The sequence below is a fragment of the Streptomyces sp. NPDC043896 genome (assembly GCF_056435605.1).
This window is the reverse complement of sequence record NZ_JBWKEE010000003.1, coordinates 57,672-168,848: the sequence shown is the minus strand read 5'-3', so window position 1 is coordinate 168,848 and position 111,177 is coordinate 57,672. Positions and strand designations below refer to the sequence as shown.

Annotated in this window: 111 protein-coding genes and 2 pseudogenes (1 of these 113 cut by a window edge); 59 read left to right on the top strand and 54 right to left on the bottom strand. The window is 74.6% G+C overall.

The window, feature by feature from the left end; all coding sequences use genetic code 11:
- From AC069X_RS05525 to AC069X_RS05495, 7 genes are all read left to right on the top strand, one after another.
- On the top strand, positions 1-78 hold the 3' portion of the coding sequence (locus tag AC069X_RS05525) for a spherulation-specific family 4 protein (protein ID WP_478725393.1). 585 nt of this gene lie to the left of the window's left edge; only the last 78 of its 663 coding nucleotides appear in the window; its start codon lies beyond the left edge, outside the window; it ends in the stop codon at positions 76-78.
- A 73-nt stretch (positions 79-151) separates the two neighbouring features.
- Positions 152-649: a DoxX family protein gene (locus tag AC069X_RS05520; protein WP_478725391.1), complete on the top strand. Its 498-nt coding sequence runs from the start codon at positions 152-154 to the stop codon at positions 647-649.
- Positions 650-691: 42 nt separating this feature from the next.
- Complete coding sequence (locus AC069X_RS05515; protein WP_478725764.1) at positions 692-1,957, top strand: cytochrome P450 family protein; 1,266 nt, start codon at positions 692-694, stop codon at positions 1,955-1,957.
- 199 nt (positions 1,958-2,156) lie between these two features.
- The gene (locus AC069X_RS05510) at positions 2,157-2,594 is read left to right on the top strand and encodes a hypothetical protein (protein ID WP_478725389.1); all 438 of its coding nucleotides are present in this window, start codon (positions 2,157-2,159) and stop codon (positions 2,592-2,594) included.
- 467 nt (positions 2,595-3,061) lie between these two features.
- Positions 3,062-4,678 carry an alpha/beta hydrolase gene (locus AC069X_RS05505; protein ID WP_478725387.1) on the top strand — a complete coding sequence of 539 codons (1,617 nt, stop codon included), beginning with the start codon at positions 3,062-3,064 and terminating at the stop codon, positions 4,676-4,678.
- Positions 4,679-4,744: 66 nt separating this feature from the next.
- Positions 4,745-5,749 carry a BtrH N-terminal domain-containing protein gene (locus AC069X_RS05500; RefSeq protein WP_478725385.1) on the top strand — a complete coding sequence of 335 codons (1,005 nt, stop codon included), beginning with the start codon at positions 4,745-4,747 and terminating at the stop codon, positions 5,747-5,749.
- A gap of 97 nt (positions 5,750-5,846) precedes the next feature.
- A complete protein-coding gene (locus AC069X_RS05495) occupies positions 5,847-6,908 on the top strand; it encodes a chitinase (protein WP_478725763.1) in 1,062 nt (353 codons plus the stop codon).
- Positions 6,909-6,921: 13 nt separating this feature from the next.
- On the opposite strand, the gene AC069X_RS05490 is transcribed toward AC069X_RS05495, so the two are convergent.
- The gene (locus AC069X_RS05490; RefSeq protein WP_478725383.1) at positions 6,922-7,896 is read right to left on the bottom strand and encodes an MsnO8 family LLM class oxidoreductase; all 975 of its coding nucleotides are present in this window, start codon (positions 7,894-7,896) and stop codon (positions 6,922-6,924) included.
- Positions 7,897-8,115: 219 nt separating this feature from the next.
- Between AC069X_RS05490 and AC069X_RS05485 the strand changes: the two genes are divergently transcribed.
- On the top strand, positions 8,116-9,456 hold the full coding sequence (locus AC069X_RS05485) for a ClC family H(+)/Cl(-) exchange transporter (RefSeq protein ID WP_478725381.1): 1,341 nt from the start codon (positions 8,116-8,118) through the stop codon (positions 9,454-9,456).
- A gap of 99 nt (positions 9,457-9,555) precedes the next feature.
- Positions 9,556-9,969 carry a nuclear transport factor 2 family protein gene (locus AC069X_RS05480; RefSeq protein ID WP_478725379.1) on the top strand — a complete coding sequence of 138 codons (414 nt, stop codon included), beginning with the start codon at positions 9,556-9,558 and terminating at the stop codon, positions 9,967-9,969.
- An 18-nt stretch (positions 9,970-9,987) separates the two neighbouring features.
- On the opposite strand, the gene rox is transcribed toward AC069X_RS05480, so the two are convergent.
- The gene (gene rox, locus AC069X_RS05475; protein ID WP_478725377.1) at positions 9,988-11,448 is read right to left on the bottom strand and encodes a rifampin monooxygenase; all 1,461 of its coding nucleotides are present in this window, start codon (positions 11,446-11,448) and stop codon (positions 9,988-9,990) included.
- 373 nt (positions 11,449-11,821) lie between these two features.
- Here rox and AC069X_RS05470 point away from each other — a divergent pair, with 373 nt between their 5' ends.
- Positions 11,822-12,175 (top strand): hypothetical protein, encoded by a 354-nt coding sequence (locus AC069X_RS05470; RefSeq protein ID WP_478725375.1) that lies wholly within the window; start codon positions 11,822-11,824, stop codon positions 12,173-12,175.
- 64 nt (positions 12,176-12,239) lie between these two features.
- On the opposite strand, the gene AC069X_RS05465 is transcribed toward AC069X_RS05470, so the two are convergent.
- Positions 12,240-12,911 carry a MerR family transcriptional regulator gene (locus AC069X_RS05465; protein ID WP_478725373.1) on the bottom strand — a complete coding sequence of 224 codons (672 nt, stop codon included), beginning with the start codon at positions 12,909-12,911 and terminating at the stop codon, positions 12,240-12,242.
- Positions 12,912-13,052: 141 nt separating this feature from the next.
- On the opposite strand from AC069X_RS05465, the gene AC069X_RS05460 reads away from it, so the two are divergent.
- The 3 genes from AC069X_RS05460 (at position 13,053) to AC069X_RS05450 (ending at position 16,184) form a co-directional block, all read left to right on the top strand.
- On the top strand, positions 13,053-14,399 hold the full coding sequence (locus AC069X_RS05460) for a YhgE/Pip family protein (protein WP_478725371.1): 1,347 nt from the start codon (positions 13,053-13,055) through the stop codon (positions 14,397-14,399).
- Between the two features lie 199 nt (positions 14,400-14,598).
- Positions 14,599-15,480, top strand: coding sequence for a DUF4389 domain-containing protein (locus AC069X_RS05455; RefSeq protein ID WP_478725369.1), 882 nt, complete (start codon positions 14,599-14,601; stop codon positions 15,478-15,480).
- A 341-nt stretch (positions 15,481-15,821) separates the two neighbouring features.
- Positions 15,822-16,184 (top strand): subtilase-type protease inhibitor, encoded by a 363-nt coding sequence (locus tag AC069X_RS05450; RefSeq protein ID WP_478725762.1) that lies wholly within the window; start codon positions 15,822-15,824, stop codon positions 16,182-16,184.
- 18 nt (positions 16,185-16,202) lie between these two features.
- On the opposite strand, the gene AC069X_RS05445 is transcribed toward AC069X_RS05450, so the two are convergent.
- Positions 16,203-16,697, bottom strand: coding sequence for an acetolactate decarboxylase (locus AC069X_RS05445; RefSeq protein WP_478725367.1), 495 nt, complete (start codon positions 16,695-16,697; stop codon positions 16,203-16,205).
- Between the two features lie 235 nt (positions 16,698-16,932).
- Here AC069X_RS05445 and AC069X_RS05440 point away from each other — a divergent pair, with 235 nt between their 5' ends.
- Complete coding sequence (locus tag AC069X_RS05440) at positions 16,933-17,115, top strand: hypothetical protein (protein WP_478725365.1); 183 nt, start codon at positions 16,933-16,935, stop codon at positions 17,113-17,115.
- A gap of 16 nt (positions 17,116-17,131) precedes the next feature.
- On the opposite strand, the gene puuE is transcribed toward AC069X_RS05440, so the two are convergent.
- The 3 genes from puuE to AC069X_RS05425 form a co-directional block, all read right to left on the bottom strand.
- Positions 17,132-18,040, bottom strand: coding sequence for an allantoinase PuuE (gene puuE, locus AC069X_RS05435; protein ID WP_478725363.1), 909 nt, complete (start codon positions 18,038-18,040; stop codon positions 17,132-17,134).
- Between the two features lie 108 nt (positions 18,041-18,148).
- Positions 18,149-18,658 (bottom strand): RidA family protein, encoded by a 510-nt coding sequence (locus AC069X_RS05430; RefSeq protein WP_478725361.1) that lies wholly within the window; start codon positions 18,656-18,658, stop codon positions 18,149-18,151.
- A 341-nt stretch (positions 18,659-18,999) separates the two neighbouring features.
- Positions 19,000-19,572 carry a TetR/AcrR family transcriptional regulator gene (locus AC069X_RS05425; protein WP_478725359.1) on the bottom strand — a complete coding sequence of 191 codons (573 nt, stop codon included), beginning with the start codon at positions 19,570-19,572 and terminating at the stop codon, positions 19,000-19,002.
- 153 nt (positions 19,573-19,725) lie between these two features.
- On the opposite strand from AC069X_RS05425, the gene AC069X_RS05420 reads away from it, so the two are divergent.
- Entirely contained in the window at positions 19,726-20,517 is a 792-nt protein-coding gene (locus tag AC069X_RS05420; protein ID WP_478725357.1) for an SDR family NAD(P)-dependent oxidoreductase, read from the top strand.
- Positions 20,518-20,710: 193 nt separating this feature from the next.
- Positions 20,711-23,176: a CehA/McbA family metallohydrolase gene (locus AC069X_RS05415; RefSeq protein ID WP_478725355.1), complete on the top strand. Its 2,466-nt coding sequence runs from the start codon at positions 20,711-20,713 to the stop codon at positions 23,174-23,176.
- Positions 23,177-23,233: 57 nt separating this feature from the next.
- Here AC069X_RS05415 and AC069X_RS05410 read toward each other — a convergent pair whose 3' ends face one another.
- On the bottom strand, positions 23,234-23,650 hold the full coding sequence (locus AC069X_RS05410; protein ID WP_478725760.1) for a C40 family peptidase: 417 nt from the start codon (positions 23,648-23,650) through the stop codon (positions 23,234-23,236).
- 365 nt (positions 23,651-24,015) lie between these two features.
- Here AC069X_RS05410 and AC069X_RS05405 point away from each other — a divergent pair, with 365 nt between their 5' ends.
- Positions 24,016-24,273: a hypothetical protein gene (locus tag AC069X_RS05405; RefSeq protein WP_478725353.1), complete on the top strand. Its 258-nt coding sequence runs from the start codon at positions 24,016-24,018 to the stop codon at positions 24,271-24,273.
- A 79-nt stretch (positions 24,274-24,352) separates the two neighbouring features.
- Here AC069X_RS05405 and AC069X_RS05400 read toward each other — a convergent pair whose 3' ends face one another.
- Positions 24,353-24,982 carry an ABATE domain-containing protein gene (locus AC069X_RS05400; RefSeq protein WP_478725351.1) on the bottom strand — a complete coding sequence of 210 codons (630 nt, stop codon included), beginning with the start codon at positions 24,980-24,982 and terminating at the stop codon, positions 24,353-24,355.
- A gap of 122 nt (positions 24,983-25,104) precedes the next feature.
- On the opposite strand from AC069X_RS05400, the gene AC069X_RS05395 reads away from it, so the two are divergent.
- Complete coding sequence (locus AC069X_RS05395) at positions 25,105-25,848, top strand: phosphodiesterase (RefSeq protein ID WP_478725758.1); 744 nt, start codon at positions 25,105-25,107, stop codon at positions 25,846-25,848.
- Positions 25,849-25,938: 90 nt separating this feature from the next.
- Here the strand turns inward: AC069X_RS05395 and AC069X_RS05390 are convergent, their stop codons facing one another.
- Complete coding sequence (locus AC069X_RS05390) at positions 25,939-27,114, bottom strand: glycoside hydrolase family 26 protein (RefSeq protein WP_478725349.1); 1,176 nt, start codon at positions 27,112-27,114, stop codon at positions 25,939-25,941.
- Between the two features lie 241 nt (positions 27,115-27,355).
- On the opposite strand from AC069X_RS05390, the gene AC069X_RS05385 reads away from it, so the two are divergent.
- Positions 27,356-30,892 (top strand): hypothetical protein, encoded by a 3,537-nt coding sequence (locus tag AC069X_RS05385; RefSeq protein ID WP_478725348.1) that lies wholly within the window; start codon positions 27,356-27,358, stop codon positions 30,890-30,892.
- Between the two features lie 41 nt (positions 30,893-30,933).
- Here AC069X_RS05385 and AC069X_RS05380 read toward each other — a convergent pair whose 3' ends face one another.
- On the bottom strand, positions 30,934-31,974 hold the full coding sequence (locus AC069X_RS05380) for a vWA domain-containing protein (RefSeq protein WP_478725346.1): 1,041 nt from the start codon (positions 31,972-31,974) through the stop codon (positions 30,934-30,936).
- 186 nt (positions 31,975-32,160) lie between these two features.
- Between AC069X_RS05380 and AC069X_RS05375 the strand changes: the two genes are divergently transcribed.
- The gene (locus AC069X_RS05375) at positions 32,161-33,276 is read left to right on the top strand and encodes an LLM class flavin-dependent oxidoreductase (RefSeq protein WP_478725344.1); all 1,116 of its coding nucleotides are present in this window, start codon (positions 32,161-32,163) and stop codon (positions 33,274-33,276) included.
- A 103-nt stretch (positions 33,277-33,379) separates the two neighbouring features.
- Here AC069X_RS05375 and AC069X_RS05370 read toward each other — a convergent pair whose 3' ends face one another.
- A complete protein-coding gene (locus AC069X_RS05370) occupies positions 33,380-34,438 on the bottom strand; it encodes a PI-PLC domain-containing protein (RefSeq protein ID WP_478725342.1) in 1,059 nt (352 codons plus the stop codon).
- Between the two features lie 285 nt (positions 34,439-34,723).
- Here AC069X_RS05370 and AC069X_RS05365 point away from each other — a divergent pair, with 285 nt between their 5' ends.
- Positions 34,724-35,878, top strand: coding sequence for an oxygenase MpaB family protein (locus AC069X_RS05365; RefSeq protein ID WP_478725340.1), 1,155 nt, complete (start codon positions 34,724-34,726; stop codon positions 35,876-35,878).
- Positions 35,879-35,944: 66 nt separating this feature from the next.
- On the opposite strand, the gene AC069X_RS05360 is transcribed toward AC069X_RS05365, so the two are convergent.
- From AC069X_RS05360 to bla, 7 genes are all read right to left on the bottom strand, one after another.
- A complete protein-coding gene (locus tag AC069X_RS05360; RefSeq protein WP_478725338.1) occupies positions 35,945-37,306 on the bottom strand; it encodes a HAMP domain-containing sensor histidine kinase in 1,362 nt (453 codons plus the stop codon).
- Positions 37,306-38,010 carry a response regulator transcription factor gene (locus AC069X_RS05355; protein WP_478725336.1) on the bottom strand — a complete coding sequence of 235 codons (705 nt, stop codon included), beginning with the start codon at positions 38,008-38,010 and terminating at the stop codon, positions 37,306-37,308. The genes AC069X_RS05360 and AC069X_RS05355 overlap by 1 nt, the downstream gene beginning before the upstream one ends.
- Before the next feature lie 60 nt (positions 38,011-38,070).
- Entirely contained in the window at positions 38,071-39,666 is a 1,596-nt protein-coding gene (locus AC069X_RS05350) for an alpha/beta fold hydrolase (RefSeq protein ID WP_478725334.1), read from the bottom strand.
- 164 nt (positions 39,667-39,830) lie between these two features.
- Complete coding sequence (locus AC069X_RS05345) at positions 39,831-40,103, bottom strand: hypothetical protein (protein ID WP_478725332.1); 273 nt, start codon at positions 40,101-40,103, stop codon at positions 39,831-39,833.
- A 94-nt stretch (positions 40,104-40,197) separates the two neighbouring features.
- Positions 40,198-40,695, bottom strand: coding sequence for an N-acetyltransferase family protein (locus AC069X_RS05340; RefSeq protein ID WP_478725330.1), 498 nt, complete (start codon positions 40,693-40,695; stop codon positions 40,198-40,200).
- Positions 40,696-40,835: 140 nt separating this feature from the next.
- Positions 40,836-42,035, bottom strand: coding sequence for a serine hydrolase domain-containing protein (locus AC069X_RS05335; protein ID WP_478725328.1), 1,200 nt, complete (start codon positions 42,033-42,035; stop codon positions 40,836-40,838).
- Between the two features lie 429 nt (positions 42,036-42,464).
- Positions 42,465-43,367 carry a class A beta-lactamase gene (bla, locus tag AC069X_RS05330; protein WP_478725756.1) on the bottom strand — a complete coding sequence of 301 codons (903 nt, stop codon included), beginning with the start codon at positions 43,365-43,367 and terminating at the stop codon, positions 42,465-42,467.
- 290 nt (positions 43,368-43,657) lie between these two features.
- Here bla and AC069X_RS05325 point away from each other — a divergent pair, with 290 nt between their 5' ends.
- Positions 43,658-43,939, top strand: coding sequence for a hypothetical protein (locus tag AC069X_RS05325; protein ID WP_478725326.1), 282 nt, complete (start codon positions 43,658-43,660; stop codon positions 43,937-43,939).
- A 36-nt stretch (positions 43,940-43,975) separates the two neighbouring features.
- On the opposite strand, the gene AC069X_RS05320 is transcribed toward AC069X_RS05325, so the two are convergent.
- On the bottom strand, positions 43,976-44,743 hold the full coding sequence (locus AC069X_RS05320) for an NPP1 family protein (RefSeq protein ID WP_478725325.1): 768 nt from the start codon (positions 44,741-44,743) through the stop codon (positions 43,976-43,978).
- Between the two features lie 444 nt (positions 44,744-45,187).
- Here AC069X_RS05320 and AC069X_RS05315 point away from each other — a divergent pair, with 444 nt between their 5' ends.
- Both AC069X_RS05315 and AC069X_RS05310 read left to right on the top strand, forming a co-directional pair.
- A complete protein-coding gene (locus AC069X_RS05315; RefSeq protein ID WP_478725323.1) occupies positions 45,188-46,402 on the top strand; it encodes a 4-hydroxybenzoate 3-monooxygenase in 1,215 nt (404 codons plus the stop codon).
- A gap of 113 nt (positions 46,403-46,515) precedes the next feature.
- On the top strand, positions 46,516-48,297 hold the full coding sequence (locus tag AC069X_RS05310; protein WP_478725321.1) for a methyltransferase: 1,782 nt from the start codon (positions 46,516-46,518) through the stop codon (positions 48,295-48,297).
- A gap of 24 nt (positions 48,298-48,321) precedes the next feature.
- On the opposite strand, the gene AC069X_RS05305 is transcribed toward AC069X_RS05310, so the two are convergent.
- Entirely contained in the window at positions 48,322-48,507 is a 186-nt protein-coding gene (locus AC069X_RS05305; protein ID WP_478725319.1) for a hypothetical protein, read from the bottom strand.
- A gap of 87 nt (positions 48,508-48,594) precedes the next feature.
- Positions 48,595-49,677 (bottom strand): sulfotransferase, encoded by a 1,083-nt coding sequence (locus tag AC069X_RS05300; protein ID WP_478725318.1) that lies wholly within the window; start codon positions 49,675-49,677, stop codon positions 48,595-48,597.
- Positions 49,678-49,895: 218 nt separating this feature from the next.
- Here AC069X_RS05300 and AC069X_RS05295 point away from each other — a divergent pair, with 218 nt between their 5' ends.
- The 4 genes from AC069X_RS05295 to AC069X_RS05280 are packed head-to-tail and all read left to right on the top strand — an operon-like array spanning position 49,896 to position 53,641.
- On the top strand, positions 49,896-52,280 hold the full coding sequence (locus AC069X_RS05295) for a sensor histidine kinase (protein ID WP_478725316.1): 2,385 nt from the start codon (positions 49,896-49,898) through the stop codon (positions 52,278-52,280).
- Complete coding sequence (locus AC069X_RS05290; protein WP_478725314.1) at positions 52,277-52,678, top strand: roadblock/LC7 domain-containing protein; 402 nt, start codon at positions 52,277-52,279, stop codon at positions 52,676-52,678. Before AC069X_RS05295 ends, AC069X_RS05290 begins: the two co-directional genes overlap by 4 nt.
- Positions 52,678-53,052 (top strand): DUF742 domain-containing protein, encoded by a 375-nt coding sequence (locus tag AC069X_RS05285; protein WP_478725312.1) that lies wholly within the window; start codon positions 52,678-52,680, stop codon positions 53,050-53,052. Before AC069X_RS05290 ends, AC069X_RS05285 begins: the two co-directional genes overlap by 1 nt.
- On the top strand, positions 53,039-53,641 hold the full coding sequence (locus tag AC069X_RS05280) for a GTP-binding protein (protein ID WP_478725310.1): 603 nt from the start codon (positions 53,039-53,041) through the stop codon (positions 53,639-53,641). Before AC069X_RS05285 ends, AC069X_RS05280 begins: the two co-directional genes overlap by 14 nt.
- A 51-nt stretch (positions 53,642-53,692) precedes the next feature.
- Here AC069X_RS05280 and AC069X_RS05275 read toward each other — a convergent pair whose 3' ends face one another.
- On the bottom strand, positions 53,693-53,920 hold the full coding sequence (locus AC069X_RS05275; RefSeq protein ID WP_478725308.1) for a hypothetical protein: 228 nt from the start codon (positions 53,918-53,920) through the stop codon (positions 53,693-53,695).
- A 253-nt stretch (positions 53,921-54,173) separates the two neighbouring features.
- Here AC069X_RS05275 and AC069X_RS05270 point away from each other — a divergent pair, with 253 nt between their 5' ends.
- Positions 54,174-54,977 (top strand): hypothetical protein, encoded by an 804-nt coding sequence (locus tag AC069X_RS05270; protein ID WP_478725306.1) that lies wholly within the window; start codon positions 54,174-54,176, stop codon positions 54,975-54,977.
- Positions 54,978-55,026: 49 nt separating this feature from the next.
- Here AC069X_RS05270 and AC069X_RS05265 read toward each other — a convergent pair whose 3' ends face one another.
- A complete protein-coding gene (locus AC069X_RS05265) occupies positions 55,027-56,256 on the bottom strand; it encodes a glycosyltransferase (RefSeq protein ID WP_478725304.1) in 1,230 nt (409 codons plus the stop codon).
- Positions 56,257-56,461: 205 nt separating this feature from the next.
- Positions 56,462-56,728 (bottom strand): DUF6225 family protein, encoded by a 267-nt coding sequence (locus AC069X_RS05260; protein WP_478725302.1) that lies wholly within the window; start codon positions 56,726-56,728, stop codon positions 56,462-56,464.
- A 128-nt stretch (positions 56,729-56,856) separates the two neighbouring features.
- Between AC069X_RS05260 and AC069X_RS05255 the strand changes: the two genes are divergently transcribed.
- Positions 56,857-57,162, top strand: a complete 306-nt coding sequence (locus AC069X_RS05255; RefSeq protein ID WP_478725300.1) for a DUF6247 family protein — start codon at positions 56,857-56,859, stop codon at positions 57,160-57,162.
- Positions 57,159-57,566 carry a hypothetical protein gene (locus tag AC069X_RS05250; RefSeq protein WP_478725299.1) on the top strand — a complete coding sequence of 136 codons (408 nt, stop codon included), beginning with the start codon at positions 57,159-57,161 and terminating at the stop codon, positions 57,564-57,566. The genes AC069X_RS05255 and AC069X_RS05250 overlap by 4 nt, the downstream gene beginning before the upstream one ends.
- Before the next feature lie 29 nt (positions 57,567-57,595).
- On the opposite strand, the gene AC069X_RS05245 is transcribed toward AC069X_RS05250, so the two are convergent.
- The 4 genes from AC069X_RS05245 to AC069X_RS05230 form a co-directional block, all read right to left on the bottom strand.
- The gene (locus AC069X_RS05245; protein WP_478725754.1) at positions 57,596-58,984 is read right to left on the bottom strand and encodes a serine/threonine-protein kinase; all 1,389 of its coding nucleotides are present in this window, start codon (positions 58,982-58,984) and stop codon (positions 57,596-57,598) included.
- A gap of 263 nt (positions 58,985-59,247) precedes the next feature.
- Positions 59,248-59,901, bottom strand: a complete 654-nt coding sequence (locus AC069X_RS05240) for a hypothetical protein (RefSeq protein WP_478725297.1) — start codon at positions 59,899-59,901, stop codon at positions 59,248-59,250.
- A gap of 205 nt (positions 59,902-60,106) precedes the next feature.
- The gene (locus tag AC069X_RS05235; RefSeq protein ID WP_478725295.1) at positions 60,107-60,886 is read right to left on the bottom strand and encodes a maleylpyruvate isomerase family mycothiol-dependent enzyme; all 780 of its coding nucleotides are present in this window, start codon (positions 60,884-60,886) and stop codon (positions 60,107-60,109) included.
- A gap of 64 nt (positions 60,887-60,950) precedes the next feature.
- Entirely contained in the window at positions 60,951-61,796 is an 846-nt protein-coding gene (locus AC069X_RS05230; RefSeq protein ID WP_478725293.1) for a peptidoglycan recognition protein family protein, read from the bottom strand.
- A gap of 140 nt (positions 61,797-61,936) precedes the next feature.
- Here AC069X_RS05230 and AC069X_RS05225 point away from each other — a divergent pair, with 140 nt between their 5' ends.
- Positions 61,937-62,596, top strand: a complete 660-nt coding sequence (locus tag AC069X_RS05225; RefSeq protein WP_478725291.1) for a class I SAM-dependent methyltransferase — start codon at positions 61,937-61,939, stop codon at positions 62,594-62,596.
- Here the strand turns inward: AC069X_RS05225 and AC069X_RS05220 are convergent.
- On the bottom strand, positions 62,562-63,203 hold the full coding sequence (locus tag AC069X_RS05220) for a TetR/AcrR family transcriptional regulator (RefSeq protein WP_478725289.1): 642 nt from the start codon (positions 63,201-63,203) through the stop codon (positions 62,562-62,564). The genes AC069X_RS05225 and AC069X_RS05220 overlap by 35 nt on opposite strands.
- Before the next feature lie 70 nt (positions 63,204-63,273).
- Between AC069X_RS05220 and AC069X_RS05215 the strand changes: the two genes are divergently transcribed.
- Entirely contained in the window at positions 63,274-64,893 is a 1,620-nt protein-coding gene (locus AC069X_RS05215; RefSeq protein ID WP_478725288.1) for an FAD-binding oxidoreductase, read from the top strand.
- A 43-nt stretch (positions 64,894-64,936) separates the two neighbouring features.
- Here AC069X_RS05215 and AC069X_RS05210 read toward each other — a convergent pair.
- Positions 64,937-65,061, bottom strand: a pseudogene (locus tag AC069X_RS05210) (AraC family transcriptional regulator); the annotation flags it as partial.
- Between AC069X_RS05210 and AC069X_RS05205 the strand changes: the two are divergent.
- Positions 65,048-65,266 (top strand): annotated as a pseudogene (locus AC069X_RS05205) (saccharopine dehydrogenase); the annotation flags it as partial. The pseudogenes AC069X_RS05210 and AC069X_RS05205 overlap by 14 nt on opposite strands.
- A 175-nt stretch (positions 65,267-65,441) precedes the next feature.
- Positions 65,442-65,855, top strand: a complete 414-nt coding sequence (locus AC069X_RS05200) for a hypothetical protein (RefSeq protein ID WP_478725286.1) — start codon at positions 65,442-65,444, stop codon at positions 65,853-65,855.
- Here AC069X_RS05200 and AC069X_RS05195 read toward each other — a convergent pair.
- Both AC069X_RS05195 and AC069X_RS05190 read right to left on the bottom strand, forming a co-directional pair.
- Positions 65,807-66,541 (bottom strand): DUF4232 domain-containing protein, encoded by a 735-nt coding sequence (locus AC069X_RS05195; protein ID WP_478725284.1) that lies wholly within the window; start codon positions 66,539-66,541, stop codon positions 65,807-65,809. The two genes, AC069X_RS05200 and AC069X_RS05195, sit on opposite strands and share 49 nt — an antisense overlap.
- Positions 66,542-66,639: 98 nt before the next feature.
- Positions 66,640-67,731, bottom strand: coding sequence for a PP2C family protein-serine/threonine phosphatase (locus AC069X_RS05190; protein WP_478725282.1), 1,092 nt, complete (start codon positions 67,729-67,731; stop codon positions 66,640-66,642).
- Between the two features lie 621 nt (positions 67,732-68,352).
- On the opposite strand from AC069X_RS05190, the gene AC069X_RS05185 reads away from it, so the two are divergent.
- Complete coding sequence (locus AC069X_RS05185; protein ID WP_478725280.1) at positions 68,353-69,093, top strand: class I SAM-dependent methyltransferase; 741 nt, start codon at positions 68,353-68,355, stop codon at positions 69,091-69,093.
- A gap of 85 nt (positions 69,094-69,178) precedes the next feature.
- The gene (locus tag AC069X_RS05180; protein ID WP_478725279.1) at positions 69,179-72,382 is read left to right on the top strand and encodes an ATP-binding protein; all 3,204 of its coding nucleotides are present in this window, start codon (positions 69,179-69,181) and stop codon (positions 72,380-72,382) included.
- An 11-nt stretch (positions 72,383-72,393) separates the two neighbouring features.
- Here the strand turns inward: AC069X_RS05180 and AC069X_RS05175 are convergent, their stop codons facing one another.
- From AC069X_RS05175 to AC069X_RS05165, 3 genes are all read right to left on the bottom strand, one after another.
- A complete protein-coding gene (locus AC069X_RS05175; protein WP_478725277.1) occupies positions 72,394-73,638 on the bottom strand; it encodes a cytochrome P450 in 1,245 nt (414 codons plus the stop codon).
- 237 nt (positions 73,639-73,875) lie between these two features.
- Entirely contained in the window at positions 73,876-74,436 is a 561-nt protein-coding gene (locus AC069X_RS05170) for a hypothetical protein (RefSeq protein WP_478725275.1), read from the bottom strand.
- Between the two features lie 111 nt (positions 74,437-74,547).
- A complete protein-coding gene (locus AC069X_RS05165; protein ID WP_478725273.1) occupies positions 74,548-75,114 on the bottom strand; it encodes a TetR/AcrR family transcriptional regulator in 567 nt (188 codons plus the stop codon).
- Positions 75,115-75,186: 72 nt separating this feature from the next.
- On the opposite strand from AC069X_RS05165, the gene AC069X_RS05160 reads away from it, so the two are divergent.
- Positions 75,187-76,344 (top strand): FAD-dependent monooxygenase, encoded by a 1,158-nt coding sequence (locus AC069X_RS05160; protein ID WP_478725271.1) that lies wholly within the window; start codon positions 75,187-75,189, stop codon positions 76,342-76,344.
- A 173-nt stretch (positions 76,345-76,517) separates the two neighbouring features.
- Here AC069X_RS05160 and AC069X_RS05155 read toward each other — a convergent pair whose 3' ends face one another.
- The 9 genes from AC069X_RS05155 to AC069X_RS05115 form a co-directional block, all read right to left on the bottom strand.
- Positions 76,518-77,162: a response regulator transcription factor gene (locus AC069X_RS05155; protein WP_478725270.1), complete on the bottom strand. Its 645-nt coding sequence runs from the start codon at positions 77,160-77,162 to the stop codon at positions 76,518-76,520.
- Positions 77,126-78,418, bottom strand: a complete 1,293-nt coding sequence (locus AC069X_RS05150; RefSeq protein WP_478725268.1) for a sensor histidine kinase — start codon at positions 78,416-78,418, stop codon at positions 77,126-77,128. Before AC069X_RS05150 ends, AC069X_RS05155 begins: the two co-directional genes overlap by 37 nt.
- A complete protein-coding gene (locus AC069X_RS05145) occupies positions 78,415-79,266 on the bottom strand; it encodes a CPBP family glutamic-type intramembrane protease (protein ID WP_478725266.1) in 852 nt (283 codons plus the stop codon). Before AC069X_RS05145 ends, AC069X_RS05150 begins: the two co-directional genes overlap by 4 nt.
- Before the next feature lie 282 nt (positions 79,267-79,548).
- Positions 79,549-79,824, bottom strand: coding sequence for an isoamylase early set domain-containing protein (locus AC069X_RS05140; RefSeq protein WP_478725264.1), 276 nt, complete (start codon positions 79,822-79,824; stop codon positions 79,549-79,551).
- A gap of 100 nt (positions 79,825-79,924) precedes the next feature.
- A complete protein-coding gene (locus tag AC069X_RS05135; protein WP_478725263.1) occupies positions 79,925-80,179 on the bottom strand; it encodes a hypothetical protein in 255 nt (84 codons plus the stop codon).
- 79 nt (positions 80,180-80,258) lie between these two features.
- Positions 80,259-80,810, bottom strand: a complete 552-nt coding sequence (locus tag AC069X_RS05130) for an ATP-binding protein (protein ID WP_478725262.1) — start codon at positions 80,808-80,810, stop codon at positions 80,259-80,261.
- A 116-nt stretch (positions 80,811-80,926) separates the two neighbouring features.
- Positions 80,927-81,259, bottom strand: a complete 333-nt coding sequence (locus AC069X_RS05125; protein WP_478725260.1) for an STAS domain-containing protein — start codon at positions 81,257-81,259, stop codon at positions 80,927-80,929.
- Between the two features lie 299 nt (positions 81,260-81,558).
- Positions 81,559-82,500 (bottom strand): DUF5829 family protein, encoded by a 942-nt coding sequence (locus AC069X_RS05120; protein ID WP_478725258.1) that lies wholly within the window; start codon positions 82,498-82,500, stop codon positions 81,559-81,561.
- Between the two features lie 108 nt (positions 82,501-82,608).
- A complete protein-coding gene (locus AC069X_RS05115; protein ID WP_478725257.1) occupies positions 82,609-83,058 on the bottom strand; it encodes an SRPBCC family protein in 450 nt (149 codons plus the stop codon).
- 261 nt (positions 83,059-83,319) lie between these two features.
- Here AC069X_RS05115 and AC069X_RS05110 point away from each other — a divergent pair, with 261 nt between their 5' ends.
- From AC069X_RS05110 to AC069X_RS05090, 5 genes are all read left to right on the top strand, one after another.
- The gene (locus tag AC069X_RS05110) at positions 83,320-84,411 is read left to right on the top strand and encodes a mechanosensitive ion channel family protein (protein ID WP_478725255.1); all 1,092 of its coding nucleotides are present in this window, start codon (positions 83,320-83,322) and stop codon (positions 84,409-84,411) included.
- Positions 84,412-84,675: 264 nt separating this feature from the next.
- Positions 84,676-85,530: a caspase family protein gene (locus AC069X_RS05105; RefSeq protein WP_478725253.1), complete on the top strand. Its 855-nt coding sequence runs from the start codon at positions 84,676-84,678 to the stop codon at positions 85,528-85,530.
- Positions 85,531-85,781: 251 nt separating this feature from the next.
- Entirely contained in the window at positions 85,782-86,291 is a 510-nt protein-coding gene (locus tag AC069X_RS05100; RefSeq protein WP_478725251.1) for a RidA family protein, read from the top strand.
- A gap of 139 nt (positions 86,292-86,430) precedes the next feature.
- Positions 86,431-86,904, top strand: coding sequence for a DUF7919 family protein (locus tag AC069X_RS05095; protein ID WP_478725249.1), 474 nt, complete (start codon positions 86,431-86,433; stop codon positions 86,902-86,904).
- Between the two features lie 102 nt (positions 86,905-87,006).
- A complete protein-coding gene (locus AC069X_RS05090; RefSeq protein WP_478725752.1) occupies positions 87,007-87,579 on the top strand; it encodes a Uma2 family endonuclease in 573 nt (190 codons plus the stop codon).
- A 344-nt stretch (positions 87,580-87,923) separates the two neighbouring features.
- Here AC069X_RS05090 and AC069X_RS05085 read toward each other — a convergent pair whose 3' ends face one another.
- Positions 87,924-88,844, bottom strand: a complete 921-nt coding sequence (locus tag AC069X_RS05085) for an ADP-ribosylglycohydrolase family protein (protein WP_478725247.1) — start codon at positions 88,842-88,844, stop codon at positions 87,924-87,926.
- A 239-nt stretch (positions 88,845-89,083) separates the two neighbouring features.
- On the opposite strand from AC069X_RS05085, the gene AC069X_RS05080 reads away from it, so the two are divergent.
- Positions 89,084-89,713 carry a GOLPH3/VPS74 family protein gene (locus AC069X_RS05080; protein ID WP_478725246.1) on the top strand — a complete coding sequence of 210 codons (630 nt, stop codon included), beginning with the start codon at positions 89,084-89,086 and terminating at the stop codon, positions 89,711-89,713.
- 59 nt (positions 89,714-89,772) lie between these two features.
- Here the strand turns inward: AC069X_RS05080 and AC069X_RS05075 are convergent, their stop codons facing one another.
- On the bottom strand, positions 89,773-90,369 hold the full coding sequence (locus tag AC069X_RS05075; RefSeq protein WP_478725244.1) for a TetR/AcrR family transcriptional regulator: 597 nt from the start codon (positions 90,367-90,369) through the stop codon (positions 89,773-89,775).
- Positions 90,370-90,460: 91 nt separating this feature from the next.
- On the opposite strand from AC069X_RS05075, the gene AC069X_RS05070 reads away from it, so the two are divergent.
- The 3 genes from AC069X_RS05070 to AC069X_RS05060 all read left to right on the top strand — a co-directional run bounded on the left by AC069X_RS05070 (position 90,461) and on the right by AC069X_RS05060 (position 93,897).
- Positions 90,461-91,420: an NAD(P)H-binding protein gene (locus AC069X_RS05070; RefSeq protein WP_478725242.1), complete on the top strand. Its 960-nt coding sequence runs from the start codon at positions 90,461-90,463 to the stop codon at positions 91,418-91,420.
- Between the two features lie 62 nt (positions 91,421-91,482).
- Positions 91,483-91,878, top strand: a complete 396-nt coding sequence (locus AC069X_RS05065) for a hypothetical protein (protein WP_478725240.1) — start codon at positions 91,483-91,485, stop codon at positions 91,876-91,878.
- A 450-nt stretch (positions 91,879-92,328) separates the two neighbouring features.
- Positions 92,329-93,897, top strand: a complete 1,569-nt coding sequence (locus AC069X_RS05060; RefSeq protein ID WP_478725238.1) for an AMP-binding protein — start codon at positions 92,329-92,331, stop codon at positions 93,895-93,897.
- A 145-nt stretch (positions 93,898-94,042) separates the two neighbouring features.
- Here the strand turns inward: AC069X_RS05060 and AC069X_RS05055 are convergent, their stop codons facing one another.
- The gene (locus AC069X_RS05055; RefSeq protein WP_478725236.1) at positions 94,043-94,828 is read right to left on the bottom strand and encodes a TIGR04222 domain-containing membrane protein; all 786 of its coding nucleotides are present in this window, start codon (positions 94,826-94,828) and stop codon (positions 94,043-94,045) included.
- A gap of 127 nt (positions 94,829-94,955) precedes the next feature.
- Here AC069X_RS05055 and AC069X_RS05050 point away from each other — a divergent pair, with 127 nt between their 5' ends.
- Positions 94,956-95,990, top strand: a complete 1,035-nt coding sequence (locus AC069X_RS05050; RefSeq protein ID WP_478725234.1) for a helix-turn-helix transcriptional regulator — start codon at positions 94,956-94,958, stop codon at positions 95,988-95,990.
- On the opposite strand, the gene AC069X_RS05045 is transcribed toward AC069X_RS05050, so the two are convergent.
- On the bottom strand, positions 95,981-96,952 hold the full coding sequence (locus AC069X_RS05045; RefSeq protein ID WP_478725232.1) for an SDR family oxidoreductase: 972 nt from the start codon (positions 96,950-96,952) through the stop codon (positions 95,981-95,983). The two genes, AC069X_RS05050 and AC069X_RS05045, sit on opposite strands and share 10 nt — an antisense overlap.
- Positions 96,953-97,079: 127 nt before the next feature.
- Here AC069X_RS05045 and AC069X_RS05040 point away from each other — a divergent pair, with 127 nt between their 5' ends.
- A complete protein-coding gene (locus AC069X_RS05040; protein WP_478725230.1) occupies positions 97,080-98,648 on the top strand; it encodes a serine/threonine-protein kinase in 1,569 nt (522 codons plus the stop codon).
- The gene (locus AC069X_RS05035; protein WP_478725228.1) at positions 98,645-100,246 is read left to right on the top strand and encodes a serine/threonine-protein kinase; all 1,602 of its coding nucleotides are present in this window, start codon (positions 98,645-98,647) and stop codon (positions 100,244-100,246) included. Before AC069X_RS05040 ends, AC069X_RS05035 begins: the two co-directional genes overlap by 4 nt.
- Before the next feature lie 24 nt (positions 100,247-100,270).
- Here the strand turns inward: AC069X_RS05035 and AC069X_RS05030 are convergent, their stop codons facing one another.
- Complete coding sequence (locus AC069X_RS05030) at positions 100,271-100,885, bottom strand: TetR/AcrR family transcriptional regulator (RefSeq protein ID WP_478725227.1); 615 nt, start codon at positions 100,883-100,885, stop codon at positions 100,271-100,273.
- A 141-nt stretch (positions 100,886-101,026) separates the two neighbouring features.
- Between AC069X_RS05030 and AC069X_RS05025 the strand changes: the two genes are divergently transcribed.
- From AC069X_RS05025 to AC069X_RS05005, 5 genes are all read left to right on the top strand, one after another.
- Entirely contained in the window at positions 101,027-102,007 is a 981-nt protein-coding gene (locus AC069X_RS05025) for an oxidoreductase (protein ID WP_478725225.1), read from the top strand.
- Between the two features lie 93 nt (positions 102,008-102,100).
- On the top strand, positions 102,101-102,592 hold the full coding sequence (locus tag AC069X_RS05020; protein ID WP_478725223.1) for a DUF2975 domain-containing protein: 492 nt from the start codon (positions 102,101-102,103) through the stop codon (positions 102,590-102,592).
- A complete protein-coding gene (locus AC069X_RS05015; protein ID WP_478725221.1) occupies positions 102,592-102,813 on the top strand; it encodes a helix-turn-helix domain-containing protein in 222 nt (73 codons plus the stop codon). Before AC069X_RS05020 ends, AC069X_RS05015 begins: the two co-directional genes overlap by 1 nt.
- Before the next feature lie 177 nt (positions 102,814-102,990).
- Entirely contained in the window at positions 102,991-103,248 is a 258-nt protein-coding gene (locus tag AC069X_RS05010) for a hypothetical protein (protein WP_478725219.1), read from the top strand.
- Between the two features lie 146 nt (positions 103,249-103,394).
- The gene (locus AC069X_RS05005) at positions 103,395-104,183 is read left to right on the top strand and encodes a neocarzinostatin apoprotein domain-containing protein (RefSeq protein ID WP_478725217.1); all 789 of its coding nucleotides are present in this window, start codon (positions 103,395-103,397) and stop codon (positions 104,181-104,183) included.
- 72 nt (positions 104,184-104,255) lie between these two features.
- Here AC069X_RS05005 and AC069X_RS05000 read toward each other — a convergent pair whose 3' ends face one another.
- On the bottom strand, positions 104,256-105,953 hold the full coding sequence (locus AC069X_RS05000) for a GAF domain-containing SpoIIE family protein phosphatase (RefSeq protein ID WP_478725215.1): 1,698 nt from the start codon (positions 105,951-105,953) through the stop codon (positions 104,256-104,258).
- Between the two features lie 132 nt (positions 105,954-106,085).
- The gene (locus AC069X_RS04995; protein ID WP_478725213.1) at positions 106,086-106,829 is read right to left on the bottom strand and encodes an HAD family hydrolase; all 744 of its coding nucleotides are present in this window, start codon (positions 106,827-106,829) and stop codon (positions 106,086-106,088) included.
- Positions 106,830-106,959: 130 nt separating this feature from the next.
- Between AC069X_RS04995 and AC069X_RS04990 the strand changes: the two genes are divergently transcribed.
- Positions 106,960-107,160: a CsbD family protein gene (locus tag AC069X_RS04990; protein ID WP_478725211.1), complete on the top strand. Its 201-nt coding sequence runs from the start codon at positions 106,960-106,962 to the stop codon at positions 107,158-107,160.
- 135 nt (positions 107,161-107,295) lie between these two features.
- On the opposite strand, the gene AC069X_RS04985 is transcribed toward AC069X_RS04990, so the two are convergent.
- The gene (locus tag AC069X_RS04985; protein ID WP_478725210.1) at positions 107,296-108,324 is read right to left on the bottom strand and encodes an NAD-dependent epimerase/dehydratase family protein; all 1,029 of its coding nucleotides are present in this window, start codon (positions 108,322-108,324) and stop codon (positions 107,296-107,298) included.
- On the bottom strand, positions 108,321-108,923 hold the full coding sequence (locus AC069X_RS04980; RefSeq protein WP_478725208.1) for a hypothetical protein: 603 nt from the start codon (positions 108,921-108,923) through the stop codon (positions 108,321-108,323). The genes AC069X_RS04985 and AC069X_RS04980 overlap by 4 nt, the downstream gene beginning before the upstream one ends.
- A 179-nt stretch (positions 108,924-109,102) precedes the next feature.
- Here AC069X_RS04980 and AC069X_RS04975 point away from each other — a divergent pair, with 179 nt between their 5' ends.
- The 3 genes from AC069X_RS04975 to AC069X_RS04965 are packed head-to-tail and all read left to right on the top strand — an operon-like array spanning position 109,103 to position 111,079.
- Entirely contained in the window at positions 109,103-109,750 is a 648-nt protein-coding gene (locus AC069X_RS04975) for a HemK2/MTQ2 family protein methyltransferase (protein WP_478725206.1), read from the top strand.
- Positions 109,734-110,009 carry a CDGSH iron-sulfur domain-containing protein gene (locus AC069X_RS04970; RefSeq protein ID WP_478725204.1) on the top strand — a complete coding sequence of 92 codons (276 nt, stop codon included), beginning with the start codon at positions 109,734-109,736 and terminating at the stop codon, positions 110,007-110,009. The genes AC069X_RS04975 and AC069X_RS04970 overlap by 17 nt, the downstream gene beginning before the upstream one ends.
- The gene (locus tag AC069X_RS04965) at positions 110,006-111,079 is read left to right on the top strand and encodes an iron-containing redox enzyme family protein (RefSeq protein ID WP_478725202.1); all 1,074 of its coding nucleotides are present in this window, start codon (positions 110,006-110,008) and stop codon (positions 111,077-111,079) included. The genes AC069X_RS04970 and AC069X_RS04965 overlap by 4 nt, the downstream gene beginning before the upstream one ends.
- Positions 111,080-111,177: the final 98 nt, after the last annotated feature.

Genomic DNA, 111,177 nt, shown 5'->3' with positions numbered 1-111,177 from the left:
GTCTGCGGCCCCGTCACCGGCGCCCTCCCCAACCCCTGGACGCGGCCCACCCCGGCCCTCACGGACCCGGACGGATGACCTCCGCGCCCGGTCAGGGGCGGCCCCGCGCGCCCCCCGCCGCCGACCGCCCGGCCCGTGCTTCCATGACGGCGTGCGGACCACACCAACCCCCTGTGACATCGGCCTGCCCGTGCTGCGCCTGGTGCTGGGCGCCATCATGGCCGTCCACGGCACGCAGAAGCTGTTCGGCTGGTTCGACGGTCCCGGCCTCAAGGGCACCGGCGTGTTCTTCGGCAGGGCCGGCTACCCGGCGGGCGAGACCATGGCGTTCGTCGCCGGACTGACCGAGACCCTCGGCGGCCTCGGCCTGATCCTCGGCCTGCTCACCCCGCTGGCCGCGGCCGCCGTCGTCGGCATCATCATCAACGCCATCGCCGTCAAATGGGCCGGCGCCTTCCTCGGCCAGGAGGGGATCGAGTTCGAGTCCCTGATCGTCGCCTCGGCCGTCACCCTCGCCCTCACCGGCCCGGGCCGCTACGCCGTGGACCACTTCCTGCCGGTCCTGCGCGACCAGCGCCCGCGCCACGGCGTCGCCGCCCTCATCCTGGCGGTCGTACTCGCCGCCGTGGCGCTCCTGCTGCGCGACTGACCCGCCGGGCATCATGACCGGGTGACCACCGACTCCGGCGGCATTCCCGCCGACGGCCCCGCCGAGACCCCGGCCGACGGCCCGGGAGGGCCGCGGGTCCGGCTGCCGTACGCCGATCCCGCCTTCGTCGCGGACCCCTTCCCGCTGTACCGGCGCCTGCGTGAGGAGGCCCCCGTACACCGCGCGGTCATCGCGGGCGGCCTGGAGGCCTGGCTCGTCACCCGCTACGAGGACGGCCTCGAAGCGCTCTCCGACCCCCGCCTCGGCAGCGACGTCCGCGACGCCACGGACCTCCGGCTGCTTCGGCAGCTGCCCGCCACCGAGCGCGAGGCGATGCTCGGCAACATGCTCCGCAGCGACCCGCCCGACCACACCCGGCTGCGCCGCCTGGTGTCCCAGGCGTTCACCGCCCACCGGGTGGCCGGGATGCGGCCCCGGATCCAGGCCCTCACCGACGGCCTGCTGGACGCCCTCGTCCCGGCCGGCCGCGCGGACCTCGTCGCGGACTTCGCGCTGCCCCTCCCGGTCGCGGTGATCGGCGAACTGCTCGGCGTGCCGCCCGACGACCGCCTCGACTTCCAGCGCTGGACGGACCGCCTGATCACCCGGGGAGCGGAACCCGCCGACCCCGCCGTGGTGGAGGAGGCGTGGGGGTACATGCGCGCGTACGTCACCGGCCTCATCCGCGACAAGCGGGCCGCCCCCGGCGACGACCTGCTCAGCGGCCTGGTCACCGCCCGCGACGAGGAGCGGCGGCTGAGCGAGGACGAGCTCATCGCCATGGTCTTCCTGCTGCTGGCCGCCGGCTACATCACCACCGTCAACCTGATCGGCGGCGGCCTCGCGATGCTGCTCGCCCACCCCGGCCAGCTCGACCGGCTGCGCGCCGACCCCGCCCTGCTGCCCGGCGCGATCGAGGAGTTCCTCCGCTACGACGGCCCGGTCAGCCCCGGCATCGCCCGCTTCGCCCGCGAGGACCTGGACATCGCCGGGACACGGATCCCGCGCGGGGCGACCGTGCTGATCGCCTCGGCCATCGCCGACCGCGACCCGGCCCGCTTCCCCGACCCCGACCGACTCGACATCACCCGGCAGGACAACGCCCACCTGGCGTTCGGCCACGGCGTCCACTACTGCCTGGGTGCGCCGCTGGCCCGGCTGGAAGCACAGATCGCCATCGGCGCGGCCCTGCGCCGGCTCCCCGGCCTCGCCCTCGCCGTCCCCGCGGACGAGGTCCCCTGGCGCCCCGGCGGACTGCGCGGCCCCCAGACCCTCCCGGTGACCTTCACACCGGGAGACACCCCCTAGTCCGGGCGGCTGTGGGTGGCGGTCCGCCACCCCGGCGGAGGCCCTTCTCGCTTCGGATGCGGGCGCGTTGGCGTCGTCGTGCCCGGCCCTGATCGCCCTGCTGCCCGGCACGCACCCGTACGGTGCAAGACTGGGCACCTGTTCGACGGAGGCGCGAGGCCTTCGTGTGGCGTTCGGGGGGACTGTGCGCAGGTTTGGAGTGGCGGCCGCGGCTGCCGGTGTCGTACTGCTCGTGACGGGGTGCGCCGGTGAGGGCGGTGTGAAGGTGGAGGCGGCCACGGTCGCGAAGGAGCTCGACGCGGCCGCGACCGCGGCCGGGTTCACCAAGGACCCGTCGGTCGACACGGTGGGGTCCAAGGCCAAGGAGTGCAAGGTCGACTGGGCGGTGGACGACCCGGGTCAGTCCGCCGATCCGGGGAAGTCGTTCGCGGACACGATCGCCGGCCTGGTCGGGGCCGGCTGGACCGAGGGCAAGAGCGACCGGAAGGGCGACCTGGACGTGAAGGTCGTGACCAAGGGCGACTGGGAAGTGCGGGGAGTGGCCGACCTGGGCGTGGGAATCAAGGCCGTGGTGTTCTCGGGCACCAATACGTCCTCGGAGTGCCTCCCGCTCCTCATCGCCGACCTGGGGAACTGACGGCCCGACGGTCGGGGCCCCACCAGCCCCGTCTCACGCCCGTCGAGGGCCCGGGTCCGGCTCCGCCCCCGGTACGAGCGCGACCCGAACGGCCGCACCGCACCGCGGAGGTGGACGGCTTGGCCGTCCGGCCGGAGCCGGGCCCGGGACCGGCCGTGGACGACACGCTCCGGCCGTCTTCCCGTGCGCCCGCCCGTCGCCCACCCCGGGTCCCGCGCACGGGTGCTTTCCCTCCCCGGCCCGGGAGGGACGGCCCCGTCGGGGGAAACCTCCCCGGACGGCGGCGCGTCCCGCGCGCCCCGCCCGGCGGCAGGAGCGCCCAGCTCCGGATGTGTAGGCACCCGCTCCCGGCTGTCCCCGCGGGCCGGGTGGTGCGAACCTGGCCACGCCGCCCGGCCGAGCGAGCACGCCCGCGAGCCCCCGATCGCGGCACTGCCATGACGACCCGTCACAGAGGAGCCCGCCGCATGCAGAACCGTTCACCCGCCGCGCCGCGCAAACGAGTGGTGTGGGGGACCACCCTCGTCCTGACCGCGGTCACCGCCCTCTTCGGGGCCGCGCCCGGGGCCGCGACGGCGGCGCCCCCCGCCTCCTCGCCCGTCCCCGTCCTGTCCTGGGCCCCCTGCGACGGCCCCGGCGCCCCGGGCGACGGCTTCGAGTGCGCGACCGCCCGCGTACCGCTCGACCACCGCGACCCGGCCGGGCGCACGATCGACCTCGCCGTCACCCGGAAGCCCGCCGCCGACCCCGCCCGCCGCACCGGCGTCCTGCTGCTGCACCCCGGCGGCCCCGGCAACTCCGGCGTGGACTTCGCCCGCAACAGCTACGGCAACCTCCCCGCCTCCCTCCGCGACGCCTTCGACGTCGTCGGGTACGACATGCGCGGCGTGGGGCGCAGCGGTCAGGTGGAGTGCTGGAACGACAAGGAGTACGCCGCCGCCGTGGACGCGGCGCGCGGCGTCCCCGGGCCGGGGGCGCTGCGGGGCGCGATCCGGCAGGGCCTCGACTTCGCCACCGCCTGCCGGCAGCGGGCCGCTGACCTCGTGCCGTACATCGGCACCGGCTCGAACGCCAAGGACATCGACCTGCTCCGCCGGGCACTCGGCGAGGAGCAGCTCACCTTCTACGGCCGCTCGTTCGGCAGCTACGTCGGCACCGTCTACGCCGCGCAGTTCCCCCGCCGCGTCCGCGCCATGGTCCTCGACGGCGCCTACGATCCCCGCACCTACGCGGACCTGCCCTACGCCTACGACGCCGCGCAGTTCACCGCCCTGGACGCCGCGGTCGGCCGCTTCCTGGACTGGTGCGCGCGGGACTCCGCCGCGTGCGGGTTCGGCGACGGCCGGCCGCGCGAGGCCTTCGAGGAGCTCAAGCGGGCCCTGGACGCCGACCCGGTCGTCACCGCCAACGGGCGCCCGGCCACCGGCTACACCCTCGCCTACCGCCTGATGTTCAACATCAACTCGGGCAAGGAGATCTGGCCCCACCTGGGCCAGGCCCTGCGCTCGGCCCAGTTGCGCCAGAGCACCTTCCTGCTGAACCCGCCCTCGCCCGGTTCCTTCGACTTCCTCAACGTCAACCTGGCCGTGGAGTGCGCCGACCGCGTCTACCCGGCGAGCCCCCTGCTGCTGGGCGCCGTGGTCGGTGCCGAGGCGGCCTCGGCACCGCTGCTGGGACCCGCGATCGGCTTCGGGCCGCCCACGTACGACCACAACCACGCGCCCACGTGCGCCCAGTGGCAGGCCGAGCGCCCGAGCCGCCACGAGGGCTCCTACCGGGCGGCCGGCTCCGCCCCGATCCTGGTCCTCGGCACCACGGGTGACCCGGACACCCCGTACCAGGACGCGGTGACCCTCGCCCGGACGCTGGAGAACGGCCGCCTGCTGACGTTCGACGCCGAGGGACACACCGCCTACAACCGGAGCGCCTGCGTCAGCGCCCTGGCGACGCAGTACCTCGCCACCCTGGCGCTGCCGGCCCTGGGCACGGTCTGCGCGGACGAGGCGCCCCCGGAGGCGGCCGGCCGCCGCACCACCGCCATCGAGGCCGACGAGACGCGCGATGTGATCCCGGCCCTCCGCTGAGCGCGGGCCGCCCCGCCGGGGGCGCGGCCGGACACCGGCCGCGCCCCCGGCGGTTAGGCTCACCCCATGACTGTGCTCGTATACGAAGACTTCGGCACCGGCCGCCACCGCGAGGCCTCGCTGATCAGGCACGCCCTGGGCAGCGTCCACGACGAGGAGCTCGTGGCCGGACTCGCCGGCGGAATCGGCTTCATGTACTTCGTGTTCGAGTACGAGGGCCGCCTGCCCATCCTCACGATCGTGGCCCAGGCCCACCCCGAGCCCTGGGTACAGGTCGCGCTCGGGCGCCTCGGGATCCCGTACGAGGCCACCCGCGCGATGAACCCGCGCTGGGGCCGGGTGCGCGCCGCGCTGGACGGCGGCCGGCCCGCCTTCTGCGTGGTCGACCGTTCCTCCCTGCCCTGGCACGCGGCCGACCCGGACGCCGAGATGACCGGCACCGACCCGTACACGGTCGTCATCGCGGGCTACGACGGCGACGACCTGCTGATCGAGGACGGCGCCGAGACCCCCTACCGGATCGACCGCGAGGAGTTCGGCGCCGCCTGGACCGCGCACCGCAAGGGCCGCCACCAGCTGATCGTGCCCACCGGGCCCGCCGAGGGCGAGCCGGACGTGGCGGGGGCGATCGCCTCCACCGTCACCCACCTCACCGGGCCGGTCCTGGGCAACAAGTTCGACGTGAACTTCGGTTTCACCGGCATGCAGAAGCTCGCCGCCCAGCTGCGCGACGCCACCACCAAGACGGGCTGGGAGCGCCGCTTCGGCGGTTCGCCCGAGGCCCTGCGCGCCGGCACGGGGCGGCTGTACGCCTGCCTGGAGGAGGAGTGGACGGCTCCGGGTGCGACCCGGCCCCTGTACGCCGACTTCCTCGACCTCGCCGGCCGGTCCGAGGCCGCCGGGCTCTTCCGGGAGTCGGCCGGCCACTGGTCGGAGCTGGCCCTGCTGGCCCGGGACGCCGACCCGCAGGCCGGGACGGAGGAGCGGCGGGAGCTCTTCGACGCCTGCGCGGAGCACGTGGACCGCTGCGTGGAGCTGGAGGGCCGGGCGGTCAGGGCACTGGAGAAGTAGGAGGGCCGCGCACCCTTGACGGATGGATGGTCTGGACCAACCCTACGTGGTGGCGCGCCACTGCCCGGCGCGCACGGACGAAGGGAGCCCCCTCGTGATCCGTCGGACCATCCGCCTGCTCGGCCTCGGCCTCGGACTCGCCGCGCTCTGCGCGCAGTTACCCGCCGCGGCCGCGGCCGAGCCCCCCGGCCCGCGCGCCCCGGACACCTGCGCGGTGCAGCCGAGGCCGGCCGGCAAGGTGCTCCAGGGGTACTGGGAGAACTGGGACGGCGCCGCCAACGGAGTCCACCCGCCGCTCGGCTGGATCCCCGTCACCGACGGCCGCATCCGCGCCCACGGCTACAACGTGGTCAACGCCGCCTTCCCGGTCATCCGCTCCGACGGCACCGTCCTGTGGGAGGACGGCATGGACAGCACCGTCAAGGTGCCCACCCCCACCGAGATGTGCCAGGCCAAACAGGACGGCCTCACCCTGCTGATGTCCATCGGCGGAGCGGCGGCCGGCATCGACCTCGGCTCCGCCGCCGTGGCGGACCGCTTCGTGGCGACGATCGTGCCCATCCTGAAGAAGTACAACTTCGACGGGATCGACATCGACATCGAGACCGGCCTCGTCGGCTCCGGCAGCATCACCCGGCTCTCCCCGTCGCAGGCCAACCTGATCCGCATCATCGACGGCGTGCTCGCGCAGATGCCGGCCGGTTTCGGGCTCACCATGGCCCCGGAGACCGCGTACGTCACCGGCGGCAGCGTGGCGTACGGCTCGATCTGGGGCGCGTACCTGCCCGTCGTCAAGAAGTACGCCGACAACGGCCGGCTGTGGTGGCTGAACATGCAGTACTACAACGGCAGCATGTACGGCTGCTCCGGGGACTCCTACTCCGCCGGGACCGTCGCCGGCTTCAAGGCGCAGACCGACTGCCTCGACCGGGGCCTGGTCGTCCAGGGCACCACCATCAGGGTGCCCTACGACAAGCAGGTCCCCGGCCTGCCGGCGCAGCCCGGCGCCGGCGGCGGCCACATGGCGCCCGCGACGGTCGCCCAGGCGTGGAACTCCTACGGCGGCCGCCTCAAGGGCCTCATGACCTGGTCGGTCAACTGGGACGGCTCCCGGAACTGGACCTTCGGCGACAACGTCAAGGCCCTTCAGGGCCGTTGACGGCGCGCCCTCCTCAGGCCCCCAGGTGCTTCCTGATCAGCTCGTACGAGCGGACGCGGTCGCGGAAGTCGTAGACCGGGGTGGTCAGCATCAGCTCGTCCGCCCCGGTCTCGCCGGCCAGCTCCGCGAGCCGGCCGACGACGGTCTCCGGAGTACCGACGGCCTGCTGGGCACGGAAGCCCGCCAGGGCCGCCCGTTCCTCCGCGGTGAAGGGGTGGGCGGCGGCCTCGGCGGGCGTGGGGAAGGGCATGTCGCTGATCCCCTTGAGCAGCCCGGCCTTGACGACGTTCATCGGCCCGCCCCGCCGCCGGGCCTCCTCCTCCGTCTCGGCGCACACCGTCTCCACGCACAGCAGCACCCGGGGCCGCTCGCACCAGCGGGAAGGGGCGAACTCCGCCCGGTACCGCTCCAGGACCGCACGGGTGTTCTCCGGCCGGATGTGGTGGGCGACGGCCACCGGCAGACCGAGCTCCGCGGCGAGCGCCGCCCCGGCGGTGCTGGACGCCAGCAGCCACGGCTCGGGCAGCGGGCCGAGCGCGACCTCCTCCACGAGGAAGGACAGGATCGCGGCGACGTCGTCCCGGTACTCGGCGTCCGTCGTCGGTCCCGCTCCCCGGCGCAGGGCGCGCGCGATGCCCTCGTCGAAGGTGCCGGGGCCGCGGCCGACGCCCAGGTCGATGCGGTCCTCGTGCAGGGCGGCCAGCGTCCCGAACTGCTCGGCGAGCGTGAGGGGCGCGTGGTTGGGCGCGAGCACGCCGCCCGAGCCCAGCCGGATCGCCGAGGTGGAGGCCGCCGCGTGCGCGGCCAGCACCACGGGCGGGAACGCCCCGATGGCGGGGGAGTGGTGGTGCTCGGCGTACCAGACCCGGTGGTAGCCCAGCCGTTCCATCTCCTGTGCGAAGGCCGCGGTGTCCCGCAGCGTGTCGACGGCCCGGGTGCCGGTCTGGACCATCGCGACCTCGAGCGCGGAGAGCGGTATGTCGATCATGTCCGCCAGCATAGGGACAGGCCGCGCCGCGGAAGGCCACGATGATCCCTTTTGCGCCACGGGCCCGCCCCGGCCGCGACGTCCTCCACCGGCACGCCCGTGACCGCTTCAGCCGGTCGGGCGCCTCGCGGGGGCGGTACCGGCGAGCTTCGCGGCGGCCGGTGTCCCCAGGGGCCAGGCTCGGACGACGTTCCGTACGGCTCGGTGGGGAGGCAGCGCATGCCCGGTGCTCGGCCCGGTGCGTCCGGTTCCCGGCGCCCCCGACCGGTGACGGCGGGCGGCAGGGCCCGCGAGGGGTACCGCGCCTACCTGATCGCCGTCCCGGCGGGCTGCCTCGTGGGGCTGGTCGGCGGCGCGTTCCGGTGGTGCCTGGAGGAAGCGGCCGCCCTGCGCGCCGGGATGCTGGAGGCCGCCGACCGCCTGGGCGGCGCCGGCCTGCTGATCCCGGTCGCCCTGGCGGCGGCGGGCGCTGCGCTGGCCTGCGCGATCGCCCGGCGGGTCCCGCACGCGGCCGGCAGCGGGATCCAGCACGTCGAGGCCGTGTGGCGGGACGAGGCCGATCCCGCCTCCCGCTCGCCGTGGCTGCTCCCGGCCAAGTTCGCCGGCGGCCTCGTCGCCATCGGCTCGGGCCTGGTGCTCGGGCGGGAGGGCCCGATCGTGCACATGGGCGCCTCGATCGGCTCCGAGACCGGCCGCCTGACCCGGCTGGACCCCGAGGACACCCGGCAGCTGCACGCCGCGCTCAGCGGCGCCGGCCTGGCCACGGCGTTCACGGCCCCGCTCGGCGGGCTGCTGTTCGTCTGCGAGGAGGTGACCCGCACGGTCCGGCCCCGCCTGGTCCTGCTCACCTTCGTCGGCACGGCCTCGGCGCTCGCGTGCTCCCGGTTCCTCGTCGGCGACGGGCCCGTCTTCCCGGTCCCGGCGACGCCGTTCCCCCCGGTGTGGACACTGCCGCTCTTCCTGCTGTTCGGGGCGGCCGCCGGGGCGCTGGGCGCGGCCTACAGCGGGCTCGTCGTGGGCATGCTCGCCGTCTGCGACCGGCTCACCCGGGTGCCGCTCGTGCTCCGGGCCGCCGTCATCGGGGCCGTCGTCGGCCTGCTCATGGCGTACGACCCGCTGCTGGGCGGGGGAGGGGACCCGCTGAGCGAGAGCCTGCTGGCCGGCGGAACTCCCGCCGTGACGGTACTGGCCGGCTACTTCGCCGTCCGGTTCGTGGCGGGCCCGCTCAGCTACGCGGCCGCGACCCCCGGCGGTCTGTTCGCCCCGCTGCTGGCCCTGGGAGCCCTGTGGGGGACCTTCGCCCACGCGGTCACGGCCCCGCTGCTGCCGGAACACTCCGCGGGACCGGGCGCCTTCGCGGCCGTCGGGATGGCGGCCCTGTTCGCCGGGGTGGTGCGCGCGCCGCTCACGGGCGTCGTCCTGGTCCTGGAGATGACCGGTGCCGTCACGCTCGTCCTTCCGCTGCTGGTCGCCTGCTTCGCCGCGGCACTGACCGCGGACCGGATGGAGAGCGAGCCCGTCTACGACAGCCTGCGGCGGCGGATGCGGGAACGCCCCTGACGGGGCGGAGGGTGATCGTCGTCCGAAAGACCGCCCCCGGGGCGGCGGCGCTGTGATGATGTGGCTCCCGAGCCCGAGCCCGATCCCGAGGAGGCCGTCGTGTCCCGGACGCCGCAGCAGATCTTCGAGGGCTACGTCCTCGCCGGCACGGTGCGCCGCGACGCCGACGCCCTCGCCGAGACCTTCACGGAGGACGGGGTCTTCGAGGCTCCGCTCATGCCGGACGGGGCCGCCTTCCCCCGGAGGCTGGTGGGCCGCGAGGAGATCCGCAGGGCGATGGCGGAGTACTACGCGCGGCCGGACGGGGCCGGCCGCGCGCCGGACTTCGAGAAGTCCGGGTACGTACTGCACACCACCGCCGATCCGGACGTCTTCATCGCCGAGATCGACACGGTCTTCGACGGCGGCCCGGCCGGGGACGACCTGGTCGTCTCACTGGTGCAGATCTTCCGCGTCCGGGACGGGAGGATCGCCCGCCTGCGCGACTACTTCGCGCCCGGGCTGCTGGACTGAGGCCCCCTCCAACGGGGTTCAGCCGGCCGCAGCGGCCCCGAACCACCTCGGCAGCACGCCCAGCAGCTCCCCCTGGTCCTCGCCGGCCCAGGCGACGTGGCCGTCCGGGCGCAGCAGGACCGCGGGCACGTCCAGTTCCCCGCTGACGTCGACGACGTGGTCGACCCGGCCGGCCCAGCCCGCCGCCGAGAGCCGGCCGGTCTGGTCCAGCAGCAGTCCGCGCCCCGCGTGCGTCAGCTCGTAGAGGCGGCTCCGGCCCAGCCGTACGTCGCGCAGCCGCCTGCCGACCAGTTCGCGGCCCCCGCCCCCGCCGCCGTCGGCGCCGCCCCCGCCGCCGAAGTCGTAGCGGACCCCGATCGCGGTGATCTTCTCGATCAGGTGCCGGTTCACCTCTTCGAACTCCGCCAGTTCCGCCAGGAGGCGGCGCACCGACCGCGGGCCGGGTTCGGTGGACATCAGCAGCATCTGCGCCCGGGTGTTGTCCAGGACGTCGGCCGCGACGGGGTGCCGTTCGGCGTGGTAGCTGTCCAGCAGGCCGTCCGGCGCCCAGCCCGCGACCTCGGCGGCGAGCTTCCAGCCGAGGTTGAACGCGTCCTGGAGGCCCAGGTTGAGCCCCTGCCCGCCGGTCGGCGGGTGGATGTGCGCCGCGTCGCCGGCCAGCAGCACCCGGCCGGACCGGTACCGCTCGGCCAGCCGCGTCGCGTCGCCGAAGCGGGAGATCCAGCGCGGCGAGTGCACCCCGAAGTCGGTGCCGGCGTACGCCTTCAGCTGCCGCCGGAGCTCGTCGAGCGTCGGCGCGACCGCACGGTCCTCGGCGAGGCCCTCGGCCGGCACGACGAAGCGGTACACCCCGTCCCCCTCGGGGATGGCTCCGAACCGGCTCTGGGTCTTGCGGACTTCGGCCACCGCGGCGGCCAGCTCCTCCGGGGAGGCGGTGAGCTCCACGTCGGCCAGCAGCGTCTCGACCCTGCTGGGCTCCCCGGGGAAGCCGACGCCGAGCAGCTTGCGCACGGTGCTGCGGCCGCCGTCGCAGCCGACGAGGAAGCGCGAGCGCAGCCGGGTGCCGTCGGCCAGTTCGACATCCACCCCGTCCTCGTCCTGCGTCAGCCCCACGAGTTCGCGGCCGCGCAGGATCTCGACGCCGAGTGCGGTGGCGCTGTCGGTCAGCAGGCGCTCGGTGACCGCCTGGGGGATGGCGAGCACGTACGCGTGCGTGGTGTCCAGCCCCTCCGGCCAGGACGTGCCGACCCCGGCGAAGAAGCCGCCGACCCTGAACTGCTCGCCGTGTGCGAGGAACGGCTCCACCAGGCCGCGCTGGTCCAGCAGCTCGATGCTGCGCGCGTGGAGGCCGCGCGCACGGGACGGCCGGGCCCGCTCCGTCTCCTTCTCCAGCACGAGCACGCGTACGCCGTGCAGCCGGAGTTCACGGGCCAGCATCAGCCCGGTCGGTCCGCAGCCCGCAATGATCACGTCAGTCATGAAGAACACCCGTTCAACGAGATATGTGCAGGTCCTGGGTTCGGCCGCCCATTCTGCGGCAGGGCCGGGGCCTTGCCGCAAGGCCCCCCGTGCGCTATATGTTGAGAGTGGCGAGGAGTGGTTCGACTCCTCGCCTTTGTCGTGCGTGCCCGGCGACGCGACGCCGCGCCGGTGTCCCGGCCCCGTGCGCGCAGTGGCGTTTCGCCAGGTGAACGCATTCGCCCACTCGGGTGAGTTCCCGCCCCGGGCCCTGTCCCGGTACGGCCGCGTGTCGTTACAAACGGATCGTGATCAAGGCCGAGCCCCTCGCGGGCGCGGCTGTCACCGCCGCCTGCCGGCGTTCCTCGAGTAGCGATAGAGAGACGGCCTTTTCATGAACAACCGCCTGCGGTACCTCGCCGTGGCCCTGGCGACCGGCGCCACCCTGGCGCTCACCGCCGCGACTTCCGCCGACGCCCGTCCCAGCGGCGTCGACAGCCAGTGCGGGAAGTACATCTGTGTGATGACCGCGCACCACAACCGCTTCGTGCAGGACATCACCGTCCAGACCAAGGACGGCCTGCCGGGCACGCTGCGCTCCTACTGGGGGAACTTCCACGGCCCCAAGGTGCACGCCGCCTCCCACCGGTGGGCGGTGGGATACGAGCAGGCGGGCGCGAAGCTGGTGTGCGGCGGTCTGGAGCGCGACGGCCGGACCATCGAGGACGGCATCTGCGTCACCATCTGACCCCCGTCCCGCCCCGCCCGGCGCCGCCGGACCGCCCCGCGGGACCTCCGGCGGCGCCGGGCGGTCAGCAGGGGGACGGGGAGCCGCCGTGGCCTTCGGCCATGCGGCGGCGGACCTGGTCCTCCTGGGCGAGGCGGCGCAGCAGCTCGAACACCGGGGCGCAGATCGCGAAGACGATCACCGCCCGCTCCGCCAGGGCCACCGGCTCGTCGAGGCAGGAGGCCCGTTCCAGGTCCAGCCGGGCCACCGACTCGGCCAGCCGCGCGTAGGCGGCGAGCTCGCCCGGGGCGTACTGGGCGTCGAGGCGGCGGAGCTCCCTGAGCGCCGCCGTCAGTCCCTGGACGTGCGGTGACGTGCCGGGCGCCCGCCAGTCCAGGGCCGCGAGCAGTTCGGCAACCTCCGCCGAGGCGGCGTCCGCGGCCTCGTCCCGCGCGTCGCCGTCCTCGGGGCCCTGTGAGGCCACCGGCACGGGGAGGGCGTAGCTGATCGCACCGAGGGCGCCCTCGGTGGTGTGGGCCTGGTCGACGGCCCCGAGCACCTCGCGGGTGGCGGCGATGGACAGGCCGCCGAGCGTGGTCAGGGCCTTGATCAGCCGCAGCCGCTCCGCGTGCTCCTCCCCGTACTCGGCCAGGGTGGCGGCAGTGGCCCGCCCGGCGGGCAGGAGGCCCTGCCGCCGGAAGTACTTGATGCTGGCGACCGGCACGCCGGTGCGCCGGCTGAGCTCCGAGATCTTCATGCGGCTTCCCTGCTGGTCATGCGGTCGGTCCGGTCCGGTATCCGTCATCGGCGATTGGACACCATCACAAGATACTGCCAGTATCCAGTGACTGGATACCAGAAGTATCCAACCAGGAATCGCAGCCGCACCGGAGAATCGATGCCTCACCCCACGCCACCCTCCGTGCTCCGCCGACCCCAGCTGTGGATCGGCACCGGACTCATCGCCGCAGTGGTCTCGATGCTGTTCGCCCTGCTCTACGTGGGCGGCAACGTCAACCCCAGAGGGAACCTGCGCGACCTGCCCGTGGCCCTGGTCAACGCCGACGCCGGCGCGGACGCGGGCGGCCGCCACGTCAAGCTCGGCGAGCAGGTCGTCGCGGGCATCGAGAAGGCCGCCGAGGGTGACAAGAGCATCGACTGGCAGCTCGTCAGCCGTGAGGAGGCCGACAAGCGGCTGGGCAGCGGCAAGGTCTTCGGCGCGCTCGTCATCCCGCGGGACTTCTCCGCCACGGTCACCGGGCTAGTCGCCCCCCAGCCCGCGGCCCAGGGCAAGGCCGCGCCGCCGACGCTGACGGTGCTGACCAACCAGGCCGCCGGCAGCATAGGCTCGTCCATGTCCTCGCAGGCCGCCCAGAAGGCCGCCCACGCCGCCTCGGCCCAGATCGGCCAGGACCTCCTCAAGCAGGCCTCGGCCCAGAAGACCCCGCTGCCGACGGCCGCCCAGCTCAAGCTGGCCGACCCGGTCACGGTCGACGTCGCCGACGGCCACCCCGTGGGCTCGCGCAGCGCCATGGGCCTGAGCGCCTTCTACTACGCCCTGGTGCTGGTCGTCTGCGGCATGCTCGGCGCCAACCTGGTCAACTCCCAGGTCGACACGGCCCTCGGCTACCTGCACACCGACTACGGCCCGGTCCGCAAGCGCGAGCCCGTCCAGCACACCAGCCGCGTCCGCACCCTCGCCATCGGCATGGCGCTGATGCTCGGCATGTCGCTCGTGATGGGCACCCTGGTCGAGGTCGCCACGGTCACCATCCTCGACATGGACGCCTCCCACCTCGGCCTGCTGTGGCTGTACTCGGTCGCCACCATCGCCGTCGTCGGCATCGGCAGTCTCGCCCTGTTCGCCGCCTTCGGGACCCCCGGCATGCTGCTGGCCACCATCGTCTTCATCGCGATGGCCGTCCCGTCCTCCGGTGCCACCGTGCCCGTCCACGCGCTCCCCGGCTTCTTCCGCGCCCTCGCCGAGTTCGAGCCGCTGCGCCAGATCACGGAGGGGCTGCGCTCCCTGCTCTACTACGGCGCCCAGGCCGACGCGGGCCTGACCCGGGCGTGGTCCGCGATGGGGATCGCCCTCGTCGCCGCGCTGGTCTTCGGCTTCGCCGTCACCCGCCTCTACGACCGCCGCGGACTCCACCGGATCCCGCACCCGGACACCGGTGCGGAGGCCCCGGCCGAGGCAGAGGAGCGGCCCGCCGCCACCGAGGCGGCCGCCGCCAAGGCCTGAGGCCGGCCCGGTCCGCTCCGGCCCGGTCCGCGTGGGGCCCTTCAGGGCAACGGGCCGCCGGTCGCAGCCGGGATCCTTGGAAAGGCGGGTTCCGCGCGGTACCCCTGGGAGGGCGTACGCGCGGAACCCGCCTTTCCGTTTCTGCCCGGACGGTCCGGCGGGCGGGGGCCGCGCGCCCCACCGACGGCAGGAGCGCCCCATGACCACAGGCTGGACCCCCCGCCCGCCGGACGCGGGCCACCCGCAGGGCGAGCACCTGCCGGAGCTCGACGTCCCGCCGCCCGGCCGGCAGCGGCGCTGGACGGTCCTGCTGAGGCTGCTCCTGCTGCTGCCCCAGCTGATCGTCACGGCCCTCCTCGGCATCGCCGCCTTCTTCGTGACGATCGCGGGCTGGTTCGCCGCGCTGGTCCTGGGCCGCCTGCCCGACGGCATCGCCCGCTTCCTCGGCGGCTTCCTCGGCTACGAGACCCGGGTCGCCGCCTCCCTGATGCTGCTGGTGGACCGGTACCCGCCGTTCTCCTTCGAGGCGCCCGGCCATCCCGTCCGCATCGAACTGCGCCCCGGTGGACTGAACCGGCTCGCCGTTCTGTTCCGCCTCGTCCTGATGCTCCCCGCGATGATCGTGACGGGCCTCCTGCAGTACGGCTGGGGCGCCGTCTGCTGGGTCTTCTGGCTGATCACCCTCGTCCTGGGGCGGATGCCCGCACCCCTCTTCGGTGCCGTCGCGGCGGCGGCGCGGTTCCGGATGCGCTACCAGGCGTACGCGATGATGCTGACCTCCGCCTACCCCAAGCGCCTGTTCGGCGACGCACCGGCCGCCGCTGCCGCTGCCGCTGCCGCTGCCGCTGCCGGTGCCGCCGCCACCGCTCCCGTTCCCGGCGCCGGTTCCGGCACTCGCCCGCTGGTCCTCGGCACGCCCGCGAAGGCGCTGGTCGTGCTGCTCCTCGTCCTGGGGGTCCTCGTCTCGCTCGCGTCCCCGACGGTCCGGATCCAGGACGACGACCACTACGACGACCGGTACGGCGCTCCCGCGCGGACCCGGGTCGAGGGGGCGGGGAGCGCAGCGATCCGGACAAGCTGAGTGGCCTCCAGGTGAACGCGGGCCGCTCCGGGGCAGGTCAGCGACGCGCGTCGGGCGGCGTCCGCCCTTGATCACCCCCTGTTCCCGGCCGGACACGGTGCGGTGCAGGCCGTGTGAGCTGCTCGAACACCCACGCGTCATCCGATATCCGAACGGCCTGTCCGTAAATCGGCCGTCGATATGCAGTGCACCTTCACATCCGACAGACTCGGCCGCACCGGAGCACGACAACGAAAGTGATTGTCGCGCTCAACCTTCGTATCGAAAGTGAGTCTGTCGTGCGCTACCGCTTCGCTGCCGTCTCCGCCGCCGCCCTCCTGACCCTGGCGGGCGCCACCGGCATGGCGGAGGCCAAGCCCACAAGCCTGTACGCCCCGTCCGCGATGGTCTTCTCCGTCGCACAGGGCGACGCCGCCGACGCCGGCACGGTCCTCCGCGCCGCCACCCTCAGCTGCATGCCGTCCGCGCAGGGCACCCACCCCGACCCCAAGGCCGCCTGTACCGCCCTGAACTCCACCGGCGGCACCTTCGACCGCCTCCTGGCCGCGCCCGACGTGAACCGCGCCTGTCCGATGCACTACGCGCCCGTGACCGTCACCGCGGAAGGCGTCTGGCAGGGCAGCCGCGTCAGCTGGAAGCACACCTTCTCCAACACCTGCGCCATGAACGCGACCCTCAACGGCAACGCCGTCTTCGCGTTCTGACGCACCGCCCCGTCCGCGTCACCGCCCCGGGCGCCCCTGGAGGACCGCCGCGATCTCACCCGCGACGTCCCCGTGCCCGAGGCGGGCGCGGGAGAAGTCCCGCGTGCGCGGCATGCGCAGCAGCAGTTCGTACCCCACGTCGACGCGCACCCGGCCCGAACGCGGCACGAAGTCGTACGCGTGCCCGCCGCGCGTGCGGCACCGAGACAGGAAGTGCAGGTGGTACCCGGCGGCGGCCACCCCCAGCATGCGGGTGGGACTGCGGAAGCCGGCGATGGTGCCGCGGAGGGCCGTGTGGGTGGTGACGGCCTGTCCCGCCACCGCGTCGATGAGCCGGGAGAAGGGGCGGTGCTGCTCGGGCAGCATCCGGGTGACCATCCGGTGCCGGCGGAGCTCGGCGATGGTGGTCGTGCCCTCGTAGACGCCCTCCGGCATGGCCGTCATGGTCGAGGCCTGGAAGATCCGGCCCCTCGGCCGGTCCGCCCCGGGCGGGTCCGCGTACGGTGCGCTCATGTCCCCCCTCGATTCCCGCGAACACGACGGTCCGGCGCGGCGGTTCGGCCCTTCCCTCCCGCCGCCGGACCGGCGCCCAGCACGCTAGGGAACGGCCGCGGCCGGCCCCCGCGGGACCGGGGCAGGGACCGGGACCGCGTGAGCGAACCTCTGAGCTTGCTCAACACCGGATTGGAGGGGTTCCCGCGCAGGGCATCGTGCTCGCACCAGCGCACAGCGGAGCAGGGAGAGCACGATGGAAGTCGTTCTGACCATGGCGGTGGTCATCCTCGTGGTGGCCGTCCAGATCGTGTTCGCGCGGAAGCGGCCGCGCCGCCGCAAGACCTCGTGGGGCGACGGCGGGGGCGACTCCTGCGGCGGCTCCTCGTGCGGAGGCGGCTCGTCCTGCGGGGGCGGCGGCGGGGGCGGCGGCGACTGACCGCGCGGAGCGGGCGTCAGCGGCCGGCCGGGTGCGTGGCCAGCCAGTGGCGGGCGATCTGCTCCCGGGTCGCGACCCATGCCCCGCCGCGCCGCGCGACGTGCCGGAGGAAGCCGTCGAGCGCACGGATCCGGCCGGGCCGGCCGATGATGCGGGGGTGCAGACCGACGCTCATCATGCGCGGCCGGTCGGCGCCCTCGGCGCGCAGTGCCTCGAAGGTGTCGACGAGGTAGGCGAGCATGTCCTCGGCCGTCGTGAAGCCGTGGACGATCAGGAACTTGAAGTCGTTCGAATCGAGGGCGTACGGCAGCACCAGGTGCGGCCGGCCGGCCGACTCGACGTAGAAGGGCAGGTCGTCGGAGTAGTCGTCCGAGTCGTAGAGGAAGCCGCCCTCCTCGACGACCAGGCGCCGCGTAGCGGGACTGGTCCGGCCGGTGTACCAGCCCATGGGGCGGCGGCCGGCGAGCCGCTCGATCGTGGCGACCGTCCGCGCGATGTCCGCGCGCTCGGTTTCCTCGGGCACGTGGCGGTGGTCGATCCAGCGCCAGCCGTGGCCCGCCACCTCCCACCTGGCGGCACCCATCGCCCGCGCCGCGTCCGGGTTGCGTTCGAGCGCCTGCCCGACGGCGTGGACCGTGACCGGTACGCCGTGTTCCACGAGCGTGCGGTGCACGCGCCAGAAGCCGGCGCGCGCACCGTAGGCGAACATCGACTCGACGTTCAGGTCCCGCCCGCCCACCACCGGCGGGGCACCGACGATCTCGTGGAGGTACCCCTCGGAGGCGGGATCGCCGTCGAGGACGCTCCGCTCCCCGCCCTCCTCGTAGTTGAGGACGAGGCTCACGGCGACGCGAGCGCCGTCCGGCCAGGCGGCGTGCGGCGGCTCGGCGCCGTACCCGACGAGATCGCGCTGATGCTCGGACACGGCCAGCACCCTACCGCCGGTCCACCGGGTGGGGCGGGAAGCGGCGGTAGGGCGTGGTGGTGGCGCCGGTGGAGCCGGCCGCGCGGCCGAGCCGCGCGGCCCGCCCGGTCAGGAGCGCGGCTTGACGAGCGCGATGGCCTCGATCTCCACCAGCTGCTCGGCGAACGCCAGGTCGGAGACGCCGACGATGGTGTCGGTCGTGCGGTGGTTGCCGACGTACTCCTTGTGCAGCCGGGCGGCGGCGTCGAAGTTCTGGCGCAGGTCCTTGGTGTAGATCTTCATGCTGACGATCTGGCTGCGCGGGATCTTGTAGTGCGCCAGCACCTTGTCCAGGTTGCCGAACGAGGTCCGCACCTGCTTCTCGAAGTCGCCGGCGCCCACCAGGTTCCCGGCCGCGTCGTGCGAGAGCTGGCCGGAGATGTAGACGGTGTCACCGGCCTTGATGGCCTGCGAGTAGCCGTAGGTCGACTCCCACGGCACGCCGAACCCGAAGTGGTCCCAGCCGCGTCGCGCCTGGTCCTGCGCGCTGGCTCCCTGCGGTCCCGCGACGGTGATCATCGCGGCCGCGACCGCGGCCACCACAGCGGTGGTACCGAACCTGCGAGCTGACTTCGTCATTCCCATAGTCCCTTCGTCCCGTGTGGTGCCTGCGGGAACGACGTTGGCAGGGCCCGAGCGAGAACCCCTAGAACGGGAGTCGACCGGAGTCGACCGGACGCCGCGATGCGGGACGGGGACCGGGCGCGGCCCATCCGGGCGCGGCGCGGAACGTGTACGCGCGGCGGCCCGTGGCGGAAGCGTGCGTACGCGGATCCGGACCTCAGCGGCGGATGAGGCTCGCATCCACAGCCCGTCTCATGGATCGGCCTGGCAGATGCTCGGCGGTTCGGGCGGGGTGCGGAAGCGCCGGCCCAGGCCCGCGGCCCCCCCCTGTCGGTCAGGACGACGGACCCGGACCGCTACGGGGTCCGCGCCGGCGCGAGCTGGGTGAGGACCAGCAGGGTGTCGACGAGGTCCCCGGCCGGGGCGCCGGTGGCCAGGCGGCGCAGCTGCTGCCCGAAGACCAGGGCCACGGCCGCGCCCGCGAGCCGTTCGGGGTCGGGCACGCCGAGATGGGTCAGGACCCGGGTGGCCAGCAGGTCGTAGGCGGCGAAGCACTCGGCGGCGGAAGCGCGCAGCCGTTCGTCCCGCCCGGCCTGGACGTACAGCTCGAACGGGGCGATGTGCCGGCTGTCGAAGGCGTTGCCGCCGGCGACGCGCGCGACCACCTCGGCCGCCTGCGCCATGTCGAAGCGCTCGTCGGTGCAGGCGTCCGCGAGCTCCGTGAAGTGCCGGGTCTCCTCGGCCACGAAGTGCAGCAGGCTCTCGCGCAGCAGCTCGTGCTGGGTGGTGAAGTGGTAGGTGACGGAACCGAGGGAGACCCGGGCCTCCTTGGCGATCCGCCGGTTGGTGACGGCGGCGATCCCGTCCTGCCCGATGATCCGCAGTACGGCGTCGATGATGCTCTGGCGGGTGTCGGAGGCAGGCGGCATGTCGACATTCTGCCCCATCGGAGGAGGAGGGCCTCCGCCCGTGCGGGGCGGGGGAGTTGGCGGATTCCTGGTGTGGACAAGGCGAGGGCCGGTCCCTACTGTTCGTTCGAACGAACAGTAGAGGGAACGCCGTAACGTCGCACGGGAGTCGTCGTGGAGATACCGGGATCGAACGTCCTGCTGACCGGGGCCACCGGAGGCATCGGCTCCGCCCTGGCGGCGCGGCTCACCGCGGAGGGAGCCCGCCTCACGGTCACCGGCCGCAGGAAGGAGGCCCTCAGGGGCATCGCCGACGCCTGGGGCGCCCGTGCCGAGGTCGCCGACCTGGCCGTCCGGCGCGACGTCGTCCGGCTCGCGGAAGCCCGCGCCGAGACGGACGTACTCGTCGCCAACGCGGCCCTGCCCGCCAGCGGCGACCTCCTGGACTACACCGAGGAACAGCTCGACCGGGCCCTCGACGTCAACCTCCGCGCCCCCGTCCTGCTGTCCCGGCTGCTCGCGGAGCACATGGTGGCCCGCGGCCGCGGCCACATCGTCCTGGTCGGCTCCATCTCCGGCAAGGCGGCGACCAGGTCGACCTCCCTGTACAACGCGACCAAGTTCGGGCTGCGCGGGTTCGCCCTCGCGCTGCGCCAGGAACTCCGGGGCACGGGTGTCGGCGTGTCCCTCGTCCAGCCCGGCTTCGTCCGCGACGCGGGCATGTTCGCCGCGACGGGCGCCACCCCGCCCGGCGGCATCCGCACCGTGACGCCCGGACACGTCGCCGACGGCGTCGTAAGGGCGGTCCGCCGCGACCTCTGCGAGGTCAACGTGGCACCCCTCGAACTACGGCTGCTCAGCGCCGTCGCCGGGCAGTTCCCCGGCTTCGCCGAGCGGATCCAGGCGCGGGCCGGCCTCGACGGCTCCGTGCGACAGATCGTCGCGGCCCAGCGCTCGCGCCGCTGAACCGTCTCTTCCGGATCTTGCCGGACGACGCGGGTCGGGCCGGATCCGGAAGAGACGGCCCAGGGTCTGTCGTCGAAGTGGCGCCCGCCAGATGGAACTTCGACGACAGGACCCCGGGGCGTTCCCGGCCCCCGCTCGTGTTCCTCGCACCCGAACGCCTTCCCGCCACCCCATGTGAACGGAGAGCCCGACCGTGCCGAGCCGACACCATCCGGACCCCGTCCCCGGCCCGCCCGCCGGGGCGGGCGTCGACCGCAGGTCCCTGCTGCGATCAGGGGCCCTCCTCGCCGCCGGCGGAACCGCCGCGCTGCTCCCCGCACCCGTCACCCACGCCGCGACCGGCGGCCGGGGGAGCGGCCTGGTGACGACCACCTACCGGGGCCGCGCCCCGTACGGCCACGACCAGTGGGCGTACGTCCCCTTCGAAGTCCCCTCCGGGGTACGGCGCATCACCGTGACGACCACCCACGACGCCGCCGCCGGCATCCTCGACCTCGGCATCTTCGGCCCGTCCGGATTCCGGGGCTGGTCGGGCGGCGAACGAGCAGGGTTCACCCTCTCCGCGGCCGACGCCACCCCCGGCTACCTGCCCGGCCCCGTCGACCCGGGCGGCTGGTCCGTCATCCTGGGGCCGATGGTCAGCAGTACCGGCGGCATGGCCTGGCAGGTCGAGGTCACCCTCCACGAGGGAGGGCAGCTCCCGGGCACCCCCTACGACCTCCTCCCGTCCGCCGTACCGGGCCGCGGCCCCGGCTGGTACCGGGGAGACCTGCACCTGCACAGCGTGCACTCCGACGGCAAACGCACGGTGGACGAGATCGTCGCGGCCGCCCGGCAGGAGGGGCTGCACTTCATCGCCACCTCCGACCACAACACCAGCTCCACCGGGGTGACCTGGTACGGCAACGTCCCCACCGACCTCCTCGTCATCAACGCCGAGGAGGTCACCACCCGCCACGGACACTGGCTGGCGGTCGGATTGCCCCAGGGTGAATGGGTGGACTGGCGCTACGGCCCCGCCGACCAGGGGGCGTTCGACCGCCACGCCCGGCGCGTGCGCAGCCTGGGCGGACTCGCCATCGCCGCCCACCCCCTCACCCCGGCGGCCGGGTCCCTCTGGGAGTTCGGGCTCGACCGCGTCGATGCGCTGGAGGTGTGGAACGGCCCCTGGACCCTGGACGACACCGCCAACATCGCCGCCTGGCACGCGATGCTCTGCCTCGGCAAGCGGGTCGCCGCCGTCGGCAACAGCGACGCCCACGGCCACTCCGACGCCGTCGGCCGCCCCCACAACGTGGTCCGCGCCACCGCCCTGTCGGCCCCCGCCGTGCTGGACGCGCTGCGCAGGGGCCGGTCGTACGCCGTCGAATCCGCCACCGTGACCCTGGACTTCACCGCGCGCGCCCGAGGAGCGGTCGCGGGTCCGGGGGAGGAACTGCCGCTGTCGCTCTTCGACGTCGTCGACGTGACCCTGGACGTGACCGGCGCTCCGGACAGCATCGCCACGCTGTACACGGAGTGGGGCATCATGGCCGCCACCCGCATCGGCGGCAGCGGCAGCGGGCGGCTGAGCTGGCGCGGCTGGGGCAAGGCGTCCCTCTTCGCCCGGGCCGAGGTGCGCAGGCCCGAGCCCGCCTCGACCACCCTGGACCAACTGGTGGCCCTCACCAACCCGGTGTGGTTCCACTCCGCCCAACTGCCCCCGTACGACGTCGAACAGCGCGCGCTCTTCCACACCGAGCGCCGCCCGGACGGGTCGTGGAGCAGCATGCGGCCGTTGCCGGGCGCCGCCGGGGCCGCTTCCTTCACCGGAGTCCAGAGCGCGTCGGCCGGACTGCCTGACGGCTCCGCGGTGGTGCTGGGCATCGGGCTCGACAACGCCCTGTGGCTGAGCGTGGTACGCGGCGCGGACACGCTGCGGCCCTGGGAGCGCGTGCCGGGGCCGGACGGATCCACCGGCTTCGCCGTCCGGGAGGCGGACCTCGCCGGGTTCCCCGACGGAACCTGCCGGATCGTGGCGACCGCCATGGACGGCGCCACCTACCACCAGCAGCGCCGCGCCGACGGCGGCCTGGCCGGGTTCCGCAGCGTGGGCGGCTTCACGGCGACGAGCCGCTGGGGCGCGACGAAGGTGTCGGTCGCCTCCCTGCCGGACGGCTCCGCGCACCTGGTGAGCTACGGCACGGACGGCGCCCTGTACCACCGCGTCCGCGGGCGGGACGGGACGTGGACGCCCTGGGAGCGCGTGGCCGGGTACGGCGGGGCCGCCGCGTTCCGCGGGCCCGCCCTCGCCATCACCGGCATGCCCGACGGTTCCGCCCAGGTCCTCGCGATCGGGCTCGACGGGATGGTCTACCACCAGGTGCGCCGGCCCGACGGCTCCTGGACGGGCTTCCGGCCCCCGCGAGGCGTCACCACCGCCACCATGGGTGCCGGCGCCATCGGCATCGCGGGCATGCCCGACGGCTCCGCCCAGGTCGTGGCGGTCGGGCAGGACGGCCGGGTCTGGCACTGCGTCAGGAGGCCGGACGGCTCCTGGACCCCGTTCGCCCGGGTCCCGGGGCCGAACGGCAGGGATCCCTTCCCCGCCGGGCAGGTGCGCATCAGCGCCCTGCGTGACGGCTCTGCGCACGTGACGGCCATCAGTGCCGGCCGGTGACCGGGCCGGACGGAATGTGTTCGGGCGGACGGGAGCGCGGGCTCCGGGGCGGATCGCTCAATTGGCCCGGCCGTAGCGGGCGGTGCCGGTCCAGATGCGTTCGAGTCTGACGCGGGTGCCGGGCTTGGGGGCGTGCCAGATCTTGTTGTGGCCCGCGTAGATGCCGACGTGGCCCATGGTCCCACCGGTGGGGAAGAAAACCAGATCGCCGGGTGCGCGCTGCTTGCGCGAAATGTGGAGTGTGTTTTTGTACTGGGCCTCCGCGGTGCGGGGGAGGGCCCGGCCGGCCTTGCGGAAGGCGTAGAGCGTGAGGCCTGAACAGTCGAATTGGTCGGGCCCGGTGGCGCCGTACACGTAGGGGGCGCCCTTTTTGGAGGCCGCGACGGCGACGGCCTTTATGCCGTAGAGGGAAGCGGCCTGAGCGGGGCCGGCGGGTGTGAACAGAGCGGCGGTCACGGAGACGGAGAGGAGCAGGGCTGCCGAGCGATGGCTCTCCCGGAGTTTTTTTGTTTTCGGCAATCGTGATACCTCCGCATTCAGATACAGGAACAAACCGTGATGGTGACTGTTCTCGGTGACTGAGTAACGGCGCCCGACGACCGCCCATTTTGCACGAAATGCAAGCGACCGGCGTGTGGGACACGGCACGAATTATTTCGGTTGGGCAAAGCGAACCGAGATGATATGCCAAGAGTTTGTCCGACCATTCCCCTGTCCGCCGCACCCGGAGGCGTGGCCCGGTGGTCCGTACGGGCTACTCCGCCGGGTGCGGGCGGACCGGGGCTCCGATACTGGCCGCCCGAAGGCCCCGACGGGGCCGGCGACGAAGGAGCGGCGAAATGACCCCACCCCCGGACTCGGAGTCCCCCTGCCAGATGATGCGGCGCCTCGCGAAGGAGCTGGAGAAGAGCATCAAGAAGAGCGAGGCCCACGCGAAGGAGGTCGAGGACCGGATCGCCGAGCTGGAAGCGCAGGCGGATCCGGACGAGAGCAAGATCGCCGCCCTCAGGCAGACGCTGGAACTGATCCGGAAGAAGATCGAGGAAGAGCGCGTGTCCCTCGCGGACCTGGAGTCCGTGATCAGCGAGAACTGCTAGTGCGCCGCCCGTCAGCCGCCGTCAGCCGCCGTCAGCCGCCGTCAGCCGCCGTCAGCCGCTGTCCGACGGCCGCCGCCCGTCAGTCGCCGTCCGGCGCGGTTCCGGTGCGGCGGCGCCGGGCGTGGCGGGCGACGCGGGCGCGGTTGCCGCAGGAGGGCTTGCACCAGGCCTGGCGTCCGTGATCCTGCACGAAGTACCGGACGCAGCGCGGGGCTTGGCAGGAGCGCAGCCGCGCCCGCTGCGGACCGGCCAGGAACGCCACGGCGGCCCGCGCCAGGGCCGCGAGCAGCTCGTCGCGCGTCGCCGCCGGCCCGCCCGCGCCGCCGGCTACGGCGGGTCCGTACGCGCCGGGCGCCGGGACCAGGGCGGCCGTCGGCCCGGCGTCCGGACCCCAGTGCAGCAGCGGTACGACCGGTTGCAGCGCCGCGGCCGCGTTCAGCAGGGCGAGCGCCTCCTCGACGGGCATCAGCCGCTGCGCGTCCGCGCGGCTGGGCGGGGCCGGGCTGACCGCGCGCGCGAACAGGGCCCGTACCGCGCCCCGCAGTTCGCAGACCGCCAGCCGCAGCGGCTCGTCCGCAGCCGGAGCGCCGAGGTCCTGCTCCGTCAGCCAGAGCGCGAGCCCCTCGACGGTCGCCAGGTCGTCGGCGACCCCGCCCTCGCCGTCGTGGCGGATCGTGCCCGCCAGGTCCAGTGCCGGCCAACGGTCCACGGAACCCGCCCTCCTCGATGCCGTTCCGAGCCGTGGATCTTCCTTGCCCACCGCGCCCCCACACTCTAAGGTCAGCAGGGCTAACGGTAAATCCAAGGTAACCATTAGGGGGAGATGTGGACCTGCTGCTCGCTCAGATCAGCGACCTGCACCTGGACGGCACCGAGCGCTCCACGGAGCGCGCCGTCCGCGTGGTCGAGCACCTCAGGGGCCTGGAGCGGCCGGTGGACGCGCTGCTCGTGACGGGGGACATCGCCGATCACGGCGCGGAGTCCGAGTACGAGGAGGCCGCGCGGCTCTTCGCGGAGCTGCCTTTTCCCGTGCTCGGCTGTCCCGGCAACCACGACGCCCGGCCCGCCTATCGCAAGGCGCTGCTCGGCGAAGCCCCGGACGAGGGGCCCGTGAACCGCGTCCACCGGATCGGCGGCGCCGCGGTGCTGATGATGGACACCACGGTGCCCGGTGAGGACCACGGGGTGCTGGACGAGGAGACGGCCGCCTGGGCGGACCGCACCCTGGCGGGGCTTCCCGCCGGAACCCGGGCGCTGCTGGCCTTCCACCAGCCGCCCGTCGCCCTGCACCACCCGCTTCCCGACGCCTGCCGGCTGGAGAACCCGGACCGGCTCGCCGCCCTGATCGAGGCCCACCCGCGGGTCGCGGCGGTGATCACGGGCCACGCCCACACCGCGGCGGCCTCCGTCTTCGCCGGGCTGCCGCTGGTGGTGGGACCCGCCGTCACCTGGACCCTGCGCCTGCCGTGGGAGCGCGGCGAGGGCGCCGCCGACCGGGCCCAGCCGCCGGGCCTCGCCTACCACGTACTGGCCCCGGACGGGCGCCTGACCACGCACTTCCGTACCGTCGCGTGACCACGGCGGGGGCCCAGCCGTACGCCGTGGCGGGCTTCCCGCCGCTGACAGTCGCACCGGGCGCCCGCTCCGCCCAGCCGGTACGCCGGGCTACTCCCCGGCGGGCGCCTGGACGCGTGACGGGGGCTGGCCGTGGCGAGGAGCACCCCAGGAGCCGCCGAGCCCGCCGGGACCGCCGAACCCGCCGAGCCCGCTGGGACCGCCGAGCCCGCCGGGACCGTCCGGGCCGGCCCGGTGGTCGCGCGGGCCGTCCGCCGGCGGGCCGCCGTGGCCGGCCGACAGGAACTGCCGGAACACCCGCGCGGAACGCGGGTTCTGCCCGCACTGCCACACGCCGTGCGGGCAGTAGTCCGTGATGCTGTGGTAGAGCGGCTTGTGATCGGCGATCCACGCCAGCATCCGCCGCATGTAGTCGGGGTTGTCACCATTGCGGAACAGTCCCCACTCCGGGTACGAGATCCGCTTGCCGTGCGCCCTCGCGAAGTCGACGTGCTGCTGGAGCCCGTACGGCTGGGTGATCTGCTCCTCGAAGCTCTCCCCCGGAGGCTGGTCGTAGGAGTCCATGCCGACGATGTCGACCACGTCGTCCCCGGGGTAGCACTTCGTCCAGCCGATCGCGTCCCTGCCGCGGTTGGGGGCGAAGTCGAAGCGGAACCGCTGTCCCTCCACCGACCGCATGGCGGCCACGATGCGCCGCCAGTACTCCTTCCAGGCCTCCGGATCGGGCTTGCACCGGTGGGTGTAGTTGAAGCCGTTCATCTCCCAGCCGAGCACGATCACGGTGTCCGGCACCCTGAGGGAGACCAGGCGCTCGGCCAGCCGATGGAAGTGGTGGTCGTACTCGCCGTGCGCGCCGGCCCGCAGCAGCTCCGCGACCCGGTCGTCGGGGACGCCGGCCTCGTTCTGGTCCAGCATCGGAACGTTGAGGACGAACAGCCGGTCGGGCCGCTCCTTGCGCCACCGCGCCCAGGTGCTGAGGGAATCGGGTGCGCCCTCGATGTTCTCCCAGGTGTCGCCGGGCAGGTAGGTGTGCCCGGCGCGCAGGTCGGTTCCGCCGAGCCAGTGCGAGAGCCCCCGCATCCGGTCGACGCCCGGCGAGCCGTAGTGGAGGTAGGCGCCCACGGCGACCCCCCTGCCGGAGCCCTTTCCGGCGCCGCCTCCCGAGGCCTCGTACGGGGCCGGGGCAGGGGCGCCCGCGGTGCCGAGCAGCAAGACGGCGGCCGTACCGACGCAGGCGCCGGCCATCCATCGGCCTCTACGGGACATGGCGTCTCCAGAGGGTCAGCGAACGATGTGCCTTGCCAGCGACGTTAGGCATCCCGCCCGGCCGACGGCCTCTCCGGTGTCCCGATCCTGGCCCATTCGCGGTAGAGGTCCGCCTCCGCTTGGACCGACCAGGTGACGGGGTGACGGGGTGATGGTGTGACCGGGTCGCGGAGTCACGGCGGGCGCGGGTGTTCCGATAATCATTCGAGTGGGGCCGTGATCGTCGGGCACAATGCCCGCGATGATCCGCACCGCCGACGAGCTGCTCACCGCGCTCGAACCCCTGCCGCACGCCGCCCGCCTCCGGTACACCGCCGTCACCGCCCACGGGCTCGCCGCCCGGGGCGCACTGCGGCCCCTGCTCGCCGAACTCGACGCGTGCGGCCCGTACGAGCGCCGCCTCGCGGCGCTGGCCGCCCTCGCCGCCGGGGAGACCGGGCACCTGGCGGACCGGCTCGCCGACCCCGACCCGGTGGTCCGCCGGTACGCCCTGCGCGGCGCCCGGCGGCTGCCCGTCCCGGACTCCGCCCTCGAAGCCGCCTACGAGGACGCACCCGCCGTGGTCCGCGCCGACCTGGCACGCCTGCTGCGCGACGGCCGCCGGCCGGAGCTCGCCGAGCGGCTCGTGCCCCGGGTGCGCACCGCGTACGGGGACCAGGACGCGGCGCGCCTGCTGCCGGGCTGCTCGCCGGAGTTCACCGCGCGGCTGCTGCCCGAACTCGCGGGGGCGCTCGCGTACGAGGACTGGAGCACGCTGGCGCTCCGCCATCCCCTCGCCGTGCTCGACCACGCGGAACGGGAAGTCGGCGACCTGCCCGACTGGCTGCGCGAAACCTGGTGGAAGCGGCACGCCACGGCGTTGGCCGCGGCCCTTCCCGCCGGGCCCGGCCGGGTACTGGACCTGCTGGAGCGGCAGGGACCGGTCACCCTTCCCGGTCCGCTGCACGAGCGCCTCGGCGACCTGGTCGCGGTGGACGCCGAACGCGTGGTGCGCTGGCTCGCCGACCGCCCTTCGTACCTGCGGTGGGAGCGGACACCCGGCCCGGCGGGCATGCGGCAGCTCGTCGCGGCGGCCCCGCCGTCCCTGCCCGCGCTGGCCGCCCGCTGGCTGCACCGGGACGCCTTCCAGCTCCTGATGCGGTCCATGCCGCCGGCACGCCGGGCCGGCTTCCTGGACGCCGTCGTCGCCGCGGGCAAGGCCGGCCGCAGCGCTTCCCGGTGGACCGGACGCGCACTCGCCCTGCTGCCGGCCGCCGAGCGGCACGCCCGTGCCCGTGCCGCCCTCGGGGAACTGCGCGCCGGGCAAGCCGGGTTCTGGGAGCTGCGGGGCCCGATGACGCTGCTGCCGCCGGCCGAGGCACGCGCCGAGCTCCTGCCCTTCCTCGCCACCGGTGACGCGGAGGTGCGCGGGTCGGTCTGGGACGCACTCGCGGTCAACGCCGGCCACACCCGTGACCCGCGGGAGGTCGCGGAGGCGCTCGCGCGGGCCGCGGGCCGGGTGGGCAACGAGCGGGACCCCGTACGCGCGGAAGCCCTGGCCGCCTTCGCCGGCCTGCCGGCACCGCTCCTCGCGGCGGCCCTCGGGACCGCCGCCGTACTGCCCGGCACCGCCGGGACCGTCGTGCCGGCCGGGACCGTCGTGCCGGCCGGGGGCGTCGTGCAGGCCGGGGGCGACGGGGCCCGTAGCGGGGCCGCCTCCCTGGAACGGCTGTGCCTGGATTCCCTGCGGGCCCGGGACTGCTCGTCCCGCACCCGGGACACGATCCGTACCCTGGCCGTGAACCTGCTCGGCGCGCCCACCCCCGATCGGGAGGCGGGGGCCGCCGCCCTCGGGACCGCCGTCCGCCTCGTCGAGGCACTGACCGCGCACGCCGGCACGGTGGAACTCGGCCGTCTGGGCGGCGTGCTCCGCGGCGGCGGGGCGCCCGCGGTGCTCGAAGCCCTCGGCCCGTGGCTGGACCGGGCGGCCGCCCGGGGGGACGTCGCGCCCCTGCTCGCCCTGATCGCGGACTGCGGACCCCGCGCACACCGGATCCCGGAACTCCAGGACCGCCTCGGACAAGCCCTGCGCACCTGCCCCGACGCCGCCTTCGGCGAGGTCGCCGCCGCGTGGCTGGGCGACCCGGCGAGCCGTGGCGAGCGGGTGGCCGAACTGCTGGAGCGGGAGCCCTCCGCGGCCCTGCTGCCCCCGGTGCTCGCCGTGCTCGCCGCGCGGCGCACCGACCTGCTGGACCGAGCCCTTCCCGAGGTCCCGCCCCCGGGCGGCCGCTTCCCGGCCGCCGGCGCCCCCCGGCCCCTGCCGCCGTTCCGGTACGCCGACCGGTGGCTGCCCCGCCAGCAGCGGGCCGCCGTCCGGCTGGCCGCGGCCGTGGTCGCGGACCCCGCCCGGGGCCTCGACGAACGCGCCGCCCTGCTGCGCGAGGTGGCCCCGGTACCGGAGTACGGGCAGGCCCTGCTCCGGCGGTACACCGCCCCCGCGCCGGCGGCACCCGGCTCGGACCCCGCCGACGCGGACCCCGCCGGGGCGGCCCTGACGGCGGCCGCACTGGACGCCGTCGCGCACACGGACGACCCGGCCTCGGCCCTCGGCGTCCTGCTCGAGCACGCCGGCGACGACCGGGCCGTGGCCGCCTGGTCCGCCGCGGGCCGCGCCGCCGCCCACGCCCGGCCCAGCCGGGTCACGGCCCTGGTCCGTGACGTCCTGACCCGCGAGAGCGGGGTGAAGGTCACCGTCCGGAAGGCCGCCGCCCGGCTCGCCGTCCGCAACCTGCCCCCGGCCGAGGCCACCGCACTCCTGTCGGAGGTGGGCCGGGCCCCGGGCGTCCATCCGGACGTGCGCGCCACCGTGGTCGGCGCGGCCGCGGCCCTGTTGCCGGCCGAGGACATGTGGGCCCTGCTGGAGTCGGCGGTCGACGACGGCCCGGACGCCGCCCGGTTCGCCCTCCTGGAGGTGAGCCCGGCGGATCTGGCCTCGGCACACCGCCGCCGGTTCGGGGAGCTCATCGCCCGGCTCCCCTACGCCGCGGAGCACGACGCGGCGGAACATTCCCTGTCGCGCCTCCGGGACTGGGCGCGGTACACGCCCGCGGCCGGTACCGTGATGGCCGAGCTCTACACCGACCCCTCCTCGCCCCTGACCATGTGGCGGGTGAGCAGCGGCCTGGTGGCGCTGGCCCAGTCCGGACTGCCCCACCCGGTCGGCGGCGTGGAGCCGGGCAGCCTGCTGCACGGGGTCGTGGACCGGCTGCTGGAACTGATCGCGGCCGGCGAGCCGGAGGGAGGCGGGCGAGGCGGCGACCTGCCCGCCCGCCGCCGCCTCGCCGTCCTCCTGGAATCCTCGATCCGGGACCACCGGATGTGCGCGGCCCTCGCCGGCCGGCTGGCGGCCGAACCGGAGGTGACCGCGCTGCGCACCGCCCTCCTCGTACGGGCCGTCGACCTCGACGCGGCCGGGCCCGAACTGATGCACGCGCTCCACGAGCTGGTCCAGGCGGTCGAGGGCAGGCCCGTCCTCGCGGTCCGGGTGGCCGAAGACCTGGAGGGCGCCCTCCGGTACGGCGAGCACCTCGCCGCCCCTGCCACCGCTCTCGCGGCGGTGGCCGCCCTGGGCGATGACGGCGGTCTGGTGGAAGGCCTCCTCGCCGTGGCGCTGGCCACGGCCGTCGGATCCCGCCAGGGCTGGCCGGAGGCCTGCCGCGCCGCGGTCGTCGCCCTGCGCCGGCACCCGGACCGGGAGGTCCGGGAGGCGGCGTACGAGACGGACCTGGGCGAGAACTGAGCCGCCGGCAGGGCATCCGGGCTTCGTGGACCTTCCCGGCGTCAGACCATCAGCAGCAGCCGCGTCTGCGGCGCCAGCTTCCGGTTGACGCTGGTGCTCTGGACGAAGATCGTGAAGTCGTCGTTGTGGTCCGGCTTGAGCCGGACCTCCGCGTCGGGCAGGCCGAGCAGGACGCGGGCCTCCGGTCCGGTGTAGACGCGGTCCGTCTTCTTCTCCAGTACCGCTATCTGCTTCCGGGCCTGGACCTTTTCCGTCTTGCCGAGCTGGTAGAAAGCGCAGCCGGTGCGGTATTCGTACCCGCTCTCGACGACCCATTCCCGGATTCCCGCGTCACGGGTCACCGGGATGAGCCGGTACTTCGAAGAATCCGCCGCCGTCAGGCCGGCCGCCTCGATGGACTTCTTGTTGACGGCTTCCGCACCCGTCGAGAACACCGCGCGCGAACCCCGGATTCCCTTGGTGCGGCCCACCATGAATTTCTCGGTGGCCTCCTGGATGACCTGCCCGGCGTTTTCCAGCCCCTGGGTGCTCGTCGCGTCCCAGATGGCGATGTTGTCCTTCGGGAAGCCGGCCTGCACGGCCTCGCGCTTGCCCATCTGGTCGGGGACGAGGACGGCCAGGGTCCAGTTGTCCTCCTGGGTCTCGATCATCCTGCCCACCGCCTGCACCAGCTCACGCGGCTTGCGGCTGGGGGAGCCGGGGCAGTGGTGGCTCGCGTTCTCCTGTCCGTCCGTCAGCACGAACGTCAGGAAGCTGTGGTCGCCGTAGAGCTGGGCGGTCTGCGCCAGCTCGTGCTGTGACTTCAGCGTGGCCGCGAGCAGGGCCGTCATTCCGCCCACGCGGTACAGCTGCTTCAGGGACGGCATGCGCAGCACGTCCTTGTCGTAGATGACGCATTCGACCTTGTCCGCGAAGACGTACACGGTGACGCGCGTTTCCTGGTCCAGTTCCTGCGACCGGCGCGCCAGGTAGGAAATCTGCTGATCGGCGACTTCCACGACCTTGCTGCTCAGGTGCGACATCGACGAACTGGCATCCAGCACGAGCGCGACGTGATTGATGTAGTTCTGGTTTCCGGACATGGTCCGCCCCCTCTTTTTCCGAACTCGATGCACTGATCCTCGCACCCGCCACTGACAATCGGCGGTCGCGGACACCGGGGCGGCCGGCGGCCGGGGCGGGGCGCGTGCCCGGCCTCGGGAATACCAGGGGCCGGCCTCCCGTTCTCAGGTATCGTTGAAGGCTCAACAATCCTGGGAAGGGGAGCCATGCAGTTCGGCATCTTCACCGTCGGTGACATCACGCCCGATCCGACGACCGGCCGCGCGCCCGGCGAGCACGAGCGCATCAAGGCGATGATCGCCATCGCGCTGAAGGCCGAAGAGGTCGGCCTCGACGTCTTCGCCACCGGCGAGCACCACAACCCGCCGTTCGTCCCCTCCTCACCGACGACGCTGCTCGGCCACATCGCCGCGCGCACCGAGAACCTCATCCTCTCGACCTCGACGACTCTCATCACCACCAACGACCCGGTGAAGATCGCCGAGGACTTCGCGATGCTCCAGCACGTCGCGGACGGCCGCGTCGACCTGATGACGGGCCGCGGCAACACCGGACCGGTCTACCCCTGGTTCGGCAAGGACATTCGCGACGGCATCGACCTCGCCATCGAGAACTACGCGCTGCTGCGCCGCCTGTGGGACGAGGACGTCGTCACCTGGAAGGGCAAGTTCCGCACGCCCCTCCAGTCCTTCACCTCCACGCCGCGCCCGCTCGACGGCGTCGCCCCCTTCGTCTGGCACGGCTCCATCCGCTCGCCCGAGATCGCCGAACAGGCCGCGTACTACGGCGACGGCTTCTTCCACAACAACATCTTCTGGCCGGCCTCCCACACGCGGCAGATGGTGAACCTCTACCGCCAGCGCTACGCCCACTACGGCCACGGCACCCCCGAGCAGGCCATCGTCGGGCTCGGCGGCCAGGTGTTCATGCGCAGGAACTCGCAGGACGCGGTGCGGGAGTTCCGTCCGTACTTCGACAACGCGCCCGTGTACGGACACGGGCCCTCCCTGGAGGAGTTCACCTCCCAGACGCCGCTGACCGTGGGCTCCCCGCAGCAGGTCATCGAACGCACCCTGTCCTTCAGGGACTACGCGGGCGACTACCAGCGCCAGCTCTTCCTGATGGACCACGCGGGCCTGCCGCTCAAGACCGTCCTGGAGCAGATCGACCTCCTCGGCGAGGAGGTCGTGCCGGTCCTGCGCAAGGAGTTCGCGAACCTCCGCCCGGCCGGGGTCCCGGACGCCCCGACCCACCCGGCCCGTGTGGCGGCGGCCCGGGACGCCGCGGCCCGGGACGCCGCCACGCGGGAGGCACGGGCATGAGGCTCGTCGTCGTATCGGCGGGGCTCGGTTCGCCGTCCTCGACCCGCCTGCCCGCCGACCGCCTCGCGGCCGGTAGCCGGTAAGGTCCGGGCGGCGTCGGGGCTCACGGGGCCGCGTTGAGCTCCGCGACGATCGACGCGGGGGTGTGGCCGCTGCCGTCGGACAGGCGGTGGAAGTCGACGGAGACGTAGGTGGGACCGCGGCCCCCGGTCGCGGTCCGGCACTGCCCGGCGATGCGGTTCCTGAGCTTGTCGCCGTTGTCGAGCGCCGCCGTGAGCACCGTGGGGACGTTGCGGTGGTGGCTCATGGTGAACAGCCTCCGGAATCCCGGTTCCCGCCGGTCCAGGGGCACGTCGGGCCAGCGGGTGACGCACGCGAGGTCGTTGCCCAGGTCGCCGAGGCTCCAGTGGTTGCTGACCGTCCAGGACTTGTCGTACATGACGCCCAGGTGTTCGCGGTCGGACCGGTCGGAGAAGACGAGCAGGCGCTTCCCGGCGGTGACGAGGTCGGCCACCTTCGGCCAGCCCTGCTGCCGCACGCCCCACTCGTCCGGCCGGAACAGCAGCTCGTCCACCCCGCGGACCCTGCCGAGGGACTGCCGCAGCTGCTCGGCGCTGACGTAGTCCTCCAGGAAGACGGTCACCACCTCCTGCGGATGGGAGGCGAGGAAGTCCACCACGGTCTGCATCGTGCCGTGGAAGGACTGCCTCGGCAGCGCGTACGTGGCTCCGGCGAAGGCCTTGCAGTCGCCGTGGCACAGGTACACGTCGCTCGGGTAGCAGTCGCTGCCGAAGCTGATCACGCACAGCCAGGTGCTGCGCTCGTACCAGTGGGTGTCCAGGCTCAGGCCGCGGACGCCGTTGTCGAGCTGGGCGCGCACCGACTCGGACTGGTTGACCGAACTCCAGCGGGAGTCCTCGTAGTTGGTGAAGGCGTTGTGGGTGGTCAGGAAGGCGGCCTCGTCGAGCCGGCGGTCGCCCCAGCGGGCCGCCGCGGCCGCGGGTGCGGCGGCGGGAGACGGGGCAGGGGCGGGGGGCGGGGCGGCCGCGGCGGCCGGTGTGCCGAGGAGGGCGAGCAGGAGGAGGCACACCAGGAGGCGGAGGCCGGTTCTTCGCGCGGGCCGGGCGCCACGGCGGAAGAAAGTTGTGTCCATGTCAAACATGGGGCGGAGGGTAGCGCGCCGGCCCCCGACATGCCTCCCCCCGGACCGCTTCGGCCGATTCCCGCCCGTCCCGGCCGGCCGCGAGGAGGGTCGCGGAGGCGGTGCGCTGTTGGGGTGAGGAGCAAACGATCCGGCATCGACAGGGGGTTCTGGACCCGTGACGGGCGGCGGGAGCATGCCGCTGACCGGCGAGAACGCCGGATCGGCGCCGCCCGGCAGCCCCGCCGGCGCACCCATCCGGCGCACACCGCCATGCCCCCACCCCCCGGAAGGAAGTGCCTCACCGTGGCTCTGACGACTGCGACGATCGCCGCCGAGCTGGAAGCGGCGAGCAAGGTCGGCGACCCGGAGGCCGACGCGCTCGTCTCCGATCTGATCGACAACAAGGAAGTGGACGGGGTCAACGCCCTGTTCCGCACCATCGGCACCCTCAAGCCCGGCATGGACCTCTCCGCCCTGCCCCCGCGCCTGGCCGAGTTCCTCAAGGAGGCGGCAGCGGCGCCGCCGGACTGGTCCGACGCGGACGTCAAGGCCGCGGAGAGCTTCTTCGCGCACCACCACGGCGAGGTGTCCATGCTCCAGGGCACCGTCGGCCTGATCGGCACCTACCTCTCCCCGACCGGCGCGTTCACCCTGCGCTCCACCGGCCGCCTCGGCGGTGTCGAGGGCCCCGGCCGCCGCCTGTCGCAGTCCTCCCGCCTGTTCATCGACATGGGCAACAAGAACGCCATGCGCGACGGCACCCTGGCCGCGAACGTCACCAAGGTCCGCCTCGTCCACGCCTCGGTGCGCCAGCTCCACAAGAAGAGCGGCGAGTGGGACTACGCCAAGTGGGGCGAGCCGGTCTCCCAGAAGTACACGACCGGTGCCGCCTGCGTCTTCTCCACCCAGATCCTCCAGGCCATGGACCGCCTGGGGATCGACGTCTCCAAGGACGACGCCAGGGGCTTCATGTGTGCCTGGCACTACGTCAACCACTACCTCGGCACTCCCGCCAAGTGGCTGCTGCCCAAGGACCCCGACCAGGTCGCCGCCCTGTGGAACCAGGAACGCGACAAGGAGTGGAAGAAGACCGACGACGGTGTCTTCATGACGAAGCAGGCCGTCGACTTCTACAGGAAGTTCTACCCCGGCCCCACCCACGACGCGTTCGTCGCGATGGTCCGTCACGCCCTCTCCGACAAGTACGCCGACATGGCCGGCCTGCCCAAGAGCGTCCTCGACGCCGCCGCCAAGCCCCTCGCGGCCGGCCACGACGTGGTCAGCGGCATCGGCGGCGGACTCCTGGGCGGCGGGGCGAAGAAGGCCACCGGCGTCAACCCGTACAAGGAGATCGTCGGCGTCGCCTCCAAGGGCTTCAACCAGATCCAGAAGTTCGCCCTGACCCAGGGCGAGGACGACCAGCCGCAGATGCACCAGGAACTGCACGACAACCGCTGACCGGGGCGGGACGGCCCCGCCTCCGCCCGCTGCCGCCCGGCGCGGCGGGCGGAGGCCGCCCGGGGCTCATCTCCGAGGGCTCCCCGTCCGCAGGCGCAGGCCCACGACAGCGCCCCCGCCCTCGGCGGTACGGGCGAACACCGTGCCCCCGTCGGCCGCGACCAGCTCCTGGACGATGGCCAGCCCCAGCCCGGACCCGGGCGTGCCCTGGGTGCCCGGACCGCGGTGGAAGCGGCCGAAGACGGCACGTTCCTGCCCGGGCGGGATACCGGGCCCCCGGTCGCTGACACGGACCTCGGCGCCCTCCACCGTGACGCGGACCGGACTGCCGGCCGGGCTGAACTTCACGGCGTTGCTCAGCAGGTTGTCCAGGCAGCGCTGCACCGCGCGCGGCCGGGCGTACACGGTGAGGGCCCCCACCGCCTCGACGGTGACGCCGCGCCCGCTGCGCCGCCGGCAGCGGTGGGCGGCGTCCTCCGCCGCCTCCGCCAGGTCCAGCGCCTCGGGCTGCTCGCCGGTGTGGCGGTCGGTGGCCAGCTCGACGACCTCGCGGACCAGATCGTCCAGGGCGACGGTCTCCCGCACCAGGGTGGCGAGGATCTGTTCCTCGTCCTCGGGCGCGAGCCGCCCCCGGGCGCGCTGGAGCAGTTCGGCACTGCCGCGCACGGAGGTGAGCGGGGTCCGCAGCTCGTGCCCCGCGTCCTCGACGAGCTGGCGCTGCTGGGCCCGGGAACGGCGCAGCGCGTCCAGCATGGCCTCGAAGCTGTGGGTGAGCCGGCCGATCTCGTCGCGCCCCGCGGGCGGCAGCGCGGTGGCGAGGTCCTGGGTGGTGGTGACCCGGTGGGTGGCTTTGACCAGCCGGTTCACCGGTCTCAGGATGCGGCCCAGCACCCACCAGCTCAGCAGGGCGGCGACCCCGGTGGCGGCGGCCGTCGTCCAGGTGACGCGCCAGAGGAACCTGCGGTCGAGCGCTTCGGCGGCGCCGTAGCTCTGTGCCACCATGACCGCCCCGCCGGCCGGCAGCGGCAGGGTGAGGATCCCGTACTCGGTCCCCGCCACGACGACGTCCTCCCGGCTGCTGCCCGTACCGGTACGCGCCACCCGCCGGGCTCCCTCCGACACCGGCAGGACGGTGGCGGGGGCCTCCGCGCCGGGCGCGCCGCCGCTCGGCGGGCCGTCGGGGCGGACGGTTCCGTCGGGGCGGACGGTTCCGTCGGGGAGCAGCACCTGTTCGGTCGTGCCGGGCCGGGCGGGCGGGGTGCGGCCGGCGTCGAGCAGGGCGACCACGGCGCCCGCCCGGTCCCGCAGGCCGCGTTCGAGCTCGTCGCCGACGAGGAGGCCGATGCCCCGGTAGGAGGTGAACGCGGCGAACAGCATCGCGAGGCTCGCGGCGGCCACGACCACGAGGGTGATCTTCGTACGGAGCATCAGGCGGGCCGGACCGTGTACCCGACGTTGCGCACGGTGTGCACGATCCGCGGCGCTCCGCCCTCCTCGGTCTTGCGGCGCAGGTAGCCGATGTAGACGTCGAGCGATCGCGAGGTGGTGTCGAAGTCGAAGCCCCAGATGCGTTCGTAGATCTGGCTGCGCGTCAGTACCGTCCCCCGGTGCTGCAGGAGCAGCTCCAGGACGTCGAACTCCGTCTTCGTCAGGTCCAGGACCCGGCCTCCCCGGCCGGCGCTGCGGGCGGCCGGGTCGAGGACCAGGTCCCCGGCGGCGAGCACCTCCGAGGCGGCCGGCTCCGGTTCGGTGCGCCGCAGCAACGCCCGGATGCGGGCGAGGAGTTCCTCCGTGGCGAAGGGCTTGGCGAGGTAGTCGTCGGCGCCCGCGTCCAGGCCGGCCACCCGGTCGCCGACCTGGTCGCGGGCGGTGAGCACGAGGACGGGGAGCCGGTCGCCGCGCCGGCGCAGCGTCCGGCACAGCGACAGCCCGTCCAGGCCGGGCATGACCACGTCCACCAGGGCCAGGTCGGGTTCCTCCCGGTCCAGCAGGGCCAGGCCCTGAACCCCGTCGGCCGCCTGCACCACCCGGTACCCCTCGAAGCGCAGCAGTTGGTCCAGGGTGCTGCGCACGCCCGGGTCGTCCTCGACGACCAGCACCGTGCGGCGGTGCGCCGTGATCGCGTCAGTCATGTGATCATCATCGCGCCTGGCGGCAGTGGTCATGGCGGCAGTGGTCACGGCGGCGGCCCGTCAGCGCCGGACCGGGGTCACGGAGATCGGCTCGACGGTCTTCACGCAGCCGGTGTCACCGGTGCGGCCGGTGCGGATGAACCGGGTGGAGATGTCCACGACGCAGCCGCTCCGCTCCATCTCCGGCACGTGCCCGGTGTTGCGCACCGAGAGGAAGCGGCTGTCACGGAACTGCCGGGCGGCCTGCCGGCCGTTGGCGTCGGGCGTGTTGGCGTCGAGGTCGCCGGAGAGCACCAGGACCGGGACGTCGGGCATCCGGGGGTGCGTGGGCTGCGGCCGGGCGGTGTTCTCGCGCGGCCAGCCGATGCAGACGTCACCGCCGTCGGTCGGGCCCTCCAGGTACCCGGCCGGGCTGAACGCGCCGAACGCGCCGGGCCGGTCCGCGGCCGCGGCGAGCGCGTTGCGGTACTGGCGCCACCGCTCGGGCAGCGAGGACTCGGCCTTCCACGGCTTGCGGTAGTCGTTGCAGACGACGGCGATGTACGGGGCCTGGTCCTCGGCCGAGCCGGTCGAGCCCTCCCTGCGCACCAGGTCGAGCAGCGGCCCGGTCTCGCCGGCGACGAACCGGTCCAGGGCGTGCGGCAGGCCGCCCAGCAGCGAGGGCGCGCCCGGGTCCGCGCCGACTTCCCGGCTGGCGGCCTCGAAGGCGAGATGGGCGAGCTTGCCCTCGGTCAGCCGCATCCGGAACGGGGCGGCGCCCTCCAGCGGGACGTCCAGGTCGACAGGCCGCTCGCGCAGCCGGGCGGCGGTGGCGGCCAGGTCCCGGACGGCCTTGTCGCCGTCGCAGGCGGGGCGGCCCTGGGCGCCGGGCCGCTGCGCGCCGCGCTCGCAGATCCGGCGCAGGGACAGGGAGACGGCCTGCGCGCCGGGCCGGTTCAGCGGGTCGAAGGCGAGCGGGTAGGCCCCGGACAGCACGATGGAGCGGACGTGTTCGGGATGACGGGAGGCGTAGACCGGCATCAGGTAGGTGCCGTAGGAGAGGCCGTACAGGGTGAGCTCGTCGACGCCGAGACGGGCGCGGATCGCGTCGAAGTCGTCGGCGGTGGCGGCGGTGGTGTACCCCTCGGCGCGCGGCCCGAGGCTGGCGGCGCAGCGGGTGACGGCGTCGCGCTGCTGCTCACGGGTCCCGAGGCGGTACTCGGCGTCGGTGACCCCGCAGGGCATCCGCTGGGACTTGCCGGTGCCCCGGGGGTCGATGAGCAGCACGTCGTGGTCGCCGAGCAGGTCCTTCAGCGCCTCGCCGATGAGCGGCGCCCGTTCGATCGCGACCTCACCGGGCCCGCCGGGGTTGATGGCGACCGTCCCCCTGGCGGGTCCGGGCGCGCGGTGACGGACGACCGCGTAGCTCACGTCGACCGTGCCCAGGCCGGGGCGGCCGGAGACCAGGGGGCGGGTCACCGATCCGCAGTCCACGCGGTGCCCTTCGACGGACGGACACCAGTCAGGCCGTGCCCCGTCGGTGCCGGCCGCGGCCACCGGCCGCGCCACCGACGGCCGGTGCGCCGCCGTCGCCGTCACCGCCGGCAGGGTGGAGAGCAGCAGCGCCGCCGCCCCCGCCACCAGCCCCGCCCGCCGCAGCACGCTCTTGCCCGTCATGGTCACTCCCACTGATGTCGTGTCGGCCGCCCGCCGTTCGCGCCGGCCGTGGACACGACTGTGCAGGGGGACTTTCACGGTCACGGCAGAGCGGAGGCAAAGACGTGTAAGAGTGCCGGCCGGACGGGCACCCGGGCCCGACGGGGGCCGCGTACGTCCTCCGGTCAGCCCGGGTGGGCGATCGACCCCAGCAGCGGGCAGGGCCGGAGCGCGGCGCCGGCGCCGGGGCGTTCGACGAATGCCCTTGCCCCGGCCGCCTGTTGGCGCCGCATGTGGAGGCCGGAGGCGACGTCGGCCCTCCGCGGGCCCCCGGGGAAGTCGGGCCCGAGCGAGGCGAAGACGTCGCGTTCCCGTACAGCGGCGGCGGCACCGTCGGTCAGGTGCGTCACCAGCAGTCCGTGAGCTCGGGCGGTCAGTGAGCCGACGGTGTCGAGCACGCTTCTCCTCGGACCCCGGCGGTGAGGGGCGAAACGGTTCCTCGCAGGGTGGGCCCCGCCGTCCGGGGACCAGGGCCGAGCCGGACCACCCCGCTCAGCACTCCCGCTCGTACTCGACCTGGTCGAGCGGCCGGCCGTCGCCGAAGTCCGACCGCCTCACGCGGCCGGTCTCCGTGAAACCGCACTTGGTGTAGAAGCCGCGGGACCGCGGGGTGTCCCGCAGGGTCCACAGGTGGGCCCGGGTGAAACCGTCCGCCCGCAGCCGGTCCAGCGTGGCCCCCATCAGCACGGCGGCCACGCCCGTGCCCCAGGCGTCGGGGTGGGCGTAGCAGCTGAGGATCTCCGCGAGGCCCGGCCGGGTCCCGGACGGGGAGGACCAGGACATCGCCAGGGGCCGCCCGCCGGCCTCGGCCAGCAGCAGCGTCCTCGGATCCTCCGCGAGCCGCGCGTGCCACCGCGTACGGCGACTGCGGACGCCCTCCGCGGCGAACTCCGGCGCGAAGAAGGGGGCGTAGACGGCCCCCCATGCGGCGGCGTGGATCTCGCCGAGGGCGTCGCCGTCGCCCGGGCCGGCGGCGCGTACCGTGATCACGCGAACACCGCCCGGATGGAGCCGAGTTCGGGACTGCGGGCCGGAGCCGCGAGCTGTTCATCCGTCATGCCCGCAGGCTACGGCCCGCTCCCCGCACCCCTCAACGGCTTTGGCCGTGCGCCAGGCCTTCCCCTGGGTGCTCAGCGGCCTTTGAGGAGGGCGCAGGCGAAGTCCTCCTGGACCGTGCGCAGCCGGGCGAGCAGGGCGGGCTTGTTGTTCTTGCTCGTCTGCGTGTTGACGGAGAAGGTGAGGGAGCCGGTGCCGTCGGGGGTGGTGGCGGCGAGCTGGGTGTATCCGGGGGTGTTGCCCGTGTGGCCGTGGAGCACGCCGCAGCGGGTGGTGTACCGGAAGATCGCGAGCCCGGCGGCGTTGGTACCGGGACCGGCCGGCTCGGAGGAATCGCCGGGACGGAACGCGAGCTGCTCCGCGCGGGTGTGCTCCGACAGGAAGCCGGGGCCGCCGTACGCGCGGATGAAGGCGCCCAGTTCCCGGGGGGTGGAGACGATGCCGCCGGACGCCCAGGCGCCCGAGGCGCTGATGGCCTCGCTGATGTCCTCGGGCTCGGCGGGCGGGCTGACGTCGTAGCCGTGCAGGAAGGGCCGCGGCAGCCGATGGCCCAGGGGCAGGCTCGTCCGCCGCAGCCCGAGCGGGCGGTACACGAGGTCCCGCAGGAGGTCCTCGTAGCGGCGGCCGGTGACCGCCTCGGCCATGAGGGCGACGGCGATGTTGTCGGAGTTGGAGTACTCGTACAGGGAGCCCGGCTCGAACAGCAGCCGCTGGTCCGCGACGAAGTCGAGGAGCCTGCGCGGGTTGAAGACGTGCCGGGGGTCGGCCCGGACGATCGCCAGGAACTCGGGGTCGGCCGAGAAGTCGGGCAGGCCACTGGTGTGCTGGAGGAGCTGACGCAGGGTCACCGGGTGCCAGGCGGCGGGCTGGGCCGGCAGCACACCCCCGATCGTGGAGTCGAGCGACAGCAGCCCCTGGTCGACGAGGCGCAGGGCGACGGCCCCGCTGAACGCCTTCGCGACGCTGGCGACGCGCATGTGGTCGTCCGGGTGCGGTGGGCGGCCCGTGGCGATGTCCCCGGCCCCGGCGGTGAACACCCGGGTCCGGCCGCCCCGGGTGAGCACCGCGATCACCCCGGGCGGGCCGTCCTCCTGCGCGACGAGCCGGTCGATCTGCCGCTGGAGACGCCCGTCGGGGTACGGGTGCCCGTCGCCCGGCCCCGGGCCGCCGTCGGCCGCCCGCGCGGGCTGGAGGAGCGAGCCGAGCGCGGCGGCGGTGAGGACGGTGGCCGACAGTCCGGTGCGGAAGCGGCGTGCGGGGGCGCGGGTGGGCACGGGTGTCTCCCGGGGTGCGGCGGGGCGGCGGGGCGGCGGGCGGGGGCATGCGGCGGAGCGCCTGCCCGGTGCTGTGGCAGGAAGGGTCCGCCGGGTCGCGGTGTCCGGCGCGGTACGTCGCAGAGGCGGAGGGCCACGGCTCGTACGGGGCGTACGGGCGTGGTCCGACAACGCGGCGAGGTGCCGTGCCGGGCGCAGCGACCGACCCGGGTGAACCTTCCGGTCACAGCACTAGCAGCCCGCGGGGATCCCCGGCGCGCGCCGCGCCCGGCGGGGGCCGGCCGGCGGACAGGGACGTCCCCCGCGCCGGGCGTGTCCGGCCAGCTCCCAGCGGAGGGGGCGCCCGGACGGTCCCGCCCGCCCCGCGCGCCCGGCACGCGGAGAGCACGTACCGGGCGCCGCGAGGGCCCGCCTGGCGGTCGGAGGGCGCTACTTCGCGGGCACCCCCTCCGCCAGCAGCGCGGCCACCTCGGCGATCAGCCGTTCGTCGGCCGGCGCGGCGGGATCAGGCCGGGTGGAGAGGACCGCGAGCGTGACCGGACCCCGGCCGGGCGGCCAGGCGACGCCCACGTCGTTGGTGGTGCCGTGGCTCCCGGTGCCGGTCTTCTCGGCGACGCGCCAGCCCGGCGGAAGTCCCGCGCGGAGGCGGTTGCCGCCGGTCGTGTTGCCCAGGAGCCACCCGGTCAGCCGTTCCCGGTCCCGGGCCCCGAGCGCGTTCCCGACCGTGAGGCGGGCGTAGGTGCGGCCGAGGGCGCGCGGGCTCGACGTGTCGGTCACCCGGCCCGGCTCCGCCGAGTTCAGGGCGGGCTCCCAGCGGTCGAGGCGGGTCACCCGGTCCCCGACCGACCGGCAGAAGCGGGTGACCGCGCGCGGGCCGCCGAGTTCGCGCAGCAGGAGGTTGGCGGCGGCGTTGTCACTGTGGCGGACGGCCGCCGCACACAGGTCCGCCACGGTCATGCCGCCGGCCAGGTTCCCCGGCAGACCGGTGACCGGCGCGTGGCCCGACCGCACGACGTCCAGCTCCGTGTACCGCAGGCGCCGGGCGAGGAACTCGCCGTCGCGGTCGAGGTCGCGCAGCACGGCGGCGACGGCGACCGTCTTGAACGTCGAGCACATCGGGAACAACTCGTCCGCCCGGTACCGCACGGTCGCGCCGGTGTCCGCGTCCTGCGCGAAGACACCCAGCCGCGCCCCGTGGGCCCGCTCCAGCGCCCGCAGCCGGCCTACGGTCCCCTCGTCCGGCTCCGGCTGCGGCTCCGGCGCCCGCGCGAAGGCCCGTCCCCCGGTGGGGAGTACGGGAACCAGAGCGCTCGCGGCGATGCCGCCCAGCAGCCGGCGCCGCCCGGGCCCTGCCCCGGAACCTCCGGTACCTCCGGCCGCTCCGGCTCCTCCGGGTCCTTGGTGTCGTTCCACGAGAGCTTCCCTTCTCCGCGTGACCGCCCGGGACGGCGCCCCGGTGCCCGGGTACATGCAAGCGCGGACCACACCCCCCTGTCCGCCACCCCGCCCGGCCCGGGCGCGGAGCCGCGCGGCGCCCGATGACGGGACGGCGGCGCCGGCCGTGGCAGCATGGGCCCGTTCACGTCCGCCGAGACCCCGGGGTGCGCCTCCAGGGACCCGAGGTGAACGACCGGCCGGGCCGGTCCGCGCGACCCGGCCCGCCCCACAAGCGCTTCGTGCTCGTCGCCGCGGCGGCCCTGTGGCCGGCCGCCCGGGCGCTCGTGCGGGAGGAACCGGAAGGGGATCCGCTGCCCATGGCGCAGCCGCTCGCTGTGATCCCCTCCGTCGCGTTCCCCGTCCTCGGGCTCTACCAGTGCGGCGTCTGGGGCTTCACGGGCCCCCGGGCGCTCGCCCTGCTCGCGGCCGTCGGGCTGCCGCGCCGGGCGCGCACGGAGGCGGGCTGAGGCGGGCCAGGCCGGGCCGAGGCGGCTGCGGGCCGGCTACTGGTACGGGTCGAAGGGGATGCCCGCCGGCTTGGCCTCCGCGAGGTGCTCGGCGAAGGAACCGTCCTTCAGGCCGAAGTGGGCGCTGCCGAAATCCGCCTGGACGAGCTTGTCCCGGAGCGTCGCCGGATAGCCCGACCAGCCGACCAGCGCGGGGAACTGCCAGGTGCCCCGGTGGTTCTCGGGCGGCTCGTCGTTGGAGTTCGCCGGTCGGAAGCAGTGCGTGCCGATCCCGTCCTTGTGGTAGACGATCTTGGGGTGCGTGCCGTCCCAGCGGATCTGGTCGCGGGTGTGGACGTTGAAGTCGCCGTGGGCTGAAGTGGCCACGTACTTCGCCTCGTTGTCCTGGATCCACACCACCACGTGTTCCCAGTCGTGGCGGTGGCCGCCGAGGCTGATGCCGGGTATGGCCTGGTCCTTCTCGAAGTACAGCGCGTACATGACGGCGCACCAGCCGTTGTTGCAGGCCGCGCGGGAGTAGCCGTTGGTGTTGGCGAGGTCCGAGGCGTCGCGGCAGTTGCCGTTGAGGGCGCCCGTCGGGTTGAGGCCGCCGTTCAGGACACCGGTCGGGCCGATGGCGGGTGTCGGGTAGCAGCCGTCGGTGTCGTAGTCGTACGCCGGCTGGAAGGTGAGCTCGACGGCTCCGGCATTGACGGGCAGCGCCGGGGGCGGAGCCGCGAAGGCCACCTGGGGCACGGCGACGACCAGCGCGAGGGCGGCTCCGACGACGACGGATGATCTCCGGATGTGACGATTCGTCCGCACTGCAGGCCTCCGGCCGGTCGGGGTTCGGCGCGGCGCGGATCCCCGCCGGTCGGGCGGGTGCGCCGGGAGCATCATTCGCGAACCCCGACGGCAGGGCAAGAGCCGCGCGGAGGGCGCCTCGGCGCAGCCGTGCCATCCGGAACCCACTAACTATGCAAGGGAGTTGAAATGTGACGAGACGTCCGCGCACCCCGCACGGCAGCCCGGCGGGCGGCCGGAGCGGCGGCCGGTCGCGACGGACCCGCCCCGACCGGTGACCGGTGGTACGCGCCGGAGCGTGCAAGCGGCGCCGCACGCCTGGCGCACGCCACCCGAAGGCCGTGGGAGGCCGCCGCCGCCCCGGCGGCACGGGCCGCGGACAGCCGGAGAGATTGTCACTCTATTCCCGCTAAGGGATGGCTGGCGTAGGTTCGCGGATCTTCGCGTGCTTATGCTTCACCCGCTATGACGGAAAGCCAGACACCCCGCGCCTTACGCGCATCAGCCGACGTGGTCGTCCTCGGTGCCGGTCCGGCCGGGCTCGTACTCGGAAACCTCCTGCTCGCCGCCGGAATCGACTGCGTCATCCTGGAACGCGCTTCCCGTTCCCACGTCCAGACCCGCGCCCGCGCCGGGTTCCTCGCTCCCGCCACGGCCCGGACCCTGGACCGCCACGGCCTCGCCGACGGCCTCCACCGCCACGGCCGCCGCCACGGCACGTGCGAATTCCGCACGCCGGAGGGCCGGTTCCGGCTCGACTACGGAGCCCTGGGCCAGGGCGGACGACACCACGTCTACCCGCAGCAGAACCTGGTCACCGACCTGCTGCGGCACTACCGCGACCGCGGCGGACGCGTCCGCTTCGACACCGAGGCGCTCGCCGTGCACGACGCCGACGGCACCCGCCCGTCGGTCACCGCGCGCGAGCCCGACGGCCGGCCCGCCCGGTGGACGGCCCGCTACGTCGCCGGATGCGACGGACGGTACGGGGCGGCCCGCCGCTCCCTGCCGGCCGGCACCGCCCGCCACCGCCACGACCACGGCGTGACCTGGCTCGGTCTGCTCGCCCAGGCCCCGCCGAGCCTCGACGCCGTCGGCTACGCGATCCACGACCGGGGCTTCGCGGGACACATGGCCCGCACCCCGGAAGTGACCCGCTACTACCTCCAGTGGCCACGCGGCACCGCCGCCGACGCCTGGCCCGAGCAGCGGATCTGGGACGAGCTCGACATCCGGATGCGCGGCACCGCGTACGGGCCGCTGCGCCGGGGCCCCCTCCTGGAACGCGGGCTCACCGACCTGACCTGCGACGTGATCGAACCGCTGCGCCACGGCTCGCTGTTCCTGGCCGGCGACGCGGCGAGCCTGCTTCCCCCGGCCGGCGCCAAGGGCGCCAACCTCGCGGTCCTGGAGGCCGAGATCCTGGCCGAGGCCCTCGCCGACGCCCTCACCCGGGGCGACACCGCGGGGATCGACGCGTACTCCGACCGCTGCCTGGCGCACATCTGGAGGGCGCAGGAGTTCACCGGGTGGATGACCCGGCTGCTCCACGAGGTCCCCGACGCCGACGAGGGTGCCGGATCGTTCTTCCAGGCCGGCCTGCGGCGCTCCCGGATCGCCTCGCTGCGCACCTCGCGCACCCACCAGCACTGGTTCGCCGAGAACTACGTCGGCGTGTGACCCCCCGGCCGCACCCCGGCGACCGCCCCTTCCCCGCCCTCTTCCGCCGTGCCTGCCCCGCCCCGCCCTGCCCTGCCCTGACCAGTACCGGCCCCCCCGAGGACATTCCCACGATGACGACGACCCTTTCCGGCGAAACGATGCTCCTGGACGACACGGCCCGCCTGCGCACGGCGGCCGCGTTCGTCCGCGAGCACGACAGCTCCACCCTGCTCCCGCTCCTCCTTCCCGGCCTCGCCGGCCCGGACCTGCGGGCGCTGGCCGGGCACTGCCGCTTCGCCCACGCCGGGATGCTGCTCTTCCCGCCGGACGCGGACAGCCTGCGGGCCCAGCTCGCCGCCTGCGGGCTGGCCGGGGACACCCCCTCCCACCCCAGCGTGGTCGTCCGGGAACGCCTCGCCCGGCGCCACCGGCGCGCCCCGGCAGAGCTCGACGTCCGGATCCTGCGCCCGCAGGTGCAAAGCGCGGCCGGGGAGCGCCGTGCCGTCGAGGTGTTCGCCCTGCTCGTCCCCCCGAGGGCCGGCCTGGAGCGGATCGCCGCCCACGAACGGACCCACCGGCACGAGGAACACCTCGCCTTCGAGATCGAGCACCCGGACACGCTGGTACTGCGCGGACTGTGCGCGATCCTCGCCCACTACGGAGCCCGCCCCGACGGCGGCGGCCACAACCCGTACGAGGACGGCACCGTCCTGTACTTCACCGCCCCGGCGGACGCGGCCTGCGGCTACCGGCGGCTGGAGCTCTACGCCCGCGGCGACCACCGCGACGTCCTCGCCGCCCACCTGGACCACTCCGACGGGAACTCCCGCCCCGGCCCCGGCGCACGGCAGCCCGCCGAAACGCTCCTTCGTCTGCTCACCGGCGCGTGGAGCACCCAGGCCCTCGCCTCCTTCGCCCGGCTGCGCCTGCCCGACGCCATGGACACCCGCACCGCCCGCCGCGCCGAGGACCTCGCCCGGCTCACCGGCACCCACCCCGGGGGCCTCGCCACGCTCCTGCGGTACCTCGTCATGCTCGGCGTGGTCGCCGGGGGCCACCTCCCCGGCGGGAGCGGGGAACACGAGCAGGAAGGATTCCGCCTCACCGAACTCGGGGCCCTGCTGCGCACGGACGCACCCGCGTCGATGCGTCCCCTGGCCCTGATGTACGGCGGCCCGTTCTACCGGTCCTTCGGCGCACTCGACCACGCGGTGCGGACCGGCCGGCCGGGCTTCGACCACCTCCACGGCGAGAACCACTTCGACCACTTCGCCCGCGACCCCGAACTCGCCGAACTCTTCGACCGGTCCATGGCGGCGAGCTCACGCATGTTCCAGCCGCTCCCCGCCCACCCCGTCATCGCCGCAGCCGCCGCCCAGGCACCCGCCCCCGCGACGGTCGTCGACGTCGCCGGAGGCAACGGAGCCCTGCTCGGCCACCTCCTCACCGCCCACCCGAACCTGCGCGGCGTCCTCCTCGAACGCCCGCACGCCGTCGACGCGGCCCGCCGCCTCCTCGCGGCCACGGGCTGCGGCGCACGCTGCGCCTACCTCGCCGGCGACTTCTCCGACGTGCCGTCCGGCGGGGACGTCTACGTCCTCGCCCGAGTCCTGCACGACTGGGACGACGACCGCTGCCGGGAGATCCTCGCCCACTGCGCCCGCGCCATGCCCGCCCACGCCGACCTCCTCATCGTCGAACGCCTCCTGCCCGAGGACGGATCCCCCTCGCTGGCCACCGCCTGGGACCTGCACATGCTCTGCAACGTCGGCGGACGGGAGCGCACCGCCGGCCACTACGCGCGCCTGCTCGCCGACGCCGGCCTCCGCCTCCAGGGGCACAGCCCCCTGCCCTTGGACGCGCACGTACTGCACGCCCGCAAGGCATCCGTCCCGGGCCCGACGGGGGCCTGACCGCCGCCCGCCCGAAGGGGCCGCTCAGAGGCTGCTCCACCACCTGCGCCAGAAGTTGTTCCGCACGTCCCGCAGCCAGTGCCCGGTGTTGCAGTGCAGTCTGAGCGCCACCGGGAACGGCTGCGGTACCGGGCGCCCGCACCACTGGCACGGAGTGGTCAGGCGCGCCGCCCGCCCCGCGCCCGCACCGGCGTTCCGCTCCTCGGTCATCCGTCCTCCAGGGGTGAGTCACCGGGCCCGTCGCCCTCGTGCTCCCAGTCAACCCCCTTCGGAATCGCGGCACATGGGGCGGGATACTCACGGCGTACTCAGATGTCCCGGGCCCGGGCCCGGGCCCTGTGCCCCGCCCCCGCCCGCCCCGCCGGCCAGGGCCCGCACGCCGGGAGCGCAGGCCTCCCGGAGCGCCGCGAGCTCCTCCGGGGGCAGCCGCAGCGACGCGCCCCGCCGCCCGGCGTCCAGACGCGCCGCGCCCGCGTCGAGCCACTCGGGAAGCGGCTCGACCCCGATGAAGCCGGCCAGCCGCGCCAGCTCCTCGCGGGGCCGGTCGAGGAGGTCCTCGTAGGCGAGCGTGGTGCGCATGTCCGCGGGCACCTCGTCGAGGTACGCCGCGCCCCGGACCACCAGCTCCGACCACAGTGCAGCGAACCCCGCCGCCGGCAGCTCGCGGTCCAGCACCAGCGCGGAGTCGAAGCGCTCGGTCAGCAGCGGTGCCAGCTCGGGCGGCAGGGAGCGGACCTGCTCCTCGGTCAGGTCCTCCACGCGCGCGGCGCCCGTCCGGGCGAGGATCTCCCGCAGGAGGAGGATCAGCCGGTAGCCGGTGTGCCTGCTCATGGACAGCGCGCAGTCGGGCCCGTCCCTGAACAGGTGCACGAAGCGCGCCTGCGGGAAGACCCGGCGCAGCAGCGGCACCCGGTCCGAGGAGTACCCCGACCGCTCGACCACCGCCGTGGCCCCGAACCGGGCGCAGAGCAGGCCGAACAGTGCCCCGTAGTGGCCGGCGGCGGTGCGGTCCGGCCAGCCGCCCACCTCCTTCGCCAGTTCGTCGAACAGTCCGTCCGGGTCGTCGGTCAGGTGCGGGAGCACCATCAGCGAGAGGGCGGGGATGCCGGTGGTCGCGGTCGCGAACCGTCCGGGACGCCGGGTGTAGACGAATTCGGGCATCGGCACCCCACTGCGGATCATCCGTTCGAACAGCCGATTCGGCTCGGCCAGCAGGCGCCAGAACTCCGGTCCGCTGACGAGGCCTTCGGGGAAGCCACGGCTCTGCACCGACGACAGCAGCTCGTTCAGACTGAGCACGTCCGGATGGGCGTTGACGATGCCGGACAGTGCGGTCGACCCGCTGCGTCCCGTACCCACGACAAAGGTCATAGTGCGCATGCCCGCGGACTCCTCCGACGACGGTACCCACCGATCGCGACCAGCCTTCCCACGGGGCCGCCGCCCATACCACGCAGACGTATGGAAGTAAGGTCTCCGTTTATTCGGAGTGGCTGGATATGATCGGCATCCTTACCCCACAGGGCCGTGTCGGCAGTTTCCCCATGCCCTCGTCCAGGCCCCGTTCCCGTCCCCGTCTCCGCCGCTCCCGAGGACCGATGTCTGCGATGGCACCCGAAGGCCCGCCGGGCCCGCCGCCCGTCCGGCGCCGCCGCACCGTGCGCCTGCGCACGCTGCTGATCTGCCTGGCCGTCGTCCCCACCGTGGCCATGGGCACCCAGGTCACCGTGACCGCCCAGCGGCTGCTGGCCCAGTCGGAGCACCTGCGTGCCGACGTCGAGTCCGGCGAGCGGGTCGGCGTACCGCTGGTCAGGCTGATGAACGAGCTCCAGGCCGAGCGGGCCGTGACGGCCGCGCGATGGGCGGGAGCGCCCGCGGCCGAGGACGCCCTGCGCGACCGGCGGGCCGAAACCGACCGGGCTGTGGCGGAGTTCCGGCGCCTCTCGGAAGCCGCCGGCCACGGCGGTCCGCGCCACCCGGAGCAGGGCGAGGGGCGGATCGCGGCCGTGAGCGGCCGGCTCGACCTGCTGGCCTCGTACCGCAAGCGCGTGGACGCCCACAGCGGCAGCGCCGAACAGGCGGTCGGCTACTACACGGGCGTCATCGACGACATCATCCGCGCCTACCAGGACGAATTCAGCCACGCGGACGACGCCGAACTCACCCAGGAGAGCAAGCCCGCCGTCGCCCTCTTCTCGGCCGCCGAGATGGTGGCGCGCGAGGACACCGCCATCGCGCTGGCCGGGCCCTCCCGGGAGCTGCCGGCCACCGGCTTCTCCCAGTTCCTCGACGCCGTCGGCACCCACCGCTACCTGTACGACACCTGGATCGTCCCGTACCTCCCGCCCGCCGAACTGGCCGCGTACGACAAGCTGACCGGATCGGACGCCTGGCAGACCAAGCTCCGCATCGAGAACGCGGTCGTCGCCAACCACAAGGACACCGCGACCGGCGTGAAGCTGCCGGCCGACGTCGACGGCTGGGCCGCCGCGCACCGCACGCTCGCGCCGCAGCTGGCCGCCCTCAACACCGAGCGGGCCCGGAACGTGTTCGCGCGCGCCGACGCGAAGGCCTCCGAGCTGGAGACCGAGGTCACCTGGCTGGTCGGGGCCAGCGGCGGCGGCCTGCTCCTGGTCACCGGCCTCGTCGTCCTCACCACCCGGTCCGTCCTGCGCCGGCTGAGCCGTCTGCACACCCGTACGGTCGCCATCGCCGAGCGCACGCTGCCCGAAGTGGTGGCCCGCCTCCAGCGCGGGGAGGCCATCGACACGGAGGCGCTCCCGGCCGTACGCGGGCGCCAGGACGAGGTCGGTCAGATCACCGACGCCTTCGCCCGGGTGGTCGCCGTCTCCGTGGACGGTCACCGGCAGCTCGCCGCCGAGCGGCACGGCTTCGGCCTGTTCGCCTCGGGCATCGCCTCCCGCACCGGGAACCTGGTCAGCCGGCAGCTGAGCCTGACCGAGGACCTTCAGGACACCTTCGGCCACGACGAGGCGCTCCTGGCCCAGCTGATGCGGTCCGACCAGCTGACCGTGGGGATGCGGCGGCAGGTCGAGAACCTGCTGATCCTCGCCGGCGGCGAGATCCCCGACCCGCACACCGAGCCCATGCGCGTCGCCGACCTGCTGCGCGAAGCCGCCGCCGAGGTCGAGGACTTCCGGCGGATCGAACGGCAGGCCCTGGACGAGGCGAGCGTCCGGCCGCACGCCATCAGCCAGATCAGCCACCTGCTGGCGGAGCTGCTCGACAACGCGACCCGCTTCTCACCGCCCCGCTCGAAGGTGGTCGTCCGCGCCGAACTCGTCCCCGACGGCCTGTCCGTCGAGATCGAGGACCGGGGCCCGCGCGTCTCGGCCGCCGGCTACGAGGCCATGAACGAGCGCCTGCACTCGGCGCCGCCGTACTCCGTCCTCGCGGAGAACGCGCACCGCCTCGGCCTCTTCGTCGTCGGCCACCTCGCCGAGCAGCTCCAGGCCCGGGTCACGCTGCGGCGCTCGGTGTACGGGGGGACCGCGGCCGTGGTGATCCTGCCGGGCGAGCTGCTGGCACCCGCCGGAGCGGACACGGAACCCGGGCGGGCGCCCGTACCGGAGCCTCCCCGCGAGCGGCCCGAGCGGCCCGAGCGGCCCGAGCGGCCCGAGCGGCCCGAGCGGCCCGAGCGGGCCCCGGAGCCGGGCTCCGCACTCGATGCCGTACGCCTCCCCGCGCGCGAGCCCGTACGCCTGCCGACGCGCGAGCCCGTACGCCCGTCGACGCGCGAGCCCGTACGCCTGCCCGTGCGCGAGGCCGCGCCCGGTGCGCGCCCGGCCCTGCCCGAGCGCGTCCCCCAGACCCACCTCACCCGGCAACTCCGCGGCCCGCGCGCCCCGGAACCGGAGACCGGCCGGGACACGGCGACACCCGAAGAGGTGGCCGACGCCTGGGCCGACTACGAAGAGGGGACCAAGAAAGTGGAAGCAGAGCTCAGAGCGGATCAGCCATGACGACAGCCAACGACATGATCTACGGCATCCTGGACAACAACCTGAGCCGGATCGCCGGCATCGAGGGGGCCGTGCTCCTGTCCAACGACGGGATCAAGCTCAGCGCCTACCTGCTGGAGCGGGACGGGGCGGAGCGCATCGCGGCCGCCGCCTCCGGCATAGCCGCCACCATGAAGGCGATCTCCCGGGAGATCGACGGCGGCCGGGTCATCCGCCAGCTGGTGGAGATGGACGACCGCTACCTCTGCGTCGTCGGCTGCGGCGAGGGCAGCACGCTCATCGTGGTGACCTCCCGCAAGGCGCGCCTCGGCGAACTGGGCGGCGAGGCCGTACGGACCGCCCAGGCGCTCGGCGAGTGGCTGGGAACCCCCGAGCGCACCTCCGCGCCCACGTCGTAATGCCGGACGAGCCGCCGCGCCGCAGCCCCCGCCGGACACGGCTGTACGCGCTGACCGACGGCCGCACGGCCGCCGCCACGGAGACCGCCCTCACCATGGACACCACCATCGTGGCGGCGGTCGCCGAGGACGACGACGCCCACACCGGGCTGGCCACCGAATGGCGGGCCGTCCTCGCCCTGTGCGCGCCGCCGGGCGGGATGGCGGTCGCCGAGATCGCCGCCCGCATGCACATGCGCCTCACCCCGATGACGCTCCTCCTGGGCGAACTCGCGGACCGCGGCCTGGTCCACCACCGGCCGCCCCTGGCAGGCGCCGAGACCACCAATGTCCACCTGCTCATGAAAATCAGGGACAACCTTGCCCGGATATGACACTCCCGACGCCTCCGCCGCCGGCGGGGCGTCCCCCGTCAAGATCCTCATCGCCGGTGGGTTCGGAGTCGGCAAGACGACCCTGGTCGAGTCGGTCTCCGAGATCGAACCGCTGCGCACGGAGGAGCGCCTGACGAGCGCGGGAGTGGGTGTCGACGACCTCGACGGCATCGAGTCCAAGACGCTGACCACCGTCGCGATGGACTTCGGCCGGATCACCCTCGCCGACGCCGGGATCGTCCTCTACCTCTTCGGCACACCCGGCCAGGAGCGGTTCTGGTTCATGTGGGACGACCTGCTGAACGGCGCCCTGGGGGCGCTGGTGCTCGTCGACACGCGGCGCCTGGACCGGGGCTTCCCGGCGATCGACTTCTTCGAGAGCCGCGGGCTGCCGTTCGTGGTCGGCGCGAACTGCTTCCACGGCGAACAGCACTACACCGCCGAGGAGATCGCCGCCGCGCTGCACCTGCGGGATCCCGCCACCCCCGTGCTCCTGCTGGACGCCCGCTCCCGCGCGGACGTACGCGACTCCCTGCTGGCCCTGCTCGACGTGGTCATCGCCCGGGCGGGCGCCCCGGCCCCCGCCTGACGGGGCGCCGGGCGGCGGCCGGCCGTACCCGGTGACCGGGCCCCGGCCCCGCTACCGCGCCGTGCACTTCGGATCCCGGTCCGCTAAAGCCCCGTCGTCCTCCAGCAGGATCCGCAGGGCGTACTCGGCGGCCCGGTGCCGCAGGAACACCTGCGCACGGGTGCCGGCCGCGAGGTGCCGGGCCGCGGCCGCGCCGTCGCGCATGGCATCGTCCTGTTCCTCGCGCCATCCGTGCGAGGTGCGCCGCACGCTGCCGTCCCACGCGGTGTAGCGGGCCATCCAGAACCATCCGGTCCCGGCCCGGCAGCGCCCCCAGACCACCGCGTCCAGGCCGGCGTCCTCCCGGTCCTGACCGTGCCCCTGTGTCTCCCCCGTCACGTGCGTCCCCCCGGTAGCGGTGGTCCTGGTCCGGACCGCAGGCTAGGTCAGGGCGGCGGCCGCCAGGGAGCCAGGGTTCGGCCAACCTCGGGCGGAGGCCGGAGCGGAGGGGGCGGCGCTCCGGGGGACGGAGGCCGCCGCTAGCGTGATCACCATGTACGAGATCAACGGCGTGAACGCCACGCCAGGCGGGCGGATGACCGTCCAGTTCCACGAACACGGTTACGTGGCCAGGCCGGAGAGGAGCGCGGAGTCCCTCGCCGACAGGTTCTTCGGTGACGGAGCCGGGTGCGTCACCCTGCTGGTGTTCCTCGCGTCGGCGGGCCTCTACGGCCTGCTCAAGAAGTCCGGAGCGCCGGAAGCGGCCGTCCAGGCCTGCCTGGTGGTGGCCATCGTCTCGCTCTGCTACGGCGCGCTCATCGTGCTGCTGAACTGGGCCGGCGGGGTCATCGCGAGCATCGTGCTCTTCCTGCTGGTCGTGGTGACGTTCCCGGGACTGTTGTTCCCGGGCTACCGCCGGGCCCTGCGGCGCAGGTGGGGCGGTGGCGGTCCGGAGAACGAGACGGGCTGGGTCCCCGCCGCGTCCCTCACCGGAGTGTGGCACCAGCCCGACCCGCGCGGCGGCAGCGTGGTGACGGTCCGGCACGCCGACGGGTCCGTCGTCGCCCATGTGCCCCCGCCGGAGCAGGCCCGTGCCCTGTACGAGCGCTTCGACGCCCTGCTCCGCGGCGCCCGCCCGGCCCCGGCGGCGTACCAGCAGCAGGCCCCGTACCAGCAGCCCGCCCAGTACCAGCAGCCCGCCCAGTACCCGCAGCCCGGCGGGCCCCACCCGTACCAGCAGCCCTCGCCGTACCAGCAGCCCGCCGCGCCCCACCAGCAGCCCTGGCAGGGCCACCCGCCCCACCAGCAGCCCGGCCCCTACCCGCCCCGGCAGCCCGGTCACCACCCCGGCCGGTGACCCCGCCGCCTCCGGTGGCCGCCGGCCGTACCGCGGCACACCGGAGCCGTCACACCAGCCGGTCGAGGGCGGCGGCGACCCGGGCGGTGCCGTCCTCGGCCGCCAGCCGCCGGGCGACGTGCCGGGCGCGCTCGCGGTAGGACGGGTCGGCCGTGACCCGTCGCAGCGCCGGGCCGAGGGCCGCGGAGTCGAGCCGGCGCAGGGGCACCACCGCGGGTGCGGTGCCGAGTTCCACGAGACGGGCGGCCCAGAAATGGGCGTCGAACTGCACGGGGACGGGCACGCTGGGAACGCCCGCGCGCAGGGTGGCGCCGGTGGTGCCCGCCCCGGCGTGGTGGACGACGGCCGCCGTGCGGGGGAAGAGCAGGGCGTGCGGCACGTCGCCGCCGATGGTGATCATGTCGTCCCCGGATGCGGACAGCCCGGCCCACCCCCGCTGGATCACCCCGCGCAGGCCCGCGGCACGCAGGGCGCCGACGATCCGGGCGCTGACCCGCTCCGGGTCGGGCGTGGTGGCACTGCCGAGGCCGACGTAGACCGGGGCGGGGCCGGAACCGAGGAAGTCCTCCAGCTCCGGCGGCAGCCCGCCGGCGCCGTCGTGCGGCCACCAGTACCCGGAGACCTCCAGGCCGGGGCGCCAGTCCCGGGGACGCGGGACCACCAGCTCGCTGAAGCCGTGCCACACCGGCCAGCCCTGCCGCTCACGGGCCCGCCGGGCACGGGACAGCGGGCCCGGAGGCAGACCGTGTTCCGCCGCCAGGACGCGTGCCGCCCGCGTGAAGACGTGGTCGACCGCGGCGGTGACGGCGTGGCCGCCGAGCCGGTTGCCCAGGGGGCCCGCGGAGCGGGTGCCGAGCATCGGGGGCGGGAACTCGCGGGTCCCGTGCAGCGGTTGGAGGAAGAGACCCATGCTGGGCCGGCCCAGGCCCTGGGCGATGGCGTAGGCCAGCGGCGCGACCGTCCCCCCGGCCAGTACGACGTCCGCCTCGCGCGCCGCGCGGACCATCGTGGGGGTCATCCCGGGTGCGATGCGGCGCGCCATCGCGACGGCGCGCAGGAGTTTCGCGGCCCCGGACCGGCTCCGGTGCAGACCGCGCCCCCGCTCGGAGTGCAACTCGGCCCTGGGATCCCCGGGGACGCCGGCGAAACGCACCCCCGACCCGGCCACCAGCGGTTCGAACACACCGTGGGTCACCAGGGTGACCTGGTGCCCGGCCCGGACCAGCCCGGCGCCCAGCCCCGTGTACGGCGCGACGTCCCCGCGCGATCCCGCTGTCATGACGGCAATCCTCACGCCGGCCAGTGTGACGGCGGGTCCCGGCCCGGACCACCCGCCACCGCGCCGGAGCCCGGGAATCCCCCGAACCGGCCCCGCGCCCGCGTGTGTTGACGGGCGGGTGCGCCGGCGGGCACACCCGCTCCGTGCGCGCGGCGGCCGGCGGCCGGCGGCCGTCAGCCGCCCGGCCCGGGCCCCCGCGCGGCGCTCACTCCATGTCCAGGTAGTACACCCCGGCTTTGGCGTCGGCGAACAGGGTGAACTGGACCTGAGGCGGTCCGGGGACCTCGTCCTCGCCGGGGTCGACCTCGACGGGTTCGGCGCCCACGAGCACGAACTCGTCGTACTCGTCGAAGTCCCCGGGGGTGCCGGCGACGCCGATGTTGATGGGGGTCTCGTCGGGAACGTCAGCGAGGACGGAACGCAGCTGTCCCGCGGTCCAGACCGCAGGAGCGTGATCGAACGTGTCTGCCATGCGCCGAGAGTAGTGACGGCCCCTCACGCGCCGGAATTCGCCGCGCCGGTGTGCCGCGCTCTTCTGAACCGGTGGCCCGCCACCCGCACGGCGGTAACGTGGCACCCCACGACCCCCTGGAGGAGCCCGTGAGCGCGCGACCCGACCACGCCCCCGTCCCTCCGTACGCGCCCGCTCCCGGTGCCCCGGCCGAGCTCCTCGCCAGGCTGCGCGCCGACCGCCGCGCCGAGCGGTGGGTGCCGGCCTTCGAAGCGGAGTGGGCGACGGCCCTGGACGACTCCCGCCGCAGCTTCTCCCTCGCCGGGCCGTACGAGGTCCTCAGCGCCTGGCAGGCCCGCCTCGCCTCGGCCCCGGCGGTCGACGCCTTCCTCGCCTCCGGCCGGGACGAGACCGGATTCTCCGGTCCCGGGGAACGCCCGAGCGGACCGCGGTGACCGGCCGGCGGCACCCGGACCGCCGTGCCCGGCGGGCCTTTCCGCGGTACCGCGAGGACGGCGGGAGCGCCTGCCTGACCACCCGCGTACGGATCCTGGAGGGCCTCAAGGGGGAGTCCGGCGAGGACCTGCACATCACGCAGGGCGTCAAGAACGGCGGCGCCCCGGGCCGCTACGCCACCGAGGACCCGGACCGCTACGCCGTCCTCGAACCCGGCCGCAGGTACGTCGTCGCCGTCCAGTCCGGATCCATGTCGGGCACCGCCGGCACCGAAGCCTGGGCCTGGTACGCCGAACCGGCGGCGCGGGGCCTCGACGGGGAACGGCAGCACTGGCGGCGGGCCCTGGCCGGGCCGCCCGAGCCCCCGGCGGCCGACGGCTGCGAGGACCTCACCCCGGCCTGACCTGGCCGGAGCGCCCCGGCCGGGCGCGCTCAGCAGCGCTCGGACCACACGTGCGAACGGGGGGCGGCCGGGTCGGCGAGGTTCTGACGGGCGCCCACCGGGACGCAGCCCAGGCGGTTCCGGAGGTTCTCCTCGGCGAAGTAGACGACGTCGACGAACTGCTCTCCGGCCTGGGTGTCGTGCCCGTTGTTGAACACCGAGCGGACCTGCTCCCGCTCGGCCCAGCTGCACCGGCTCTTTCCGGCCGCCCAGTTGACCTCGTCCCCCTCCCACGCGCACATGCTCCCGCCGCCGTCCGGCGCGGTGAAGAAGCAGACGCTGCCCGGGAGGCAGCGGTCGTACCCGGCCGGGACCGATGGGGAGGGGCTGTCCGACGGCCTGCCCGACGGCGTGGCGGCCGCCGCCGCGGCCGACGGCTCCGGGGCGGCGCCCTGCCGGTCCCGCAGCAGGGCGGTCAGGCCGAACCCGGCGGCCGCGAGCACGGCCGCGGCGGTGAGCGCGACCAGCGGCAGGCGGCCCCGGAGGCGGGCGGGGCGGGCCGGGGGCGGGTCGTCCGCCGGGAACGCGGCCCGGATGCGGCGCAGCAGGGACGCCGCGTCGTGCCGGGCGCGCGCCTCGTGGGTCGGGGCCAGGCAGTCCGCGATGATCTCCCGCCAGGCGGCGGGGAGACCGGGCGACAGGCGCAGCGTCTCCGTCCCCCGGGCCAGGCGCACCGCGGCATCGCGCCGGGCGGCGGGCGTGCCGCCCGGCATGGGCAGTGAGCCGGTGAGGACGAGGTGGGCGAGCACGCCGAAGGCCCAGATGTCGGCGGTCGGGCGGATGCGCAGGCCCCGTTCGCCGATCTCGTCCCACAGCACCTCGGGCGGGGTGTAGTCGGGCGTGGTGAACGGCGGGGAGTAGGCGTGGGTGCCCTCCAGCTCGGCGGCGGTGTTGAAGTCGGCGAGCCGCACCGAGCCGTCGGGCATCAGGAGCACGTTGGCGGGCTTGAGGTCGCCGTGCACCCACCCCGCCCGGTGCAGTTGCTCCAGCCCCTCGCAGATCTGGGTGAGGAGGGCGTCGGCGGGCCGCGGGGACCGGCCCAGGACGCTCTCCAGCGAGGTCTCCGCCCGCTCCAGTACGAGCACCGTGGCGCCGTCGAGCTCCGGGTGGCCGGGGTCGTCGACGGTCAGCACCTCGTACATGCGGATCAGCCGTGGTGCACGTACCCGGCTGAGCAGTTCGATCTCCCGCTCGGCCAGGTCCCGCAAGTGCCGTAACCGGCGCGGGGTCTGGGTTCCGGTGGGCAGGAACTTCAGGGCCACGGAACGGGGTTCGCCCGTGCCGGCGCGGGTTCCCGCGTACACGCTGCCGAAGGCGCCGGTGCCCAGCGGGGCCCCGACGGTCCAGGGCCCGGCACGGTAACCCTGCGGCACGGTCACGGCGTACGGCCGCCCCGCCGCGGGCCCGGTCACCGGGCCGTCCCGGCGACGGGCGGCGACTGCTGCTGCGGGGCCGCCGCTCGCGACGGCACCACGAAGACGTTGTGCACGGATCCCCCCTCGCGCACAGGGTAGGGACGCCCCGGCCGCCACGGGCGGGCTCGTGGTGATCTTGTCCAAAAGAGCGCAGCCGGGAGGCGCGGCGTGGCCGGAAGAGCCCCGTGCCCGCTGCCCGGGGTGCCGCCGGAACCCGTCCCGCCGGGTCAGGACTTCCAGCGGAGCCGGCCGTCCGAGGCCGTCGCGCAGGTCAGGCGGGTGCCCGCCGTCGTCAGCCCGGTCGCGCCCTTCGTGGTGCAGTACGAGCCCGCGGTGACCGTGGCCGCGCTGCCTTCGGTCTTCGCCTCGGGCTTGTCCGTCTTGGAGGAGGCGGGGGCCGGGACGCTCTCGGCGCTGACCGTGACGTCGGTGATCTCGACCTTCACGGGGGTGCCCGGCTTGTAGCCGGTGAGGTACGACGGCGTCAGGGTCTTGCTCGCCGAGGCGTTGGCCGTCGTGTCGCTGACGAAGGCGTTCGCGTCGATCGTCCCCGGGCCCGACTGGTACTGCCGCTCCCAGGTGTACCGGACCTTCACCGTGTACATGCCGCGCGGAGCGCCCGTCTGGGTGACCGTGACCTTGGTGGCGACGTACGGGGCGTCCTGGCCGCTCTTGGCCGGCTCGCAGGGCGCGGGCTCCACGGTGACGCGGGCGCCGTCCTTCTGGACGGGCGCGGCGGCGGCGAGCTTCTCGCACGGCCGTCCGGGCGAGGCCGCGGCGGCGGCGCCGTCCGGAGGGGTGGACTCGGGGAGCGCGCCGCAGCCGGAGGCCGCGAGGGCGGCCACGGCGAGGGCGGCGGTAATGCGGGCAGGGCGGATCATCGAGCTCTTCCTGGGTAAGTCGCGCACCGACTGTGATGGTACGTACATCCGTGCGCCCCGCGCGCACCAGGGGGTACCGGCGGCCTTGCCGCCGGCACGGCACCCCGTGCTGTGCGCGACGATCCGATGCGGACCGGGAGTTGGCGTGCCGTCAGTCCCGGCCCCGGTCCGGCCGTCTGCCCGTCCGGCCGTCTGCCCGTCCGGCTCAGGCGGGTTCCCAGGCCGCGAGCCGGTCGAAGATCAGCCGGTCGCCGTCGACCTCCAGACAGTCCACCGGGATGCGGCCGTACAGGGCGAGGACCAGCTCTCCGGCGGTGGCCCGGGCGGAGGCGTCGGCGGGGCCGGCGGAGCCGGTCGCGGCGAGGCGGGTGAACCGCGCGCCCTCCGCCGAGAGGGCGAGGTGCCAGGAGCGACCCTCGGTCGCGTGGTAGTGGACGGTGGCGGCATCGTGCGGCCACGGGCTCGTCGTCGCGCAGCAGGCCGCCAGGAACTCCTCGACCCCGTCGAGGGCCACTTCCTCCGGCAGCGGCTGGGGTGCGCCCTGGGCGGTCTGGGCGTCGTAGGTGTGCACCGCGGACTCCTGGACCCGGTGCCGGGCGACGGCACCGGAGTCCTGCGGGGACTGCGAGTCCGGCCACCAGGTCCAGCAGCCGGAGTCGGGGCCCGCCTTCCGCAGGGTGTCCAGCAGTTCTTCCGTCGACTCGGCCAGCCAGGCCAGCAGGGCCTCGCGCTCGCGCGGAGGGGTCAAGGCGGCGCGCGCGGCGACCGCTTCGGCCGGAGGACCTCCGGCCGGCCCCGCCGCGACGATGGCGGCCCAGAAGCGGTCCCCTCCGCCCAGGTGCCGGACCAGGTCGAACAGCGTCCACTCGGGGCAGGTCGGCACCCGGGCGTCGAGGCTGGGCGCGGAGGCGACGGCGGCGCGGAAGGCGGCCGAGCGCTCGTCGATCAGCCGGAGCAGATCGGGGAAGTCCAGAGAATTTCGCACCCGGACTGTCTACACGGTGATCCGATGATCGGACAGCGGTTTTCGGCGGCCGCCGCGCACCGGATCAGCGGGCCCGCAGCGGACCGGACAGCAGGCCTTCCGGCAGGTACTCCGCGAGGGCGTCGGCGACGGCCGCCGGATCCGCGGCCCAGTCGGACGGCAGGTTCACGGGCCAGCGAGGCAGCGGCACGGGCAGGTCGGCACCGAGCCTGACGGCCACGTCCTCGCGCAGCTTCGGCAGCATGGCGTAGAGCTTGTCACCGGGGCAGGCGGTGGCGTTGAAGTCCCGGTGCCCGTAGATCTCGGAGGCGGGCACCCCGTACTGCCGGCAGACGTGGGCACACAGGTCGGCGAGGGCGGAGTACTGCGCCTTGGGGGGCTCCTTGGACGTGTAGGTGCCCTCGTTCTCGATGCCGATGGACACGTTGTTCTGGCCCACGCAGTGGGCGGCCCGCACCAGCTCGTTCCCGGAGTCCAGCGCGGCCAGGCTGTGGTGCCGGCCCTCCAGGACGAACGCGCCCCGGCTGATGGTGAAGTGCTGGCCCGTGTCGATCCAGCCCTGCCGGTCCATGTGGTAGGTCTGGAGGGCGCGGGCCAGCTTCAGCGCCCGCTCCTGCGAGTAGTCGGTGACATTGGCCGTGGCCGTGTGGTGGACGATGATCCGCTCGGGCCGCGCGGCGAGCCGTACGACGTCCTCGGAAGGCTCCCGTGCCCCCCAGCCGTCGCAGTCGATGATCCGGGGCACGGTGGAGCCCTCCCCGCCCCCGTCCCGGCCTCCGGGCCCCCGGGTGCCGACGGCGGCGCGTGCCGCGGTGGCCGTGGCGGAGGGCAGGAGGGTGGCGGTTCCGAGGGCGAGCACGGCGGAGACGAGGTCCCGGCGCGAGAGCCGGGCGGGCGGGGTCGACGTCATGGAGGAGCCTGTTCCGGTGGGGGACGGGAATCCATGGAAAGCGGCGGGGCGCCGCAGGGCGCGCAGGCGCTCCGGAGACGGGCCGTCGGATGTGGCTTTCGTGGCCGGCCGGGCCGTGCCGCGGTGTTAGTTTGCTCCCCATGACGAACCACCAGGACGCGACCCGGACGGCCTACGACGGGGTGGTGGAGCTGTACGCCTCCCTGTTCGCGGACCGGCTGGAGACGCGTCCGTTCGCGCGGGCCATGGTCACCACCTTCGCCGAACTGGTGCGCGGCACCGGGAACCTCCGGACGGCCGACGTCGGGTGCGGCCCAGGGCATCTGACGGCCATGCTGCACGACCTGGGACTGGACGCCTTCGGGCTCGACCTCTCCCCGGCCATGATCGGCCACGCCCGCCGGGCCCATCCGGCCCTGCGCTTCGACGAGGCGCGGATGGAGGCCCTGCCCGTCGGGGACGGCGAGCTCGGCGGCGTACTGGCCCACTACTCGACGATCCACACCCCGCCCGGCGAACTCCCCGCGCTCCTCGCCGAGCAGGCGCGGGTCCTGGCACCGGGCGGGCTGCTCCTGGTCTCGTTCTTCGCGACGGGCGCACCCGAGCCGGTCCGCTTCGACCACAAGGTGGCGCCCGCCTACAGCTGGCCGGCGGACCGGTTCGCGGAGGCGCTCGCCGGCGCCGGGCTCGTCACGTTCGCCCGGCTGCTCCACGACCCGGCCTCCGAACGGGGCTTCCTCGAAGCCGACCTGCTGGCCCGCCGGGTCAGCGGCCGGGCAGGCCGCCGTCGTCCGGGGTGAGGGTGGCGGCCGCCGCGAAGAGGCGCGCGCAGCGCCGGGTCATGGCGTCCGGGGTCTGCTCGGGGTGCTTGACCCACCAGCGGACGAGGGTGGCGACCAGGTCCCGCCACACGTACCGGAGCGCGTCGGCGTCCAGCGGGTCGGCGGATCCGGCCTCCCGCAGCAGCTCGGCGGTGCCGGCGGCGGCGAGCCGGTCGATGGCCGACCAGTACCCGGCGGCCAGCCGGGCGGCCTCCCCGCCCGGCGGCAGGGTGGTGTCGTAGAGCACGAACCACGCCTCCCGCTGCCCCTCCAGCGCGGTGAAGATCGCGTGGAGCACGCGCAGCGGGGTCCGGGAGGTGGTCCCGTCGGGTCCGATCGCCGTGCGGACGGCCTCCAGGAGCCGATCGCCGACCGGTACCAGACAGGCGACGCAGAGGTCCTCCTTGGTGCCGAAGTACTGGTGCAGCAGCGTCTTGGTGACACCGACCCGCGCGGCGATCGAGGGCAGCGAGGCGGCGGCGTAGCCGCGGGTCCCGAACTCCGCCGTGGCGGCGTCCAGCATCTGCCGCACGCGGTCCTCCCGGGGGACTCCCTTGGTGCCGGCTTTCGATGAGGGGGTTGCCATGCACTGATATTACCAGTACGTAATTTACCTCACGGTAAATTCGTGGCACCCCGACCTCTGGAGTACCTCCATGGACGGCACCACCGCCCGGCCGCCCCTCCGCACCCGCTCCTGGTGGGGCTGGGGCTGGACCGACGCCCACCCCGACGACGCGGAATGCGTCGCCATGGGGGCACTGCTCCCCGGTACCCTCGCCCGCCCGCTGCCCGTGCCCGGCGTCCGCGAACTCCGTGTAGGACGCCCCGTCGTGGAACCGCCGCACAGCCTCGCCCACCTGGTCACCGCAGACCCGGCCGACCGCGCCGCCCACGCCATGGGCAAGGCCTACCGCGACGTCGCGCGCGCCCTGCGCGGGCAGCCGGGCCGCATCCCCGACCTCGTCGCCCGGCCCGCCGACGACCAGGGCGTGGCCGACCTCCTGGACTGGGCCGGAGACCAGGGGATCGCCGTCGTCCCCTACGGTGGAGGCTCCTCCGTCAGCGGGGGAGTGGAGTACCGGGGCGACGCGCACCGGGCGGTCCTGTCCCTCGACCTGACGGCCATGGGACGCGTCCTGGAAGTCGACGCCGATGGCCGTGCCGCGCGGATCCAGGCCGGCACCCTGGGCCCGAGCCTGGAGGACCAGCTCCGCCCGCACGGCCTCACCCTGCGGCACTTCCCGCAGAGCTTCGAGTTCTCCACCCTCGGTGGCTGGCTCGCCACCCGGGCCGGCGGCCACTACGCCACCGGCCGCACGCGCATCGACGACTTCGTCCAGTCGATGCGGGTGGTCACACCCGCCGGTACGAGCAACTCCTGGCGCCTGCCCGCCTCCGGGGCGGGCCCCTCTCCCGACCGCCTCTTCCTGGGCTCCGAAGGCGCCCTCGGCGTGATCACCGAGGCGTGGATGCGGCTGCAGGAACGTCCCCGCCACAAGGCCTCCGCGGCGGTCGCGTTCACGGACTTCCACGCCGCCCTCCGAGCGGTCCGCGAGCTCGCGCGGTCCGACCTCTCACCCGCCAACTGCCGGCTGCTCGACCCGGGCGAGGCGGCCCTGTCGGGGGCCGCCCACGACGGCACCTCCGTCCTCGTCCTGGGCTTCGAGTCCGCGCACGAACCGGTGACCGGCCGGCTCGCCCGCGCCGTCGAGCTGGCACGCTCCCACGGCGGCCGGCACGGCGGGCGCACCGGCCCGGACGGCCGGCACGGCGACGGGACACCGGCCGGCGACGCGGCCGTCGGCGCGTGGCGCGCGGCCTTCCTGCGGATGCCCTACCTCCGCGACGGGCTCGTCCGGATGGGCGCGGTGGCGGAGACCTTCGAGACGGCGGCCACCTGGGACCGCGTCCCCGCCCTGATCGACGCGGTGCGCACCGAGGTGGGCGCGGCCGCCCTCAAGGCCACCGGACACCCCGCCACCGTCAACTGCCGCCTGACGCACGTCTACCCGGACGGCGCCGCCCCCTACTTCACCGTCCTCGCCGCGGGACGGCCCGGCGACGAAGTCGCCCTCTGGGACGACCTCAAGGCCGTGGCCGGCGAAGTCCTGCACCGGCACCGCGCCACCATCACCCACCACCACGCCGTCGGACGGGACCACCGGCCCGGCTACGACCGCCAGCGGCCCGAGCCCTTCGCGATGGCCCTGCGCGCGGCCAAGGACGCCCTCGACCCCCGGGGCATCCTCAACCCCGGCGTGCTCGTGGACTGACGGCCCGGCGGCCCGCCCGTGCCGCCACGTCCGGTGAGGGCCGTCACGGGACGGGCGGGCCGGGACGGGCGGGGCCGTGGGCGCGGAACGTCCGGCGGTAGGTGTCCGGCGGGACGCCGACGCTCCGGTGAAGTGCCGGCGCAGGGTGGTCGCCGTCGACGTGCGCGTCCGCCGCGACGGCGTCGAGCGACGGGCCGTCGCCGGGGGCCGCGGCATCCACGCCGTCACCGCGCCCCTCGTCGTCGAAGCCCTCGACCGTGTCCTCACCGGGCGGATCCGCACCCACCGCGTCGCCTCGGCCGGGCGCGCCTTCGACGCCCCCGACTTCCTCTCCGCCCTGGCCCCCCACATCACCCTCGTCCCCGGTGTCTGATCACCCGTCAGTCCCCGGACTCTTGAAGAGTGATCCCGGTCACATCCCGTCACAACCCATGGATCCGCGGTGTCTTGAGGCCGACCCCGGGGGACCGGGGGTGCCGGCCACGGCCGTCACCCCCGGCGCTCGACCCCTCCCCGCCGACGCCTCACCACGAGAAGAGGACCGCACGATGACCGGACGGACCACGAAAGCCCAGGGCGGCCGCGCCTTCCTCCAGGCCGCGACAGCCCTCCAGGCCCTGACCCTTCTCCTTCAGGCCGCCACGGCGGGCATGCTCCTGACCTCGCCGGTCGCGGGGGAGGTGCACCACGTCGGATCCCGCGTGATGTACGGCGCGACGATGCTGTACGTGCTGGCAGCGGTCCTGGCCTGGCGTCCGGGCGGCGGGTCCCCCCGCCCGGTCCTGTACTCCGCCGGTTTCCTCGTCCTCGCCTCGGCGCAGGTCGCGCTGGGTGTCGCCCACGTGTCCTCCCTCCATGTCCCCCTGGGCGTGGTGATGTTCGCGCTCAGCGTGCTGGCCCTCGCCCGGGAGCTTCAGCCCGTACGCCCGATGGTGTCGAACGACTCCCGCGCGGTGGAGTGATAGAGCCCCACCTTCGGGCGCGCGACGGTGCCGGGGGCGGCGAGGGGGAAGCTGACGCTGTCCGCGTTCGGCATGTGGTGCGGGTCGGCCAGGACGTGGATCCTGTCGGCGACGGGGCCGCTGCCGCCCGACGGGTTGAGGTCCACGGCCGCGTAGGTGGTGGTCCCGGGCCGGACCGGGTGCGCCGGTACGCCGCCGAGGCCCTCGGGGGCCTTCGCCTGGACGCCGAGGGTGTTGTCCTTGGCGCTGAAGCCGACGGCGGGGAAGTAGTCGAGGCCGCAACTGGTGGAGCCGTTGTTGGTCACCGTGACGACGCGGACCGTCGCCGGGAAGCCCTCCGCCGAGATGACCTTGACGGTGAGGTTCCGGGCCGAGCAGGGGTGGGTGTAGGCGTAGCTGTCGTCGGTCGTCTCCCCGCCCGCGCCGCCGCCGGTGCCCTTGCCGTCGGGGCCGGGCTGCGCCGGGGAGGCGGTGGCCGACGGCGTGGGGGAGGCGGAAGCCGAGGGCGTGGCGGATGCCGGGGGCGTCGGCGCGGCTTCGGAAGGCGCCGCCGTGCCCGTGCCCGTGCTCGCCGTGGGCGCCTGGGGCGCCCCGCCCGGGGAACCGGAGTCCTGGCAGGAGGTCAGGGTCAGGGCGAGCCCGACGAAGGTGGCCAGGGCCGCGGAACGGCTCCGGTGGATGCGCATGGTGGAACTCCCCGTGTCGTACGTCCGGCGGCGGAAGGCCGCCCGAGTGGGACAACTATCGCCTGACCAGCAGGTGTCGTGGAAACGCACCCCGTTGCTCAGGGGTGGCGCCGGCGGACGGCGAGGGCCGCGATGTCGTCGTCGAGACGGCCCCTGCTGTGCCGGAGCAGGTCGTGGTGGAGGGCCGAGAGCAGCTCACGGGGAGGTGTCGGAGGCTGCCGGCCCATCCAGGAGGCCAGGGGGAAGAACTCGCCGTCGCGCGCCCGGGTCTCGGCGATCCCGTCGGTGTAGAGGAGCAGCAGGTCGTCGGGGGAGAAGTCGAACGTGTCGACGCTGTAGTGGTCGCCGATCAGCTCGGCGAGGCTGAGCAGCGGCGAGGGGGTCGCGGATTCGAGGACGCGCAGCTTCCCCCGCCCGAGGAGCAGGGGAGGGGGGTGTCCGCAGTTGAGGATGTCGATACGGCTGCCCTCGTGCGGGATCTCTACCAGCAGGGCGGTGGCGAAGCGCTCCATCGGTCCTTCGGGCGGGAAGGCGGCGTTGTAGCGGGTGCTGCTGGCGTCCAGCCGGCGTGCGACGTCGACCATGGCGGTCTCGTCGTACGCGGCCTCCCGGAAGGCGTTCACGATCGCCGCGGCGGCCCCCACCGCGGGCAGCCCCTTGCCCCGCACGTCGCCGATCAGCAGCCGGATCCCGTACGGCGTGTCGACCACCTCGTAGAAGTCCCCGCCGATGCGGGCTTCAGCCGCGGCCGCGAGGTACAGGGACTCGATCTCGACGCTCCCGAAGCGGCGCGGCATGGGGCTCAGCACCACCTGCTGCGCCGCCTCGGCGACCAGGCGCACCTGGAAGAGGGTGCGCTCCCGCTGGAGCCGGACGTGGCTCCCGTACGCGGCGGCCACGGTGACCGCGATGATGCCGGCGGCCGTCCACCACGTCCCCAGGTCGGGGAAGACCAGGCTGAGGCCGATCATCAGGAGGAGGCAGACCGTGCCGAGCAGGACGGTGGGGAGGACCGGCCACATGGCGGCGGCCAGGGCCGGCGCCGCGGGCAGGAGGCGGCTGAAGGCCATCTCCGGCGGGGTGGTGTACGCCAGGCCGGCGATGACGACGGTCAGGATGACCGGCGACAGCCGCACAAGTCTTCCCGGGCCGGGGCGCCGACGGAGCCGCGGCCGTCCGGACTCGATCACACTCCACAGAATATCTACGTAATGAGGGCACAGCGCGCTCTGGCCGCCCGGCAGGGGCCGTCACCGGTGCGTGTTCGAACAGGTGGGCGAAGGGTCGGCGGGTGGCCGCCCGTGTGGCCGACGGGTACGGCCTCCTTCGCACGGGTGTGCCCATCCGTGACGACCGGCGTTCCGCGGCGGTGCCGCCGACCGGCAGGGGCGCCGGGTCCGGGTCGTCGTCACCGACGGCGACGGCGGTGGTGTCCGGCTCAGCGCCTCCGTGCCCCCCGGGCGGTCCCGCAGACGCGTACGGGAAGCCCCCTCCGGCCGCGCAGCCGAAACGGAAGGCCGGGGCGGCCCGCGGCTCACGGCGCCCCTTGATCGTCGCGGAGCAACCGGAAGGCCGGCGGCCGGGACTTCCGCCCCGGCCGGAACGCCAATCCTCCGGCGCGTCACGGCCGTTGGGCCGAGCGGCGCCCGAACCGACGGGAGCGCGCCCGTTTGTGCGCACCTCGGTGCCGCCACCAGCAGGTTCGTGCTTTCCGCCAGTACGAACTCCTCGTGCCGACCGAGCAGACTTCCCGCCGAGGGCCGCGGCTCGCCAAGAGAGCCGACGCCGCAGATCTAGGGGGAATCACCACCATGAGCGGTCAGCTGTACGACGGCATCGGCGAGGCGTTCGAAGGCTTCAAGACCCTGCCCATCATCCGCTACGCCGAGGTACCGGGCTTCCTCGCGCTGGTCGGCGACGTCACCGGCAAGTCCGTGCTCGACATCGCCTGCGGTACCGGTTTCTACAGCCGCGAGCTCAAGCGTCGCGGCGCGTCCCGTGTCTTCGGGTTCGACATCTCCGGTGCGATGGTCGACGCGGCCAACGCCATCGAGCGGGCCGAGCCCCTCGGCATCGAGTACGAGGTCGGCGACACCGCCACCCTCCAGGTCTTCGAGCAGCCGTTCGACGTGGCCGTGGCCGTGCAGGCGTTCAACTACGCGAGCGAAGTCGCCGAGATCGAGCGGATGATGCGCAACATCCGCCGCAGCCTCGTCCCCGGCGGCTCCTTCAACCTGTTCGTGCAGGACCCGGCCTACGACTTCGCCGGGCCGTCGCTGGAGAAGTACGGCTTCCTGTTCGAATCCACCGGGAAGGACAACGAGATCGGCCGCGGCATCCGGCTCACGGCCCTGCTCGACCCGCCGGTGTCCTTCGAGGCCACCGTTCCGTCGAAGGAGACGTACGAGCAGACCCTGACGGCGGCCGGTTTCACCGGCATCGAGTGGGTCACCCTGGAGGTCTCGGAGGCCGGGGTGGAGAAGTTCGGCGAGGAGTACTGGGCGGACTACACCGGCAACCGGCCGCTCACCATGATCCGCTGCACCGCCTGAGCGGAGCGTCCCGGTGCCGGCCCGGCCCTCCGGTGCCGGGGCGGCACCGCCGGGGTAGCCGGCGCACGCTGGATACGCTGCCCCGGTGAGCACAGAGCTGACCACCCTGACGACGGTGGCCTTCCGCGGCCAGGAGGTCACCGCACCCCGGCTGCGGGCCCTCCTCGCCCTGCTCGCCGGTGAGTTGCGCGCGGGCTGCGGCAACGGGCGCCTGATCGAAGGCCTCTGGCCGGACGACCGGCCGGCCCACCCCGCCAAGGCGCTGCAGATCCTCGTCTCGCGGGCGCGTACGCAGCTCGGGCCCGGAGTCATCGCCCGCACGCCCGCCGGGTACCGGCTCGCCCTCGGGGAGGAGCAGGTCGACGCCTCCGCCGTACTCCTGCACACCGCCGCGTGCGCGGAGAAGTCACGCGCCGCCGACCACGCCGGGGCCCTCGCCGAGGCCGAAGCGGGACTGGCCCTGTGGGGCCCCGGCGGCCCCGGGCCCGGGGAGCCCGTACCCGGTGATCCGCTGTCCGAACTCAGGGCCGCCCGGCTCCCCGCCCACCGCGCGCTGGCCCGCGCCCGGGCCCTCGGCCTGGCACGGACAGGACGGCTGCCCGAAGCGGTCGAGCCGCTGGCGGAGCTCGTCTGGGAACTCCCGCGGGACGAGGAACTGCTGCTGGAACTGGTCCGCTGCGAGGCGGCCACCGCCGGGGCCGCCGCCGCACTGGCCACGTACGACCGCCACCGCCGGGCACTCCGCGACGAACTGGGCACCGACCCGGGGCCCGCCCTGCGCGCCCTGCACCGGGAACTGCTGGGCGCCGATGCACCGGCGGTACGCCGGGGGGTGCCGCACGAACCCAACGAACTCCTGGGCCGCGCGGGCGACATCGCCGCCGTGACGCGGCTGCTGCGCACCTCCCGCGTCACCTCGATCGTGGGACCCGGCGGTCTCGGCAAGACCCGGCTCGCCGCCGCCGTCGGCCGGGACGCGCCGCAGCGCACCGTCCACCTCGTCGCCCTCGCCGGCGTCACCGACGACGCGGACGTGGCGGGCGAGGTCGCCTCCGCCCTCGGCGTCACCGAGTCCCGTCCCCTGCCGGCGCGCGGCGGCGGCTTCGGCCCGCCGCGCGATCTGCTGACCGGCATCGTCGGCGCCCTCGGTCCCGGACCGGCGCTGCTGGTGCTGGACAACTGCGAGCACGTCCTCGACGGGGCCGCCGAGCTGGTCCGGGCGCTGGTCGCCATGACCCGGGACCTGCGGATCCTCACCACCGGCCGGGCACCCCTCGGCCTGTCCTCCGAATCCGTCCACCCGCTCCCGGAGCTCGATCAGGCCACCACGGTCCGGCTGTTCGAGCAGCGGGCCCGAGCCGCCCGCCCCGACGCGGAACTCCCCGCCCGCCAGGTCGCGGAGCTCTGCCGCCGCCTGGACGGGCTGCCGCTCGCGGTGGAACTGGCGGCCGCGCGGGTGCGGGCCATGTCGGTGGCGGACGTGTCCCGGCGGCTGGAGGACCGGTTCGCGCTGCTCCGCGGCGGAGCCCGGGACGCACCCCGGCGGCACCGCACCCTGCACGCCGTCGTCGACTGGAGCTGGAACCTCCTCGAACCGGCCGGGCGGACCGCCCTGCGCACCCTGTCCGTCTTCCCCGGCGGCTTCACGGCCGACGCGGCCGCTCACGTGCTCGGCACCGACCTCACCGAGGCCGTGGACGTCCTGGAGGACCTGGTCGACCAGTCCCTCCTCAAAGTGGCCGACACCGGCACAGGCACCCGCTTCCGGATGCTGGAGACCGTACGGGAGTTCGGCGCCGCCCAGCGGGAACGGGCCGGCGAGACCGAACACGTCACCCGCCGCTTCCTCGCCTGGGCACGGGACTTCGGCCTCTCCCGGCACGACGCGCCCTTCGGCCCCCGCCCGTACGCCGCCTGGCACGGGATCAAGTCCGAACAGGACAACCTCGTACGCGCGTTACGGCTCGGCACCGCCCGCGAGGACGCCCCCACCGTCGCCGCGACCGGCGCCGTGCTGTGCGGCCTGTGGGCCACCGAGGCGAACTACGCCCGGCTGATCCCCCTCGCGGCCGAGGTCGGCCGGCTGCTCGCGCGCCACCGGCCGGAGCCCGCGTACGTCGAGGCGACCCGCACCACCGCGGCACTGCTCACCGTCAGCGTGCTGATCGGCGGCGGCGCCGCTCCGCCGCGACTCCTCGCCCTGCTGCGCCGGCTGCCCCCGGCCCCCGCGGACACCCTCGTCCGGGCGCTGGCGACCGTCCTGCGCGCGGCCCCCGAGGTCTTCGGCACCGACCACACCCGGCTGGACGCCTTCCGGGCCGCGGACGAGCCGCTGCTCGCCGGGGTCGCCGAAGGGCTGGCCGGATACCTGTGGGAGAGGGAACACGAACCGGAGCGGGCCGTCGCGGCCGCCCGGCGCACGCTCGCCGTGACCGAGGACCACCCCATTCCGTGGCTGCGGGTCACGGCGCTGTGCCGCCTCAGCGAGCTGTGCCTGCACGCGGAGCTCGGTGAGGAGGCGCTGCGCCACCTGCACGAGGCCATGGGGATCCTCGACCGGCTCGGCCGGTGGTCCGACACGATGGGCCTGCGCTGGGGCCTGGTACTGGGCAACCTCCAGACCGGCGCCGTGGACGAGGCGGAACGCTGGCTGGAGCTGGCCGTCCGGAACCGGCCGGAGGAGACCGCGGACGTTCCCACCCCCGAACCGGGGGCGCGCGCCGAGATCGCGCTCGCACGCGGCGCCACCGAGGAGGGCCTGCTGCTCTGGCGCCGGGCCGCGGCCCGCCTGGAACGCTCCGGCGGACCGGTCCTCGGCCTCGAAGCCGACCTCGGCCACTGGGTCCTGGAGGTCCAGGCCACCACCGTCGCCGCCCACGCCCGGCACGGCCGGCCCGGCCCCGTCGAGGAGCTCACCGCCCTCGTCCACGACCGCGCGAAGGCCCGGCTGGCCCGGGGCCACGCGGCGGACCTGCCGGTCTGCGGTGCGCTGCTGTTCGCGCTCGGGAGGGCCGACCTGGCCCGGGGAGGCGCGGAGGGCGACGCGTCCCTGGTCCGGAGCGGCGTACGGCTGCTCGCGCTGACGGAGCACTTCCGGTGCCTGCGGACCTTCCAGCCGACCATGTCCTCCGCCCGCGCCCGGGAGGCGGCCCGGGGAGCCGACGAAGCGGCGTACGAGGACGCGAGGGCCGCGTACGCCGCCTCGGGACGGGACGAACTGCGCGCTGCGGCGCTGGACCTGCTCGGGCAGCGGGAGGGACGGGCGCGGGGCCCGGCAGCGGCCGGCTGACCGGGCCGGGATCAGATCCGGACCGGCAGCCGCACCAGGTGGAAGCCGTCACCGGGCCAGTGGCCGAACTCCAGCTCCTCCCGCGCGACGGCCAGCTCCGGAACCGGCCGCCGGACCAGCAGCAGGTCGAAGACCACCCCGGTCACCAGGCTCCCGAGCGCGGCGCCGATGCAGTAGTGCGCGCCGTGCCCGAAGGCGAGGTGGGCCTTGCCTCGCTCGGGCTCCCGGGTGATGTCGAGCCGCCCCGGCGCGTCGCCGCACAGAGCCGGGTCGTGGTTCGCCGCCAGCAGGGCCACGGTCACGGCCTCGCCCCTGCGCAGCGCGGTCCCGGCGAACTCGAAGTCCTCGGTGGCGTACGCCGTGGCTCCGATCCGCAGGAGCGTGACGTGGCGCAGGAGTTCGGGCACGGCCCGGGCCAGGAGCTCCGGTTCGGCGCGTAGCAGGGCCAGCTGGGCGGGGTGGTCGAGCAGGGTGAGCACGGCGTGGGCGAGGAAGAGGGCGGGCGGGGTGATGCCGGTGTTGATCAGCAGGAACACCATGGCGACGATCTCGTCCTCGGTGAGTGCGCCGGCGCCGCCCTCGCGGGCGCCTGCGAGCAGGGCGGAGACCAGGTCGTCGGCGGGGGCCGCCTTCCGCCGTCCGATCAGCGCCTTGACGTACTCGACGACTCCGGCGAGGCCGTCGCTCATCCTGCTGCCGTCGCCGTACGCGAAGTCGCGGATCCACTCGCAGACCTGGGCGCGGTCCTCGTCCTCGACGCCGACGAGCTCGCAGATCACGAAGGTGGCCAGGGGGTAGGCGAACTCGTTCAGGAGGTCGGCCTCCTCCTTGGCCGCCAGCTCGCCGATGAGCCGCGCGGCGGTCTCCTCGACGTAGGTGCGCAGGGACGCGATGCGCCGGGCCGTGAAGGCGCGGGTGAGGGGAGCCCGGCGGCGCGAGTGCTCCTCGCCGTCGAAGAAGGCCAGGTGCGCGGATACGTAGGCCGCGTACTCGGGCGGCAGCCCGCCCAGCGGTTCCAGCAACTCCTGCTGGGCGTCGGGCCCTTCGGCGCCGCCGGGCACCTTGGCGCGGTCCCTGATCAGACGGGGCTCGGTGAGCGCGGCCTTGACGTCCTCGTAGCGGGTGACGAGCCGGACCGGCGTCCGCAGGCCCGGCAGCACCACGTGGGGCAGCCCCTCCCCGTCGGCGAGGCCGGCGTACCCGGCGGCGGGGTCCTGGAGCTGATCGGGAGTCAGATGACGGATGTGCGCGCTCATGGCGGTCCTCTCGGGGCGGTGACGGTGGCGGCCGGCCGGGACCCTGCTGGTCCCGGTGGCGCGCCGTGGCCTGAGAGAGCTTCCGGCCGGCCGGCTTCAGCGCGGCTTCAGGCCGGTTTCAGCGCGCGTCGACGGTGTCGGGGCAGCGTCGACGTGTTGCTGCGAGGAGCGGGGAGCGGGGAGCGGGGAGCGGAGAGCGGAGAGCGGAGAGCGGAGCCCGGACGCAGGCTCCGCCGGTCAGTCCAGGCCGGAGACCTTCAGGAGGGCGCGGGCCGTCTCACCGTCGACGCGCCGCGCCAGCTGGCGCAGGGCGGTCGCGCCGCACAGCAGGGTGCCCCGCTGGATGGAGGTGTGGGCGTCGGCGTCGAGGTGCTGCCACATCGCGCGGTTGCGTACGAGGACGGCCGGGTCGATCTCGACCCGGCTGCCGTCCGTGTCCCGCAGGACGAGCCGCTGGGACACCCCGTCGGACCAGCGGACCGAGACGAGCGAGTCGGTGCGGACGGTGCGCTCGGTGAACAGCCCGCGAGCGCGGAGCAGTCCGGGCCGGGTGGAGACCCTCGGGGGGAGCAGGATCACGAAGACGAGGGCCGCCAGGCCGGTCCAGAGCGCGCCGCGCGTCAGGCCGAGCCGTCCGGCGCCCGCGTCCAGCCCGATCAGGGCGGCCGCCAGCAGCACGGCGACGCCGGTCGCCGACCGCAGCTCCGCGGCCCAGTGCGCGTCCTGCGCGAGCGGTCCGGCAGGCTCCTCGTACCCGGCTCCAGCGCCGGTCGAGGGGTGAGTGGTACGTCGTCCCATGGGAGGACGGTAGGACCGGGCGGGGCCCGGGCCGGGCGCCCTGACGCACTGCTGACGCCGTGCCGACGGCATCTTGACGGCCCCGGAGTTCCGGAGGGGGACCGCCCCTGGTCACCTCCCCGGCCGCAGGGCGGCGGCCACCAGGCCTTCGAGGGCCTCGCGCGCCACCTCGCCGCCGCTGACCAGCCGGTCGAAGACCAGTCCGTCGACGCAGGTGAGCAGGGCGTTGGCGCGTTCCTCGACGTCCGGGGCCCCGTGCGCGGAGAGGAACAGCCGTACCGCCTCCCGGCCGGCGTTCTCGCGGGGGACGAGGATCGCGCGCAGCTCGGGATCGCGCACGCTCTCGACGGCGCAGGCGTACCGGGCGAGCGAGCGGCGGCGGCCCTCGCCCGTGAGCCGCCGGCGGGTGAGCAGCGCCATGCCGTCCACCAGGTCCTCGACGGTGCGCAGCGGCGGGAGTTCCCCGGCCGTCGTGCGCAGCTCCGCCTGGTCGAGCTGGACCAGGCGGGTGACGAGGCCGGTGAGGAGCGCCGCCCGGGTACGGAAGTAGGCCGAGGTGGTGCCGGAGGGCAGGCCCGCCCGGCGGTCCACGGCACGGTGCGTCAGGCCGCGGATCCCCTCGTCGGCGAGTACGTCGAGAGCCGCGTCCGCGAGGTGGGTGCGCCGGTCGGAAGCCATGACCCCTTTCTACACCTGTAGAGAGTCGGATAGGGTTTCTTTCTACAGGTGTAGAAGAACGGGGGCTTCGACATGGGCGGCACGGCAGTGGTGGTCGGCGGGGGCATCGGCGGGCTCGCGACCGCGATCGGTCTGCGCCGCATCGGATGGGACGTCACGGTCGTCGAGCGCGCCGCCCTGCGGGAGGACACCGGGGCGGGCATCTCGCTGGCCGCCAACGGCCTGCGCGCACTGGACGAACTCGGCGTCGGCGAGGCCGTACGCGCCGCCTCGCGCGGCCAGTACACCGGCGGCACCCGTACGCCGCGCGGCGGCCTGCTGGCCCGGCTCGACGGCCGGGTACTGGAGGAACGGGTCGGTACGCCGATCATGGGCATCCCGCGCGCCACCCTGCACCGGCTGCTCCTCGACGCCCTGCCCGCCGGGACCCTGCTGACCGGCTCCGAGGCGGCCGCGGTCGAGCGGACCGGCCCCGGGACGGCCCGCGTGGTCTGCCGCGACCGGGTCATGGACGCGGACCTGGTGGTGGCGGCCGACGGGATCGGCAGCAGGATCCGCAGCCACCTCTTCCCGGCCCACCCCGGGCCGGTCCACAGCGGCTCGGCGGTGCTGCGCGGCATCACCGAGCGGCCGGTCGCCCTGCGCACCGACTTCGAGCTGACCTGGGGGCGCGGCGCCGAGTTCGGGCACATCGCCTTCCACGACGGGCGGGCCGAGTGGCACGCCGTCCTCGCCCTCCCGGCCGGGACCCGGTTCGCGGACCCGCTGGCCGAGCTGCACCGGCGCTTCCGCGACTGGCACGACCCGATCCCCGCGCTGCTGGACGCGACGCGGCCCGAAGCCGTGCTCCACCACGACGTGCACGAACTCCGTACGCCGCTCCCCTCGTACACGGCCGGGCGCACGGCACTCCTCGGCGACGCGGCCCACGCCATGACCCCGAACCTCGGACAGGGCGCCTGCCAGGCCCTGGAGGACGCGGTCACCCTGACCGCCGCGCTCGCCGCCGGGCCCACCGTCGAAGCCGCGCTCACCCGCTACGACGCCGAGCGCCGGCCGCGCAGCCAGGCCGTCGCGCGGGCCGCCCGTCAGGCCGGGCGGATGGGGCACCGGCTCTCGCACCCGCTGGCGGTCGCCCTGCGGAACACCGGGATGCGGCTGACGCCCTCCCGCCTCACCACCCGCATGATCCTCCGCCACCACGCCTGGACCCCGCCGCGGCTGCCCTGATCAATACAGCCAGGGGGTGTTGCGAAAGTCCTGTGCGGTGCCCGCGGTGTCCGGTGCGTGCTCTCGGCGTGCCGGGCGAAGGCCCTCGTACTGGGCGTACTCGGGGCTTCGGCCGGTGCGGCGAGAGTGCGTGCCGGGCGCCGTGGGCATCGTGCAGGACTTTCGCACCACCCCTAGCGCCGCAGGTACGCGAGGACGGCCAGTACCCGGCGGTTGTCCTCGGCGGAGGGGGCGATGCCGAGCTTGGCGAAGATGTTCGCGGTGTGCTTGGCGACGGCGCTCTCGCTGAAGTGGAGGGCGCCCGCGATCGCGGCGTTGGAGCGGCCCTCCGCCATCAGCTCCAGCACGTCGCGTTCGCGCGGGCTGAGGGCGCAGACGCTGCCACGGGCCTCGCCGCGCTTCAGCAGCCGGCCGATCACCTGCGGGTCCAGGACGGTGCCGCCCGCCGCCACGCGGCGCACGGCGTCGACGAACTGGCCGGTGTCGGTGACCCGGTCCTTCAGGAGGTAGCCCACGCCACCGTCGTCGCTCGCCAGCAGCTCGTTCGCGTAGAGCTGGTCGACGTACTGGGACAGCACGAGGACCGGCAGGCCGGGCCGGTGGCGCCGGGCTTCGAGGGCGGCCTGGAGGCCCTCGTCCGTGTAGCCCGGCGGCAGGCGCACGTCCACGACGGCCACGTCCGGCCGCTCCTCCAGCAGGGCCCGCAGCAGGCTCGGACCGTTGTCCACCGCGGCGACGACCTCGAAACCGTGCTCGCCGAGCGTACGGACCAGGCCGTCCCTCAGCAGGAAGAGGTCTTCGGCAAGGACGACGCGCACGGGATCTCCAGGGTCACTGTGGTCGGGCCGCCCCGCGGGCTGTGCAGGACGAGGCTCCCGTCGAAGGTAGCCAACCGCCTGCGGACGCCGAGCAGTCCGGTCCCCAGCGAGGGGTCCGCCCCGCCGTGCCCGTCGTCGGTGACGGTGACGCGCAGCCGCGGGCCGTCGGCCGACGCCCCGTCGGCCGACGCCCCGTCGTGGACGAGGACCACGTCGACGCGGCCGGCACCGGAGTGCTTCGCCGCGTTGGCCAGCAGCTCGTTGACCGCGAACCAGGCGGCCGACTCCACCGCCGCCGGCAGCCGTCCCGTCAGCCGGGCGTCGACGTTCACGTCGAGGAAGCTGTCCAGCGCCAGGGAGCGCACCGCGTCGCCCAGGCCCCGGTCGGTGAGGACGGGCGGCTGGATGCCACGGACCAGCTCGCGCAGGTCCTGAAGGGCCCGCGCGGACAGCTCGCGCACCTCCAGCAACGCGGCCCGGGCGGCCCTCGGATCGTCGTCGAGCAGCCGTGTCGCGCTGTCGAGGCGCATCCCCAGGGCCACCAGCCGGGCCTGGGCCCCGTCGTGCAGGTCCCGCTCGATGCGCTGGAGTTCGGCCGCGCGCCCGTCCACGGCGTCGGCCCGGGTCTCCGTCAACCGCTCGATCCGGCGGTGGAGTTCGGTGCTGCGCGGCACGTCCAGGAACCGCCGGCCCCAGCGGGCGTGCAGCCGCAGCACGGGCGGGGCGAGGAGCAGGCCCCCCGCCGTGAAGACGAGACCCAGCGCCGCCGCCGCGAGCACCGTCCAGGTACCGTCCACGGGGACGAAGGCGTACCAGTTGCCGTCGCCGAGCAGCCGCCACACGAAGGGCCGCACGAGCACCCCGAACAGCCCGTACACGACCAGCGACGGGGGCACGGCGACCAGCAGACCGCCCACCACGGGTTCCAGCCACGCCCAGGCCAGCTCCCGCCAGAACCCCGCGTCCCCCAGGACCGCACGGGCCCCCGCGCGGGGCAGCGGATCGGGCCGCCCGGTCCGCACCCCCGACCACCGCAGCGCCCGCAGCCGCGCGCGGTCGGCGCAGCGGCGCAGCGCACCCGCCCCCGGAGGCAGCAGCCGGTGGCCGACGCCGACGGGGAGCAGCAGCAACGCGCCCACGACACCGGCCCCGACGACCGACAGCCACAGGCCGAGCAGACCGGCGAGCTGGCAGCGGCCGACGGCGGCCACCCGTCGGGAGACCGCCGCACGGAATCGGAAGGCTGTCGAACTCATGTCCCGTGCAGGGTAGTCGGCGCCGCCCCCGCCGCCTCGTGCCGCCCCGCCCCCGCCGCCTCGCGCCGCCCCGCCCCCGCCGCCCGGCTCCGGGTCCCCAGGCCCAGCAGGGTCACCAGGGCCACCGCGAGGCAGGACATCCCGAAGCAGACCATCGGCAGGACCGCCCCGGACTCCTCGTCCAGGAAGAGCAGCAGCCCGAGGTTGACCAGGGTGTGGAAGCCGCCCGCGACCAGCAGCCGGTACCAGCCGCCCGTACCGTCGAGGGCGACGCCCAGCACCACCGACATCGCCACGGTGGCCAGCAGGAAGCCCGCCGCGAAGGCCGGGGCGCGCCCGAACACCGGAACGTGCCACACCCCCCACACCACACCCACCGCAACCGACGACGCCACCACCCCCAGCCGGGTCCGCAGCAGCGGCTGGAGGAAGCAGCGCCAGCCGGCCTCCTCCCCGCACGCCCCCACCAGCTGTGCCGCCGCGACCAGGACGAAGGGGTGGTGCGGGCCGCCCGGAGCGGCGGAACCGCCGTCCCCCGCCGTCAGCGCGTACCCGAGGACGGTCAGCGCGACGACCGCGACGGCCGTCCCGAGGACGGCCACCGCCCGGCGCGCCCCGCGTCCGCTCCCGCCGCGCAGCAGCGCACGGGTCTCCCGCCACCGGTACGCCGCGACCGCGCCCACCCCCAGGGCCGGCCCGAACTGCGTCAGCTGCACCACCTCGGCGGGCACACCGGTACCCGGCTGCACCGCCCCCAGCACGCCCGCCGCCAGGAAGGCGACCGCGGTGAACACCCCCGCCGCCCGCCACACCCCGGCGCGCCCCGCCGCTTCCGTTCCGCCCGCCACCGTCATGTCCGTCCCGCCCGTCCGCTCGTGTTCCCTGTGCGGACGACGATGCCGGGCGCGGCGCCCCCGGCCACTGCACCTGTCCCCCCGGCCGGGGTGTACCCACCTCCACCCCCGGGGGCCGTGTTCACCGGGCGCGCGGTCCCGCAGGCCGGCCCCGGGCCCGAGCCCCGCTCCCGGTGCCGTGCGGGCCGCGGGGCCCGGCCGCCGGCCGCCCCGGAGGACCGGCCGGCCCTACGGGCGGTGCGTACGGCAGCACGCACGCACCCCTCGCGGATTCCGTCAGGTGTGGAGGCGGCCGTTCGTGCCGTCGTGGTGGTCGGCGTGTTCGTCGTCGAACCAGTAGTCCCCGGCGGCGAGGTAGCGGAAGGAGTGCGCGGTGTGCGCGGGCAGCGCGACGGTGGCGGCGCGGGTGCCGTCACCGCGGGACTGGAGGGGGTGGGCGGCGGGGTTCCAGTGGTTGAAGTCCCCGACCACGCTGACCGGCCCGTCCGGCGTGTCCTCGGGGAGGACGAAGGTGACCTGGGTTCGGCCCTTGAGCTTCCTGCGTTCGAGCACGGGAAGGACTCCTGCCGCGAGAGACGGGGGAACGGGCCCGTGCATCCTCGCGGAGAGGTGGGCGCGGTGGTGCGTCGCGGCGCCGTGGACGGCGCGGAGGTCACCCGCGTGGCCGTGCCGTCAGCCGGGCCGCCCGCGTCGCCACCGCGGCAGCGGTGGGTCCGGCGGGGGAGGCGAGGCGGGATCCGAGGCGGGAGCGCATCTCCCCGGCGGCCAGGCGCACCTCGCGTGAGCCGGCCATCTCCTCCAGGGCGCCGAGCAGGGTGATGATCGCGCGGGCCTCGTCCGCGGTCACCAGCTTGATGCGGGTCTCGGCCGTGGCGTCCATGAGTACCTCGAGGAAGTCTTCGTCCATGCCGGGTCAACGCCGCCCGGCGGCCCCCGGTCACCCCGCGCGCCGCGGCCTGTGGCCGGAACGCGGGCGGCGGGCGGTTTCACGCCTGGCGGCGGGCGCCGGTTCCCGGCGGGTGGAGCACGGCCTCGGTGACGAGGCGGCCGGGAGGGGGAGACGGCGGAGGACCGGCGGCGCCACCCGAGGCGGGCCTGCGGGAGCCCTGCGGACGAGCCCGGGACCCCGACCGGGTGTCGGTCTGCCACGGCAGGTGGGCGTGGACGGTCTTCCCGCCGTGGCCCGCCGGGTAGACCGCGACGTGATCGGCGAGGGTGGCGACGATGTTCCAGCCGTAGCCCCCGCCTTCGCCGGTGGTGTCGGGGGCGCGGGGGCGAGGCCGGTCGGGGCTGGTGTCGGTGACGTCGATGTCGACGCCGGTGTCCGTGAGCGCGAGGTCCAGGCTGTACGGCCCGTGCGCGTGCCGGACCGCGTTGGAGACGAGTTCGCTGATCAGCAGCAGCGCCGCGTCCTCGTCGGCCTCGGTGACGGGTCTGCCGGTGTGGTGCGCGGTTTCGAGCAGGTCGTGGGCCCGTCGGCGCGCACAGGTCGTGGCCTGGCTCTCGGGCAGATCGGTGTGCTGGGTCAGTGGCCGCATCGTCGCTCACCCTCGGCGTCCCGGGTGCGTGGTCTTCCGGTAGGTACGCCTACCCGCTCTACGCCGTTTATGCGCGCCCCCGCGCGAGGCGCGGAAGCCGCCAAGCGGTCCGGAGGTCAGGTGGCGAGGCAGGGGCGCAGGGTGAACAGGCGGCTCGTGCCCGTGAGGTCCAGGACGCGCAGGGCCTGCGCGGGTACGCCGCAGAGTTCCAGGCTGCCGCCCTCGCGGGCGGCGCGCCGGCGCAGGCGCAGGAGCGTGTTGAGGCCGCAGGAGTCCATGAAGGCGAGGGCCGACAGGTCCAGGGTGAGGACGAGCCCGCGCAGCGCGAGGGCGCTGACGGCCTCGGTGAGGCGTGGGCCGGTGTCCATGTCGAGCTGGCCCGACACGGCCACGACGGCGCGGTCGTCCTGCCGCAGGGTGGTCACGACGACGTTCAGGGCGGCGTACACGGTCTCGTCCGCCGTTCAGGTAGAGCCCCATCACGGTCGGCTCCCCGAACGGACGCGGAGGAGGCCGTCAAGCGCGCGGCACCGGGCCGCACAAAGCCGAGCAAGACCACCCGTACCCGCCGTCGGCCACTGTGCGTGGCCCCTTGGTGGCACGGGGACCCTCACCAGACCAGGCTGGTTCGCAGACGTCTGCCCCGTGCGGGGGGCCGTACACCCCCCGGCGCCGGGCAATCCGCCCGGCCCGGTGAACGGCTCCCGTACCGGCCGGGGCCGCCTCCGGCCGGAGGCGGCCCCGGGTCCTAACGGCCGGTCCCGAACGACCACACGGCCCGGTCGCCCGGGCCGACCACGAGGGTCGAGCGGCCGATCCGCTCCTCGTGCCGGTGGAGCACCGGCCGGTTGAGGGACATCTCGACATGGCGCAGCCCGGCCTGCTCACGGGCGACCGGGTCCAGCCGGACGGTGGTGCCGCCCCCGAGCGCCAGGACGCCGCCGCCGGGCAGCTCCCGTACGGTGAAGCCGCCCGCCTTGAGCAGCGGCACGGTGTTAGCCAGGTCGCGGGCGGTGACCCCGAGCCGGATCGAGGTCACGTCCCGCATCAGGCGGTCGCGGTAGCCGTCGGACAGGTACCGCTCGCGGCCGACGTCACCCGGGTGGGAGGCGGGCTCGGTGTTGCCGCGCGGGTCGGCGAAGTACTCGGGCAGGTACTCCATGCCCCAGGCGCCGAAGGCGTCGTACTGACCCGTGGTGAAGACGGCGTCGAACCACGGCACCGGCACCCCGTCGCCGAAGTCGCGGGTCTGGCGGAAGGTGACCGGATCGGGTACGCCCTGCTCGCGCAGGCGGGCGGTGACGGTGGCGAGGTCGCCGGCCCGCTCGGTGGAGAGCCCCATCCCGCCCGCCCCGAGCGTCCCGTCCTGGCCGGGGACGTCGCCCACTCCGAACAGCTCCAGGTAGGTTTCGCGTCCCATCAGGTACCGGCCGGTCCAGGTCTCGCCGCCCGCGCCGGTCGTGGTGCGGACCTGGAAGTTGGCGAAGTCCCGCAGGTAGGCGGAGTGTTCGATGGCGTCGGCGGTCTCCCGGTCGAGCACCCCGTAGGCGTGGTTGTAGAAGAGCAGCTGACGTCCGGCCGGCGGACCGGTCTCCTGCGCGGAAGCGACCCCCGCGGTGCCGCCGGCCAGCCCGGTCAGTACCACGGTGAGGAGGACCATCAACAGGTGTGTTGCACGACGAAGCGACATGCGGGCGATCGTAGGCCGCGCCGTACGTGTCCGCCGCCGAATAAACAGCGGGGCGGGGTGAGTTGAAGGAGCCTCCCGGCCGAGCACGGACCCCGACGGGGCGCCGGGTCAGATCTCGCCCCGCCAGGCGCCCGTCTCGACCCCGCGCGACTCGATGAACAGCTTGAACCGCTTCAGGTCGCCGGCGATCTGGCGCTTGACGAAGCCGAGCTTGTCGGCGGCGGTCTCGGCCAGTCCGTCGGGCACCCAGTTCATGTGCAGGACGACCTTGGTGGTGCCCGCGTCGATGGGCTGGAAGGTGACCAGCCCGGCCTGACGGGTGTCGCCGTCCACGGTCATCCACGCGACGCGCCGGTCGGGGAGCTGCTCGGTGATCCGCGCGTCGAACTCGCGCTGCACCCCGTTGACGTTGGTCACCCAGTGCGTGAGCGTGTCCGTGCGCTGCTCGACGCGCTCCACCCCTTCCATGAAGGCCGGGAAGTCCTCGAACTGCGTCCACTGGTTGTAGGCCGTGCGGACGGGCACGCTGACCTCGACGTACTCCTCGACGTGCGACATGCGCACTCTCCCTTCCGTGTTCCCGGCGGCCCCCACCCCGCGGTGCCGGCCGCCTCCGTCAGGACGTTCACGGCGCGGTTACCCGCCCGGGCGCCGCGCATGCGGCACGGGACCGCCGTGAAGCGGTGTGGTGTCGGCCCTCCCGGTCGGGGCAGGCGCGTGACGTCCACACCCCCTGCGGACGCGTCCGCGTCAGCGCCCGCGTCCGAATCCGGAACCGAATCCGGAACCAATCCGGAACCGAACCTGCCGAGGAGATGAATGAACGCCGCCCTCCGCCTGATGGCCGTCCTGGCCGCCGCGGTCCTGCTGACCGCCGCGGCCGGCTGGGCCGTCGACCTGCTGCTGCGCCGGGCCGGCGCGCGCCACCCCGAGACCCCGCTGTGGAACGCCCTGCGCCGGTGCCGCCCGGCCCTGCGGATCGTGCTCCTGGCGGCGCTGCTCCGCGGCGCCCACCTGCGGACCGGGTGGCGGCCGCTCCAGGAACACGAGGCCGTCGTCGGCCGGGTCCTCTCCCTCGCCCTGATCGGCGCCGGGGCCTGGCTCATCGTGGGCGTCGCCTCCGCCGCCGTCGAATCCGGATACGCCCGGTACGCCACCGGCACCCGCGACCCCGCCCGCGTCCGCCGCGTCCGCACCCAGGTGACCCTGATCACGCGCGTCGTGACCGCCGTCGTCGCCGTCGTCGCGGCCGCGGCGATGCTGCTGACCTTCCCGAGCTTCCGTGCCCTCGGCACGTCGGTGCTCGCCTCGGCCGGGATCATCGGCATCGTCGCGGGCGTCGCCGCACAGTCGACGCTGGGCAACCTCTTCGCCGGGTTCCAGATCGCCTTCGGCGACATGGTGCGCATCGGGGACACGGTCGTGGTCTCCGGAGAGTGGGGCGTGGTCGAGGACATCACGCTGACCTTCCTCGCCGTGCGGACCTGGGACGAACGCCGGATCACCATGCCCGTCTCGTACTTCACCACCCGCCCCTTCGAGAACTGGTCGCGCGGCGGCGTCCAGATGACCGGCACCGTCTTCCTCCACTGCGACCACGGCGCCCCCGTGGACCTCATACGCGACAAGGTGCACGAGATCCTGCGGCAGTGCCCGGAGTGGGACGGACGGGGCTGGGACGTGGCCGTCACCGAGACCACCCCCTCCACGATGGTGGTACGGGCGATCGCCACGGCCAAGGACGCCGACGACCTGTGGACGGTGCGCTGCGCGGTGCGCGAGCAGCTGATCGCCTGGCTCACGGAGAAGCACCCCGAGGCCCTGCCCCGCCTGACCCTCGCCACGGCCCCGCACCCCGACCCCGCCCCGGACCCCACGGCCGCCTTCCGCAGCCCGGAGCGGAGCCGGTGACGCGCAGCGGGCGCGGCCCGGACCGCCGGGGTGCAGTGGCGTTTCTGCGGTGAAGCGGTGCCTCCGTTGGGGTGAGTCGGCCCGGCCGGTCGGGAGGGCGCGGCGGGGCAGCCGGTAGAACCTGCCGCATGATCGAGCACCCTCGACATGGCCCGCCGGCCGCCGACCGGACGTCCGCCGCGCCGGCTTCCGCCGCACGCGGGGCACACTCCCGCCCCGCGCGCTGAGCCGGGTGGTGCACCCCAGAGCCACGGAGGAAAGACCATGCCCCAAGGACTGTCCATCCACATCGGCATCAACGAGATCGACGAGACGAAGTACGGCACCAAGGGCGAGTTGAAGAACCCCGAGAACGACGCCCTCACCATGACCGACCTCGCCAGGACCAACGGCTTCGACGTCGGCGCGACCCTGCTCACCAAGGACGCCACCGCCGACAAGGTCACCTCCGTGCTCAAGGACGCCGCCGGACGGCTCACCGGCGGCGACATGCTCCTGCTCACCTACGCCGGCCACGGAGCGCAGGTGCCCGACAAGAACAGTGACGAGCCCGACCGCCGCGACGAGACGTGGGTGCTCTACGACCGGCAGTTCATCGACGACGAGCTGTACGCCCTGTTCGGCACCTTCGCGGAGGACGTGCGCATCTTCCTGCTGTCCGACAGCTGTCACAGCGGCACCGTCTCGCGGGACGTCTCGCACTTCCTCAGTGACGCCGAGCTCAAGCGGACCTTCGACACCAGCGAGCCGTCCGAGGTCCGTTCCCGCATCCGCGTCCTGCCGCCGGAGGCCCAGTTCCGCAACTACCAGCGCGACCAGGAGCTGTACGACGAGATCCAGCGCTCCGTACCCTCCCTGGACCTGCAGGACATCAAGGCCGACGTCCTGCTGATCTCCGGGTGCCAGGACAACCAGACCTCCAGCGACGGTGTGGGGGCCAACGGCCTGTTCACCGAGACGCTCCTCAAGACCTGGCGGAACGGATCGTTCCAGGGCACCTACTCGACCCTCCACCGCCGCATCGTCGAGAGCATGCCGTTCTACCAGACGCCCAACCTGTTCCAGACCGGCAAATCCAGCCCGGAGTTCCTCGCCCGGACCCCGTTCTCGATCCTGTAGCACGCGGTCCCGGCGTGCCCGGCTCACCCGCCCGGCCGGCACAACCGCAGAGCGCCCCTCCCTCCGGAGGGGTGCTCGCCCCAGGCGGCGCCCTCGCCCGCTCCCCTCAACTGCCGTACCCCATAGGGTTATTGACCCCAAGGAGGTGGGGTGGCGGGCCTCGTCCGCTCGATTCCCGTTCGAGGTCTCCTCCCTTTCGCCGTGACAGCGTCGGGGCTCCAGGCTTCAGTGGAGACGAAGGGACAAGAGGAATGACCAAGTCAAGGCGCAAGCTCGGCATCGGTGCCGTGGTGGCCGCGATCCTGGCCGCGATGATCACCTTCACCGGTCTGCAGGGAGCCACCGCGCAGGAGCAGGGGCGCCGAGGCTGGGACCACTTCACGTTCGGCGTGCCGTGGGAGGAGTCCTACGGGTACTCGCAGGGCATCAGAGCCGGGAACACGATCTACATCTCGGGCCAGGTGTCCCACGACGCGGCCGGGAACTTCGTCGGCGCCGGTGACTTCGAGCTCCAGGTGCGCACCGCGCTCGGCAACCTGGACAAGGTCCTCGCGCACTACCGGGCCCCGCGCAGCCAGATCATCAGCATGAAGATCTTCACCAAGGACCTGCGCCAGAACTTCGACACCGCCGCCAGGCTGCACAAGGAGTACGTCGGCGACCACCGCACGACCGACACCATCGTCGGCGTGAGCGACATGTCGGTCCCGGACCAGCTCGTCGAGATCGAGGCCATCGTCCAGCTCTCGCCGCGTTCCTGACCGACCGGGCCTCCTTGAGCCTCGCCGCACCGTGGTCCGCCGCCCGTTCCCGGAGGCGGACCACGGTGCGGCGGACGGTTCAGCGTTCGTCCGTGCCCGGCCGCACGGGCGGCGGAGCGGGACGGCGATGATGTGGCGCATGTTCTACGAAGACCTCACCGAGTACGACTACCAGGACGAGGACGCGTTCACGGAGCGGGACTCCGTCTTCGCGCTCTGGTACCGCCCGGCGTACACCCGTCTGAACGTCGGGTGGCTGGAAGCCGGCAAGCCGTACTCGACGGGGACGGTCCCCGTGGCGTTCGTGGAGAAGCTGAAGGCCGTTCAGGAGGTCCAGTGGATGAACGTCTGCCTGGGCGTCCACGAGTGCGACCTGTGTCCTGACGGCGAGGCCCCGGAAGGCAACGGGGAGGTAAGGATCCCGGGCGGCCCCGGGACCGCCTACGCAGCCCCCTTCCTGATCACGCACTACGTCACCGCTCACGGATACCGGCCGCCGCAGGCCTTCATGGACGCCGTCCTCGCCGTGGACCTCGACGCGTGGGCTGCCGCACGGTGGCCTGACGTCCCCTTTCCCTGGGTTCCCGACGACGCGGAACGCATGCTGGAGTAGAACCGGTTCGGCCCGGGTGCTTGCCGAAGCCCCGGAAGGTCTCCGCCGCGTCAGCCGCATCCGAGGACGTCGCCCGTCCGTCGTGCGGCCGGCCGCTCCGTTCTGAACGGCGTACCGGGCCGGGCCCGGCTGGATACCCTGGACACGCCCCGCCGGCGGTACGCCGGACCAGCCGTCAGGCCCTGCGCGGGCAACGGAGAGGCGGGAGCGGAGCCCGTGCCCGACGGGGACCACGGCGAGGTCGTCATGTGGCTGCTGGAGCACTGCCTGCGGCAGCGCCCCGACCTGCGCCTCTACCCCGAACAGGGCCTGCGGGCCCCCACCTACGGGAACGGCAGCGCACGTCCGGACGGTGTCCTCGCCCCCAAGGGCTACTTCTCCGGCCGGGGCGAATGGGCCGGGACCGAAGGGGTCGTCATGGTCCTGGAGGTCACCTCGTACGACGCGATGACCGACCGGAGGGACCGTCAGGACAAGCCGCGCGCCTACGCGGAGATGGGGATCCCCGTCTACCTGCTCGTCGACCGGGACGACGGCTCCCTGGTCCTGCACACGGACCCCGTCAACGGCAGGTACCACACGCGGAGGTTCCTTTTCGGTGACACCGTGGCGATCCCCGGGCCGGTGAGCGTGACCCTCGACGACACCGACATCCTCAAGAACCACGTCCGTTGAGGTCCGGCGAGGTGCGCGCCCGGTTTCACGGCCGCTCCGCCGGGAGGGGACGGAGCGTGGGCCAGCGGGCGAGGGCGCGGTGGCGCATGGCCACGCTGAGGCCGCTCAGGCCGTCAAGGGAGGCGTGGCCGGCCGTCATCGCGCCGACGACCCCGAGCCGGTGGACCAGCCGCTGGCGAGCGGTCGCGGTGCCCCACTTCCAGTCCCGGCGGGGTATCCGGGCCAGGTGGTCACGGCCTTCGCGGTGCGCCCGCCGGCGATCCCAGCTCGGCCCGCAAGCCTTCCCCGAAGGGCAGTCGTGACCACACGCGGCCATCCTGCCACGCCGCCGTACGGCCGTACGGCTATTGCGGCCGGTCCCGTCCCGGCGGGGGCAGTGGTTCGCGGGCCGCGTGCCAGGCGGGCGGGAGGGCGGCGGTGCCCGTGCGGGCGGCGATCACTCCGCCCGCGATGGCGCAGGTGGTGTCGATGTCGCCGCGGCCGGCGACGGTGGTCCACAGGCCGTCGTGCAGGTCGTCGAGGTGTCCCGCCGCGCACCAGAGCGCGTAGGGGACGGTGTCGGGCCCCGACATCCGGTAGCCGGAGCCCAGCACTTCCGCGGCGTGCCGGACCGAGGTGCGGGCCGGCATGCGGGACGCGATCCGTATGCCCGACCGGACGTCGCCTTCCGGCAGCCGTGAGGCGACCGCCCGGAGGAACTCCGCGGGAGCCGGCGCGGGTCCGCCCCGGCTGCGTGCCGCTAGGGCCGCGGCGAGGGCCACCGCCACCGCCCCGGCGGCCGCCTCCGGGTGGTGGTGGGACACCGCGCTCTGGAGGGCGGCCTGTTCGGCGACGGCGTCCAGGTCGGCGGCGTGCCAGGCGCCGAGCGGGGCGACGCGCATCGCCGCTCCGTTGCCCCAGGAGCCCTGGCCGCCGAACTGCCCGGCCACCACCTCCCGCCAGGGCTCGCCCGCGCCGATCCGGCGGAGCACGTCGTGCATCGAGGCTCCGTAGCCGCGGTGCGTGTCGTCGGCGTATGCGGCGGCGAGGCGCAGGGCGAGGCGGTCCTGGTCGACCGTGCCGCCGCCGTCGGAGAGTTCCCGGACGAGCACGAGCGCCTGCGCGGTGTCGTCGCTCCACCGCCACAGGGGCTCGGGCGGCAGGATCCTCGCCTCAAGGGCCTCGGGGCCTTCGCGGCGCAGGATGCCGAACCAGCGGTCCCCGAAGGCATCGCCGAAGGCGAGCCCGGACAGTGAATCCAGCGCTGCGTCAGGCACGTTGATCATCGGGCCAGTGTCGCAAAGCGGGGCCGCCCCGGCACCCCGGTTTCGGTACGGCGTGGACGAGGAAGGGCTCCGGCGGAGCCCGGTTCGTCCGGGGACGCGTCCGGAGCGGCCGGGCCGTCGTGGAACCGGACCGTGCGTGCGGTACGCGCACCCTCGCCGCCCGGGCTTTGTAAGCTGGCTCCCGAGCGCCCGATGCGCTCGGGTACGGGCACACGGCGACGGCGCGGGACGGCGGGCTCATGACGACTGCACGGGATCTGCTGATCGTCGTACTGGATGGCGGCACCGAACGCGCGGCCGAACAGGGCGATCTGTCGCTCGCCCTCGCGGGCGCCGAGCTGGTCGACCTCCTCGGGGCCGGGGCCGGGGCCGGGGCCGGGGCCGTCCGGTTGGACGGTGACCGGATCGTGCCGGGCGACGGACCGCTTCCCGCGGACCGGCTGCTGGCCGAGGCGGCCGCGACGCTGGTGCGCGACGCCCCGTACGAGTCGCTCGGCGACTGGCTGTGGCGCCGGGGCAGCGGCCTGGCCAAGGCCTACCGGGCCGCGCTGGAGGGGGAGGGGCAGCTCGTGAGGGAGGCCCGCCGCGGACTCTTCGCACGCGCGGGCGAGCCGATGCCGGCCGATACGCCGGCCTGCCGCCGGGCCATGGACCGCCGGGCCGCGGACGAACCCGTCCTCGCGGCCCTCGTGGAAGCCGCCGGGATCCGCGGTGAGCGGACCGGCGAAGCCCCGGACGTGACCGACGACGAGGTCGCGGCCGTGCTGGCCGCCGTCAACGACGCGGTGGTGGAACTCGCCTCCGAACGGCAGCGGCGTGCCGTCGACGAAGCCGCGTTCGACAACATCTGGCGGGGTGCGGGCGGCTGACCCGCCGCCTCCCGCCGACCCGCCGTCTCCCGCCGCCCCGGCGGCCACCGCCGCTCCGCCTACCGCGCCGCCACCACCCTGGCGGCGTACTCCGCCAGTTGGGCCCGCAGCCGCTCGCGCGGTACGCCCTCCCCGCCGGCCAGCCGCTCGACGAGGTCGGCGCGGGTGGCGGCCAGCAGGGCGTGGGCGGTGAAGCCGGGTTCGGTCAGGCCGGGGACCTCGTCCAGCACGGACCGGAGCAGGCCGTGCCACATGTCGTAGTGCCCGGCCTGGTACGGGGTGCCGCTGCTCCCTGACTCCTCCAGGGCCAGGGCCAGGACGCGGTTGTCGAGTTTGAAGCACAGGATCGCGTCGAGCAGGGCGGGTACGCGGTCCTGCGGGGGAGCGGCGGGCCCGAGGGGCGGGGGGCCGGCCTCCGCCGCCGCGCGCACCGGTTCGAGCCGGGCCTCGTACAGCGCCCGGAGGAGGCCGGCGCGGTCGCCGAAGGCCCGGAAGAGGGTGCCCTTGCCGACTCCCGCAGCCGCCGCGATGTCGGCCATCGTGAGGTCCTCGGGGCTTTCGGAGCGGGCGAACAGGGCGTCGGCGGCCTCCAGTACGGCCTGCCGGTTGCGGGCCGCGTCCTTGCGGGTCCTGCGTTCGGGCTCGGGCGGGGTCACGGGTGCCTCCGATTGAAAAGCGGACCAGGGGTCCGTATCGTCCTCGGTGAAGCGGACCCGAGGTCCGCATTCCTTGGAACGGAGGATACCCATGTCCGTACCCGCACGGACCGCCCCGATCGCACCGAACGCCCCGGCGGATCCCGCCGCCGGACCGGGCGCCGGACCGGCCACCGGGCCGGCCGCCGGACCGGGCGCGGCCCCCGCCACCGGCACCACGCTCGTCACCGGCGCCACCGGGACCACCGGCAGCCGCGTCTGCGCGCGCCTGACGGCCGCCGGTCACGCGGTCAGGGCGGCCGGCCGCAAGGCCACCCCGGTGCCGGGCGCCGCGGCGATCGCCTTCGACTGGTACCAGCCCGGCACCCACGCCGCCGCCCTCGACGGTGTCGACCGCGTGTACGTGGTCCCGCCCGTGGGCGATCCCGACCCCGCGGCCGTCGTCCTGCCCTTCCTGCGCCGCGCCCGCGCCGCGGGGGTCCGGCGGGCGGTGCTGCTGAGCGCCTCCTCCGTCCCGGCGGGCGGCCCGGCCGTGGGCCAGGTGCACCAGGCGCTGCCGGGGCTCTTCGACGAGTGGGCCGTGCTGCGGCCGTCCTGGTTCATGCAGAACTTCACGGGCGGCCACATGCACGCCCGGAGCATCCGTACCGACGGCGTCCTCCACACCGCCACCGGGACCGGCCGGGTCGGCTTCGTCGACGCCGAGGACATCGCCGCCGTGGCCGCCCGGGCCCTGACCGGCGTACGCGCTCCCAACACCGACCTCGTGCTCACCGGGCCCGAGACCCTCGGCTACGACGACGTCGCCGCGGTCCTCACCGAGGTCACCGGAAGGACCGTGACCCACCGGCCCCTGCCCCACGGGGAGATGCGCGACCGGCTCGCCGCGCTGATGCCGCAGGAGTTCGCCGCGCTGCTCGCCGACATGGACCGGGCCATCGCCTCGGGGGCCGAGGACCGGGTCACCGACTCCGTCCGGCTCCTCACCGGCCGCCCCGCGCGCCGCTTCCGCGCCGTCATGGAACGGGAGCTCGGCGGCGGCGAGGGATGACCGCCGCTCCGGGGGCCGCCGGACTAGGCTGGAAGTGCAGCGCACCCCGGGAGGCTGCCGCGATGGCCCAGGCCCGTCACCACCGTTTCCACCTCGACCAGGACGGACACTCGATCACCGTCGTGTGGGCCGCTCCGCGTCGCCGGGCCGAGGTGCTGGTGGACGGCAAGGTGGTGGTGTCCGTACCGACGCGGCGCGGGGCGACGACGGAGATGCGGGGCGAGACCACCGGATCCGACGGCACCGCGCGGCCCTTCACCGTCCGCCTCGGCAGTACGGACATCCCCGGCGGGGAACCCCTGTGCGTCCTGGAGGCCGGCGGCGACCTGTACCTGATGCCGTCCGTCCCCCTCACGGCGCGGGAACGCAGACCTGCCGAACCGGCGCCCCTGCCGCGCACCCCCGCCGAGCTCATGGCCCGGTGGTCCGCCCGCCGGCGCGGCAACCGGCCGGGCTGAGCGGACGGGACGCCGTACCGGATCCCTCGCGGCCGGCAAGGGTTCGGCCACCTTCCGCTCCGCCCGTCCCGGAGCGTGCGGCGGGGCCGTCAAGGGTGGCGGCACCGCCGTGGCGTCCGGTCCCGGCACGTCGGCGTCCGGATGTCCGTCGACGGGCAGCGGGAGGAAGCCCGTCGTCTCGGATGAGCGAAAGTCCATGACGGCGACGGCCGTTGACGAGGCCCCCGGTGCCGGGACGGCGCGGCCTCGCCCTCACGCGCGGCGCGTTCCGGAGACGAAGCGCCGCTCGGCCGCGGAAGGACCGGCGTGACCTGGCACTTCGCGAACCAGTGGCCCGTCGGCCGGGCGGCGGCGCGCGGCGTGGCCGGATGTCGGCGTCCGGCTTGGGGGTGTGGATCACCGGCCGATACCCTCCCACTAGTTGCTCAAGTCAACCAATAGGGAATGGGTATGGACCACACCACCGGACGCTTCCACAGCCACGTGGAGGAGCTCCTCGACGCCCTGGAGAAGGAACCCGACCGGGATGCCGTCGTGCACGGGGACCGGCGCGTGAGCGCGGGCGACTTACACGGCCTCGTCCACGGCATGGCCCGCGCGCTGCGCTCCCTCGGGGTCGCTCGCGGCCAGACCGTCACCCTCCTCGCCGGGAACCTGCCCGAGACCCTCGCGGCCCGCTACGCCGCCGGGCTGCTCGGCTGCGCCGTGAACCACCTCTACGCCGGACTCTCGGCCGACGTGCACGCCGCCATCCTCCGGGACGTAGAGACCCGCACCCTGATAGCCGACCCCGCCTCCCGGGAGCGCGCCGCCGGCCTGGCCCGGCGGGTGCCGCTGGACCGCGTACTCGTCCTCGGCGGAGGCGGCGGACGCAGCGGAGGCGGCGGAGGCGCAGAAGGAAGCGCGGACCTGGTGGGACTCGCCGCCGAGGAGTCCGCCGGCGTCCTGGAGGGGCAGGCGCGTCCGCACGACATCTGCACCATCCGCCACACGGGCGGCACCACCGGCCACCCCAAGGCCATCTGCACGACCTTCGAGCAGTGGGCGTCGGCCGGCCCCGACTGGTCCGGGGAAGGGCGGGTACGGGCCCTCGTGTGCACCACCCTCGCGCACGCGGCGGGCCTGATGGCGGACAGCACCCTGCGCCACGGCGGCACCGTGGTCCTGCAGGACGGGTTCGAGCCCGGCGCCGTGCTCGCCGCCGTCGAGCGCGAACGCGTCACCCACATGTTCCTGCTGCCGCCGCTCCTCTACCAGCTGACCGACCACCCCGACGCCGACCGCACCGACACCTCCAGCCTGCGCATGCTCACCTACGGCGGCTGCGCCTCCTCCCCGGCCCGCCTCGCGGCCGCCGTCCGGCGCTTCGGCCCCGTACTGAACCAGTTCTACGGGCAGAACGAAGCGGGCGGCATCAGCGTGCTCTCCCCGCAGGACCACGATCCGCGACGACCCGAGCTGCTGCGGACCGCCGGAAAGGCCATGGAGGGCGTCGAGGTGTCCGTCCGTGACGCCGGCGGACGGCAGTTGCCCGCCGGCGAGCACGGCGAGATCTGCGTCCGCTCCCCCCACGTGATGCAGGGCTACTGGAAGCAGCCCGAACTCACCGCGGAGGTGCTGCGCGACGGCTGGCTGCACACCGGCGACATCGGGTACGTCGACCAGGACGGCTACATCACGATCGTGGACCGGCTGAAGGACATGATCGTGGTGGTGGGGGGCCACGTGTACACGGTGGAGCTGGAGGACGTCCTCAACTCCCATCCGCAGGTCCTGCAGAGCGCGGTGTTCGGGGTCCCCGACGCCAGCCTCGTGGAGCGGGTCCACGCGGTCGTCGTCCGCACCCCGGACGGCGACGTCGGGGCGGAGGAACTGCGGGCCGTGGTCCGGGAGCGCAAGGGCGCCATGTACGAGCCCGCGAGCATCGTCTTCGCCGACGCGCTGCCCCTGACCGACGCGGGCAAGCCGGACAAGAAGCTCCTCCGGAGCCGGGCCGTCACGCCGGTCGCGTCCCCCTGACCGCACGGAGAGCGAGGAGGAAGCCCGGTGAAGGAATTTCTCCTGGTCCTCCGGGTCCGGTACTCGGCGAAACGTCTCACACGGGTACGACACGCCGCCCGGCGCGGCAGCCGGCCACAGCCCGCCTCCCACCGGGCGCGGCCCGTCAGCCCCCGCAGCTCATGAACGCCTCGCCGGAGCCGCCGCCCCGGTCCATCGGCTCCCTCGGGGGGCGGGTCAGCAGCCCGCTCTCCTCGGTGAACCGGGGGAGCTGGGTGCGGAGCGCCGGGGCGCCGAACAGCGCGACGCTCAGCAGCAGGACGTCCGGCCGGCGTTCGGACGCCCGGCGGGCCTCCGCGTGACACCGGCGCAGCCGGGCGAGGTGCGCCGCGCCGCGCAGGGTCCGCCGGGGCCACACCCACAGGGCCACCGCGCCGGCGTCGGCGAGGAGGCCGAGCAGCAGCCACCCCGCCGTCTGCCCGCCCGCGGCGGCCCCGAGGGGAGCGGCGGCGAAGACCGGGAGCAGCAGGCCCCGTACGACCCGCACCCGTCGCCGCGACACCACCAGCCCGGCCCGTTCCAGTTCCGCGGCCACCTCCTGGACGGCGGCCCGCACCCGGTCAAGGCGGTACAGGCGGCGCGGGTGCAGGGAGCCGAACAGCGCGTGGAACTGGGCGCGGGCCACCGCCGAAGAGCCACGCGGCAGGCCGGCCCCGACGGGCCGGACGGTGCGCCGCCGGCCGGCCCCGACGGAACCGGCCAGGTACAGCTCGACCAGCCCGGTCTGCGCCGCACCCGGGCCGCCGCCGCGCAGCAGGCCCGTCTCGACGGGTGTCAGCGGCCGGCCGAGCGGGTCGGGCACCGGCCCCACGCCGGGGCGGAGGCGCAGCACGGCGGCGACGAGCAACAGGAACCACGCGGCTCCGACCGACACCGCGCCGAACTCCACCACGGACCACCCCTCCCGGTTGCCCTCAGACTGGACCCGAACCCGCCTTCTCCGCCAGCCCGTTGCCCGCGTCGGGCCCGCCCGCGGGCCGGGACTGGTGCTGAGGCGCAGGGTCCACGATCCTTGGGCGATGCGCGCTGCCCGCCTGATCCGCATGGCCCTCCTCGTCCAGTCGAACCCCGGTCTGACCGCCGCTTCCCTCGCCCGGGAACTGGAGGTGTCCGAGCGCACGGTGATCCGCGACGCCCAGGCGCTCCAGGAAGCGGGCATCCCCATCCGGTCCGAGCGCGGCCGTGCGGGCGGCTACCACCTGGCACCGGGCCACCGGACCCGGCTCACCACGCTGCACCCCACCGAGGCGGAGACGCTCTACCTCTCCGGGCTGCCCTCGGCCCTGCGCGACCTCGGGCTTTCGGGCGCGGCGGACACGGCCCGGCTGAAGCTGTCGGCCACGCTGCTCCCCTCGGTGCGCGCGGCGGCCGAGTCGTCGGTGGGCCGCTTCCACCTCGACGCGCCGGCCTGGTTCCGCGAGCCGTCGGCACCGGAGCTGCTGCCCGAGCTGGCCCGTGCCGTGTGGTCCGACCGCACGGTCGAGCTCGGCTACGCGCGGCCCGGCCGGGACGGCACGCCGCCGCACACGGTGACCCGGCTGCTGGAGCCGTACGGGCTCGTCCTGAAAGCCGGGGTGTGGTACGTCGTGGGCCGGGTCCCGCAGGAGCGGCCCGGCCGGGCCGGTGCCTGGCGCACCTACCGCGTCGACCGGGTCACGGCCCTGTCCCCGGCTCCCGGCGCGGAGGAACCCTTCGTCCGAGACCCGTCCTTCGACCTGGCCGCGCACTGGCGGGAGCAGGCGGCCGCGTTCGCCCGGGAACTGCTGCGGACGACCGTCACCGTACGCGTCACGGAGCGGGGCCTGCGGCGCCTGCCCGCCGTGGTGGATCCCGCGGGCGTGGGCGAGGCGCTGGCGTCGGCGTCCGCTCCGGACGCGTCGGGGCGCGTCACCCTCGACGTGCCGGCGGAGTCGCAGGACGTCGCCTTCTCCCAGCTGGCCGAGCTGGGCGCGGAGGCGGAGGTACTGGCGCCGCGGGACCTGCGCGCCCGCTTCCGCGAGCACGCGCGGGCCCTTGCCGCCCTGTACGGGGAGGGGGCGGAGGATCAGCGGTAGTCGTCCGCCGATGCTTCCTTCCCGCCGTACCAGACGTCCTCGAAGTACGCCCAGGCGTCCGGGCGGCTGCCGTCCACGTCCCGTACGCCGTAGACCTTGGCGAGGTCCGCGCTGGAGGCGGACTTCCCGTTCCAGCGCGCCGCCCGGTCCGGGTCGGCGGCGAGCGCGGCGACCCCGCGTGCGAGGTAGTACGGCGACTCGGCGATGCCGAAGTGCGGATCCCGGGCGACGGCGTCGCGCCAGTTCTCCTCGGTGACGCCGAAGTGGCCGAGCATCTGCTCCGAGCGCAGGAACCCCGGGGTGACCGCGACGGCCGTGCCCCCGTACTCCGCCAGTTCCTCGCCGAGTCCGAACGCGATCCGGATCGGGGCGTTCTTCGCGAGGTCGTAGTAGAGGTTCTCCCGGTACCGGCGGTTGGACCGCGCCGTGCCGTCGGTGACCTCCACGTGCAGCGGCGCGTCCGAGCGGATCAGGAGCGGGAGGGCGAGTGCCGCGGTGATCACGTGCGAGCGCACCCCCAGCTCCAGGATGCGCAGTCCGTCGGCGAGCGGCGTCTCCCAGCTCTTCTTGCCGAAGACCGAGCCGGCCATCAGGTGCTCGCCGCCCCAGAGGTCGTTGACGAGGACGTCGAGACGTCCCTGTTCGCGGTCGATGCGCTCGACGAGGGCCCGTACCCGGTCCTCGTCCAGATGGTCGGTGGGCACGGCGATGCCGGTGCCGCCGGCGGCCGTCACCAGTTCGGCGGTCTCCTCGATGGTCTCCGTGGTCCGGCCGACCTCGCTGGCCTGCGCGCGGGTGGTGCGGCCGGTGACGTAGACGGTGGCGCCGGCGCGGCCGAGTTCGACGGCGAGGGCGCGTCCGGCGCCCCGGGTGGCCCCGGCGACGAGCGCGATCCGCCCCGTGAGCGGGCGCTGCCGGTCGGGGTGCCGGTCGGGGTGCTGGGTGGTGATGTCGTTGTCCATGGCACTACGGTCCACCCCAAAGGTGACAGTTCCCGTCACCCTTTGTTCCCGGCGTGGCCTGATTTCCCGTGAGCCCCGTCGCATTCGGGACCTGCGTCGGGGCCCGCCTTCGTATGATCCTTTGTCCATGGGGGACACGGGCCCGTTCAGGGTCGTCACAGAGCTGGGCCAAGGCGGCATGGGACGCGTCCTGTTGGGGGTCGCGCCCGACGGGCGGCTCGTCGCCGTCAAACAGGTGCATGCCGAGCTCGCCGAGGACGACGGCTTCCGCGCCCGGTTCCGGCGGGAGGTGGCCGCCTCCCGGAAGGTGTCCGGCGCCTACACCGCCCCCGTCGTCGACGCCGGCCCGGACGCCCCCACGCCCTGGCTGGCTTCGCAGTTCGTGCCCGGCCCCACCCTGGGCGAAGCCGTGGCGGCGGCCGGGCCGCTGCCCGAGGACGCCGTGCGGCGGCTGGCGGCCGGGCTGGCGCACGCCCTGGCCGACGTCCACGCCTCGGGGCTGATCCACCGCGACCTCAAACCGTCCAACGTGCTCCTCGCGGAGGACGGCCCGCGCGTCCTCGACTTCGGCATCGTGCGGGCCGTCGGGGACCAGACGAAGATCACGCACACCGGCGCGCTGATCGGGTCGCCCGCCTTCATGTCCCCCGAGCAGGTCCTCGGGCAGGAACTCACCCCGGCCGCCGACGTGTTCTCCCTCGGTGCCACCCTGGTCATGGCCTGCACGGGCAGCGCCCCCTTCGCGGCGGCCTCCGTGCCCCGGCTGCTGCACGAGTTCCTCCACGCCGAGCCCGACCTGTCCGCCGTACCGCCCGCGCTGCGCGGCGTCATCGGGCCCTGCCTGGCCAAGGACCCGGCCGCCCGCCCGACCCCGCGCGAGCTGCTCGCCGTGGTCGGCGCGATCGCGCCCGCCGCGCGGCCCTGGCCGGAGCCGGTGAACGCGCTGATCGCCGCCCAGCGCGCCGAGATCGCCCGGCTGGTCGCCGCACCGGCCCCGGAACCGGCTCCGCAGCGGCCGGGCGCCGGCCGGGCCGGGGAACCGCGACGCCGCCGGACCCGGCGGACCCGGCTGCTGGTCGCGGCGGGTTCGGCGGCCGCCCTCGTCGCCGCGCTGCTGACGTTCGGACGGCCGGTCGTCGACGAGGTCTACTACGCGGTCGTGCCCGAGGGCGTCCCGACGCCCGGCGCCGTCCCGCTGTCCCAGGTCGCCGACACGTACGCGGGCCCGCTCCCGGGCACCTGCGACGAGGTCCGGGGCAGGGTGGCGGTGCCCGCGGGCTTCGACATCCGGTCGGGCAGCGGCACGGTCTTCGTCGAGGGGACGAACCCGGACGGGATCAAGTACCCGCAGATCTTCTGCGTCTGGCACAGCCGGTCCGGCGACGAGATGTACGTCAAATGGGACCTCTACACGAGCCGGCCCGGCGGCAAGACCGGCGCGGAGCAGTCGAAGCGGAGCTACGAGGGCATGTACATCCGCGGGGGCGTCCGGCGCGACACCGCCCTCGGCTTCGTCGAGGAGGGCATGTGGAAGACGAAGCGGAAGAAGCAGGACGGCTGCGTGCTGTACGCGCGTGACGTGAACCTGGAGCTCTTCTTCTCCCTGAAGGGCCCCAACCACCCGGCGGGCGCCGCCTGCGAGGACACCCTGCGCGGGGTGGCCCGGTCGGCCCCGTCGCTGGTGGCGAAGCGATGAGGCCGCTGCGGGAGTCCGACCCGCTCACCACCGGCCCCTACCGGCTGCTCGCCGAGCTGGGCCGGGGCGGCATGGGCCGCGTACTGCTCGGCGCGGCTCCCGACGGGCGGCTGGCCGCGGTCAAGCAGGTGCACGCCCGCTTCGCCGCCGACGACGCCTTCCGCGCCCGCTTCCGCCGTGAGGTCGCCGCCTCCCGCAAGGTCTCCGGCGCGTACACGGCCGCCGTCATGGACGCCGACGCGGACGCGGAAACCCCCTGGCTGGCCTCAGTGTTCGTGGCCGGGCCCGCGCTGGGCGCGGCGGTCGAGGACTCCGGCCCGCTGCCCGAGGAGACCGTACGGCGCCTCGGGGCCGGGCTGGCGACGGCCCTGACGGAGATCCACCGGGTCGGGCTGGTCCACCGGGACCTGAAGCCGGACAACGTGCTGCTCTCCCGGGACGGTGTCCGCGTCATCGATTTCGGGATCGCGCGGGCGGCCGAGGGCGGGGAGGGCACCGAGCTGACGCGGACCGGCCTGGTCGTCGGCTCGCCCGCGTTCATGTCGCCCGAGCAGGCCGAGGGCAAGGAACTCACCCCGGCCAGCGACGTGTTCTCCCTCGGCTCGGTGCTCGCGCTGGCCGTCACCGGCCGCAGCCCCTTCGCCGGGACCTCCACCCTCCAGACGCTGTTCAACCTGGTGCACGCGGAGCCGGACCTGGCGGCCGTACCGCCGGGGCGGCTGCGGCACGCCGTCGAGTGGTGCCTGGCCAAGGAGCCGTCGGCCCGGCCGGCCGCGGAGCAGGTGCTCCGGCTCCTCGGCCCGGTGGTGGCCGGGGAAGGCGGGGGCTGGCCGCCCGCCGTGCGGCGGATGATCGCGGAGCAGCAGGCGGACATCGGCCGGCTGCTGGCCGACCCGGACCGTACGCTCGCCGAGCGCCGGCCGGAGCCGGTGCCGCCGACGGCCGTCCTGACGCGGGCCGCGCAGCCCGTCGGGGCCGGCGGCCGGGGCCGGGGCCGCCCGCGCAGGCCCGCCGTCCTGGCGGCCGCCGGGGTGCTCGTGGCGGCGGCGCTCGGCGGGGGCGCGTACTGGCTGGCGAACTCCGGCTCCTCCCCGCTGGGCGGCTCCGGCGTGCCGGACGCGTACACGAAGATGCCGGTCTGCGAGGAGGCGGCCGGCACACTGCCGCTGCCGGCCGTGCAGCGGCGGAAGGACAAGGACGTCTACAACGAGAGCACCTTCAGGGCGTCCACGCGGTGCGAGTGGTACGCGGCGCCGTACGAGGTGGAGGGCGGCGGGACGTACCAGCCGCCGGACCCGCACGCGATCGTCGGCTGGGACCTCGAGCGCAGCACCGACACCCGGGGCAACGCGACGGAGCGCCAGCGCGAGGACTTCGGCGGCACCGGCAGCGGCGAGGAACCCGAGACCGGGCTCGGGGCCGGCGACGCCGCGTACTGGTACGGGCCCGGCGGCCAGGACGAGGGCTGCCGGCTTTACGTACGGGACGGCAACCTCGTCGTCCAGGTGATCCTCTCCGGGGACGAGCACCCGCCCGAGCGGTGCCGCGACGAGGCCAGGGAGATCGCCCGCGCGGCCGTGGCGGCCATGCCGGGCTGACCCCCGGCCCGGCCCGTGCGCGGGTCACGGCGCCGGCAGCGCGCGGGCGTGCGCGGCGGCCAGCGCCACCGCCACCGCCCGGTCCGCGGTCGACTCGTCGACGGGCTCACCGGTCAGGACCAGGCGGAAGTAGATCGGCGCGACCAGGGCCTTGACCAGCTCGGCCGGGTCGGTCTCCGCCGGGAGTTCGCCCCGCTCGACGGCTCGGGTGACGACGGGTTCCGCCCGGCGGAAGCGGTCCTCGAAGAGCGCGCGCTTGACCTCCGCGAGCTGCGGCAGGCGCACGGCGTCCGAGAGGACGGTGGCCAGCAGGGCCCTGCCCGTGCTGCCGGTCATGGTGGCGACGAGGGAGCGGGCCAGGGCGCGCAGGTCGCTCTCCACAGCCCCGGTGTCGGGGATCGGGACGTCCGTGGCGAAGTGGCCGGTCAGCGCCTCCACGACCAGACCGTCCGACGTCTTCCAGTTCCGGTAGACCGTCGTCTTGTGCACGCCGGCCCGCCGGGCGACGCCTTCGACCGTCAGCGCGGCGTACCCGGTCTCCGCGAGTTCGGTGATGGTCGCCGCCAGCACGGCGGCACGCATCTTGCCGCCCCGCCCGACGGCGGGGCCACGCCCGGGGGGCGTCCCGGCAGACTGCATTGCAACTCCTAGTTGCGTTATCGGGGATATGTGCGACAGCATCAGGGTATTGCAACTTCCTGTTGCGATGTGGCCCTGCCCTGCCCTGCCCTGCCCTGCCCTGCGCGCGACCACGCCACCCACCCATGGATCGAGATCCCCGTGACCCGTGATCCCGGAACGTCCGCCCCCGCCCCCCGTCCCTCGCCGCGCGGCCGCTGGACGCCGGATTCCATTCCCGGCCAGTCCGGGCGCCTGGCCGTCGTCACCGGCGCCAACAGCGGCATCGGCTACGTCACCGCGCGCGAACTCGCCCGCCGGGGAGCACACGTCGTCCTCGCCTGCCGCAGCCGCGAGCGCGGACAGGACGCCGTGGAACGCCTGCGGGCCGAAGTCCCCGGTGCCCGCGCCGAACTGGGCCTCCTCGACCTCGCCGACCTGCGCTCCGTCCGGCGTTTCGCCGAGGAGTGGCGGCACGACCGCCTGGACCTCTTGGTCAACAACGCCGGCATCGCCATGGTTCCGCTCTCCCGTACCGCCGACGGCTTCGAGTCCCACTTCGGCGTCAACCACCTCGGCGCGTTCGCGCTGACCGGCCTCCTCGTGCCCCGCCTGCTGGCCGCCCCGGACCCGCGCGTGGTCACGGTCAGCAGCGAGGGCCAGCGGTTCGCCCGCTTCGACCTGGACAACCTCGACGCCGAGCGCGGCTACCGGGCCCTGTACGCCTACATCCAGTCCAAGCGGGCCAACCTCTACTTCGCCACGGAACTCCAGCGCAGGGCCGACGGTGCCGGGCTGGGGCTGCGCAGCATGGCCGTCGCCCCCGGGCTCACCCGTTCCAACGTCCTCACCGGCGGCGCCAACGGCACCCGAGGCCGCGCCTACGCGACCCTCGTGCGGCTGCTCCTGCGCAGCGCCTTCCGCCCCACACCGGAGGGCGCCAAGACCTCCCTGTACGCCGCGACCGTCGCCGGCCTGCCCGGCGGGAGCTACGTCGTCCCCGACGGGCCCCTCCAGCTCCGCGGTGAACCCGTCCTGCGCGACGGGGAGCGTGCCATGCGGGACGCCGCCACGGCTCGCCGGCTGTGGACCCTCTCGGAACGCCTCACCGGAGTGGTCTATCCCTGGCCGGTCCGCCCCTGAGGCGTGGAGTCGCCCCGGCTCCTCCGGCTTCCCCTTGCCCTGACCTATCGACTTTCGATAGATTCCCATCGTAAGTCGATGGAAGGGTGGGTCATGGGAAAACTGACGGTGGGTGCGCTCCGCGCCGTGCTCGCGGTGGTGCTGGCGGGCACGGTGTTCGTACAGGTGCTGATGGTGTGGACGTTGGTCAGCGGGAACGACCCGGAGGACGGGTCGCTCCCGCTGACCCCGCTGCGCCTGATCACCGTCCTGGGCATGGTGGCGGCCCAGGTCGCCCTGGTCTGCGTAGGGCGGCTGGTGACGATGGTGCGGCGCGGCACCGTGTTCTCCCACGCCGCCTTCCGGTACGTGGACGGCGTGATCGGCGCCATCGTCGCCGCCGCCCTCCTGTGGTTCGCGGTCACGGCCCTGCACGCCCCGGGCCAGCGGGAGGATCCGGGCGTCACCGTCATCATGGCCGGGATCGGCGTGGCGATCCTCGGGGTCGCGCTCATCGTGCTCGTGCTGCGGATGCTGCTCGCCCAGGCCGTCGCGCGCGACGCCGAGGCGGCGGAGATGCGGGCCGAACTGGACGAGGTGATCTGATGCCCATCGCCGTCGACATCGACGTGATGCTGGCCCGGAGGAAGATGTCCGTGGGCGAGCTCGCGGACCGGGTGGGGATCACGCCCGCCAACCTGGCCGTCCTCAAGAACGGCCGTGCCAAGGCGGTGCGCTTCGCGACGCTCGCGGCGCTGTGCGAGGTGCTCGAATGCCAGCCGGGCGACCTGCTCCGCTGGGAGGCCGGGGACATCCCCGCCGGATGACGTCCCGTGCGGCGTCGCAGGCGTCGCAGGCGTCGCCCGGCGTCGGCCCGGTGAGGTGAACCCTCACGCCGGATGGCCGCGCCGCGGGCGGCAGCGGTGGCGGCCCGCCGCGCCGCCCCCCAGGCTCGTTGACGGTGACAGGGGGCCCGGACGTGGACGAGCGAAGGGCGGGAAACGATGCCGCAGGCCGAAGAGAAGGGCCTCGCCGCGCGTCCGGACGCCGCGGCGGACCGGCGCCGGAGCGCGGCCGGGCGCTTGAGGACCGTACTCACGCGCACCAGCCTGGTGCCCGCGTTCCTGGTGCTCACGGTGATGATGGTGGCCCTGTGGCTCATGGGCATGCCCTTCCTCCAGGCCCTGACGGTCTCCACCGGGGTGAAGGTGGCGGTCGCGCTGCTCGAACTGCGCCGGCTGCCGGATTCCCCGGGAAGCTGATCCCGCGGCGACGCCGCCCTCCGGGTCTGGCCTGATCGCGTCCTTGCGGGCGAGGCCGCGCGGCAGAAGGATCCCCTTCGACCCGACAGGCGGGGCAGAAGGGGGCAGCGATGGGGTTGTGGGGGGCTCTCGGAAGAGCCGGGCTCGTGGTGGCCCTGGCCGGGGCCGGGCTGGCCACGGGCGGTGCGGCGGAAGCGGTGCCCGCGGCACCGCAGCTGCTGGTGAAGCGGACCGGCGGCCTGCTCGACGGGGACATCGTCGGGTTCTCGGTCAAGGGTGGTCCGCCCAAGGCGTACGTATGGGTCGAGCTCTGCGCCCCGGTCACGGTGGCGGGGGCCTGTGACGAGGCCACCGGGCGGCAGTTCCGCGTCCTGCCGGACGGCACCCTGCCGCTGTCGCCGAAAAAGCTGTACGCGCAGCTCGCGACCGGCGCGGGCACCTTCGACTGCCGTACCGCCACCGTCGAGCACCCGTGCCGGCTGGCCCTGACGGACAACACCAGGGCCGTCCTCACCACCGTCCCGCTGCGCTTCCGGCCGTACGGTGAGCTGGAGCCGGCTCCCACCGTCCGGGTGGATCCGTCCGGGGGCCTGGTGGACGGCCAGTCCGTGCAGGTCACCGGACGCGGCTACGAACCGCAGTACCACTCGGTGGTCCTGGAGTGCGTCACGGGCTCCACGGAGGCCACGGGCTGCCGCTCGCGCGGCCGCCCCCCGGCCACCACCGATCAGGGGCGGCTGGAGGAGACCGTCGGCCTCTCGGCGACCTTCACCTCCATCGACGGGCGCGCGGTCGACTGCCGGGTCGCGCCGGGCTGCGAGATCGTCGTCTTCGGGACCCGGGTCCGCGGCCCGCGCTCGGTGTCCCACCCCCTCCAGTTCGCCCCGGCGGAGCCTGCGGAGGCCAGGGCGGAGGCGCACCCGGCCGCCCGCTGACGGCGCCCGGCACCGGCACGGCCCCCGCGCACGGCGCCGGCGGGGCCGGGCCGGGCCGGTTCGGGGCGGGGGTCAGGGCGAGGCCGTGCGGAGGGCGAGGAGGACCGTGTCGTCATCGGGGTGGGGTGGGGCGACGGTCGCGGTGAGGCGGTCCAGGACGCGGTCCAGCGGGGTGTGGGGTGCCGACGCTTCGAGTTCCAGGGCGGCCCGGTCGATGGCGCGCCCGATGTCGTTGCCGCGGTGTTCGACGAGCCCGTCGGTGTAGAGCAGCAGGGTGCTGCCCGGCGGCAGGAGCAGGGTGTGGCTGCGGCGACGGGTCGGGGGGAGGGCCGGGTGGATCAGGAGGCCGTGGGAGGTGAGGGCGCGGGTGGGGCGGCCCGGGCGGGCCAGGAGCGGCGGCGGATGCCCGGCGTTGGTCCAGGTGAGCCGCCAGTGCCCGTCGGGACGGGGGACGAGGTGGGCGTGGACGAGGGTGCCGCCGGCCCCGAGGCCGTGGGTGCGGCAGGCGGAGTCCAGGGCCTGCACGGCGAGGTGCGGGCCGCCGCCCGGCTGGTCGTGGTCGGCCTGGCGGAGCATGCTGCGCAGCTGCCCCATCAGGGCGGCGGCGGAGATGTCGTGTCCGGTGACGTCTCCGACGGTCACCGCCCAGCCAGGGCCGCCCGCCGCGCCGGGGCGTGACAGCGGGTACATGTCGTACCAGTCGCCGCCGACCATGTCCTCGTGCGCGGCCGGACGGTACAGCACCGCGCTCTCCAGCCCCGGCGCCCCGGGCAGCGCGGTGAGCATGGCCTCCTGGAGCAGGCGCGCCACCGAGACGCGTTCGTCCAGGTAGCGCGCGCGTTCGACGGCGCGTGCGGTGTAGCCGGCCAGCGCCGCCAGCACGGCCCGTTCGGCCAGGTCGATCCGGTACGGGATGTCCCACCCCAGGACGAGGGCGCCCAGCGTGCCGCGTACGCCCATCAGCGGGACGGCGACCACGGTGCGCAGGCCCATGGAGCCGAAGGCGGCCGCGGCCTCCGGCTCGTAGCCGGCGGCGGCGGCCTCCCGCACGTCGAAGAGAACGGTCCTGGCCTCGCGGACCGCACGGGCGCCGGGCCAGTCGATTCCCCGGTCGAGCGGCTCGCCGGCCTGCTCGGCGGCCTCCGGCGCACCGGCGTCCGGGCCGGTGCCCCCGGACACGCGGTGCAGCCGCCCGCCGTCGCCGAGCAGGAGGAGGCCCACGTAGGAGGGTTTGAGGTCGCCGCTGACCAGCTCGCCCACCTGCTCCCGGACCTCCGCGAGCCCGCGCGTGTCGCCGAGATCCTCGGCCGCCCGCAGCAGCAGTTCGGCGCGGGACAGCAGCGTCTCCATGCGGTCCGCCTCGACCTCGGCCAGGCCGGCCGCCGCCTCGGCCTCGCGCTGTCCGCGCTGCGCGGTCCGGGTACGGGCCCGCAGGCGTGCCTGCGCGCCGCAGGCGGCGGCGAGGTCGCGGAGGTCGCGCAGATCGTCCTCGCCGAAGCGGCGGGAGCCCGCGTCGGCGACGGCGAGCACGCCGAGCAGTTCCCCGCCGGGGCCGATCAGGGGGACCCCGGCGAAGGAGGCCGGCGGGTCGCCCGGCGACCGCCAGGTCCACGGGCGGCCGTGTTCGGCGGTGCGCCGGCAGAAGGCGACCGCGTCCTCGTCCGCAGCGCCCGGCGGCCATGCCTCCGCCTCCCCCAGGCCCCCGGCCATCCACACGAGCGCGCGGGGCGTGCCCAGCAGGCGGGTGGCCAGACGTGCGAATCGGTCCACGATCCCTTCCTTGCGGTCCGCGAGGGCCTCGCCGTGCAGGGACGGGGTCGCTCCTTTCAAGCAGGGGTTGCCCGGAAGTTTCCTTTACATCTATTTGTATATCTTCTGGCCGCCGGCCGTGCGTGGACGCCCTCAGGCGGGAACGCCTGCGAACGGTCCGGCGCGCAGGGTGTGGAGGAGGTCCCCGGGGTCCTGCCGGACGACGGCAGCTCCCGCGGCCCGTAGGTCCGCCTCCGGTATGCCGCCGCAGAGCAGGGCCACGCAGCGGTCGACTCCGGCCCGGCGGCCGGCCCGCATGTCCCAGACGCTGTCCCCGACGAACACCGCCCGGCCGGGTTCCGCCCCGGCCAGCTCCAGCCCCCGCTGCACGGGCTCCGGATGCGGCTTGCCGTGCTCCACGTCGTCCGCGCTGGTGGTCGCGTGGATGACGTCGTCGGCGTCGATCGCCCTCCGCAGCGCCGACAGCTCGTCCCCGGAGGCAGAGGTGACCAGGACGACGCGCCAGCCGTCGGCGGCGAGCGCCTGCAGCAGCTCCCCGGCGCCGGGCATCGCCGCGATCCGCGTGAAGTAGGTGCCGTAGAGGGTGTCGTGGGCCGTGCTGATGGCCTCCCGTTCCTCGTCGTCGTCGTGGCCCTTGCCGAGCAGGTGTTCCAGGAGGTCCGGGCCGGGCAGGCCGAGAGCGTGGTGCACGGCGTGCATGGGGACGCGGTGCCCGGCCTGCCGCAGCGCCTCCCACCACGAGGTCACGTGCAGGTGGTTCGTGTCGGTGAGCGTTCCGTCGACGTCGAAGAGCGCCGCGCGCACACCGGAGTCCGCGCCCGGTCCGGGGACCGTCCCGGGCGCACCGGCCGTTTCCGTGCTTGCGATACGGGGCATACCGGGCGACTACCCGGGGGAGCGCCCGCAAACTTCGTTCCCCCGGTCCGGTGTAGGCGGGGGCTCCCGGGGCAGGCGGGGCGGCAGAGGACTGCGTGACGAAGATGGTCCGGAGAAGGGAGCCAGGGACATGGCTGAGAAGGCCAAGGGCAAGATGGAACAGCTCAAGGGCAAGGGCAAGGAGACCATCGGCAAGGCGACCGGCAACGACCGGCTGAAGGCCGAAGGCAAGATGGACGAGGCCAAGGGCAAGGCGAAGGAAACGATGGGCGAGGCCCAGGAGACCGTCCGGGGCATCGACGACTCCCTGCGCGGCAAGAAGAAGAAGTAGCCGCTCCTGATGATGCACGGATCCCGACAGCGGATCCCGAGACAGCGGAAGGGCGCGGACCCCGAGCGGGCCCGCGCCCTTCCGCGGTGCTGCGAGCCGGCCCGCTCGCAGCCTTCCGCAGCCTTCCGCGTGGTGCTACCGGTCGGCGCCCAGGGACGCCCCCGACCCCACGAGCGGCGGGGTGTCGAGCCCGGCGCCCCGGCGGAGCCCTTCCAGGAAGGCGCCGACCGCCTCGGTGGCCGTACGCGCGGGAACCCAGCCGAGTTCCTCCCGGGCCCGGCCCGCGTCGAGCAGCGGAAGCCGCAGGACCGCGTCCAGCAGCCCGGGCGCCGCCGGGGCCAGGTGCAACCGCCAGGCGGCGGCCAGGGCGGCGCGGGCCGCCGCGGCGGGCAGCGGCACCGTCCTGGCGTCCAGCAGCCGCGCGACGGCCGCCGTGTCCAGCACCGGATCGGCCACCAGGTTGAACGGCCCGCGCACGGGCCGCACCACGGCCGCCCGGTACGCCTCGGCCGCGTCGTCGGTGTGCAGTGCCTGGAAGCGGAGCCCCGTGACGGCGGGCAGCGCGGGAACCAGGCCGGGCCGGACGAGCCGCCAGGGGAGCAGCGGGCCGGCGAAGATCCGCCGCTGCTCGGACGCCGACGCCTCCTTGAACAGGAAGCCCGGCCGCATCCGTACCACCCGCATGTCCGGGTGCGTCAGCTGGAAGCCGTCCAGGTACCGCTCCAGGTACGCCTTCTCCCGCGTGTAGGCGGCACCGGGCCAGCCATGGGTCGGCCAGGACTCGTCGACGGGCCGCCCGTCGGCGGGGGCCGGCGAGTACGCGCCGACCGAGGAGGCGTACACCAGGGCGTGGACCCCGGCCCGGGCACAGGCCTCGAAGACCCGGATACCGCCCAGTACGTTGGTCCGCCAGGTCTCCACCGGATCGTGGGTGGGCTGGAACTTCCAGGCGAGGTGCACCACGGCGTCCGCGCCCGCGAACAGCCCGGCCAGGTCGGCCCCGCCGGGATCGACGTCCGCCGCCGCCCAGCGCACGCCGCGGACGTCCAGGCCCGGCAGGCGGCGGGCGATGCCGAGCACGTCCGTGACCGCCGGGTCCGCCGACAGGGCGCGGACCACGCTCGTGCCCGCGTTGCCCGTGGCGCCGGTCACGACGACCCTCATGACGCCCACCCGGCCGAGTGGAACGGATGGTGCAGCCGTGGGCGACGGCCGGCCGGCCGGTGCGGGGCGGGCCGGGAGCCGCCCGCCAGGGCCCGCTCCACCGCGGCCAGCCGCATGCCTTCCAGCTCCCGGATCTGCCGTCCGGCCCGATCCGCCAGGCGGCCGAGAACGCCCGGGGGGATCCGGTCGTCGGTACGGGCCAGACCCTGGAGGGAGCGCCACAGCGCCAGCTTGCCCTCCACGCCCAGACGCAGCGCCTCCAGTTCGAGGACGTCGCTGAGCGGCGAGCGGGAGACCAGACTGCCGTTGAGCTTGACCCTGCCGATCTTCTCGGCGATCCGGACGGGCAGCGTCCGAGTCCGCATGACAGGTACGCCGAGGGCCGTCATGATCTCCGTGAGGCTGTCGCGGTCCTCCGCGATCTCGTCCGCCAGCTCCCGCAGACGGGCTCCGGCGGGATGGTCGCGGTGCGCCCGCGCCGTGCGGCGCGCCAGGGCGACGCCGCCGGCCGAGCCCGCGTAATGGTCGTTGAGGTAGATGCGGAGCAGGCGTTCCGGGTCGGGGGAGGAGGACCGGGAACGGCCGGGATCGGAGTGCATGTCACCAGCTCCCGTCGAAGGGTGCGCACGATACGGCGGTGGCGGCGGGTCGGAACCGCCGCACCACGGCCGTCGTTCCCCCCGCGCCTTCCCCGGCCCGGAGCGGGAAAACGGGCGCGCGGCGCGACCCCCGGACCGCGCCGGGCATACCCGGCGCCTCACCGGGCACGCGCCGTCACATGAGCACCCTCGCCCTGCTGCCCGGCGTCTACCGTCCGGCAGCCGACACCCGGCTCCTCGCCGACGCCCTCGCCGCGGAGGCCATCGCGCCCGGCTGCGCCGTCCTGGAGGTCGGCACCGGCTCCGGCGTCCTGGCCCTGCTGGCGGCGCGCCGGGGCGCGGTCGTCACCGCCGTGGACGTCTCCCGGCAGGCGGTGCGCACCGCCCGGATGAACGCCCGGCGCAGCGGCCTCCCGCTGAGCGTCGAGCACGCCGACGTCGCCGGCTGCGCCCGGGGACGGCGCTTCGACCTGGTGATCAGCAACCCGCCCTACGTACCCGCGCCGGGCAGCGGTGGCACGGGCGAGGCCCTGGCCTGGGACGCGGGCCCCGACGGCCGCGCCGTCGTGGACCAGCTGTGCCGGCACGCCGCCGGATGGCTGGGGCCCGGCGGCGTCCTGCTGCTGGTGCACTCCGCGCTGTGCGGCGCCGCCACGACGGTGGCCCTGCTGCGCCGGCAGGGCCTGGCCGCCCGCGTCGTGCGGCGCGCCGACATCCCCTGGGGCCCGGTCCTGTCGGCCAGGAGGTCCTGGCTGTTCCGGCAGGGCCTGGCCCCCGAGTCCGCGACGCGGGAGAAGCTGGTGGTGATCCGTGCAGAGCACCCCTGACCCGGCAAGGCCCGAAGCGCCCGCAGGCCCCGCGGGACCCCATGGGCCCGCAGCGCCCGCAGGCCCCGCGCGGCCGCCCGTCCGGCGCGTCCTGATCGACCCACAGGGCCCGGTCCTCGTGGAAGGGCCCGTCGAGGTCGTCGCCCCCGACGGCACGACCACGCGCAGCGACCGCTTCATGGTGGCCCTGTGCACCTGCCGCCGCAGCCGCACCTACCCCTGGTGCGACACCAGCCACCGGCGCAGGGAGCGCCCGTGAGTACCGCCCCCGCGTCCCGTCCCGCCCCGTGGCACGCCGAGCCCCGCGGCCCCCTGAGCGCGGCCGTCGGCCAAGCCCTCCTCACCGGCCGCACCGCTGCCGTGGACGGCGGACCGGCGCCGCGATCCGTGGCGGAGGCCGACCCCTGGGGAGACGACCTCCACCTGGCCCTCTACCTCCTGTACGAGCTCCACTACCGGGGCCTGCCGGGCGTACCCGACGCCCTGGAGTGGGACCCGGACCTGCTGCGCTTCCGCGCCCGCCTCGAACAGCGCTTCGTCACGGAGCTCGAACGGGCCGTGCCCGGACCCCGCACCGTCGAGGAGGCCTTCGCACCGCTGCTCCGCGAGCCCGTAGGCCCGCCCGGCGGCGTCAGCGGTCACCTCGCCGAGCGGGCCGACCTGGACCTCGTACGCGAGTACGCCGTCCTGCGCTCCCTCTACCAGCTCAAGGAGGCCGACCCCCACGCCTGGGCCCTCCCGCGCCTGACCGGCCGGCCCAAGGCCGCCCTCGCCGCGATCGAGTACGACGAGTTCGGCGCCGGCCACGCCGACGCCGTCCACGCCCGGCTGTTCGCCGACCTCATGGCCGAGCTCGGGCTGGACCCGGCCTACGGCCGCTACCTGGGACACGCCCCGGCCGAGGCCCTCGCCACCGTCAACCTCATGTCCCTCTTCGGGCTCCACCGGGCCTGGCGCGGCGCCCTCGCCGGGCACTTCGCCTGCGTCGAGACCACCTCGCCGCCCGGCGCCCGGCGCATGGTCAAGGCGCTCACCGCCTGCGGGGCCGGACCCGCCGCCATCCGGTTCTACGCCGAGCACGTGACCGCGGACGCCGTCCACGAACAGGTCGCCCGCCGCGAGGTCATCGGCGGACTGCTCGAACAGGAGCCCCGGCTGGAGGCTCAGGTGGCCTTCGGCTGTGACGCTCTGCTGCTGGTGGAGGAACGCCTCTCCGCACACGTACTGGGCGCCTGGCGGGACGGACGCAGCGCACTGCGCCGCCGCCTCGACCGCCCGGGCACCGCGGACCCCGGGCCGGCACCGGAGCACCCGTCGTGCGCCCGCTGACCCGGAGGCGCCACGGGCACGTACGCGGCCGCCGGGGCGCCGCCCCGCCCGCCCGTACCGGGCCCGTCCCGTGACGGCGCGGCTGCGGACCAGCGACC

Coding starts and splice junctions, on each gene's coding strand:
- AC069X_RS05505 (WP_478725387.1), top strand. CDS start 3,062: ATGCAGAACCGTTCACCCGCCGCGCCGCGCAAACGAGTGGTGTGGGGG.
- AC069X_RS05500 (WP_478725385.1), top strand. CDS start 4,745: ATGACTGTGCTCGTATACGAAGACTTCGGCACCGGCCGCCACCGCGAG.
- AC069X_RS05490 (WP_478725383.1), bottom strand. CDS start 7,896: ATGATCGACATACCGCTCTCCGCGCTCGAGGTCGCGATGGTCCAGACC.
- AC069X_RS05485 (WP_478725381.1), top strand. CDS start 8,116: ATGCCCGGTGCTCGGCCCGGTGCGTCCGGTTCCCGGCGCCCCCGACCG.
- rox (WP_478725377.1), bottom strand. CDS start 11,448: ATGACTGACGTGATCATTGCGGGCTGCGGACCGACCGGGCTGATGCTG.
- AC069X_RS05470 (WP_478725375.1), top strand. CDS start 11,822: ATGAACAACCGCCTGCGGTACCTCGCCGTGGCCCTGGCGACCGGCGCC.
- AC069X_RS05465 (WP_478725373.1), bottom strand. CDS start 12,911: ATGAAGATCTCGGAGCTCAGCCGGCGCACCGGCGTGCCGGTCGCCAGC.
- AC069X_RS05460 (WP_478725371.1), top strand. CDS start 13,053: ATGCCTCACCCCACGCCACCCTCCGTGCTCCGCCGACCCCAGCTGTGG.
- AC069X_RS05455 (WP_478725369.1), top strand. CDS start 14,599: ATGACCACAGGCTGGACCCCCCGCCCGCCGGACGCGGGCCACCCGCAG.
- AC069X_RS05450 (WP_478725762.1), top strand. CDS start 15,822: ATGGCGGAGGCCAAGCCCACAAGCCTGTACGCCCCGTCCGCGATGGTC.
- AC069X_RS05445 (WP_478725367.1), bottom strand. CDS start 16,697: ATGAGCGCACCGTACGCGGACCCGCCCGGGGCGGACCGGCCGAGGGGC.
- AC069X_RS05440 (WP_478725365.1), top strand. CDS start 16,933: ATGGAAGTCGTTCTGACCATGGCGGTGGTCATCCTCGTGGTGGCCGTC.
- AC069X_RS05430 (WP_478725361.1), bottom strand. CDS start 18,658: ATGACGAAGTCAGCTCGCAGGTTCGGTACCACCGCTGTGGTGGCCGCG.
- AC069X_RS05425 (WP_478725359.1), bottom strand. CDS start 19,572: ATGCCGCCTGCCTCCGACACCCGCCAGAGCATCATCGACGCCGTACTG.
- AC069X_RS05405 (WP_478725353.1), top strand. CDS start 24,016: ATGACCCCACCCCCGGACTCGGAGTCCCCCTGCCAGATGATGCGGCGC.
- AC069X_RS05390 (WP_478725349.1), bottom strand. CDS start 27,114: ATGTCCCGTAGAGGCCGATGGATGGCCGGCGCCTGCGTCGGTACGGCC.
- AC069X_RS05385 (WP_478725348.1), top strand. CDS start 27,356: ATGATCCGCACCGCCGACGAGCTGCTCACCGCGCTCGAACCCCTGCCG.
- AC069X_RS05380 (WP_478725346.1), bottom strand. CDS start 31,974: ATGTCCGGAAACCAGAACTACATCAATCACGTCGCGCTCGTGCTGGAT.
- AC069X_RS05375 (WP_478725344.1), top strand. CDS start 32,161: ATGCAGTTCGGCATCTTCACCGTCGGTGACATCACGCCCGATCCGACG.
- AC069X_RS05370 (WP_478725342.1), bottom strand. CDS start 34,438: ATGTTTGACATGGACACAACTTTCTTCCGCCGTGGCGCCCGGCCCGCG.
- AC069X_RS05360 (WP_478725338.1), bottom strand. CDS start 37,306: ATGCTCCGTACGAAGATCACCCTCGTGGTCGTGGCCGCCGCGAGCCTC.
- AC069X_RS05355 (WP_478725336.1), bottom strand. CDS start 38,010: ATGACTGACGCGATCACGGCGCACCGCCGCACGGTGCTGGTCGTCGAG.
- AC069X_RS05350 (WP_478725334.1), bottom strand. CDS start 39,666: ATGACGGGCAAGAGCGTGCTGCGGCGGGCGGGGCTGGTGGCGGGGGCG.
- AC069X_RS05315 (WP_478725323.1), top strand. CDS start 45,188: ATGACGGAAAGCCAGACACCCCGCGCCTTACGCGCATCAGCCGACGTG.
- AC069X_RS05310 (WP_478725321.1), top strand. CDS start 46,516: ATGACGACGACCCTTTCCGGCGAAACGATGCTCCTGGACGACACGGCC.
- AC069X_RS05305 (WP_478725319.1), bottom strand. CDS start 48,507: ATGACCGAGGAGCGGAACGCCGGTGCGGGCGCGGGGCGGGCGGCGCGC.
- AC069X_RS05300 (WP_478725318.1), bottom strand. CDS start 49,677: ATGCGCACTATGACCTTTGTCGTGGGTACGGGACGCAGCGGGTCGACC.
- AC069X_RS05295 (WP_478725316.1), top strand. CDS start 49,896: ATGTCTGCGATGGCACCCGAAGGCCCGCCGGGCCCGCCGCCCGTCCGG.
- AC069X_RS05290 (WP_478725314.1), top strand. CDS start 52,277: ATGACGACAGCCAACGACATGATCTACGGCATCCTGGACAACAACCTG.
- AC069X_RS05285 (WP_478725312.1), top strand. CDS start 52,678: ATGCCGGACGAGCCGCCGCGCCGCAGCCCCCGCCGGACACGGCTGTAC.
- AC069X_RS05275 (WP_478725308.1), bottom strand. CDS start 53,920: ATGGCCCGCTACACCGCGTGGGACGGCAGCGTGCGGCGCACCTCGCAC.
- AC069X_RS05270 (WP_478725306.1), top strand. CDS start 54,174: ATGTACGAGATCAACGGCGTGAACGCCACGCCAGGCGGGCGGATGACC.
- AC069X_RS05265 (WP_478725304.1), bottom strand. CDS start 56,256: ATGACAGCGGGATCGCGCGGGGACGTCGCGCCGTACACGGGGCTGGGC.
- AC069X_RS05260 (WP_478725302.1), bottom strand. CDS start 56,728: ATGGCAGACACGTTCGATCACGCTCCTGCGGTCTGGACCGCGGGACAG.
- AC069X_RS05240 (WP_478725297.1), bottom strand. CDS start 59,901: ATGATCCGCCCTGCCCGCATTACCGCCGCCCTCGCCGTGGCCGCCCTC.
- AC069X_RS05230 (WP_478725293.1), bottom strand. CDS start 61,796: ATGACGTCGACCCCGCCCGCCCGGCTCTCGCGCCGGGACCTCGTCTCC.
- AC069X_RS05225 (WP_478725291.1), top strand. CDS start 61,937: ATGACGAACCACCAGGACGCGACCCGGACGGCCTACGACGGGGTGGTG.
- AC069X_RS05220 (WP_478725289.1), bottom strand. CDS start 63,203: ATGGCAACCCCCTCATCGAAAGCCGGCACCAAGGGAGTCCCCCGGGAG.
- AC069X_RS05215 (WP_478725288.1), top strand. CDS start 63,274: ATGGACGGCACCACCGCCCGGCCGCCCCTCCGCACCCGCTCCTGGTGG.
- AC069X_RS05200 (WP_478725286.1), top strand. CDS start 65,442: ATGACCGGACGGACCACGAAAGCCCAGGGCGGCCGCGCCTTCCTCCAG.
- AC069X_RS05195 (WP_478725284.1), bottom strand. CDS start 66,541: ATGCGCATCCACCGGAGCCGTTCCGCGGCCCTGGCCACCTTCGTCGGG.
- AC069X_RS05185 (WP_478725280.1), top strand. CDS start 68,353: ATGAGCGGTCAGCTGTACGACGGCATCGGCGAGGCGTTCGAAGGCTTC.
- AC069X_RS05175 (WP_478725277.1), bottom strand. CDS start 73,638: ATGAGCGCGCACATCCGTCATCTGACTCCCGATCAGCTCCAGGACCCC.
- AC069X_RS05170 (WP_478725275.1), bottom strand. CDS start 74,436: ATGGGACGACGTACCACTCACCCCTCGACCGGCGCTGGAGCCGGGTAC.
- AC069X_RS05165 (WP_478725273.1), bottom strand. CDS start 75,114: ATGGCTTCCGACCGGCGCACCCACCTCGCGGACGCGGCTCTCGACGTA.
- AC069X_RS05160 (WP_478725271.1), top strand. CDS start 75,187: ATGGGCGGCACGGCAGTGGTGGTCGGCGGGGGCATCGGCGGGCTCGCG.
- AC069X_RS05150 (WP_478725268.1), bottom strand. CDS start 78,418: ATGAGTTCGACAGCCTTCCGATTCCGTGCGGCGGTCTCCCGACGGGTG.
- AC069X_RS05135 (WP_478725263.1), bottom strand. CDS start 80,179: ATGGACGAAGACTTCCTCGAGGTACTCATGGACGCCACGGCCGAGACC.
- AC069X_RS05130 (WP_478725262.1), bottom strand. CDS start 80,810: ATGCGGCCACTGACCCAGCACACCGATCTGCCCGAGAGCCAGGCCACG.
- AC069X_RS05120 (WP_478725258.1), bottom strand. CDS start 82,500: ATGTCGCTTCGTCGTGCAACACACCTGTTGATGGTCCTCCTCACCGTG.
- AC069X_RS05115 (WP_478725257.1), bottom strand. CDS start 83,058: ATGTCGCACGTCGAGGAGTACGTCGAGGTCAGCGTGCCCGTCCGCACG.
- AC069X_RS05110 (WP_478725255.1), top strand. CDS start 83,320: ATGAACGCCGCCCTCCGCCTGATGGCCGTCCTGGCCGCCGCGGTCCTG.
- AC069X_RS05105 (WP_478725253.1), top strand. CDS start 84,676: ATGCCCCAAGGACTGTCCATCCACATCGGCATCAACGAGATCGACGAG.
- AC069X_RS05100 (WP_478725251.1), top strand. CDS start 85,782: ATGACCAAGTCAAGGCGCAAGCTCGGCATCGGTGCCGTGGTGGCCGCG.
- AC069X_RS05095 (WP_478725249.1), top strand. CDS start 86,431: ATGTTCTACGAAGACCTCACCGAGTACGACTACCAGGACGAGGACGCG.
- AC069X_RS05085 (WP_478725247.1), bottom strand. CDS start 88,844: ATGATCAACGTGCCTGACGCAGCGCTGGATTCACTGTCCGGGCTCGCC.
- AC069X_RS05080 (WP_478725246.1), top strand. CDS start 89,084: ATGACGACTGCACGGGATCTGCTGATCGTCGTACTGGATGGCGGCACC.
- AC069X_RS05070 (WP_478725242.1), top strand. CDS start 90,461: ATGTCCGTACCCGCACGGACCGCCCCGATCGCACCGAACGCCCCGGCG.
- AC069X_RS05065 (WP_478725240.1), top strand. CDS start 91,483: ATGGCCCAGGCCCGTCACCACCGTTTCCACCTCGACCAGGACGGACAC.
- AC069X_RS05060 (WP_478725238.1), top strand. CDS start 92,329: ATGGACCACACCACCGGACGCTTCCACAGCCACGTGGAGGAGCTCCTC.
- AC069X_RS05050 (WP_478725234.1), top strand. CDS start 94,956: ATGCGCGCTGCCCGCCTGATCCGCATGGCCCTCCTCGTCCAGTCGAAC.
- AC069X_RS05045 (WP_478725232.1), bottom strand. CDS start 96,952: ATGGACAACGACATCACCACCCAGCACCCCGACCGGCACCCCGACCGG.
- AC069X_RS05040 (WP_478725230.1), top strand. CDS start 97,080: ATGGGGGACACGGGCCCGTTCAGGGTCGTCACAGAGCTGGGCCAAGGC.
- AC069X_RS05035 (WP_478725228.1), top strand. CDS start 98,645: ATGAGGCCGCTGCGGGAGTCCGACCCGCTCACCACCGGCCCCTACCGG.
- AC069X_RS05030 (WP_478725227.1), bottom strand. CDS start 100,885: ATGCAGTCTGCCGGGACGCCCCCCGGGCGTGGCCCCGCCGTCGGGCGG.
- AC069X_RS05020 (WP_478725223.1), top strand. CDS start 102,101: ATGGGAAAACTGACGGTGGGTGCGCTCCGCGCCGTGCTCGCGGTGGTG.
- AC069X_RS05015 (WP_478725221.1), top strand. CDS start 102,592: ATGCCCATCGCCGTCGACATCGACGTGATGCTGGCCCGGAGGAAGATG.
- AC069X_RS05010 (WP_478725219.1), top strand. CDS start 102,991: ATGCCGCAGGCCGAAGAGAAGGGCCTCGCCGCGCGTCCGGACGCCGCG.
- AC069X_RS04995 (WP_478725213.1), bottom strand. CDS start 106,829: ATGCCCCGTATCGCAAGCACGGAAACGGCCGGTGCGCCCGGGACGGTC.
- AC069X_RS04990 (WP_478725211.1), top strand. CDS start 106,960: ATGGCTGAGAAGGCCAAGGGCAAGATGGAACAGCTCAAGGGCAAGGGC.
- AC069X_RS04985 (WP_478725210.1), bottom strand. CDS start 108,324: ATGAGGGTCGTCGTGACCGGCGCCACGGGCAACGCGGGCACGAGCGTG.
- AC069X_RS04980 (WP_478725208.1), bottom strand. CDS start 108,923: ATGCACTCCGATCCCGGCCGTTCCCGGTCCTCCTCCCCCGACCCGGAA.
- AC069X_RS04975 (WP_478725206.1), top strand. CDS start 109,103: ATGAGCACCCTCGCCCTGCTGCCCGGCGTCTACCGTCCGGCAGCCGAC.